At 66.8% G+C, this 111,567-nt stretch carries 106 protein-coding genes and 1 tRNA gene (2 of these 107 only partly in view); 30 read left to right on the top strand and 77 right to left on the bottom strand.

The genetic code is table 11. The features are described from left to right. The 5 genes from AC1DFC_RS08120 to AC1DFC_RS08100 all read right to left on the bottom strand — a co-directional run. Positions 1-361 carry the 5' portion of a VOC family protein gene (locus AC1DFC_RS08120; protein WP_007838749.1) on the bottom strand. Its footprint begins 17 nt before the window's first position, so only the first 361 of its 378 coding nucleotides appear in the window; the start codon lies at positions 359-361; its stop codon lies beyond the left edge, outside the window. 146 nt (positions 362-507) lie between these two features. After that, positions 508-1,053 carry a hypothetical protein gene (locus AC1DFC_RS08115; RefSeq protein ID WP_157632289.1) on the bottom strand — a complete coding sequence of 182 codons (546 nt, stop codon included), beginning with the start codon at positions 1,051-1,053 and terminating at the stop codon, positions 508-510. A gap of 187 nt (positions 1,054-1,240) precedes the next feature. Continuing rightward, positions 1,241-1,792 carry a hypothetical protein gene (locus tag AC1DFC_RS08110; protein ID WP_157632271.1) on the bottom strand — a complete coding sequence of 184 codons (552 nt, stop codon included), beginning with the start codon at positions 1,790-1,792 and terminating at the stop codon, positions 1,241-1,243. Position 1,793: 1 nt separating this feature from the next. Further along, positions 1,794-3,644: a LysM peptidoglycan-binding domain-containing protein gene (locus AC1DFC_RS08105; RefSeq protein WP_478178931.1), complete on the bottom strand. Its 1,851-nt coding sequence runs from the start codon at positions 3,642-3,644 to the stop codon at positions 1,794-1,796. 15 nt (positions 3,645-3,659) lie between these two features. Further along, positions 3,660-6,422, bottom strand: a complete 2,763-nt coding sequence (locus tag AC1DFC_RS08100; RefSeq protein WP_478178930.1) for a type VI secretion system Vgr family protein — start codon at positions 6,420-6,422, stop codon at positions 3,660-3,662. Positions 6,423-6,745: 323 nt separating this feature from the next. Here AC1DFC_RS08100 and AC1DFC_RS08095 point away from each other — a divergent pair, with 323 nt between their 5' ends. Next, positions 6,746-7,723: a Bug family tripartite tricarboxylate transporter substrate binding protein gene (locus AC1DFC_RS08095; RefSeq protein ID WP_007837099.1), complete on the top strand. Its 978-nt coding sequence runs from the start codon at positions 6,746-6,748 to the stop codon at positions 7,721-7,723. A 133-nt stretch (positions 7,724-7,856) separates the two neighbouring features. On the opposite strand, the gene AC1DFC_RS08090 is transcribed toward AC1DFC_RS08095, so the two are convergent. The 4 genes from AC1DFC_RS08090 to AC1DFC_RS08075 are packed head-to-tail and all read right to left on the bottom strand — an operon-like array spanning position 7,857 to position 10,203. Further along, positions 7,857-8,114, bottom strand: a complete 258-nt coding sequence (locus tag AC1DFC_RS08090) for a hypothetical protein (RefSeq protein ID WP_007830565.1) — start codon at positions 8,112-8,114, stop codon at positions 7,857-7,859. A gap of 26 nt (positions 8,115-8,140) precedes the next feature. After that, positions 8,141-8,905: an SDR family NAD(P)-dependent oxidoreductase gene (locus AC1DFC_RS08085; RefSeq protein WP_478178929.1), complete on the bottom strand. Its 765-nt coding sequence runs from the start codon at positions 8,903-8,905 to the stop codon at positions 8,141-8,143. A gap of 60 nt (positions 8,906-8,965) precedes the next feature. Then, positions 8,966-9,436: a hypothetical protein gene (locus AC1DFC_RS08080; RefSeq protein WP_007830563.1), complete on the bottom strand. Its 471-nt coding sequence runs from the start codon at positions 9,434-9,436 to the stop codon at positions 8,966-8,968. Then, positions 9,433-10,203, bottom strand: coding sequence for a Crp/Fnr family transcriptional regulator (locus tag AC1DFC_RS08075; RefSeq protein WP_007830562.1), 771 nt, complete (start codon positions 10,201-10,203; stop codon positions 9,433-9,435). The genes AC1DFC_RS08080 and AC1DFC_RS08075 overlap by 4 nt, the downstream gene beginning before the upstream one ends. A gap of 42 nt (positions 10,204-10,245) precedes the next feature. On the opposite strand from AC1DFC_RS08075, the gene AC1DFC_RS08070 reads away from it, so the two are divergent. The 7 genes from AC1DFC_RS08070 (at position 10,246) to AC1DFC_RS08040 (ending at position 18,804) form a co-directional block, all read left to right on the top strand. Continuing rightward, complete coding sequence (locus tag AC1DFC_RS08070; RefSeq protein WP_007830561.1) at positions 10,246-12,243, top strand: AMP-binding protein; 1,998 nt, start codon at positions 10,246-10,248, stop codon at positions 12,241-12,243. Continuing rightward, a complete protein-coding gene (locus AC1DFC_RS08065) occupies positions 12,240-13,073 on the top strand; it encodes an ABC transporter ATP-binding protein (protein ID WP_007830560.1) in 834 nt (277 codons plus the stop codon). Before AC1DFC_RS08070 ends, AC1DFC_RS08065 begins: the two co-directional genes overlap by 4 nt. Positions 13,074-13,241: 168 nt before the next feature. After that, positions 13,242-14,171, top strand: a complete 930-nt coding sequence (locus AC1DFC_RS08060; protein WP_478178928.1) for a branched-chain amino acid ABC transporter permease — start codon at positions 13,242-13,244, stop codon at positions 14,169-14,171. A gap of 3 nt (positions 14,172-14,174) precedes the next feature. Then, complete coding sequence (locus tag AC1DFC_RS08055) at positions 14,175-15,239, top strand: branched-chain amino acid ABC transporter permease (protein WP_007830558.1); 1,065 nt, start codon at positions 14,175-14,177, stop codon at positions 15,237-15,239. A gap of 54 nt (positions 15,240-15,293) precedes the next feature. After that, positions 15,294-16,625: an ABC transporter substrate-binding protein gene (locus AC1DFC_RS08050; RefSeq protein WP_007830557.1), complete on the top strand. Its 1,332-nt coding sequence runs from the start codon at positions 15,294-15,296 to the stop codon at positions 16,623-16,625. Positions 16,626-16,712: 87 nt separating this feature from the next. Next, the gene (locus AC1DFC_RS08045) at positions 16,713-17,525 is read left to right on the top strand and encodes an ABC transporter ATP-binding protein (RefSeq protein ID WP_007830556.1); all 813 of its coding nucleotides are present in this window, start codon (positions 16,713-16,715) and stop codon (positions 17,523-17,525) included. Positions 17,526-17,553: 28 nt separating this feature from the next. After that, positions 17,554-18,804 carry a phenylacetate--CoA ligase family protein gene (locus AC1DFC_RS08040; RefSeq protein WP_007830555.1) on the top strand — a complete coding sequence of 417 codons (1,251 nt, stop codon included), beginning with the start codon at positions 17,554-17,556 and terminating at the stop codon, positions 18,802-18,804. Here AC1DFC_RS08040 and AC1DFC_RS08035 read toward each other — a convergent pair. Together AC1DFC_RS08035 and AC1DFC_RS08030 are read right to left on the bottom strand one after the other, a co-directional pair. After that, a complete protein-coding gene (locus AC1DFC_RS08035) occupies positions 18,795-19,802 on the bottom strand; it encodes a hypothetical protein (protein ID WP_478178927.1) in 1,008 nt (335 codons plus the stop codon). The two genes, AC1DFC_RS08040 and AC1DFC_RS08035, sit on opposite strands and share 10 nt — an antisense overlap. 124 nt (positions 19,803-19,926) lie before the next feature. After that, positions 19,927-20,496: a type 1 glutamine amidotransferase domain-containing protein gene (locus tag AC1DFC_RS08030; RefSeq protein ID WP_007830552.1), complete on the bottom strand. Its 570-nt coding sequence runs from the start codon at positions 20,494-20,496 to the stop codon at positions 19,927-19,929. A 304-nt stretch (positions 20,497-20,800) separates the two neighbouring features. Here AC1DFC_RS08030 and AC1DFC_RS08025 point away from each other — a divergent pair, with 304 nt between their 5' ends. Then, positions 20,801-21,775, top strand: coding sequence for a tripartite tricarboxylate transporter substrate-binding protein (locus AC1DFC_RS08025; RefSeq protein WP_007830551.1), 975 nt, complete (start codon positions 20,801-20,803; stop codon positions 21,773-21,775). Positions 21,776-21,884: 109 nt separating this feature from the next. Here the strand turns inward: AC1DFC_RS08025 and AC1DFC_RS08020 are convergent, their stop codons facing one another. Then, entirely contained in the window at positions 21,885-23,999 is a 2,115-nt protein-coding gene (locus AC1DFC_RS08020; RefSeq protein WP_007830550.1) for a PQQ-dependent dehydrogenase, methanol/ethanol family, read from the bottom strand. Between the two features lie 143 nt (positions 24,000-24,142). Between AC1DFC_RS08020 and AC1DFC_RS08015 the strand changes: the two genes are divergently transcribed. Further along, positions 24,143-25,414 carry a helix-turn-helix domain-containing protein gene (locus AC1DFC_RS08015; RefSeq protein WP_007830549.1) on the top strand — a complete coding sequence of 424 codons (1,272 nt, stop codon included), beginning with the start codon at positions 24,143-24,145 and terminating at the stop codon, positions 25,412-25,414. Positions 25,415-25,418: 4 nt separating this feature from the next. Here AC1DFC_RS08015 and AC1DFC_RS08010 read toward each other — a convergent pair whose 3' ends face one another. The 5 genes from AC1DFC_RS08010 to AC1DFC_RS07990 all read right to left on the bottom strand — a co-directional run bounded on the left by AC1DFC_RS08010 (position 25,419) and on the right by AC1DFC_RS07990 (position 30,645). Then, positions 25,419-26,582, bottom strand: coding sequence for an ROK family transcriptional regulator (locus AC1DFC_RS08010; protein WP_007830543.1), 1,164 nt, complete (start codon positions 26,580-26,582; stop codon positions 25,419-25,421). 1 nt (position 26,583) lies between these two features. Continuing rightward, positions 26,584-27,381 carry an ATP-binding cassette domain-containing protein gene (locus AC1DFC_RS08005; protein ID WP_007830541.1) on the bottom strand — a complete coding sequence of 266 codons (798 nt, stop codon included), beginning with the start codon at positions 27,379-27,381 and terminating at the stop codon, positions 26,584-26,586. Position 27,382: 1 nt separating this feature from the next. Beyond that, on the bottom strand, positions 27,383-28,573 hold the full coding sequence (locus AC1DFC_RS08000; RefSeq protein ID WP_007830539.1) for a sugar ABC transporter permease: 1,191 nt from the start codon (positions 28,571-28,573) through the stop codon (positions 27,383-27,385). Between the two features lie 96 nt (positions 28,574-28,669). Then, positions 28,670-29,692: a D-xylose ABC transporter substrate-binding protein gene (gene xylF, locus AC1DFC_RS07995; protein ID WP_007830537.1), complete on the bottom strand. Its 1,023-nt coding sequence runs from the start codon at positions 29,690-29,692 to the stop codon at positions 28,670-28,672. A gap of 188 nt (positions 29,693-29,880) precedes the next feature. Next, on the bottom strand, positions 29,881-30,645 hold the full coding sequence (locus tag AC1DFC_RS07990; RefSeq protein WP_042673002.1) for an SDR family oxidoreductase: 765 nt from the start codon (positions 30,643-30,645) through the stop codon (positions 29,881-29,883). Positions 30,646-30,768: 123 nt separating this feature from the next. Between AC1DFC_RS07990 and AC1DFC_RS07985 the strand changes: the two genes are divergently transcribed. Beyond that, complete coding sequence (locus tag AC1DFC_RS07985) at positions 30,769-31,695, top strand: LysR family transcriptional regulator (RefSeq protein WP_007830533.1); 927 nt, start codon at positions 30,769-30,771, stop codon at positions 31,693-31,695. Positions 31,696-31,761: 66 nt separating this feature from the next. Continuing rightward, complete coding sequence (locus AC1DFC_RS07980) at positions 31,762-32,790, top strand: Bug family tripartite tricarboxylate transporter substrate binding protein (protein WP_413315511.1); 1,029 nt, start codon at positions 31,762-31,764, stop codon at positions 32,788-32,790. A 119-nt stretch (positions 32,791-32,909) separates the two neighbouring features. Here the strand turns inward: AC1DFC_RS07980 and AC1DFC_RS07975 are convergent, their stop codons facing one another. Together AC1DFC_RS07975 and AC1DFC_RS07970 are read right to left on the bottom strand one after the other, a co-directional pair. Beyond that, on the bottom strand, positions 32,910-33,233 hold the full coding sequence (locus tag AC1DFC_RS07975; protein ID WP_413331878.1) for a DUF1840 domain-containing protein: 324 nt from the start codon (positions 33,231-33,233) through the stop codon (positions 32,910-32,912). Between the two features lie 11 nt (positions 33,234-33,244). Continuing rightward, a complete protein-coding gene (locus tag AC1DFC_RS07970; protein ID WP_413315510.1) occupies positions 33,245-34,513 on the bottom strand; it encodes a class I SAM-dependent methyltransferase in 1,269 nt (422 codons plus the stop codon). A 131-nt stretch (positions 34,514-34,644) separates the two neighbouring features. On the opposite strand from AC1DFC_RS07970, the gene AC1DFC_RS07965 reads away from it, so the two are divergent. The 6 genes from AC1DFC_RS07965 to AC1DFC_RS07940 are packed head-to-tail and all read left to right on the top strand — an operon-like array spanning position 34,645 to position 41,576. Then, positions 34,645-37,020 carry a bifunctional salicylyl-CoA 5-hydroxylase/oxidoreductase gene (locus AC1DFC_RS07965; RefSeq protein ID WP_009124837.1) on the top strand — a complete coding sequence of 792 codons (2,376 nt, stop codon included), beginning with the start codon at positions 34,645-34,647 and terminating at the stop codon, positions 37,018-37,020. A 1-nt stretch (position 37,021) separates the two neighbouring features. Continuing rightward, positions 37,022-37,504: a MarR family winged helix-turn-helix transcriptional regulator gene (locus AC1DFC_RS07960; RefSeq protein ID WP_009124835.1), complete on the top strand. Its 483-nt coding sequence runs from the start codon at positions 37,022-37,024 to the stop codon at positions 37,502-37,504. Then, complete coding sequence (locus tag AC1DFC_RS07955; protein ID WP_009124832.1) at positions 37,501-38,355, top strand: enoyl-CoA hydratase family protein; 855 nt, start codon at positions 37,501-37,503, stop codon at positions 38,353-38,355. The genes AC1DFC_RS07960 and AC1DFC_RS07955 overlap by 4 nt, the downstream gene beginning before the upstream one ends. Before the next feature lie 4 nt (positions 38,356-38,359). Beyond that, a complete protein-coding gene (locus AC1DFC_RS07950; protein ID WP_009124831.1) occupies positions 38,360-39,553 on the top strand; it encodes an acyl-CoA dehydrogenase family protein in 1,194 nt (397 codons plus the stop codon). Between the two features lie 5 nt (positions 39,554-39,558). After that, positions 39,559-41,181 carry an AMP-binding protein gene (locus tag AC1DFC_RS07945; RefSeq protein WP_009124830.1) on the top strand — a complete coding sequence of 541 codons (1,623 nt, stop codon included), beginning with the start codon at positions 39,559-39,561 and terminating at the stop codon, positions 41,179-41,181. Further along, entirely contained in the window at positions 41,178-41,576 is a 399-nt protein-coding gene (locus AC1DFC_RS07940) for a RidA family protein (protein WP_056516702.1), read from the top strand. The genes AC1DFC_RS07945 and AC1DFC_RS07940 overlap by 4 nt, the downstream gene beginning before the upstream one ends. Before the next feature lie 109 nt (positions 41,577-41,685). Here the strand turns inward: AC1DFC_RS07940 and AC1DFC_RS07935 are convergent. The 18 genes from AC1DFC_RS07935 to rplN all read right to left on the bottom strand — a co-directional run bounded on the left by AC1DFC_RS07935 (position 41,686) and on the right by rplN (position 50,616). After that, positions 41,686-41,762 (bottom strand) — tRNA-Met (locus AC1DFC_RS07935). Positions 41,763-41,780: 18 nt separating this feature from the next. Further along, complete coding sequence (gene rplQ / locus AC1DFC_RS07930; protein WP_009124828.1) at positions 41,781-42,179, bottom strand: 50S ribosomal protein L17; 399 nt, start codon at positions 42,177-42,179, stop codon at positions 41,781-41,783. Positions 42,180-42,270: 91 nt separating this feature from the next. Next, a complete protein-coding gene (locus AC1DFC_RS07925) occupies positions 42,271-43,260 on the bottom strand; it encodes a DNA-directed RNA polymerase subunit alpha (RefSeq protein WP_009124827.1) in 990 nt (329 codons plus the stop codon). 142 nt (positions 43,261-43,402) lie between these two features. Beyond that, on the bottom strand, positions 43,403-44,026 hold the full coding sequence (gene rpsD / locus AC1DFC_RS07920) for a 30S ribosomal protein S4 (RefSeq protein ID WP_009124826.1): 624 nt from the start codon (positions 44,024-44,026) through the stop codon (positions 43,403-43,405). Between the two features lie 130 nt (positions 44,027-44,156). Further along, positions 44,157-44,561, bottom strand: coding sequence for a 30S ribosomal protein S11 (gene rpsK, locus AC1DFC_RS07915; RefSeq protein WP_009124825.1), 405 nt, complete (start codon positions 44,559-44,561; stop codon positions 44,157-44,159). Positions 44,562-44,573: 12 nt separating this feature from the next. Further along, complete coding sequence (gene rpsM, locus AC1DFC_RS07910) at positions 44,574-44,939, bottom strand: 30S ribosomal protein S13 (protein WP_013544105.1); 366 nt, start codon at positions 44,937-44,939, stop codon at positions 44,574-44,576. Positions 44,940-44,962: 23 nt separating this feature from the next. Beyond that, positions 44,963-45,076 (bottom strand): 50S ribosomal protein L36, encoded by a 114-nt coding sequence (gene rpmJ / locus AC1DFC_RS07905; protein ID WP_013544106.1) that lies wholly within the window; start codon positions 45,074-45,076, stop codon positions 44,963-44,965. A gap of 64 nt (positions 45,077-45,140) precedes the next feature. Next, on the bottom strand, positions 45,141-46,454 hold the full coding sequence (gene secY, locus AC1DFC_RS07900) for a preprotein translocase subunit SecY (protein ID WP_009124822.1): 1,314 nt from the start codon (positions 46,452-46,454) through the stop codon (positions 45,141-45,143). 27 nt (positions 46,455-46,481) lie between these two features. After that, on the bottom strand, positions 46,482-46,913 hold the full coding sequence (gene rplO, locus AC1DFC_RS07895; RefSeq protein ID WP_009124820.1) for a 50S ribosomal protein L15: 432 nt from the start codon (positions 46,911-46,913) through the stop codon (positions 46,482-46,484). An 11-nt stretch (positions 46,914-46,924) separates the two neighbouring features. Continuing rightward, entirely contained in the window at positions 46,925-47,110 is a 186-nt protein-coding gene (gene rpmD, locus AC1DFC_RS07890; RefSeq protein ID WP_009124818.1) for a 50S ribosomal protein L30, read from the bottom strand. Between the two features lie 35 nt (positions 47,111-47,145). Continuing rightward, positions 47,146-47,664: a 30S ribosomal protein S5 gene (gene rpsE, locus AC1DFC_RS07885; protein ID WP_009124813.1), complete on the bottom strand. Its 519-nt coding sequence runs from the start codon at positions 47,662-47,664 to the stop codon at positions 47,146-47,148. A gap of 18 nt (positions 47,665-47,682) precedes the next feature. Further along, on the bottom strand, positions 47,683-48,048 hold the full coding sequence (gene rplR, locus AC1DFC_RS07880; RefSeq protein WP_042672913.1) for a 50S ribosomal protein L18: 366 nt from the start codon (positions 48,046-48,048) through the stop codon (positions 47,683-47,685). Between the two features lie 14 nt (positions 48,049-48,062). Continuing rightward, entirely contained in the window at positions 48,063-48,596 is a 534-nt protein-coding gene (gene rplF / locus AC1DFC_RS07875) for a 50S ribosomal protein L6 (protein ID WP_009124809.1), read from the bottom strand. A gap of 24 nt (positions 48,597-48,620) precedes the next feature. Next, positions 48,621-49,016 carry a 30S ribosomal protein S8 gene (gene rpsH / locus AC1DFC_RS07870; protein WP_009124808.1) on the bottom strand — a complete coding sequence of 132 codons (396 nt, stop codon included), beginning with the start codon at positions 49,014-49,016 and terminating at the stop codon, positions 48,621-48,623. A gap of 20 nt (positions 49,017-49,036) precedes the next feature. After that, positions 49,037-49,342, bottom strand: coding sequence for a 30S ribosomal protein S14 (gene rpsN, locus AC1DFC_RS07865; protein WP_009124806.1), 306 nt, complete (start codon positions 49,340-49,342; stop codon positions 49,037-49,039). 8 nt (positions 49,343-49,350) lie between these two features. After that, on the bottom strand, positions 49,351-49,890 hold the full coding sequence (gene rplE, locus AC1DFC_RS07860) for a 50S ribosomal protein L5 (protein ID WP_009124804.1): 540 nt from the start codon (positions 49,888-49,890) through the stop codon (positions 49,351-49,353). An 11-nt stretch (positions 49,891-49,901) separates the two neighbouring features. After that, a complete protein-coding gene (gene rplX / locus AC1DFC_RS07855; protein WP_009124803.1) occupies positions 49,902-50,234 on the bottom strand; it encodes a 50S ribosomal protein L24 in 333 nt (110 codons plus the stop codon). A 13-nt stretch (positions 50,235-50,247) separates the two neighbouring features. Next, complete coding sequence (gene rplN / locus AC1DFC_RS07850) at positions 50,248-50,616, bottom strand: 50S ribosomal protein L14 (RefSeq protein ID WP_009124801.1); 369 nt, start codon at positions 50,614-50,616, stop codon at positions 50,248-50,250. 227 nt (positions 50,617-50,843) lie between these two features. Here rplN and AC1DFC_RS07845 point away from each other — a divergent pair, with 227 nt between their 5' ends. Further along, positions 50,844-51,995 (top strand): esterase-like activity of phytase family protein, encoded by a 1,152-nt coding sequence (locus tag AC1DFC_RS07845; RefSeq protein WP_009124799.1) that lies wholly within the window; start codon positions 50,844-50,846, stop codon positions 51,993-51,995. Next, the gene (gene proC, locus AC1DFC_RS07840; RefSeq protein ID WP_478178926.1) at positions 51,992-52,849 is read left to right on the top strand and encodes a pyrroline-5-carboxylate reductase; all 858 of its coding nucleotides are present in this window, start codon (positions 51,992-51,994) and stop codon (positions 52,847-52,849) included. The genes AC1DFC_RS07845 and proC overlap by 4 nt, the downstream gene beginning before the upstream one ends. Positions 52,850-52,851: 2 nt before the next feature. On the opposite strand, the gene AC1DFC_RS07835 is transcribed toward proC, so the two are convergent. The 19 genes from AC1DFC_RS07835 to AC1DFC_RS07745 form a co-directional block, all read right to left on the bottom strand. Then, complete coding sequence (locus AC1DFC_RS07835; protein ID WP_413331880.1) at positions 52,852-53,322, bottom strand: MaoC/PaaZ C-terminal domain-containing protein; 471 nt, start codon at positions 53,320-53,322, stop codon at positions 52,852-52,854. A gap of 10 nt (positions 53,323-53,332) precedes the next feature. After that, a complete protein-coding gene (gene ubiA / locus AC1DFC_RS07830; RefSeq protein ID WP_478178925.1) occupies positions 53,333-54,232 on the bottom strand; it encodes a 4-hydroxybenzoate octaprenyltransferase in 900 nt (299 codons plus the stop codon). Further along, positions 54,222-54,797, bottom strand: a complete 576-nt coding sequence (locus AC1DFC_RS07825) for a Dps family protein (protein WP_009124795.1) — start codon at positions 54,795-54,797, stop codon at positions 54,222-54,224. The genes ubiA and AC1DFC_RS07825 overlap by 11 nt, the downstream gene beginning before the upstream one ends. Positions 54,798-54,937: 140 nt before the next feature. Next, entirely contained in the window at positions 54,938-55,903 is a 966-nt protein-coding gene (locus tag AC1DFC_RS07820) for a LysR substrate-binding domain-containing protein (RefSeq protein WP_009124794.1), read from the bottom strand. Between the two features lie 196 nt (positions 55,904-56,099). After that, positions 56,100-57,404 carry a hypothetical protein gene (locus AC1DFC_RS07815; RefSeq protein ID WP_272943555.1) on the bottom strand — a complete coding sequence of 435 codons (1,305 nt, stop codon included), beginning with the start codon at positions 57,402-57,404 and terminating at the stop codon, positions 56,100-56,102. A gap of 140 nt (positions 57,405-57,544) precedes the next feature. After that, the gene (locus AC1DFC_RS07810) at positions 57,545-59,518 is read right to left on the bottom strand and encodes a LamG-like jellyroll fold domain-containing protein (RefSeq protein WP_413331883.1); all 1,974 of its coding nucleotides are present in this window, start codon (positions 59,516-59,518) and stop codon (positions 57,545-57,547) included. Positions 59,519-60,482: 964 nt separating this feature from the next. Further along, positions 60,483-61,274, bottom strand: coding sequence for a transporter substrate-binding domain-containing protein (locus tag AC1DFC_RS07805; RefSeq protein ID WP_478178924.1), 792 nt, complete (start codon positions 61,272-61,274; stop codon positions 60,483-60,485). Between the two features lie 442 nt (positions 61,275-61,716). Next, positions 61,717-61,938 (bottom strand): MbtH family protein, encoded by a 222-nt coding sequence (locus AC1DFC_RS07800; protein ID WP_413331885.1) that lies wholly within the window; start codon positions 61,936-61,938, stop codon positions 61,717-61,719. 21 nt (positions 61,939-61,959) lie between these two features. Beyond that, positions 61,960-63,279, bottom strand: a complete 1,320-nt coding sequence (locus AC1DFC_RS07795) for a glycosyltransferase (protein WP_413331886.1) — start codon at positions 63,277-63,279, stop codon at positions 61,960-61,962. Between the two features lie 10 nt (positions 63,280-63,289). Then, positions 63,290-70,786, bottom strand: a complete 7,497-nt coding sequence (locus AC1DFC_RS07790; protein ID WP_478178923.1) for a non-ribosomal peptide synthetase — start codon at positions 70,784-70,786, stop codon at positions 63,290-63,292. A gap of 279 nt (positions 70,787-71,065) precedes the next feature. Further along, positions 71,066-72,796 carry an acetyl/propionyl/methylcrotonyl-CoA carboxylase subunit alpha gene (locus AC1DFC_RS07785; RefSeq protein ID WP_478178922.1) on the bottom strand — a complete coding sequence of 577 codons (1,731 nt, stop codon included), beginning with the start codon at positions 72,794-72,796 and terminating at the stop codon, positions 71,066-71,068. Positions 72,797-72,806: 10 nt separating this feature from the next. Beyond that, positions 72,807-74,399 (bottom strand): 5-oxoprolinase subunit B/C family protein, encoded by a 1,593-nt coding sequence (locus AC1DFC_RS07780; protein ID WP_478178937.1) that lies wholly within the window; start codon positions 74,397-74,399, stop codon positions 72,807-72,809. A 2-nt stretch (positions 74,400-74,401) separates the two neighbouring features. Beyond that, complete coding sequence (locus AC1DFC_RS07775) at positions 74,402-75,169, bottom strand: LamB/YcsF family protein (RefSeq protein WP_009124777.1); 768 nt, start codon at positions 75,167-75,169, stop codon at positions 74,402-74,404. Positions 75,170-75,268: 99 nt separating this feature from the next. Next, complete coding sequence (locus tag AC1DFC_RS07770; protein ID WP_478178921.1) at positions 75,269-76,561, bottom strand: MFS transporter; 1,293 nt, start codon at positions 76,559-76,561, stop codon at positions 75,269-75,271. A gap of 40 nt (positions 76,562-76,601) precedes the next feature. Continuing rightward, positions 76,602-77,417, bottom strand: a complete 816-nt coding sequence (locus tag AC1DFC_RS07765) for a putative hydro-lyase (RefSeq protein WP_478178936.1) — start codon at positions 77,415-77,417, stop codon at positions 76,602-76,604. Between the two features lie 89 nt (positions 77,418-77,506). Continuing rightward, on the bottom strand, positions 77,507-78,412 hold the full coding sequence (locus tag AC1DFC_RS07760) for a LysR family transcriptional regulator (protein ID WP_009124771.1): 906 nt from the start codon (positions 78,410-78,412) through the stop codon (positions 77,507-77,509). A 19-nt stretch (positions 78,413-78,431) separates the two neighbouring features. Further along, complete coding sequence (recG, locus tag AC1DFC_RS07755) at positions 78,432-80,612, bottom strand: ATP-dependent DNA helicase RecG (protein WP_478178920.1); 2,181 nt, start codon at positions 80,610-80,612, stop codon at positions 78,432-78,434. Next, entirely contained in the window at positions 80,572-82,065 is a 1,494-nt protein-coding gene (locus AC1DFC_RS07750; RefSeq protein WP_478178919.1) for a TIGR01777 family oxidoreductase, read from the bottom strand. Before AC1DFC_RS07750 ends, recG begins: the two co-directional genes overlap by 41 nt. Continuing rightward, positions 82,062-82,736: a DUF4166 domain-containing protein gene (locus AC1DFC_RS07745; protein WP_009124764.1), complete on the bottom strand. Its 675-nt coding sequence runs from the start codon at positions 82,734-82,736 to the stop codon at positions 82,062-82,064. Before AC1DFC_RS07745 ends, AC1DFC_RS07750 begins: the two co-directional genes overlap by 4 nt. A 126-nt stretch (positions 82,737-82,862) precedes the next feature. Here AC1DFC_RS07745 and queA point away from each other — a divergent pair, with 126 nt between their 5' ends. Further along, a complete protein-coding gene (gene queA / locus AC1DFC_RS07740) occupies positions 82,863-83,906 on the top strand; it encodes a tRNA preQ1(34) S-adenosylmethionine ribosyltransferase-isomerase QueA (RefSeq protein WP_478178918.1) in 1,044 nt (347 codons plus the stop codon). 5 nt (positions 83,907-83,911) lie between these two features. Then, entirely contained in the window at positions 83,912-85,084 is a 1,173-nt protein-coding gene (tgt, locus tag AC1DFC_RS07735; RefSeq protein WP_009124762.1) for a tRNA guanosine(34) transglycosylase Tgt, read from the top strand. A 9-nt stretch (positions 85,085-85,093) separates the two neighbouring features. Here tgt and AC1DFC_RS07730 read toward each other — a convergent pair whose 3' ends face one another. Beyond that, positions 85,094-85,459, bottom strand: a complete 366-nt coding sequence (locus AC1DFC_RS07730; RefSeq protein ID WP_413314022.1) for a hypothetical protein — start codon at positions 85,457-85,459, stop codon at positions 85,094-85,096. Between the two features lie 138 nt (positions 85,460-85,597). On the opposite strand from AC1DFC_RS07730, the gene AC1DFC_RS07725 reads away from it, so the two are divergent. Further along, entirely contained in the window at positions 85,598-86,374 is a 777-nt protein-coding gene (locus AC1DFC_RS07725) for an SDR family NAD(P)-dependent oxidoreductase (protein WP_009124760.1), read from the top strand. A 132-nt stretch (positions 86,375-86,506) separates the two neighbouring features. Here AC1DFC_RS07725 and AC1DFC_RS07720 read toward each other — a convergent pair whose 3' ends face one another. From AC1DFC_RS07720 to AC1DFC_RS07690, 7 genes are all read right to left on the bottom strand, one after another. After that, the gene (locus tag AC1DFC_RS07720) at positions 86,507-86,884 is read right to left on the bottom strand and encodes a DUF3597 domain-containing protein (protein WP_009124759.1); all 378 of its coding nucleotides are present in this window, start codon (positions 86,882-86,884) and stop codon (positions 86,507-86,509) included. 92 nt (positions 86,885-86,976) lie between these two features. Then, entirely contained in the window at positions 86,977-88,092 is a 1,116-nt protein-coding gene (locus AC1DFC_RS07715; protein WP_009124758.1) for a K+ transporter, read from the bottom strand. Between the two features lie 18 nt (positions 88,093-88,110). Next, entirely contained in the window at positions 88,111-88,902 is a 792-nt protein-coding gene (locus AC1DFC_RS07710; protein WP_413331897.1) for a DUF2145 domain-containing protein, read from the bottom strand. Beyond that, complete coding sequence (locus AC1DFC_RS07705) at positions 88,899-89,357, bottom strand: hypothetical protein (protein ID WP_413314025.1); 459 nt, start codon at positions 89,355-89,357, stop codon at positions 88,899-88,901. Before AC1DFC_RS07705 ends, AC1DFC_RS07710 begins: the two co-directional genes overlap by 4 nt. Before the next feature lie 27 nt (positions 89,358-89,384). Then, on the bottom strand, positions 89,385-89,891 hold the full coding sequence (locus tag AC1DFC_RS07700; protein ID WP_478178917.1) for a YiaA/YiaB family inner membrane protein: 507 nt from the start codon (positions 89,889-89,891) through the stop codon (positions 89,385-89,387). A 150-nt stretch (positions 89,892-90,041) separates the two neighbouring features. Beyond that, complete coding sequence (locus tag AC1DFC_RS07695; RefSeq protein WP_413314026.1) at positions 90,042-91,997, bottom strand: MFS transporter; 1,956 nt, start codon at positions 91,995-91,997, stop codon at positions 90,042-90,044. Positions 91,998-92,011: 14 nt separating this feature from the next. After that, positions 92,012-92,875, bottom strand: coding sequence for a hypothetical protein (locus AC1DFC_RS07690; RefSeq protein ID WP_478178916.1), 864 nt, complete (start codon positions 92,873-92,875; stop codon positions 92,012-92,014). 146 nt (positions 92,876-93,021) lie between these two features. Between AC1DFC_RS07690 and AC1DFC_RS07685 the strand changes: the two genes are divergently transcribed. Continuing rightward, positions 93,022-93,756 (top strand): helix-turn-helix domain-containing protein, encoded by a 735-nt coding sequence (locus AC1DFC_RS07685; protein ID WP_009124743.1) that lies wholly within the window; start codon positions 93,022-93,024, stop codon positions 93,754-93,756. A 105-nt stretch (positions 93,757-93,861) separates the two neighbouring features. Here the strand turns inward: AC1DFC_RS07685 and pyrF are convergent, their stop codons facing one another. The 5 genes from pyrF to AC1DFC_RS07660 all read right to left on the bottom strand — a co-directional run bounded on the left by pyrF (position 93,862) and on the right by AC1DFC_RS07660 (position 97,640). Continuing rightward, the gene (gene pyrF / locus AC1DFC_RS07680) at positions 93,862-94,683 is read right to left on the bottom strand and encodes an orotidine-5'-phosphate decarboxylase (RefSeq protein WP_009124742.1); all 822 of its coding nucleotides are present in this window, start codon (positions 94,681-94,683) and stop codon (positions 93,862-93,864) included. Between the two features lie 115 nt (positions 94,684-94,798). Next, positions 94,799-95,584 carry a uracil-DNA glycosylase family protein gene (locus AC1DFC_RS07675; protein WP_009124741.1) on the bottom strand — a complete coding sequence of 262 codons (786 nt, stop codon included), beginning with the start codon at positions 95,582-95,584 and terminating at the stop codon, positions 94,799-94,801. Next, positions 95,581-96,123 (bottom strand): ribosomal protein S18-alanine N-acetyltransferase, encoded by a 543-nt coding sequence (gene rimI / locus AC1DFC_RS07670; RefSeq protein WP_009124740.1) that lies wholly within the window; start codon positions 96,121-96,123, stop codon positions 95,581-95,583. Before rimI ends, AC1DFC_RS07675 begins: the two co-directional genes overlap by 4 nt. 4 nt (positions 96,124-96,127) lie before the next feature. Further along, positions 96,128-96,838, bottom strand: a complete 711-nt coding sequence (gene tsaB / locus AC1DFC_RS07665; RefSeq protein ID WP_009124728.1) for a tRNA (adenosine(37)-N6)-threonylcarbamoyltransferase complex dimerization subunit type 1 TsaB — start codon at positions 96,836-96,838, stop codon at positions 96,128-96,130. Positions 96,839-96,872: 34 nt separating this feature from the next. Continuing rightward, complete coding sequence (locus tag AC1DFC_RS07660; protein WP_413314032.1) at positions 96,873-97,640, bottom strand: DeoR/GlpR family DNA-binding transcription regulator; 768 nt, start codon at positions 97,638-97,640, stop codon at positions 96,873-96,875. Between the two features lie 79 nt (positions 97,641-97,719). On the opposite strand from AC1DFC_RS07660, the gene AC1DFC_RS07655 reads away from it, so the two are divergent. From AC1DFC_RS07655 to AC1DFC_RS07645, 3 genes are all read left to right on the top strand, one after another. Further along, positions 97,720-98,307, top strand: coding sequence for an NUDIX hydrolase (locus AC1DFC_RS07655; protein ID WP_009124720.1), 588 nt, complete (start codon positions 97,720-97,722; stop codon positions 98,305-98,307). Positions 98,308-98,314: 7 nt separating this feature from the next. Beyond that, positions 98,315-99,736, top strand: coding sequence for a D-alanyl-D-alanine carboxypeptidase/D-alanyl-D-alanine endopeptidase (dacB, locus tag AC1DFC_RS07650; protein WP_478178915.1), 1,422 nt, complete (start codon positions 98,315-98,317; stop codon positions 99,734-99,736). A 170-nt stretch (positions 99,737-99,906) separates the two neighbouring features. After that, positions 99,907-101,469 carry an alpha/beta hydrolase family protein gene (locus AC1DFC_RS07645; RefSeq protein ID WP_042672909.1) on the top strand — a complete coding sequence of 521 codons (1,563 nt, stop codon included), beginning with the start codon at positions 99,907-99,909 and terminating at the stop codon, positions 101,467-101,469. Positions 101,470-101,691: 222 nt separating this feature from the next. Here AC1DFC_RS07645 and AC1DFC_RS07640 read toward each other — a convergent pair whose 3' ends face one another. From AC1DFC_RS07640 to purE, 3 genes are read right to left on the bottom strand one after another with little or no spacing between them, the layout of a single operon-like run. Next, positions 101,692-102,693, bottom strand: a complete 1,002-nt coding sequence (locus tag AC1DFC_RS07640) for an L-threonylcarbamoyladenylate synthase (protein WP_007829042.1) — start codon at positions 102,691-102,693, stop codon at positions 101,692-101,694. After that, a complete protein-coding gene (locus AC1DFC_RS07635; protein ID WP_007829044.1) occupies positions 102,690-103,892 on the bottom strand; it encodes a 5-(carboxyamino)imidazole ribonucleotide synthase in 1,203 nt (400 codons plus the stop codon). The genes AC1DFC_RS07640 and AC1DFC_RS07635 overlap by 4 nt, the downstream gene beginning before the upstream one ends. Beyond that, positions 103,889-104,440 carry a 5-(carboxyamino)imidazole ribonucleotide mutase gene (gene purE, locus AC1DFC_RS07630; RefSeq protein ID WP_007829046.1) on the bottom strand — a complete coding sequence of 184 codons (552 nt, stop codon included), beginning with the start codon at positions 104,438-104,440 and terminating at the stop codon, positions 103,889-103,891. Before purE ends, AC1DFC_RS07635 begins: the two co-directional genes overlap by 4 nt. 36 nt (positions 104,441-104,476) lie before the next feature. Here purE and AC1DFC_RS07625 point away from each other — a divergent pair, with 36 nt between their 5' ends. Continuing rightward, positions 104,477-105,397, top strand: coding sequence for a tetratricopeptide repeat protein (locus AC1DFC_RS07625; protein ID WP_007829048.1), 921 nt, complete (start codon positions 104,477-104,479; stop codon positions 105,395-105,397). 132 nt (positions 105,398-105,529) lie between these two features. Then, the gene (locus AC1DFC_RS07620) at positions 105,530-105,982 is read left to right on the top strand and encodes an META domain-containing protein (protein WP_007829050.1); all 453 of its coding nucleotides are present in this window, start codon (positions 105,530-105,532) and stop codon (positions 105,980-105,982) included. A 19-nt stretch (positions 105,983-106,001) separates the two neighbouring features. Here the strand turns inward: AC1DFC_RS07620 and AC1DFC_RS07615 are convergent, their stop codons facing one another. The 3 genes from AC1DFC_RS07615 to AC1DFC_RS07605 all read right to left on the bottom strand — a co-directional run bounded on the left by AC1DFC_RS07615 (position 106,002) and on the right by AC1DFC_RS07605 (position 108,781). Further along, complete coding sequence (locus AC1DFC_RS07615) at positions 106,002-106,907, bottom strand: phosphoribosylaminoimidazolesuccinocarboxamide synthase (RefSeq protein WP_007829052.1); 906 nt, start codon at positions 106,905-106,907, stop codon at positions 106,002-106,004. A gap of 206 nt (positions 106,908-107,113) precedes the next feature. Next, a complete protein-coding gene (fba, locus tag AC1DFC_RS07610; protein ID WP_007829054.1) occupies positions 107,114-108,178 on the bottom strand; it encodes a class II fructose-bisphosphate aldolase in 1,065 nt (354 codons plus the stop codon). 117 nt (positions 108,179-108,295) lie between these two features. Then, entirely contained in the window at positions 108,296-108,781 is a 486-nt protein-coding gene (locus tag AC1DFC_RS07605; RefSeq protein WP_042672759.1) for an Lrp/AsnC family transcriptional regulator, read from the bottom strand. Between the two features lie 136 nt (positions 108,782-108,917). Here AC1DFC_RS07605 and AC1DFC_RS07600 point away from each other — a divergent pair, with 136 nt between their 5' ends. Beyond that, complete coding sequence (locus tag AC1DFC_RS07600) at positions 108,918-109,934, top strand: 1-aminocyclopropane-1-carboxylate deaminase (protein WP_007829058.1); 1,017 nt, start codon at positions 108,918-108,920, stop codon at positions 109,932-109,934. Between the two features lie 79 nt (positions 109,935-110,013). Here the strand turns inward: AC1DFC_RS07600 and pyk are convergent, their stop codons facing one another. Both pyk and AC1DFC_RS07590 read right to left on the bottom strand, forming a co-directional pair. Beyond that, positions 110,014-111,462, bottom strand: a complete 1,449-nt coding sequence (pyk, locus tag AC1DFC_RS07595) for a pyruvate kinase (protein ID WP_007829060.1) — start codon at positions 111,460-111,462, stop codon at positions 110,014-110,016. 88 nt (positions 111,463-111,550) lie between these two features. Beyond that, positions 111,551-111,567 carry the 3' end of a phosphoglycerate kinase gene (locus AC1DFC_RS07590; protein ID WP_007829062.1) on the bottom strand. 1,177 nt of this gene lie beyond the right edge of the window, so the window shows 17 of its 1,194 coding nt (coding positions 1,178-1,194); its start codon lies beyond the right edge, outside the window; the stop codon is at positions 111,551-111,553.

Raw genomic sequence — 111,567 nt, 5'->3', positions numbered from 1 at the left:
TGAGGATGTTGCCGTCCGGGTCCTTGAACCAGGCGACCTTCATGTGGTCCATGACATGGATGTCGCCTTCGAGCTTCATGCCGGGCATGTCGTAGTGCTCGAAGCGCACGCCCTTGGCCTTGAGCGCCGCCACGAGCCGCTCGATATCGCCATCGACCGACCAGGTCACGGCCGTGGCCTGGTTGGTGCCGGCGAATGAGGAGCGGTAGACGTTGATCCGCGTAGTGCCGCTGCGATAGACGATCACCTCCTCGCCTTGCGCATCGACCTGTGTCAGGCCCAGCGTGTCTTCGTAGAAGCGGCGCGCCACGGCCAGGTCTTTCACCGCGAGGTTGGCCACGGCGTTGATGTTTCCGAGCATGGGAGTCTCCTGTGAAGCCCATTGCGCGGTGGACGCGCGGCGGGCGAGCCAAAAATACTCAACCATTCGGTGAAGTATTTGCCTCGCGGCAGCCGGTGTCAATACCGCGCTAGTTGCTCGCACGACCCGTGGAGCGATCGAAAGCTCTACGGCGCGCGGGTTGTGGGAGGCAAAAGCACGCAAAACGCTTCTTCGACATCTTGAGCCTTAACCAAGGAATTGTTCGAAGCCAACGAGTAGCTTTTGATCTTCTTCCTACCTCTTATGAAATTCATCATGCGAGCCCCACCTTTGCTGGAGTAAACCACGACGCCATCCAATCCTTCATCCGCCCCAATTTCGGGATCTTTGAACGATTTTAGCAAGTGATTCAAACGCTGAAGCGATGGCCTGTCTTTTTCAATAAAAACCTTTCGAATCAGATCATCAGTAATTCCATCAGGGCGCTTCCTCATATACAAGGTTGACCCCCACTGCTCCCAGCGCACGCCGCAACTTGAATCAACTCGACCTGAATGTATGAAATCATGAATTACCTCATCAACATTCAACCCCTTGCCCCCTCTCTCCAGGTTCACCCAAACCACAAGTCGATCATCCCTATATCCCGCAAATGAGTTCAAAGAAAAACCAAACAAAAAGGCCGCCCAAGATGCAAAAACTACACTTTTGAAGAACAAAAAATTCGTCACACTCAGCTCCCGTTACGAAATTCATCATATGCGACCCACCTTTATTGGAGTAAACCACCACCCCACCCCATCCCACCCCACCCCTTCCCTTCCCTTCCCTTCCCTTCCCTTCCCTTCCCTTCCCTTCCCTTCCCTTCCCTTCCCTTCCCTTCCCTTCCCTTCCCTTCCCTTCCCTTCCCTTCCAATCCTACGGCGCGCGAGTTATTGGAGGGAGGAGTGCACAGAACGCATCTTCTATGTCCTCCTTCGCAGGACGATTACCATGCGACGCAATGGTTACGGATTCAATTTTATTTTTCCCCGTCGTCAAGCTCATCATTTTTGCGTCGCCTTGAGTCGTATACGCAATAATGCCATCAAGGCCGTCGTGGTGATGAAAATCAATATCCCTATAATTCCTCAATGCGAAGTTCAATCGTTTTTTTTGAGCGCTGTTTTTTCTCAAAAAAACACCCTCAACCAAATCATTATCAATCAATGGAGGGCGCTTCTTCATATACAGTAAAGAATCCCCCATTTTCCACTGTCCATCGCAGTTAACTGCCTTACTCGTCGCGTAATCAGCAATCACCCCATCGATCCTCCTTTTATCGGGAGAATGATCAAGATTTACCCATACGACATAAGGGCCACCAGCATATCCTGCAAAAGCAAAGGAAGTAGATTTAAAAAGCAAGGCAAAAAATGTCGTCGCCTTCCATAGCAATCGCTGCAGTGATGACCGCCAAAAATAAGCCATGTCAAGTGAGTGTTGGGGTTTCTTTATTCGCATTAGATTTTCCAGCATCGATTCCCATTATTTTATTTATTTCGACCGCCTTCATCTCTTCCAGTCCAGGATCAGAAATATCCTTCTTAGCCTGCTCATAATATGCAATTGGCACGAAGTACTTCAAATGATTAGGGTCACCTTTATGCACGACCTTCTTCCCATCTTTATTTTTTGTTGTACGCGCAGCAACAGGCGCGATATTGAAGTACGAAAAATTTATTTGCTGATCTTGATTCCCGCCAAGCAATATCAACCCATTGGAGCCGTTTTTTGCATATACAAATCCCACATGATGCCCGTGATCAGATTTTGATGTAACCATTGCAATGGCGCCATATATTGGCTTGTCCAGCTCAACAAACAAGGGATTTCGGATCATGCGCGCTGTTTTTTCTGACTTCTCTTTGGGACCGTCTACTTCATAAAAACTGTGCGCACGTGCCTTCGCAGCTTTGTGATTGGGAAAACCGATATTGTCGATCGGATATTTTGCCTGCAACAGACACCAATTGACAAAGGCAGCGCACCACGCATTGCTGTTCCCGTTCAGAGATTTCAAGCCATCGTTGATTTCGACGTGATAATTTATTTTGTCTTGCAGAGTAGATTCGGTTTCACCAGCTCTAAGCTTCGCCTCCACAATCGCAATAGGCATCCACGGCGCTCGCCCAGGCCACGGATTGATCAGTGCCAAGACCTTTCCCGTTCCCTCCTTGGATCGTTCCGAATCCGAGGGTTGCGTGCTTGACGGAATAGGCGCTGCTGGCGGAGCAGCACGAGGTCGGGCTTTCGGAATTAGTGGCGTGCTTGCTGATGCAGTTTTTGGTGCGGTGGAAATTGAAGCCGACTGTGCTGCGCCAGGCTCCTTGCCCCTCCCACCAATCAGCAGCACCTCGCCAGGATAGATCCGGTCGCTGCTCAGCTCGTTGGCATCCTTGATTGCGGCAACACTTGTGCGATACAGCTTCGCGATCTTTCCCAGGCTGTCTCCGGGCTGCACCACGTAGCTCATCGGCTTCTTCTGGTCCAGCGTGGAACTGTTGATCTTCTCCGACCCAGCAACACCTTTCCATTTTCTGAACTTCGCCAGAAGATTGAAGTCCTGACCGGTGTCGCCTTGAATCGTCCCGACCTTCACGGGCTCCTTGGTCTTCGGGTCTGTGACCTTGACGTGCACAGCGGCCTTGTCCGACGGATGGATCACCAACGGGAAGCGGCCTGTGGCATCGGATTTGACCTTTTCCTCCCTGCTTCCTCTTTGCAGGATGATTTCCGTGTCGGGCAAGGGCTGGCTGCCATTGGTGGCGTTGATCGTGCTCACGACCACCCATGTTTCCTTGCGGGTTTCAGGCTTGGCGTGGTAGCCCTCGATTTCCGAGATGCTGTCCACTATCTTTTCGAGCTCGGCGTCGGTGCATTCGCTGAGCTTCCGGTCGGCCGGAATGCCGCTCGTGCGGAGCAGGTCGTTTGCGTATTTTTCCGTGTTGTTTTCCCCCTTGGGGGCATAGACAGGAATGGCTTCGGGGATGGTTCGATCGCCGTGCAAGCGTTTCAGGTTTGCCTTCAGCTCTGTCCGCCCGGAATCCTCATCGGGAAAGATCAGGAAGGTTCTGCCGGATTTGGTCGTGGCAAACCCGACATAGCCTTTGGCCTTCCTGGGGGCGGGCGCGCCACCTACCATTCGAGCCGTCAAGTCGCCGGGGTTGTTGATTCGCCATGGCAGTGTTCCACCGGAGCGCAGCAAATGGCGGCCATCCTCACAGATGAACTCTGCGACTTCGATGTTGGGGTGATAGGTAGCGGATATCAGCTTTGACATGTCATATCCAAGAACTCAGGCCAGTCCATTCAGATGGGCTTCCACCGCCGATTCAGAAAGAAAATGGTTGAGGCCAGAACCGACGCCTGATTGGGCGTACTTTGAGTTTTCGATGGTGTCCAAGCCGTCGTCCACGCCATCGCTCTCGACGGCCTCCTGGCTTTCTATTTCGGCGGTATTGGGATCGCTCTGCCGCGTGCGAATCGTGGGAACTGGGTTCCAGTCCCACGTCTCTTCACCCACGATCAGCGTCGCCTCGTCGGGCGTCTCGAAGGTGATTCTTGGAAGTCGTCCGTCGTCCGGAATGATCCCTTCGGCCGTGATGGCTTGCCGCTCGTCAAGAATTTTGTAAGGCAGCCCTGCCATTTCCACATGCTTGAAGACTTCGTCGCTGCCAAGAGGGGCGAAGCGAACGCTGTATTTGTCGTCGTGACCGACGCCTTGCATCCGCAGAAGTTTTTCCATACTCATAGGCCCCGCAAAGCTGTGGACCCCCGCATGCTCGCGCCAAAGCCCGCGGGTGCCATGCACGATCCCCGAGGCGTTCCACCTGGTAAAGCTGCTGCCCCCGTTGATCAGGATCTCTTCCTTGGCGGTGATGCTGATCTTTTCGGCCTCCAGCTTGATGTCGAGCTTCGCCAGGAGGTTGATGCTGTTTTGCAGGGCGACGATGTCGATGCCGGCGGTCGCCGCAGTCAGGCGGATGGACTTGTAGGCGAACAGGCGCACGGCTTCCTTCACGCTGGCCAGGAAGCTCTTGCCCGCGCTGATGCTGGTGTGGCCGCCGCTGCTCAATGCGTTGTGGGTGATGCTGGCGATGTGCGTGGCGCCTGCCGCCGTGCTCTGGATGCCCGCCGCACTGGCGATCACCAGATGGGGTTCGTCGAGCTCCGGAAACCGGCCATCCTGCCTGTCGCCACCCCTGCCCTTGATGGCGTCGTTCTGTTCCTTCAGCGCTTGGGTGACGGCGTCCTGATCGCCCGCCCCGTGCGCCTTGGCCTGTTGGGCGGTCTGGCTCTGGCGTTCATGCAGATCGCGCGCGGCCGTCAGGCGCGCGACCGTTTCGCCCAGATCGGTGATGTGGCCCTGCGCATGGGGCCGTGTCTCGGTGGTGAGCAGCAGGCCCCTGGCTGCGCGCACCGCGGCGTGGCCATCGGTGCGCAGTTCGGCGCCCTGGCCTCGGTCGTCTTTGCGGCCTGCCGTGTCGTCGATGCGGCCGATGTGGCCCAGGCTCAGGCTGCTGCTGAGGTGATCGCTCTTGAGCTGGGCCTGGATTTTTCCGGGATGGTCGTCCAGCGCCAGATGATTGCCGCGCGTCCCGCCAGAACTGCCTTCTGGGCTCAGTTCGCGGCTGCGAATGCCCGAGAGGTTCTTCTGATCGGGCAGGTGCCACGCGGGCATGTTCTCGGCATTGAACACACGCCCTGTGATGATGGGGTAGTCCGGATCGCCGCTCAGGAAATCGACGATGACTTCCTGGCCGATGCGCGGCAAGGCCGCGGTGCCGAAGGTCGCGCCGGCCCAAGACATGGCCACGCGCACCCAGCAACTGGAGTTCTCGTTACGCTGACCCAGACGATCCCAGTAGAACTGGATTTTGACGCGGCCGTACCGATCGGCCCATATTTCTTCGTTCTCCGGGCCGACCACGATGGCCGTCTGCGGGCCACGTGTGCGCGGCCTGGGCGTGGTGCGCGGCGGTCGCCATGCGTAAGTCACGGGCTGCGCCTTGAAGGCGAAACGCTGAACGGAGCCTTCGGAGGCGTCGGCACCTTCGCTGGCTTGAAGATTTTCCTGCAGCTCGTACTCGACGCCGGTCAGAAGGTATTTCTGATTCTGGTCTTCCCTCGGGTGGCTGGCGAGCTGGAAGGTGTGGCCCGGCGCCAGATCGCGCCTGTTGGAATGCCCGCTCGCAGCACTGCGCTCGCTCAACTGTTCTTCAGTACGGATGCGCGCGTAGGCTTCGCCGTCGTTGTGCTGCTTGTAGCCACCAGGCCATTCGTACAGTTCGAAGGAGTCATGGGCATGGCCTGGGGGCATTTGACGTTGGTTGGAAAGGTCCGCCCTGGGCTTGAGGGGGTCGTAGTCGTTGGTGAAATGAAACCCCGGGCGGATTTCTTCGCCGGACTGCCATTCATAGATGCGCTCGCTCGGACTTGAGCCACCTCCGGTCATGCCCGCTTTCTCCAGCGGGTGGAAGCGCACGGTATCGCCTCCGGGCAACGGATCGTGGGAGATGGCGATGTCGTCCGCGAACATCAGCACGTGCCGCTCTGCTTCGTGCCTGAAGTAGTAGTAGATGCCTTCCAATTCGCACAGGCGCGAGATGTACGAAAAATCGCTTTCGTGATACTGCACGCAGTAGTCCCACGACCGGTATTCGCGGCTGAGCCTCTTCTCGATGGGGTAGCCGTAGCTGTCGAGCACTTCGGTGAGGATGTCGGGGACGGTTTTGCCCTGGAAGACCCGGAAGTCGCTCCGACGTGTTGCCAGCCACAGCCATGGGCGCAGCTTCATCTCGTAGAAGGACTGGCGCGCGTCTTCTTCAATCAGGCCGAAGCAGGTGACGATGCCGCCGAGATAACGCAGGTCGCCGCGCTCGGTTTCCATCGCCACGGTGGCCGTCTTGCCGAGCAGGGCTTTCGGGTCGATGGCGTTGCTGTGGCCCAGCAAGTCGACGTCGAATTCGAAGAGCTGGTGCAGCGCTTCGCGCCCGGCCAGGCGATGGAACTGCAACGCGTCGCCCAAGGGCGAGCGGAGGGTGACGCGCCTTTTCACGGGCGCGGGCGAGCACGCGCACTCGCACGATCGAAGATGAACATGAGACTCCCTGATTGGCCGCCCTCAGGGTCTGGGGGGCCGTTTTGTTGGATTATGTAACCCGCTCTGGCCACCCCGAAAGCAACCCAAAGTAGCCATCGCGTGCGCACGTGCGCAATTCGTGAAGCAATGCACGTTGCGGAGCCGCCGCAGCCCGAGAAGAGGCCCTTCGCGAACCACGAAAACCCTGCGGCTCCGCTTCCGGCACACTGCACCCTGGTGCAGTGCCCGACGAGGCCTCAAGTCTGCAACCCGATTCGCCCCCATACAGAGACAACCCCATGATCCGCAAACTCATCCGCTCGCTGGCCCTCGCGCTGGCACTTCCCCTGGCCTTTGCCACGGCTGCACAGGCGCAGTCCTACCCCGCCAAGCCCATCCGCATGATCGTGCCCTTCCCGCCCGGAGGCGGCACCGACATCCTGGCGCGCCTCGTGGCCCAGAAGCTCACCGAGGCGAACCACTGGACCGTGGTGCCTGACAACCGCGCAGGTGCCGGCGGCACCATCGGCATTGCCGAGGCCGCGCGCGCCGCGCCCACGGGCTACGACATCGTGATGGGCCAGAAGGACAACATGGTCGTCGCGCCCTGGCTCTACAAGAACCTGAGCTACAACCCGGTGAAGGACCTGACCGCCGTAGCCCACGTGGCCTACACGCCGGTGGTGATCGTCACGCAGGCCAACTCGAAGTTCAAGACGCTGAACGACGTGGTCACGGCTGCGCGCGCCGCGCCCGACACGATCACCTACGGCTCGCCAGGCAACGGCACCACCATCCACCTGGCCGGCGAGATCTTCAACAGCGCCGCCAAGATCAAGATGCGCCACGTGCCCTACAAGGGCTCCAACGCGGCCATGATGGACGTGCTCGCGGGCAACGTCGACCTGATGGTGTCGTCCGTGCCCTCGGCGCTGGCGCAGATCAAGGCGGGCAAGCTGCGTCCGCTGGCCGTGACCTCTGCCAAGCGCAGCACCTCGCTGCCCGACACGCCCACCGTGTCCGAGCTGGGCTACAAGGACTTCGACGTGAGCACCTGGTACGGCGTCTTCGTGCCGGCCGGCACGCCCAAGGACGTCGTCGCCACGCTGAATGCGGCGATCAACAAACTGCTGGCCACGCCCGAAATGAAGGCGGCCATCATTGCCCAGGGCGCTGAGCCGCAAAGCATGACGCCGGAGCAGTTCGGCGCGCTGCTGAAGACCGACTACGAGAAGTGGAAGGGGATCGTGCAAGCCTCGGGCGCGACGATCGAGTAGCCCTTCTTGCCCCTTCCCCCTTTGGGGGAAGGTTGGGATGGGGGCTGACGGCGCCGAACATGCCATGAGCGATGGATGCGCCGCTTGCCCCCACCCCTGCCCTCCCCCGGAAGGGAAGGGAGAAATACCGGGCTCAGTCCGGCGTGAACTTCCTGTTGAAGATTTCCACGTCCGCCGCGTCCTCGAACGTCGCCACCTGCCCCATCTTCCCGTCGCTCATCCTGCAGGCCGAGAACAGGCTGTAGCGGCCCTTGAAGTAGAACTCATCCATCACGATCAGCGCGTACGGATACGGCACGAAGACCTGATGCTCGAAGACGATGCGATGCACGTTCCTCGGCGACGGGAAGAGCTTGTAGTCGTTGGTGTCGATCGACTTGGCGGTGGCCATGGTGTGCTCGCTCGCTTCTTCTGCGTTCAGGCCGGATCGCGCACGTCGGCCACGGGGTTGTTGCCGAAGTCTTCGCGCGCCAGGTAGTTGAGCACCTTGGCCGCTGCGGTGGCGGGGCTGTCGAGCCGGCCGTCCTCCTTCATGCTCACGAAGCGCGTGCGGTCCGGAAACTTCTCGGCCGATGCGCCGCGCAGCTGCACCTGCATGTCGGTGTCGATGATGCCAGGCGCCAGCGAGACGATGCGCGCACCGTTCGGCGCATTCGCTTCTTCCAGCGCCACGGCGCGCGAGAAATGGTCCATGCCGGCCTTGGACGCGCAGTAAGGCGCCTGGCTGCCCATGGCGTTGCGGCCCAGGCCCGACGAGATGTTCAGCACCTTGCGTGCACCACGCCATTCGCGCGTCGCGCCCAGGAACGCGGCCGTCAGCAGCATCGGCGCTTCGAGGCCGATGCGCAGGGCCAGCGACAGCTCGGCCTCGACGGCGCTGGACAGCGGCGCGGGGTTGCCGACGGTGCCGGCGTTGTTGATGAGCGTGACGCTGTCGAAGCGTTGCGCGTCAATGGTCTTGAGCCAAGCCGACACGCGGGCTGCCGCGGCGACCGGGTCGGACAGGTCCTGCTCCCATTGCACGAGTTCGGCGCCGGCGGCCTTGGCTACCTCAGCAAGCGCCGGATCCTGCTTGCGCGAGATGCCCAGCACCGTGTGGCCGGCCTGCAGCAGCTGTTCGGCCATGGCACGGCCCAGGCCACGCGAGGCGCCGGTGATAAGGGTGAGGTGGGAAGCGGTCATCGGGAAGCTCTTTCTTGAACGAAGGCGGGGAGGTTAAGCGGTATCGAGAGGCCCTGGTGCTCAACCGGTACGGAACTGCTTGCGCAGGAAGTTGCGGTGGCGGGCGATGTGCTGCAGCTGCGCAGGCGCGATGGTGCCGTCGAGGTCGACCTCGTCTGCGCCGTTGAGTACCGCATTGGCATTGGCCATGGCACGCGCGACGACTTCTTCCTCGCTCACGCCGAGCTGCGCCGCAAGGTCGAGCGCCACGCGTCGCATCGCGCGCTGCGAGAGCATCCACATCGCGCCGAAGCGGTCCCACGCGAGCGCGGCCTCTTCGGACTTCTCGCGGTCGGCAAGAATTTCGCTGAGCGGCTTGGCCAGTATTTCGTTGAGCGCATCGAGCTTCTCGTTCAACGCGTCGTTGCGTTCGATGGCCTCCTGCAGCGTCGGGCCGGCGTCCTCGGCCTTCGTCTTCGGCGCCTCTGACGGCGAGATGAAGGCGGCTTCCGCGTTCGCGGGCACCACCTGGAGCTGGTCTTTGAGGGTCATGTGTTTTCCGTTTCCGCCGAGGCGTTCTTCTTGTTCGACATCGCGGTCGCGCGCAGGCCCGGCAGGTCGAGCACGCGCAGCCCACCGTACTCCACGCGGATCAGGCCCTGTGCCGAGAGGCCGTTCAGCGCCTCGTTCACGCGCTGGCGCGAGAGGCCGACCAGGTAGGCCAGCTCCTGCTGCGTGATGCGCAGCACCTCGCCTACGCCCGGGTACAGCACCGGATTGAACAGCGACACCAGGTTGCGTGCCACGCGCGCGTCGGGGTTGTTGAGCCGGTCGATCTCCAGCGCCGCGATGAACTGGCCCAGCCGCTCGTTGAGCTGGTTCATCACGAAGCGGTTGAAGCCGATGGAGTGGTCGAGCAGCCAGTGGAAGCTTTCGATCGGCAGCCCCGCCACCAGGCTGCGCCGCAGCGCCTGGATGTTGTAGCGGTAGGGCTCGCGCTTCATCACCGTGCCTTCGCCGAACCAGCCGCCTGGCGGCACGCCGGTGTAGGTGACCGAGCCGCCGTCGGCGTTGTCGTTGCTCATCTTGAGCAACCCCTCGACCACGCCGAACCAGTAGGTGGGCGAGCGCCCGACGCGGCACACCAGGTCGCCGGGCTCGGCCTCGCCCACAACCAGCGCGGCTTCGGCGCGGCGGCGCTCGGCGGGCGTGAGCGTGGGCAGCCAGGGGATGCCTTCGAGTTCCGCGGCATTGGCGGGACGCACGCGATCCTTGATCGAACCGCCGAGCACGTTGTGGTTGAGATTGCCGTGAGGCATCGGGAAACTCCGGGGAGTAGTGTCCCTAGGATTGTCGTTGGAATGACAACCGGGCGTCAAAGTGAGACCTACGATCCGCCCACTGTGCAAACAACCGCCCCCACCTTCCCCCGTCTGCTGCTCGCGCATGCCGAGGCCCAACCCGAGGCGCCCGCCGTGCGCGAGAAGGACCTCGGCATCTGGCAAACCTGGACCTGGAACGCCGTGGCGCAGGAAGTGCGCGAAATGGCCTGCGGCCTCGCGAGCCTCGGCTTCAAGGCCTTCGACAACCTCGCCATCGTCGGCGCCAACCGGCCACACCTCTACATGGCGGTGATCGCCGCGCAAAGCCTGCGCGGCGTGCCGGTGCCGCTGTACCAGGACGCGGTGGCGAGTGAAATGGTCTTCATGCTGCAGGACGCGGCCGTGGAGTTCGTGGTCGTCGAAGACCAGGAGCAGGTCGACAAGCTGCTCGAGTGCCGCGAGTTGCAAAAAGACCAGCAGCACGGCATCCGCCACATCATCTACGACGACCCCAAGGGCCTGCGCCACTACGACCAGCCGGGGCTGATGAGCTACGAACAGCTGCGCGCGCTGGGTCGCGAATTCGACAAGGCCAACCTGGGCTACTACGACCGCGCCGTGGCCGGCGGCGAAGCCACCGACGTGGGCGTGATCCTCTACACCTCGGGCACCACCGGGCGCCCCAAGGGCGTGTGCCAGACGCATGCGAGTTTCATCGCAGCGGGTCGCGGCGGCGTGGAGACCGACAGGCTCGGCCCCGGCGACAACATCATGAGCTACCTGCCGATGGCGTGGGTGGGCGACCACCTGTTCTCGGTGGCGCAGTGGCTGGTGGGCGGCTTCACGCTCAACTGCCCCGAGTCGGCCGAGACGGTGATGAACGACATGCGCGAGATCGGCCCGAGCTACTACTTCGGCCCGCCGCGCACCTTCGAAGGCTTGCTCACTGCAGTGTCGATCCGCATGGAAGATGCGGCGGCGCCCAAGCGCTGGCTGTACGCGAAGTTCATGGCCCTGGCACAGCGCGTGGGCGCGGACATCCTCAACGGCGCGCCCGTGGGCACCGGCGACCGGTTCATGTACAGCCTGGGCAACCTGCTGATCTATGGGCCGCTGCGCAACGTGCTGGGCATGAGCCGCATCCGCGTGGCCTATACGGCCGGTGCCGCCATCGGGCCCGACCTGTTCCGCTTCTACCGCTCCATCGGCGTGAATCTCAAGCAGTTCTACGGCCAGACCGAGACCTGCGCCTACGTGTGCCTGCAGCAGGACGGCAAGGTCAAGCTGCAGACCGTGGGCACGGCCGCGCCGGGCATCGAGCTGAAGATCGCCGAGGACGGCGAGGTGCTGGTGCGCGGCGTGTCGGTGCTCAAGGAGTACTACAAGCGCCCCGACGCCACCGCCGAGGTGCTGGACGCGAACGGCTACTTCCACACCGGCGACGCGGGCGTGCTCGACAGCGAGGGCCACCTGCGCATCATCGACCGCGCCAAGGACGTGGGCCGGCTCGTGGGCGGCGCGATCTTCGCGCCCAACTACATCGAGAACAAGCTCAAGTTCTTCCCGCAGATCAAGGAAGCCGTGTGCTTCGGCAACGGCCGCGACGAAGTGTGCGCCGCCATCAACATCGACTACGAGGCCGTCGGCAACTGGGCCGAGCGCCGCGGACTGGCGTACGGCGGCTACGTCGACCTGGCCGGCAAGCCCGAGGTTCTGGCGCTGGTGGCCGATTGCATCGCCAAGGTGAATGCCGACCTTGCAAGCGAGGACGGCATGGGCGAGACGCAGATCGCGCGCTTCCTGGTACTGCACAAGGAGCTCGATCCCGACGATGACGAGCTCACCCGCACGCGCAAGGTGCGCCGCGGCTTCATCGCCGAGAAATACGCGGTGCTGGTCAGTGCGCTCTACGGCGGCAAGACCGAGCAGTTCATCGAGACGCAGGTCAAGTTCGAGGACGGGCGCACGGGCTCGGTGAGTGCCACGCTGAAGATCGTCGACGCGAAGCGCTTTCCACTGGTCAAGGCGGCCGCATGAACGCGCACAACCACACCGAGGCCTCCATGCTTGCAACAACGACCCGAGGCGGCCGCAAGGACGGCGAGGTCATCCTCGACGTGCAGAACATCTCCCTGAGCTTCGGCGGCGTGAAGGCGCTGACGGACATCAGCTTCAACGTGCGCGAGCACGAGGTGCGGGCCATCATCGGGCCGAACGGCGCGGGCAAGAGCTCGATGCTGAACTGCATCAACGGCGTGTACTGGCCGCAGCAGGGCTCTATCACCTTCCGGGGCCAGACCTTCAAGCACATGAACTCGCGCCAGGTGGCCGAGATGGGCGTGGCGCGCACCTTCCAGAACCTGGCCCTCTTCAAGGGCATGAGCGTGCTCGACAACATCATGACGGGCCGCAACCTCAAGATGAAGAGCGGCCTGCTCGCGCAGGCACTGCGCTGGGGACCGGCCGAGCGCGAAGAGCTCGCGCACCGCGAGTTCGTCGAGCACATCATCGACTTCCTGGAAATCCAGGCGCACCGCAAGACGCCGGTGGGCCGCCTGCCCTACGGCTTGCAGAAGCGCGTCGACCTCGGCCGCGCGCTTGCGATGGAGCCGCAGGTGCTGCTGCTGGACGAGCCCATGGCCGGCATGAACGTGGAGGAGAAGCAGGACATGAGCCGCTTCATCCTCGACGTGAACGACGAGTTCGGCGCGACCATCGTGCTGATCGAGCACGACATGGGCGTGGTGATGGACATCTCCGACCGCGTGGTGGTGCTGGACTACGGCAAGAAGATCGGCGACGGGACGCCGGATGAGGTGCGGAACAACGAGGACGTCATTCGGGCGTATCTCGGCGTGGAGCACTGAAGCCATGCGAAACCTCGCCCTGAAGTATTGCTCCTTCCCCCTCTGGGGGAAGGCTGGGATGGGGGCACAGCGGCCTTCGAAAAAAAGCAGCGCCTCATCGGACGCCGCCTGCCCCCACCCCAACCCTCCCCCAGCGGGGGAGGGAGAAAGACAAGAAAGACACTGACCATGGGCTTTTTCCTCGAAACCCTCTTCGGCGGCCTCATGGTCGGCATGCTCTATTCGCTGATCGCCATCGGCTTCGTGCTGATCTACAAGGCCTCGGGCGTCTTCAACTTCGCACAAGGCGCGATGGTGCTGTTCGCGGCGCTGGCCATGGCGCGCTTCTCGGAGTGGTTCCCGCAGTGGTTCGGCTTCGAGAACCAGATCCTCGCGAACATCCTGGCCTTCGTCGCGGCCATGGCGGTGATGGTCGTGGTGGCCTGGCTGATCGAGCGGCTCGCGCTCAGCAAGCTGGTGAACCAGGAAGGCATCACGCTGCTGATGGCCACGCTGGGCATCGCCTACTTCCTCGACGGCATGGGCCAGACGATCTTCGGCAACGACATCTACAAGATCGATGTGGGCATGCCCAAGGAGCCGCTGATGGTGCTCGAAGGCACCTTCCAGGGCGGGCTGCTGCTGAGCCAGGAAGACCTGATCGCCGCGCTGGTGGCGGCAGGGCTCGTGGTGGTGCTGGCGATCTTCTTCCAGAAGACGGCCACGGGCCGCGCCCTGCGCGCGGTGGCCGACGACCACCAGGCCGCGCAGTCGATCGGCATCCCGCTCAAGCGCATCTGGGTGATCGTGTGGTCGGTGGCCGGCTTCTCGGCACTGGTGGCCGGGATCATCTGGGGCTCCAAGCTGGGCGTGCAGTTCTCGCTCTCGCTGGTGGCGCTGAAGGCGCTGCCGGTGGTGATCCTCGGCGGGCTCACATCGATTCCGGGCGCCATCATCGGCGGCCTGCTGATCGGCGTGGGCGAGAAGTTGTCCGAAATCTATCTCGGCCCCATGCTTGGTGGCGGCATCGAGATCTGGTTTGCTTATGTGCTGGCACTGGTCTTCTTGCTGGTTCGCCCGCAAGGCCTGTTCGGCGAAAAAATCATCGATCGGGTCTGAGCAATGTTCTATAGAGAAAACGGCCAGTTCAAGTCGAGCTACCGCGCCGACCAGCAGATCTTCCCGATCGCGCAGGACCGCCTCGCGATCCTCGTGCTGCTGCTCGTGGCTTTCGTCGTGGTGCCGCTCGGCGTGTCCGACTACTGGATGCGCGCCATCCTCACGCCCTTCCTCATTCTTTCGCTCGCGGCCCTGGGCCTCAACATCCTCGTGGGCTACTGCGGGCAGATCTCGCTGGGCACCGGCGCCTTCATGGCGGTGGGCGCGTACGCGGCCTACAACTTCCAGGTGCGCATCGACGGCATGCCGCTCATTGCCTCGCTGCTGCTGGGCGGCCTGTGCGCGACGGTGATCGGTGTGCTGTTCGGCATTCCGAGCCTGCGCATCAAGGGCCTGTACCTTGCAGTCGCCACGCTGGCCGCGCAGTTCTTCACCGACTGGGCGTTCCTGCGCATCCAGTGGTTCACCAACAATTCGTCCTCGGGTTCGGTGAGCGTGGCAGGACTCAACGTGTTCGGCGTGCCCATCGAGTCGCCGGTGCAGAAGTACCTGTTCTGCCTGATCTTCGTGGCGGTGTTCGCGCTGCTTGCAAAGAACCTGGTGCGCAGCGCCATCGGCCGCGAGTGGATGGCGATGCGCGACATGGACGTGGCCGCCGCCGTGATCGGCATCCGACCGGTGTACGCCAAGCTCACGGCCTTCGCGGTGAGCAGCTTCATCGTCGGCGTGGCCGGCGCGCTGTGGGGCTTCGTGCACCTGGGTGCGTGGGAGCCGGCGGCGTTCAGCATCGACCGCTCGTTCCAGCTGCTGTTCATGGTGATCATCGGCGGGCTCGGCTCGATCATGGGCAGCTTCTTCGGCGCCGCATTCATCGTGCTGCTGCCGCTCTTTCTGAACCAGTTGCCGGGGTGGCTGGGCTTCTCGATCTCCACCGCGCTGGCCTCGCACCTGGAGACCATGATCTTCGGTGCGCTGATCGTGTTCTTCCTGATCGTGGAGCCGCACGGGCTGGCGCGCTTGTGGTCCACGGCCAAGGAGAAATTGCGGCTCTGGCCCTTCCCTCACTGAATTCCCGTTCGTACGTAAAAACCGGCACCGAGGTGCCCACATAAGGAGACAGGCATGAAACTGAAATCGCTCGCTCTGACCGCCGCCCTGGTGGCCAGCACCCTCGGCGCCCTGCTGGCGCCCTCGCTCGCGCAGGCACAGGCCAAGGAACAGTTCTTCCCGCTGCTGGTGTACCGCACCGGCCCCTATGCGCCCAACGGCACGCCCTGGGCCAACGGCAAGCAGGACTACATCAAGTACATCAATGCCACCGGCGGCATCAACGGCGTGAAGATCGCGTACGAAGAGTGCGAGACCGGCTACGCCACCGACAAGGGCGTGGAGTGCTACGAGCGCCTGAAGGGCCACCCCGGCGTGGCGTTGTTCGACCCGCAGGCCACCGGCATCACCTTCGCGCTGACCGACAAGGTGCCGACCGACAAGATTCCGCTGATCACGCTGGGCTACGGCCTCTCGGCCTCGCAGGACGGCGGCGTCTTCAAATGGAACTTCCCGCTGATGGGCTCCTACTGGACCGCGGCCGACATCCTGATCCAGCACATCGGGAAGAAGGAAGGCGGCATGGACAAGCTCAAGGGCAAGAAGATCACCCTCGTGTACCACGACTCGCCGTTCGGCAAGGAACCGATTCCGCTGCTGCAGGAGCGCGCGAAGCAGAACGGCTTCGAGCTCTCGCTGATCCCGGTGACCGCGCCCGGCGTGGAGCAGAAGTCGGCCTGGCTGCAGGTACGCCAGCAGCGGCCCGACTATGTGCTGCTGTGGGGTTGGGGCGTGATGAACTCCACCGCGCTCAAGGAGGCCGTGGCCACGGGCTACCCGCGCGAGAAGATGTACGGCGTGTGGTGGGCCGGCGCGGAACCCGACGTGAAGGACGTGGGCGCCAACGCCAAGGGCTACAACGCGCTCGCGCTCAACACCTCGGGCACGCAACCCAAGGTGATCCAGGACATCCTGAAGCAGGTGCATGACAAGGGCCAGGGCACGGGGCCGAAGGAAGAAGTGGGCTCGGTGCTCTACACGCGCGGCGTGATCATCCAGATGCTCGGCATTGAGGCCGTGCGGCGCGCGCAGGAGCGCTTCGGCAAGGGCAAGGTCATGACCGGCGAGCAGGTGCGCTGGGGCATGGAGAACCTCGCGCTCGACCAGAAGAAGCTCGACGCGCTGGGCTTCTCGGGCGTGATGCGCCCGGTGAGCACCTCGTGCCAGGACCACATGGGCTCGACCTGGGCGCGCGTGCACACCTGGGACGGTGCCAAGTGGGGCGGCATGTCCGACTGGTACGAGGCCGACAGCCAGATCATCAAGCCGATGGTGAAGGCCGCCGCCGACAAGTACGCAGGCGAGAAGAAGCTGACGCGCCGCGAAGCGGCGGACTGCAGCTCCTGACGCGCAGCTGATCCGTGGCGGCTCGCGAGAGCCGTCATTCGAAAGAGCAGCGTCGTCGTTGTTCTTTCGAATGCTTCGGACCACACCATGAGCGAACCCAACATCCTTCTCAACGTCAACGGCATCGAGGTCATCTACAACCACGTGATCCTCGTGCTCAAGGGCGTGTCGCTGACCGTGCCCGATGGCGGCATCGTGGCGCTGCTCGGCGGCAACGGCGCGGGCAAGACGACCACGCTGCGCGCGGTGAGCAACCTGCTCGCGGGCGAACGCGGCGCCGTCACCAAGGGCACCATCGAGCTGCGCGGCGAGCGCATCGAGGCGCTGTCGCCGGCCGAGCTTGTGAAGCGCGGGCTGATCCAGGTGATGGAAGGCCGCCACTGCTTCGCGCACCTGACGATCGAAGAGAACCTGATGACCGGCGCCTACACGCGCACCGATGGCAAGGCCGCGGTGCAGCAGACGCTGGAGAAGGTCTACGCGTACTTCCCGCGCCTGAAGACGCGGCGCACTTCGCAGGCGGCCTACACCTCGGGCGGCGAGCAGCAGATGTGCGCCATCGGCCGCGCGCTGATGGCCAATCCGAGCATGGTGCTGCTCGACGAACCCTCGATGGGCCTGGCGCCGCAGATCGTCGAAGAGGTGTTCGAGATCGTGAAGGACCTCAACGCCAAGGAGCGCGTGACCTTCCTGCTGGCCGAGCAGAACACCAACATGGCGCTGCGCTATGCCGACTACGGCTACATCCTGGAGAACGGCCGCATCGTGATGGACGGCGCGGCGCAGAGCCTGCGCGAGAACGAGGACGTGAAGGAGTTCTACCTCGGCGTTGGCGGTGCGGACCGCAAGAGCTTCCGAGATGTGAAGAGCTACAAGCGGCGCAAGAGGTGGTTGGCTTGAACCGACCAGAAAGATGAAGGGGACGGACATGACCGACCACTACGACAAGCTTGAAATCCGCGACCCCGCCGAACGCGAGCGTGACCTTCTGGCCGCATTGCCGAAGCAGATCGCGCAAGCGCAGACCGCCGCACCGGCGTTCGCGAAGATCCTCGACGGCGTCAAGCCCGCCGACATCACCACGCGCGAAGCCCTCGCCAAACTGCCTGTCACGCGCAAATCCGAACTGCTCGAGCTGCAGAAGGCACGCCGCGCGGACGACCCGTTCGGTGGCTTTGCCTCCATCGTGCGCGGGCCGCGCATGCTGCGCATCTTCGCGAGCCCCGGCACCATCTACGAACCCGAGGGCGAGGCCCGCGACTACTGGCGCACCGCGCGCGCGCTGCATGCGGCGGGCTTTCGCGCCGGCGAACTCATCCACAACAGCTTCAGCTACCACATGACGCCCGCGGGCTCCATCATGGAAAGCGGCGCGCGCGCCATCGGCTGCACCGTGTTCGCGGGCGGCACCGGCCAGACCGAACAGCAGCTCGAGGCCATCGCCGACCTGAAGCCCGAAGGCTATGCGGGCACGCCGAGCTTCTTGAAGATCCTGCTTGAGAAAGCTGCGGAGAAGGGCATGAAGCTGCCCTCGCTCACCAAGGCGCTGGTGTCGGGCGAAGCCTTTCCGCCGAGCCTGCACGACTGGATTGCCGCGCATGGCGTGAAGGGCACGCAGTGCTACGCCACGGCAGACCTCGGTCTCATCGCCTACGAAACCAGTGCGCGCGAAGGCCTGGTGATCGACGAAGGCGTGCTGGTCGAGATCGTGCGCCCCGGCACCGGCGATCCCGTGCCCGACGGCGAGGTCGGCGAGATCGTCGTCACCAGCTTCAACCCCGACTACCCGCTCGTGCGCTTCGGCACCGGCGACCTCTCGGCCGTGCTCGCGGGCACCTGCCCCACCGGCCGCACCAACAAGCGCATCAAGGGCTGGCTCGGCCGCGCCGACCAGACCACGAAGGTGCGCGGCATGTTCGTGCATCCCTCGCAGGTGGCCGAGATCGTGCGGCGCTTTCCCGAGGCGCGGCGCGCGCGGCTTGTGGTGTCGGGCGAGATGGGCGACGACAAGATGACGCTGACGCTCGAATGCGCGGGCGCCGTGCCCATAGGGTTTCAGGCCCGCGTGGGCGATGCGATCCGCGAAGTGACCAAGCTACGCGGCGAAGTGGTCGTCGTGGGCGCAGGCGAACTGCCCAACGACGGCAAGGTGATCGACGACGTGCGCAGCTACAAGTAGCGGCGGTACAGCCCGCGCGTGGTGGCGTGCATCAGCACCACCACGAGCACCGAATAGGCCAGCACGAGCGCCAGGGCGAAGCCGATGAGCCCGCCCGCGGAGTCATGGCCGCGCGCCCACATCGACAGCACCAGCCACGCCAGCGCGATGGCGATGCAGCTCGCCTGCACCAGCACGAAGGCCAGCACCGCCGCCGCCACGGCCCTGAAAGGCCGCACACGCACCAGCCCGGCGCTGGTGCCGAGCCAGCCGCCCCACAACGCGAGCGCGAAGGCCACCAGCGGCGGCACCATCCAGGCGAGCAGCAGCTCCAGCCCCTCCATGCCGCTCGCCACGGAAGTCCAGCGGCTCACGACCACGCCGCTCCACATCTGCAGCGACGCGAACAGCGAGGCACCCACCAACGCCACGGCGCGGCGTGGCGATGAGCCGATGGCTTCGTCGTCTTGCATGGCAGAGGGTGCGGCGCGGCCTGCCCTCAGCGCGAACCAGGCTGCAACCCACACACCGAGCACGAGCACGATCAACTGGACAACGGACTGCAGGAACATGAACGCGGCCATCGCAGTGCGCATGGAATCCGGGCCAAAGAAGTCCTGCAGGCGGCCGCCCGGCATGAAGAGCAGTTGCACTTCGTAGAGCAGCGGGCTCAGCGCGTAGAAGTTCAGCACCAGCACCACCGCGTATGCCGCGCCATAGCGGCTGCGGAGATGGGACAGCCGCGCCACGCTGTCCACGCCGCGCTTTTCGAGCGCGTTGCGCCCATGGCTCCAGGCCAGCGCCGCTGCCAGCAACCAGGCCATGCCGACGCTGAACACCATTGGAATCCACACGCCTGGAAGGGCATAGGTGCTGCGCAGCTGCTCGCTGTCAGGCGAGTCGGGCCAGAGCAGCATGACCATGTTGACCGCCAACATCGCGGCACCGATGGCCACGGTGACGAGCGCGAGATCGCGCGGCAGTCGCCGCGCACGTGCGTGAGAAGGGGTTGCCGTCATTGGAATACTTTCGCCTTTCAGGGCGCATGCCGCTGCATGCGAAGAGAGAGCGAGGGTATCGGATGACGGTGCGTGTGCGGTGCAGGTTCAGTGCACGAATGCGCCACGCGGCCAGCCGCGTCGGTCAATGAAGCTCGGGCTCGTGCGCCAGCTCGAAGAGCTTCGTCATCTCGCGGTTGAATGCCGGCAGGTCGTCGGGCTTGCGGCTCGTCACGAGCGCCTGATCGACCACGACATCCTTGTCGCTCCACTTCGCTCCGGCGTTCTTCAGGTCGGTGCGCAGCGAAGGCCACGAGGTCATCTTGCGTCCCTTGACACCGCCCGCCTCGATGAGCGTCCACGGCCCATGGCAGATCGCCGCGATGGGCTTGCCCGCTTCGACGAAGGCGCGCACGAACGCCACGGCCTTCTCGTCGATGCGCAGCGCGTCGGGGTTCATGACGCCACCGGGCAGCAGCAGCGCGTCGAAGTCACCGGCGTCGGCGCGCTTCAGCGGCACGTCGACCGCAAAACTGTCGGCAGGCTCATGGTGGTGCCAGCCGCGCACGGTGCCGGCGAGCGGCGAGACGATCTGCGTCTGCGCACCGGCACCGTCGAGCACCTTGCGCGGCTCGGTCATCTCGACCTGCTCGAAGCCGTCCGACACGAGGATGGCGACCTTCATTCCGTCGAGGGAAGAGGAGGTGATGGGCATGAGTGAATCTCCTTCGGGGTTGCTGCATAAAAAAAGCAATGAAGATTCACCCTAGGCCACGCCCACCTCGCCCGCATCGTCCTGCGCCGGATCCGCCTGTCGGACAGTTCGACAGGCGGCAAACTCCTCTTACGAGTCGCAGGATTTGTTTGCCCGATTCCGCAGGGCAGACATATTTCGCCCGAAGGAATCGCCGAGCCCGGGCGCCCTCGGCCCCCGGCCGTCTCTAAGGGCTATCCGGTATAGGTCAGGCTGTGGTCAGCCTTTAAGATCGCGGCCTTTTTATCCCCCTCCCGGAGACGTCATGAAGAAACTGTTCGCCCTCGCGGCGATTGCCGCCGCAGCCGCCGGTGTCCACGCCCAGGATTTCCCTGCGGGCAAGACCGTCACGCTGGTGGTGCCTTTCGCGGCCGGCGGCCCGACCGACCGTGTCGCACGCGACCTGGCGGAAGCCATGCAGAAGACGCTCGGCACCACCATCGTGGTGGACAACACCGCGGGCGCGGGCAGCTCCATCGGCACCGCCAAGGTGGCGCGCGCCGCGCCCGATGGCTACACGCTGCTGCTGAACCACATCGGCATGTCGACGATGCCGGCGCTCTACCGCAAGCTGCCCTTCAACGTCGAGAACGACTTCGAGTACCTCGGCATGGTCAATGAAGTGCCGATGACGCTGATCGGCAAGCCCGGCCTGCCCGCCAACAACTACAAGGAACTGACGGCCTGGATCGCCGCCAACAAGGGCAAGATCAACCTCGGCAACGCCGGCCTGGGCGCCGCCTCGCACCTGTGCGGCCTGCTGTTCCAGAGCGCGCTGAAAGTCGAGATGACGCCCGTGCCGTACAAGGGCACGGCCCCGGCCATCGCCGACCTGCTGGGCGGCCAGATCGACCTGCTGTGCGACCAGACGACCAACACCACCTCGCAGATCGAGGCCAAGAAGGTCAAGGCCTATGCGGTCACCACGAGCAAGCGCCTGACCACGCCGGCCCTGAAGGACCTGCCCACACTCGACGAGTCGGGCCTCAAGGGCTTCGAGGTGACGATCTGGCACGGTGTGTATGCGCCCAAGGGCACGCCCGCGCCGGTGCTGAAGAAGCTCAACGAGGCCATCAAGGCCGCGATGAAGGACCCGGGCTTCGTCAAGCGCGAAGAGGCGCTGGGCGCGGTGATCACGACCGACAAGCGCACCGAGCCGGCCGAGCACAAGAAGTTCGTCTCGGCCGAGATCGCCAAGTGGGGCCCGATCATCAAGGCGGCTGGCGTGTACGCCGACTAGCTGTTGCTCGCCCCCCAGGCGGCGCGGCAAAGCCGGTTCCGCGGTGTTCCTGGATTTGAATTCGCAGAAGCCGCCGTACTCTTGAGGACGGCGGCTTTTTTCGTTGCGGCTACTTCGGCCGGATGGCGTCAGCCGTCCCCTGGATGAAGGCCTTGATGCTCTCGATCTCGTCGCCCGAGAGCTTGCCCGTGAAGTCAGGCATGCCGCGCGCCATGGCCGGGCCCTTCAGGATGAACTTGTCGAGGTTCTCGATGTAGGCCGCATCCATGTAGCCGAGGTTCGGAATGTTGCCGCCGCGGTCCACACCGGGCACGCCGTGGCAGAAGACGCAGTTGCTCACGTACAGCATGGTGCCGGCCTGCACTTTCGCGGGGTCGTACTTCACGCCCTGCACCAGCTTGTCCATGCGGTACTGAACGAAGTCCGGCATCTTCGCCGTGCCGCCGACCGCGAAGGTGTAGACCGTGCCGGGCCCCTGACGCTCGGTGGCACGCTGCGCGAGGCCGTACACGCCGCCCCAGCCCACCGCGACCGACACGTACTGCTTGCCGTCGACCATGTAGGTCGAGGGCGCCGCCACCACGCCAGTGCCGGTGGGCGTTTCCCACAGCTTCTCGCCCGTCTTCGCGTCGTAGGCCAGCAGGCGACCGTCGGCCGTGCCCTGGAACACGAGATTGCCCGCGGTGGTGAGGGTGCCGCCGTTCCATGGCGAAGCGTAGTCGACGCCCCACGCTTCCTTCTGCGCGACCGGGTCCCAGGCCACGAGGCGGCCGAAGGGCTTGCTCTTGGGCGGCTCGGCATTGGCAAACTTGCCGAGGTTCCAGCCGAGGCCCGAGTGCGGTCGGCCCGGCACGTCCTCGTTGAACTTCCAGTCCTTGTCGTCCATCAGGTTGATCGGCACGTGCTGCGCGGGCAGGTAGGCGAAGCCGGTCTGCGGGTTGAACGACATCGGATGCCAGTTGTGCGCGCCGAACGGCCCCGGGATGGAGTCACCGGGCTTGGTGGTGTCGCGCGCCGCGGCGATCTCGATGGGACGGCCGTTCTTGTCATAGCCCGTGGCCCAGTTCACTTCGACGAAGTTCTTCGCCGAGATGAACTTGCCGTTGGTACGGTCGATGACGAAGAAGAAGCCGTTCTTCGGCGCATGCAGCAGCACCTTGCGCGGCTTGCCGCCGAGCTTCATGTCGGCCAGGATCATCGACTGCGTGGAGGTGTAGTCCCAGTTGTCGCCCGGCGTCTCCTGGTAGTGCCACACGTACTTGCCGGTGTCGGGATTGAGCGCCACCACCGAGCCCAGGTACAGGTTGTCGCCGCCCTTGGGACTGCGCGCCTTGTGCGACCAGGGCGAGCCGTTGCCGGTGCCCACGTACATCAGGTTGAGCTCGGGGTCGAAGGCGAAGCTGTCCCACGCGGTGCCGCCACCGCCGGCCTCCCAGTACTTGCCGCTCGGGTCCCAGGTCTTGGCGGCACGCGCCATCGATTCGTCCTCGAAGGGCTTGGCCGGGTCGCCCGGCACCACGAACCAGCGCCACTTCTGGTCGCCGGTCTTCGCGTCGTAGGCGGTGACGTAGCCGCGCACGCCGTACTCGGCGCCGCCGTTGCCGATGATGACCTTGCCCTTGAACACGCGCGGCGCGCCGGTGATGGTGTAGCTGCCCTTCTGGCCCTCGATGGTGTTCTTCTCCCAGACCTTCTGGCCGGTGGCCGCGTCGAGCGCGATGAGCCGCCCGTCGTAGGCCGCCACGTAGACCTTGCCCTCGTGGATCGCCACGCCGCGGTTCACCACGTCGCAGCAGCCCCTGAAGCCCTTGGACTTGTCGACCTGTGGATCGAAGGTCCACAGCTTCTGCCCGGTGCGCGTGTCGATGGCGTGCACCACGCTCCACGAGGCGGTGATGTACATGATGCCGTCCACCACCAGCGGCGTGGCTTCCACGCCGCGCGTGGATTCGAGGTTGTAAGACCAGACCAGCCCCAGCTGCTTCACGTTGCCGGCGTTCACCTGGTCGAGCCTGCTGAAGCGCGACTCCGAATAGTCGAGGCCGACGCTGGGCCAGTCGGGCGTCTTCTTCTGCGCCGCGTTGGCGCGGATGAAGCTGCCGTCGACGCGCTTGGTGGCAGCGGCTGCGCGGTCCTGTGCGTTCTGGGCCGAGGCCGTGGTCGATGCGCCCAGGCACAGCAAGGCGCCGGCCAGCATGAGCAGCCCGGAGTGTGTTTTTTTCATCGCAGGTCTCCTTTGTCCCTCAAGGATCGTGCGCGCGGGCTCCGGGTTCACCCCCGGGATTTCCCCAGTCCGGCGCTGTTCCATTGCGGAACACATTCAGCGCTGGTCCCGACCCCGACCCCACCCAGGGAGGCAGCGAACCCATGGCCCTCGACAGAATCGGCACGCCGGACGCGCCGCGCCAGCTCTTTGCCAACACGCCCGCACAGCGCGTGGCGCTCGCGCGGCAGCAGTTCTTCGAGGAAGGCGTGCGCCCCTCGGGCCTCGTGGGCGAGGCGGTGATCCAGTCGTGGATGCGCTGCAGCCGCACGCACACCGACCGCCAGCGCATCGTGACCTTCGACGCGGTCACGCCGAGCCGCCTGCACGCCACGCTCGCGCGCAGCCGCGAGCTGCTCGATGCGGCGCGCCAGGAGCTGGCGCAGATGGAGCATGCACTCGCGGGCACCGACTGCCGCGTGATCCTCACCGACCGCGAGGGCGTGGTGGTGCACGTCACGCAGCAGCCCGCCGCCGCGCACCAGCCGGTGCTGCGCAAGACATCGCGCGTGGGCGTGAACATCTCCGAGCGCGTCGTCGGCACCACGGCGCCGGGCATCGTGGCGAGCACCGGGCAGGCCTGCGCGGTCGATGGCGCCGAGCACTATTTCGACGTGCTGGGCCACATGCAGTGCGCGGCGGCGCCGATCCGCGACGTGGCGGGGCAGCTCGCCGGCGTGCTCGACCTCACGGTGGAGGCGCGCCGCTTCGGCTTCGACGCGGCGTCGATGGTGGCGCTCCATGCCACGACGATTGAGAACCGGCTGCTGCAGGCGCAGTCGCGCGACCACCTGATCCTGCGCTTCCAGGCCAGCCCCACGCTGCTGGGCACGCCGCTCGAAGCGCTGGCAGGCGTCGCACCCGACGGCACGATCGCCTGGCTCAACAACGCGGGCGCGCGGCTGCTCGGGCGGCTGCCCGAGGCGGCGGACGAGCGCGACGTCGAATACCTGCTGGGACACGACCTCGCGAGCCTGCTGCGGCTCGGGCGGCGGGAGGCGGCGCAGCCGCTGCGGCTTGCGAGCGGGCTGGGCGTGTGGGTGCAGGCACGGCTGAAGGGCGCGGACGGCGCGGACTTCAGGCATGCGGTGGCGATGCCCGGCGAGGCGGCACCGTTGGCCATCGAGCGGCAGGACGATGCGCGGATGCAGGCGCCCGAAGCCTGCGAGTGCACGAACCTTGTCGAATCCGCGTCTCCTGCGCAGGCGACGCTGCGCGAGCACAGCCGCAAGCTGATCGAGGAAACGCTCGCCGCGCATGGCGGCAATGTGTCGCAGGCGGCACGGCAGCTGCGCGTGTCGCGCGGCACGCTCTATCGGCGGCTGCACGGCTGGCGCGACAACAACGGCGCGGAAGAAGGCGCGTCGCCGGCCTGATCGATCAGGCCGCGGCGCGCGCCAGCGCACGCGCGCGGCGTGCCTTTGCGTCGGGCTGCAGCGGCCGCAGGTATTCGTGCAGCGCCAGCGCGGCCGCGCCCACTGCGGGCGCCAATGCGCCGTAACGCGCGGTGCGCAGGTCGGGCGGAGGCATGCCGGCACCGTCGGCGTGGCGCTTCACGCTCTCGAACGCTGCCTGCGCAAAGCCGCGATGGTCGGCGCAGGCCTTGCCGCCGAGCACGATCGCGCGCGGATTGAAGGTGACCCACAGGTTCTGCAGCAGCACGCCGAAGAAGGCCGCGGCGCGCTGCATGTCGGCGCCCTCGCGCTCCAGCACGCGCGAGCCGAAGAAGGCCTCGGCGCAGCCGCGGCGGCCGCACGAGCACAACGGCCCGTCGAGTTCGAGGATGGTGTGGCCGATCTCCCCGGCCATGCCCTGCGCGCCGGTGAAAAGCCGGTCGTTCAGCACCACGCCGGCGCCCACGCCCACGTCGCAGTTGACAAAAATCAGCGGGTCTTCGCCGTCCTGGCCTTCACTCGCCGCGAACTCGTACTCGCCAAGCGCGGCCGCATCGGCGTCGTTCTGCAGTTGCACGGTGACGCCGGGCAGGCCGACGGCGGCAAAGGCTTTCTCCAGCGCAGGCAGCAGGCTCACGTTGCGCCAGCCGAAGTTGGGCGCGAAGCGGACCACGCCGGTGCAGTCGTCCACCGCGCCCGGCACGCACACGCCGATGCTCGACAGGCGCAGGCCGAGCCGCTCGAGCACCACGTGCGCGGCGGCGGCCATGCGCGCGACCTGCGCGCACGCGCCGGCCGGCGAGCCGTCGGTCAGCGCACGGGTGTCGGCGTGCAGCACCTCGCCCTGCAGCGACACGCACACGAGGCGCACGGTCTCGACGGCGATCTCCACGCCCATCAGCGCGCGCACGCCGACGTTGATCTGCAGCGGCGTCGAAGGCCGGCCCATGCCGTCGGCCACCGTCGCGCCGGCCTCGCTGAGCCAGCCTTCGTCGAGCAGCTCGCGCACCAGCAGGCTGACGGTCGACTTGGTGAGCCCGCTCTCGCTCGCCAGCCGCGCGCGCGACAGGCCGGGCTGCGCGCGCAGCAGCCGCAGCAGCACGCTGCGGTTCATGCGCTTCAACAGTTGCTGGTCGCCGATGGTGGTCACATCAGGAGAGCGCTGCGGTCTCGGCGTGATGGGCCTGCTCTTTGCCCTCGGGCCGCTTGCCGGCAATGATCATCCCGAGCACTTCGTCCTCGGTCACATCGGTGGTGCGGTAGGTGCCGACCAGCTTGCCGTTCTTCATCACCGCGAGGCGATCGCTCAGCGAGAACACGTCGGGCATGTCGTGCGTGATCAGGAAGATGCCCACGCCGTCGGCCTTGAGCTGCTTCACGAGCCCGCCGACCATCGCGGTTTCTTCCGGGCCGAGCGCGGCGCATGGCTCGTCCATGATGAGGATGCGCGCATTGAAGTAGAGCGCGCGCGAGATCGCCACCACCTGCCGCTGCCCGCCCGAGAGCCGGCGCACCGGCACGCGGATATTGGTGAAGTTCCTGTTGAGGCGATGGAATACCTTGCGCGCCTGCACTTCCATGAAGTGATCGTCGAGCGTGCGCCATGGCGTCATCTTCTCGCGGCCGAGGAAGAGGTTCGACACCGAGTCGAGGTTGTCGGCCAGCGCGAGCGTCTGGTAGATGGTCTCGATGCCCTGGGCCTGCGCTTCGGCGGGCGTGCGGATGTGGACCTTCTCGCCCGCGATCAGCGTGTCGCCCGAGTCGATGGGGTAGGCGCCCGCGAGCATCTTCATCAGCGTGGACTTGCCGGCGCCGTTGTGACCCAGCAGCGCGACCACTTCGCCCGGGTAGAGGTTCACGCTCACGCCATCCACGGCCTTGACGCCGCCGAAGGCCTTGCGGATCTCGCGCAGCTCGACGAGCGGTTTTGTCTTGTCGATGTCGGCCATGTCAGTTCTCCCCGAACTTGCGGCGATAGAGCACGTCGAACACCACGGCCACGATCAGCACCTGGCCGATGATCACCATGCGCTTGCCGATCGGCACGTCGAGCAGCAGCATGCCGCTGTCCAGCGACTGCATGATCAGCGCGCCCAGCACCGAGCCGAAGATCGAGCCGCTGCCGCCCGCCAGCGCCGTGCCGCCGATCACGGCCGCCGCGATCACGTACAGCTCCATGCCCGTGCCCAGCGAATTGGTGCCCGCGTTGAGCCGCGCGATCGACACGATGGCCGCGACCGTGACCAGCACCGCCAGCAGCGCGAACAGCATCAGCGTGACGCGCTTGACCGGAATGCCCACCAGCGCCGCGGCATCGGGGTTGCCGCCCATCGCGAACACATAGCGCCCGAAGCGCGTGCGGTGCACGATGAACGACAGCACGATCGCCACCACCGCCCAGATCAGCACCGGGATCGGAATGCCCTGCGGCTCGCTCTTCGACGAGATCTGGTAGTTGTTCATGACCCACGCGAAGCCGAACACCACCGCCACCGGCACCGCGGTGATCAGCACGTCGAGCCACAGCGCCTCGGTCGGCATCTCGTAGCGCTGGCGCGCGCGGCGCTTCTGCAGCATGCGCCCGAACAGCACCAGCGCGACCAGCCCTGCGAGCACCCAGCTCGCCGTAACGCCGATGCCGCCGTCGTAGCCGCCGCCCAGCCGCTGGAAGAACTCGTCGTTCACCGGCTGCGTCTTGCCGTCGGCCACGAGGAAGGCCGCGCCGCGAAACGACATCAGCCCGCCGAGGGTGACCACGAACGAGGGCACGCCGAGCACCGCCGTGAGCCAGCCTTGATAGATCGACACGAGGAGGGCCACGGCAAGCCCCGCGAGGCAGGCCGTGGGCCACGACCAGCCCGAGGTGTATTGGAGGTACGCGATCAGCACGCCGACGAAGCCCATCACCGAGCCGACCGACAGGTCGATGTGGCGCGCGACGATGACGAGCACCATCACGGTCGAGACGATGCCGACCACGGCCGTCTGCTGCGCGACGTTGTAGAGGTTTTCGGGCGACAGGAACACGCCGCCCGACATGACGCTGAACACCACCGCCATCACGGCCAGCAGCACGCACATCAGGATCAGCCGCAGGTCGATGCCCGTGCGGCGCCACCAGCCCGGAGTTTCATTGCTCATTTTTGAAGGTGTCCCTTGGAACGGCAGGTGCGCGACCGCGTACCGGCCAGCCCCAGGGGCCGGCCGGACGCCGCGTGGCGCGGATTGGCAAACTCGTTACTTGCAGGCGGCGGGCGCGCTCGCACCCGTGGCACCCTTGCAGAGTTCGTCCTTATTGATCCAGCCGGCCTTGACGACCACGTCGAGGTTGTCGCGCGTGATCGGCACCGGCGTCAACAGGCGCGAGGACAGCGAGATCTTCTTGGCGCCGCCGGCCCACGGTGCGGCCTTGTCGACCGGCTTGCCGGCGGCCAGCGCCATGGCGGCGGAGGCGGCTTCGCGGCCGAGTTCGCGCGAATCCTTCCAGACGGTGGCGGTCTGCGTGCCCAGCGCAATGCGGTTGAGCGCCGCGAAGTCGGCGTCCTGGCCCGACACCGGGATGCCGCGCAGGCCCTTGGCGGTGAGCGCCGCCACCGCGCCGCCGGCCGTGCCGTCATTGGCCGCGACCACTGCGTCGACCTTGTTGCCGTTCTTGGTGAGCATCTGCTCCATGTTCTTCTGCGCGACCTCGGGCTTCCAGCCGTCGGTGTATTCGTCGCCGACGATCTTGATGTCGCCCTTCTTGATCGCGGCGTCCAGCACCTCCTGCTGGCCGGCGCGCAGGAAGTCGGCGTTCGGGTCGCTGGGCGAGCCCTTGATGATCACGTAGTTGCCCTTGGGCTTGACCTTGAAGACTTCGCGCGCCTCCATGCGGCCGACCTCGACATTGTCGAAGGTGATGTAGAACACGCCCGGCGCCTCGATCAGCCGGTCATAGGCCACCACGGGCACCTTCTGGCGCGTGGCCTTGGTGATGGCGGGCAGGATGGCGTCCTTGTCCATCGCCAGCACGATGAGCGCCTTGGCGCCCTTCGACATCAGGCCCTCGATGTCGCCCAACTGCTTCTCGGGCGAGCCGCCTGCATCGGCACTGATGTACTTGGCGCCGAGCTTCTCGAGCTGGGCCTTGATGGCGGCCTCGTCGGTCTTCCAGCGTTCTTCCTGGAAGTTGGACCAGCTCACGCCGACCACGGTTTGCGCCAGGGCGCCCACGGCCGTGAAACCGAAGGCCATGGCGGCCAGGGTGTGTTTCAGTTGCATCGATGTCTCTCCAGTGTTGGTGCGCCCCGCAGGAACCAGCGGTAAGAAATTAGTTAGTTTGAAGGGCGAACTAACTATCCCATCGGGGCGTGCCTCTGGGCATCCGGGAATTCCCGGAGCGCCATCCTGGCGAAGGCGCACGCGAAAAAGGCCGGGAGGTCCCGGCCTTCTCGTGAGCTCGCGCCGCTTCAGGCGGCGAAGCCACCGTCGATGTTCAGGCTGGCGCCGGTCACGAACGCGGCTTCCGGGCTGGCCAGGTAGCCGACCATGCCGGCGATTTCTTCGGGGCGGGCGTGGCGGGCGAGCGCCATCAGGCCGTGCATGGCAGCGGCGTTGGGGCCGTCGACCGGGTTCATGTCGGTGTTGACCGGGCCCGGCTGCACGTTGTTGACCGTGATGCCGCGCGGACCGAGGTCGCGCGACAGGCCCTGCACCAGGCCGACCAGCGCCGACTTGCTCATGGCATAGGCGCTGCCGCCGGGCCAGGGCATGCGCTCGGCGTTGGTGCTGCCGATGTTGATGATGCGGCCGCCTTCGCCCATGTGGCGCGAGGCTGCCTTGGCCGCGACGAACACGGCGCGCACGTTGACGTTCAGCGTCTTGTCGAAGTCCTCGAGCGAGAAGTCGTCGAGGGTGCCGCCGAGGAACACGCCGGCGTTGTTCACAAGGATGTCGATCTTGCCGAGCGCGCGGGCCGCTTCGTCGATGCCGGCGGTGAGCGCGGCGGCATCGGCGCTGTCGATCTTCAGCGCAAGGGCACGGCCGCCTTCGGACTGAATGCTGCGCACCAGTTCCTCGGCCGGGGCGCTGGAACTGGCGTAGCTGAAGGCTACGGCGGCACCGTCGCGCACCAGCCGGCGCACGATGGCGGCGCCAATGCCGCGCGAACCGCCGGTGACGAAGGCGACCTTGCCGGCCAGGACAGGAGAAGAAGAAGCAGTGTTGGAGGCCATGATTTTTCCGTGCAGGTGGAGGAGGAAGGCCTTCAGTGTCGGCAATTCATTCCTGTGGCGGTAGCCATCAATCGAGGCAATCAAATTCAACCCGGAGTTGAAGATGGGAATGACAATGCGGCCATGGAACCGCTCAGTCACCTCGAATCCTTCGTGCAGAGCGCCGAGGGCGGCAGCTTCTCGGCAGCGGCCCGGCGCCTGGGGCTGACGCCGGCGGCCGTGAGCAAGAACGTTGCACGGCTCGAAGCACGGCTGGGCGTGCGGCTGTTCCAGCGCAGCACGCGCCGCCTCACGCTGACCGAGGGCGGCGAGCGCTTCCTGGCGCAGGTCGGCGGCGCGCTCGCCACGCTGCAGGAGGCGGTGGCCGGCATCGACAAGGACGACGGCCAGCCCGCCGGCACGCTGAAGGTGAGCATGGGCCAGGCCTTCGGGCGCGAGCACGTGCTGCCGATGATGGGCGACTTCCTCGCGCGCTACCCGGCCATCCTGCCGGACTGGCATTTCGACAACCAGCAGGTGGACCTGGTGGGCGAGGGCTTCGACGCGGCCATCGGCGGCGGCATCGAACTCGCGGCCGGGTTGATAGCGCGGGAGCTGGCGCGCATTCACGTGGTGGCCGTGGCATCGCCGCGCTACATGGAGGGGCGCGAGCGGCCCCGGCATCCCTCGGACCTGGCGGCGCTCGACACGTTGCTGCGCCGGTCCTCGCCCACAGGCCGGCTGCGCGGCTGGACGCTGCGGCATGCGCGCGGCGAAGAGGCCACGGTGGAGCTGCCCCGGCCGCGCGCGATCTTCAACGACCCCGAGGCCATCGCGCATGCAGCGTTGATGGGTCTGGGCGTGGCGATGCTGCCGATGCCCTTCGTGGAGCGCGGCCTGCGCAGCGGCGAGCTGCTGCGGCTGCTGCCCGACTGGCACCAGGATGCGGGCGCGGTGTGGCTCTACTACCCGAGCAAGAAGCTGCTGCCGCCGAAGACGCGCGTGTTCATCGACTTCGTGCTCGAACGTTTTCGCGACGAGCGGTTTGCGCAGCGGATGCAGGTGGCCTGAGCGGCCTGCCGGCCCACGGGGTTTTCACCCGCGACGTGCGCGGCGCGCGCCTGTACAAACGCGCGCATGACTTCTTTCTTCTGCTCTTCCTTCCGGACCCATCGCCGCGCCGCGCTGGCCGCTTCCGTCGCCACCGCCCTCACGCTGATGGCCGCTCCTTCGTGGGCCCAAGGCACCTGGCCGACCAAGCCCGTGCGCATCGTCGTGCCCTTCGCGGCCGGCGGCACCACCGACATCCTGGCGCGCGCCGTCGCGCCCGAGCTGTCGAAGGCCTTCGGCCAGCAGTTCATCGTGGACAACCGCGCGGGCGCGGGCGGCAACGTGGGCGCCGAGCTTGTGGCCCGCGCGCCGAACGACGGCTACACGCTGCTGATGGGCACGGTGGGCACGCACGGCATCAACCGCGCGCTGTACCCCAAGCTGCCCTTCGACCCGATCAAGGACTTCGCGCCGATCACGCTGGTGGCCGCCGTGCCGAATGTGATGGAGATGAATGCCGACAAGGCGAAGACGCTGAACATCCGCAATGTGCAGGACTTCATCAAGTACGCCAAGGCCAACCCGGGCAAGCTCAACATGGCGTCGAGCGGCAGCGGCACGTCGATCCATCTCGCCGGCGAACTGTTCAAGAGCATGACCGGCACGTTCATGGCCCACATCCCGTACAAGGGCTCGGGCCCGGCGCTGCTGGACATGGTGGGCGGCAACGCCGACGTCATGTTCGACAACCTGCCCTCGTCGATGGCACAGATCAAGGCCGGCAAGCTCACCGCGCTGGCCGTGACGAGCGCGCAGCGTTCGCCCGCGCTGCCGGACATTCCGACGGTGGCTGAAGCGGGAGGCCCGTCGCTCAAGGGCTACGAGGCAAGCTCGTGGTTCGGGCTGCTGGCCCCGGCCGGAACCTCACCGGAGATCGTGAACCGCATCCAGCAGGAAGTGGCCAGGTCGCTGGGCACGCCGGCCATCAAGGAAAAGATGCTCGCGCAGGGCGCGATCCCGAGCGGCAATTCGCCCGCCGACTTTACGAAGCTCATTGCGAGCGAGCACGTGAAGTGGGCCAAGGTGGTCAAGGACTCCGGCGCGAAAGTTGACTGACCCCCAGGCTTCGCGCACTTCGTGTCGCTGGCGCCAACCCCCTTGCAGGGAGCAACGCCTGCGGCCCGGCAAAGCCGGTTCCGCGGCGTTTCGCGACTGGAGCCGTTCGATCTGGTCGATCAGGTCTTCCAAGTCACGTCTTTTTTCTCGGCCAGCGAATCCTTGAGCATGTGCAGCAGCGGGATCGCACGCTGGTGCAGCCCGACATGCTGCTTCTCGGCCTCGCTGGCGTGGCCTTCGACGGCGTAGTCGTCGTTGTTGTGTGCGTTGGCGGCCTCGCGCGCCAGCGCAGCTTCGAGGGCCGCAATGGCGCCCGGGATCTGCTCGACCGTGATGATGCCTTGCGGCGCAATCGCCTTGCCGACGATGTCGAACAACTGCCGGGCATGCACTTCGAGCATCACGAAGTCGGGAGAGGCTCGGGACTGGAATCGATAGAGCATGGTGTTCTCACTCACTTGTAGATGTAGTCACGGGCAAAAGGGTACACCGATTGCGCGCCGCGCAGAACGCCGTGTTCGACCTTGCCGTCTGGCTTGGTGGACAGCATCTGGTGCAGCGAGATCCAGCCCTGCTCGAAACTCATGGCCGAGCCTGCGAGGTAGAGACGATAGGCCCGCAGGATGCGCTCGGCGTTGTCGCTCTGGCGGCCGCCGCTGCGCCGCAGCACTTCGCGCGCGGCGTCGAGCTGCGCCTCCAGCGCGTCCGACCAGGCCCAGAGCGTGCGCGCATAGTGCGGGCGCAGGCTCTCGGTATCGACCATCTCCAGGCCGGCCGCGGCCGTCTCGCGCAACACGTGCGTCACGTGCAGCAGTTCGCCGCCCGGGAAGATGTACTTCTCGATGAAGTCGCCCATGCCGGCGCCGAGCTGGCGGTAGTTGAGTTCGCCCGAGGTGATGCCGTGGTTCATCACCAGCCCACCCGGCCTCAGCAGCGAATGGATCTTGCGGAAGTAGGTCGGCATGTTGGCCGCGCCCACGTGCTCGAACATGCCGACCGAGGAAATCTTGTCGAAAGGCTGGCCGACCGACAGCTCGCGGTAGTCGCGCAGTTCGACGCGCACGCGGCCTTGCAGGCCCTTTTCCTCGATCAGGCGCTGCACGTACGCGTGCTGGTTCTTCGACAGCGTGATGCCGGTAGCGTCCACGCCGTAATGCTCGGCCGCCCACAGCAGTAACGCGCCCCAGCCCGAGCCGATGTCGAGATAGCGCTCGCCCGGCTGCAGCATGAGCTTGCGGCAGATGTGGTCGAGCTTGGCTTCCTGCGCCTGCGCCAGCGTGAGATCGGGCGTACGGAAGTACGCACATGAATAGACCCGGCGCGCGTCGAGCCACAGCGCGTAGAAGTCGTCGGACACGTCATAGTGGAACTCGATCTGGGCCGCATCCTTGCGCAGCGAATGCGAGCCGTGCGACTTGGCCATGTGCTGAAGGCGGCTCCACCAGCCTGTGTCGGTTTCGGCCGGGTTGCCGGGCAGCATGCCGACCGTGGCGTCGATCAGGTCGCGCATGGCCCCCTCGATCTGCACCTTGCCCTCGACATACGCCTCACCGATGGCGCCCACCTGCCGCGCTGCCAGCTTGGCGAGCACGGCCCACTCCTTGAAGGCCAGCGTGACGCGGGCTCCCGCCTGGGCAACACGCCGGCCATCGGGCAGTTCCAGCGCGATGGGGACAGGCAGCGAAGCCAGCTGCGACTCGATCTTGGGTATCAAGTTTTGCATGGAGCCCATGGTATTGATTTTTCAAAGTTTTTGCATGACTGCCCTTGTCGGCCGAAGCCGCGACCCGCGCGCCGGACGGCCGTTACGAATCGCCATTGACAGCAGATTGTTTATGTCTAAACTATTGAACCATGAACAGCCTAAGCCCGGTCAAACCCGCTCCCGCCTCGGACCTCCAACGCATCCTGTGCATCGGCGGCGGGCCGGCGGGCCTGTACTTCGCCCTGTTGATGAAGGCGCGCAACCCCGCGCTGCAGATCACGGTGGTGGAACGCAACCGCCCCTTCGACACCTTCGGCTGGGGCGTGGTGCTGAGCGACCAGACGCTGGGCAACCTGCACGCGGCCGATGCGCCAACCGCGGCGCTGATCGGCAACGAGTTCCACCACTGGGACGACATCCAGGTCTTCTTCAAGGGCCGCCAGGTGCGCTCGGGCGGCCACGGCTTCTGCGGCATCGGCCGCAAGCGGCTGCTGAACATCCTGCAGGAGCGCTGCCTGGCACTGGGCGTCGAGCTGGTGTTCGAGACCGACGCCACCGACGACCAGGCGATCGCCGCGCAGTACAAGGCCGACCTCGTGATTGCCAGCGACGGCCTCAACAGCCGCATCCGCCAGCGCTATGCCGACGTGTTCAAGCCCGACATCGACCTGCGCAACTGCCGCTTCGTGTGGCTGGGCACGCACCAGACCTTCGACGCCTTCACCTTCGCCTTCGAGCAGACCGAGCACGGCTGGTTTCAGGCGCATGCCTACCAGTTCGACGACAAGACCTCGACCTTCATCGTCGAGACGCCCGAGGCCGTGTGGAAGGCCCACGGTCTCGACCAGATGGAGCAGCCCGAGGCCATCGCCTTCTGCGAGAAGCTGTTCGCCAAGTACCTGGGCGGCCACCCGCTCATCAGCAACGCCACGCACCTGCGCGGCTCGGCCAACTGGATCCGCTTTCCGCGCGTGGTGTGCGAGCGCTGGACGCACCGCATCGACGTCGAAGGCCGCTCGGTGCCCGTCGTGCTGATGGGCGACGCCGCGCACACGGCGCATTTCTCGATCGGCTCGGGCACCAAGCTCGCGCTGGAAGACGCGATCGACCTGGCCAACGAGTTCGCGCAGGGCGGCACGGTCGACCATGTGCTCGAAGGCTACGAGGCGCGCCGCAGCGTCGAGGTGCTGAAGATCCAGAACGCCGCGCGCAACTCCACCGAGTGGTTTGAGAACGTGCCGCGCTACACGGGCATGCAGATCGAGCAGTTCGCCTACTCGCTGCTCACCCGCTCGCAGCGCATCAGCCACGAGAACCTGCGCGTGCGCGACACGCAGTGGCTCGGCGGCTACGAGCAGTGGCTCGCAGGCGGCAAGGCGATGGCGCCGATGCTCATGCCCTACAAGGTGCGCGGGCTCACGCTGAAGAACCGCATCCTCGTGTCGCCGATGGCCACCTACAGCGCGGTCGACGGTGTGCCGCAAGACTTCCTGCTGGTGCACCTGGGCGCACGTGCGCTCGGCGGCGCCGCGATGGTGTTCGTCGAAATGACGAGCCCGACGCCCGAAGGCCGCATCACGCCGGCATGCACGGGCCTGTACAACGACGCGCAGCAGGCCGCCTTCAAGCGCATCGTCGATTTCGTGCACACGCAGTCGAGCGCGAAGATCGCCATGCAGCTCGGCCACAGCGGCCCCAAGGGCTCGACCCGCGTGGGCTGGGAAGGCACCGACGAACCGCTCGAAAGCGGCAACTGGCCGGTGCTCGGCGCAAGTGCCGTGCCTTACGGCGAGCAGAACCAGTTGCCCGCAGCGATCACCCGCTCCGAGATGGACACGCTGCGCGAGCAATTCGTAGCCTCCACCCGCCGCGCCGCCGAATGCGGCTTCGACTGGCTCGAGCTGCACTGCGCGCACGGCTACCTGCTGTCGGCCTTCATCAGCCCGCTCACCAACCTGCGCACCGACGAATACGGCGGCGACATCGAGGCGCGCTGCCGCTACCCGCTCGAAGTGTTCCGCGCCATGCGCGCGGTGTGGCCCGCCGACAAGCCGATGAGCGTGCGCATCTCCGCGCACGACTGGGCGCCCGGCGGCAACACCGATGCCGATGCGATCGTGGTCGCACGTCTTTTCAAGGAAGCCGGCGCCGATTTCATCGACGTGTCGTCGGGCCAGACCACGCGCGCCGCGAAGCCGGTGTACGGGCGCATGTACCAGACGCCGTTCTCGGACCGCATCCGCAACGAGGTCGGCATCTCGACCATCGCCGTGGGCGCCATCACCGACGCCGACCAGGCCAACAGCATCATTGCCGCCGGCCGCGCCGATCTCTGCGCCGTGGCCCGCCCGCACCTCGCCGACCCCGCATGGACGCTGCACGAGGCCGCAAAGCTGCAGAGCCGCGACGTCGATTGGCCCAAGCAATACCTGAGCGGCCGCGACCAGATGTACCGCGAGATCGCGAAGCAGCAGCAGATGGCCGCGGCTGCAGTGACGGCACAGAACAACGAGGAGACGCACTGACATGGACCTCGAAGCCCGCGCCCACAGCGAACACCCCGAGGCCCTGCGCCTCTGGCTGCGGCTCCTGACCTGCACCCAGCTCATCGAGAAGCAGGTGCGCAACGAACTGCGCTCCCAGTTCGCCACCACGCTGCCGCGCTTCGACCTGATGTCGCAGCTCGAGCGCTCGCCCGACGGGCTGAAGATGAACGAGCTCTCGCGCCGCATGATGGTGACGGGCGGCAACGTGACCGGCATCACCGACCAGCTCGTGGCCGAAGGACTGGTCGAACGAATCAACGTCGAAGGCGACCGGCGCGCGTGGCGCGTGCGGCTCACCGCGCGCGGGCGCAAGCTCTTCAACGAGATGGCGCAGCAGCATGAAGACTGGATCGTCGAGGCCTTTGCGGGCCTCAGCGGCAAGGAGATCGCGCAGCTCCACAAGCTGCTCGGCAAGGTCAAGCAACACTCACACAACCAACTATTGATGGCGGAGACCGAATGAAGCACTACATCGGCGCAGGCAACCCCATGCGCGCGCAATTCGAGGCGAAGGCGGCCTACAAGGCCGAGCACTTCGCGTGGAGTTTTGAAGCCGGTGTCGGCACCATCACGCTGAACCGGCCCGAGCGCAAGAACCCGCTGACCTTCGACTCGTACGCCGAACTGCGTGACCTGTTCCGCGCACTGGCCTACGCCACCGACGTGAAGGTCATCGTCGTGACCGGTGCGGGCGGCAACTTCTGCTCGGGCGGCGACGTGCACGAGATCATCGGCCCGCTGACCGGCATGCGCATGCCCGAGCTGCTGGAGTTCACGCGCATGACGGGCGACCTGGTCAAGGCGATCCGCGCCTGCCCCCAACCGATCGTCGGCGCCATCGACGGCGTGTGCGCCGGTGCCGGCGCGATGATCGCGCTGGCCTGCGACCTGCGCTACGGCTCGCCCGCCACGCGCACCGCATTCCTGTTCACGCGCGTGGGCCTGGCCGGCGCGGACATGGGCGCGTGTGCACTGCTGCCGCGCGTGATCGGCCAGGGCCGTGCGTCGGAACTGCTGTTCACCGGCCGCGCCATGACCGCGCAGGAAGGCCATGCCTGGGGCTTCTTCAACGCCCTGCACGAAAGCGATGCGTTGCTCGAAGCCGCCATCAAGGTGGCGCGCGACCTGGCGGAAGGTCCGACCTTCGCGCATGGCATGACCAAGACCATGCTGTCGCAGGAATGGTCCATGACCATCGACCAGGCCATCGAGGCCGAGGCGCAGGCGCAAGCGATCTGCATGCAGACCGAAGATTTCAAGCGGGCGTACGAGGCCTTTGCGGCCAAGCGCAAACCCGTGTTCGGTGGAGATTGACGCGATGATGACCAAAGCACCTGCACCGCCATCGACCGCGCACCTCGCGCTGCCATTCTTCGACGATGCACATCGCGCATTGGCCGATGGCCTGCTGCCCTGGGCCGCCGCGCAGGAGGTGGACGAGCGCGACGACCGCGCGGCGTGCCGGGACTGGGTGAAGCGGCTCGGCGACGGCGGCTGGCTGCGCTATGCCGTGCCCGGCAGCGCTGGCGGTGCGCTCGAGCGCCTCGACTCGCGCGCACTCGTGCTGCTGCGCGAGACGCTGGCCTTCCATTCGCCGCTCGCCGACTTCGCCTTCGCCATGCAGGGTCTCGGCAGCGGTGCGATCACGCTCGCTGGCACGCCAGAACAGCATGCAAGCTACCTGACTGCCGTGGCGAAGGGCAGCAAGATCGCGGCCTTCGCGCTCAGCGAACCCGAGGCAGGCTCCGACGTGGGTGCAATGGCCATGCGCGCCGAAACGACCGCCGACGGCTGGCGCCTGAACGGCGAGAAAACCTGGATCAGCAACGGCGGCATCGCCGATTTCTACTGCGTGTTCGCGAAGACCGATCCCACGGGCGGCACGCGCGGCATCACGGCCTTCATCGTCGACGCGACGACGCCCGGCCTCGACACCTCCGCGCACATCGACGTGATGGCACCGCATCCGCTCGCCACGCTGCGTTTCGAGAACTGCATCGTGCCGCGCACGGCGCAGCTCGGCGAACTCAATGGCGGCTTCAAGCTCGCGATGCGCACGCTCGACATCTTCCGCGCCTCGGTGGCGGCGGCAGCGCTCGGCATGGGTCGCCGCGCACTGGCCGAAGCCATCTCGCATTCGAAGAACCGCCGCATGTTCGGCCAGACGCTCGCCGACTTCCAGCTCACGCAGGCCAAGCTTGGCGAGATGGCCGCGCTGATCGACAGCGCGGCGCTGCTCACCTACCGCGCCGCATGGATGCGCGATGACGCCGAGCAGCGCGGCGCGCCTGCGGTCGGCGATGTGTCAGCCGCTGCCGCGATGGCCAAGATGTGCGCCACCGAGAACGCCAGCCGCGTGATCGACATGGCACTGCAGATGCATGGCGGCCTCGGCGTGAAGGTTGGCACGAAGATTGAGAGCCTCTACCGCGACATCCGCTCGCTGCGCATCTACGAAGGCGCGACGGAGGTTCAACAACTGATCATTGGCAAATCCGTTCTGCGGGGATAAACACCGTGTCTGCCCAAGTCGACCGCTTCGTTCACGACCGCCTGCCGCCCGCCGAGCAGCTGCCCGTCTTTCGCTACGACCTGCCCGAGCTGCAGTTGCCCGACCAGCTGAACCTGGTCGAGGAACTGCTCGACAAGGCCGCGTCGAAGGGCTTCGGCGACAACCCGATGCTGCGTTCACCGCAGGGCACGCTGACGTACGCGCAGGCCGCCATCGAAGTCAACCGCATTGCGCAGGTGCTGACCGAGGATCTCGGACTCGTGCCGGGAAATCGCGTGCTGCTGCGCGGCGGCAACTCGGTGGCCATGGCTCTGTCGTGGCTCGCGGTGGTGAAGGCCGGACTGATCGCGGTGGCGACGATGCCGCTGCTGCGCGCAAAGGAGCTGGGCGACATCATCGAGAAGGCGCAGCCCGTTGCTGCGCTGTGCGATGGCCGCCTGCTCGACGAACTCGCGATCGCACAGCGCGAGCACCCCGTGCTGGCCACCGTGATCGCATTCAACAGGCCCGAAGCGCCGGACTCGCTCTCCGCGCGCGCGGCGAAGAAGAGCGGCGTGTTCACGGCCTGCCCCACGGCTTCCGACGACGTCGCGCTGCTGGCCTTCACCTCGGGCACCACGGGCAAGCCCAAGGCGCCCGTCACCACGCACCGCGACGTGCTCGCAATGTGCGAGACCTGGCCGCGCCACGTGTTGCGCGCGCGCAGCGACGACATCGTGATCGGCTCGCCGCCGCTGGCTTTCACCTTCGGGCTCGGCGGGCTGCTCGTGTTCCCGATGTGGGCCGGCGCTTCGGTGTACTTTGCCGACGCGCCGTTCACACCAGAAGGGCTGGTGAAGCTCATCAACGAGGTGGGCGCGACGATCTGCTACACGGCGCCGACCTTCTATCGCCAGATGGCGCCCTTCGTGAAGCAGCACGGCATGCCCAGCCTGCGCATCAGCGTGAGTGCGGGCGAGGCGCTGCCCGACGCCACACGCCAGCTGTGGAAGGAAGCCACCGGCATCGAGATGCTCGACGGCATCGGCGGCACCGAGGTGTTCCACATCTACATCTCCGCCGCGGGCGGCGACGTACGCCGCGGCGCGGTGGGCAAGGTGGTTCCCGGCTTCACCGCCAAGGTGGTGGACGACGAAGGCAACGAAGTGCCGCGCGGCACGGTTGGCAAGCTTGCGCTGCAAGGCCCGGTGGGCTGCCGCTATCTCGACGATCCGCGCCAGGCCGACTACGTGAAGAACGGCTGGAACTACCCGGGCGATTCCTTCGTGCAGGACGACGACGGCTATTTCTTCTACCAGGCGCGCGCGGACGACATGATCATCACAGCCGGCTACAACGTCGGCGGGCCGGAGGTCGAAGACGCGCTGCTGAAGCACCCGGCGGTCGCCGAGTGCGGCGTGATCGGCAAGCCCGACGCCGACCGCGGCATGATCGTGAAGGCATTCTGCGTGCTCAAGCCAGGGCACGAAGGCGATGCGGCCCTCGTGAAGGCGCTGCAGGACCATGTGAAAGCGACGATCGCACCGTTCAAATACCCGCGGGAGATCGAGTTCGTCGCGGTGTTGCCGCGCACCGAAACCGGCAAGCTCCAGCGATTCAAACTGAGACAACTCAACACCACACCATGATCAACAAACTCCTGCAGCCTGAAGGCTGGCTGCCTCCCAAGGGCTATGCAAACGGTGTCGCTGCACGCGGCACGATGCTGTTCGTCGGCGGCCAGATCGGCTGGAACGCACAACAGCAGTTCGAGTCGGACGACTTCATCGAGCAATGCGGCCAGGCACTGCGCAACATTGCCGAGGTGTTGCGCGCAGGCGGCGCGGGCCCCGAGCACATGGTGCGCATGACCTGGTACGTGACGGACCGCGACGAATACAGCCGCCGGCTCTCCGAGCTCGGCCCCGTCTATCGCGATGCCATGGGCCGCAACTTCCCGGCCATGACCTGCGTGCAGGTGGCGGCGCTGGTCGAGCACCGCGCGAAGGTGGAAATCGAAGTCACGGCAGTCGTTCCCGACTGATTGGGCGGCAATGGCCGGCGGAAATAAAAATGCCCTCTTCGAGAGGGCATTTTTTAATTCACCGACAAAAGAAAAAAAGGCCCTTTGAAATTCAAAGGGCCTTTTAAATTGGTTGCGCGAGCAAGATTTGAACTTGCGACCTTTGGGTTATGAGCCCAACGAGCTACCAGGCTGCTCCATCGCGCGGCAAGATAAAATTATAACTTATTCTGCAGCGCTTTGCTCGGCTGCTTCTTCTTTAATTTCAGCACGGTCGACCAGTTCGACGAGCGCCATCGGGGCATTGTCGCCCACGCGGAAACCCATCTTCAGGATGCGGGTGTAGCCGCCCGGACGCGCTGCGAAACGCGGGCCGAGTTCGCCGAAGAGCTTGACGACGCTGTCGCGGCTGCGCAGGCGGTCGAAGGCCAGGCGCTTGTTGGCGAGCGTGGGCTTCTTGGCGAGCGTGATCATCGGTTCGATGACGCGGCGCAGTTCCTTGGCCTTGGGGACCGTGGTCTTGATGACTTCGTGCTCGATGAGCGAATTCATCATGTTCTGCAGCATCGCGAGGCGGTGCGAGCTGGTGCGGTTGAGTTTGCGGAGTCCGTGTCCGTGACGCATGGTGCTTTCCTTTACTTTATAAAAACAGGCAGCCGTGTCAGGTACTGCCCGGTGCACTGGCCCTTTCAGGGGCCAAATTCAAAAATTCAAATCAACGCTTGTCGAGACCGGCCGGCGGCCAGCTTTCGAGCTTCATGCCCAAGGTCAGGCCGCGCGAGGCGAGCACTTCCTTGATTTCGTTGAGCGACTTGCGACCCAGGTTCGGGGTCTTGAGCAGCTCGTTTTCGGTGCGCTGGATCAGATCACCGATGTAGTAGATGTTTTCGGCCTTCAGGCAGTTGGCCGAACGCACCGTCAGTTCGAGTTCGTCGACAGGGCGCAGCAGGATCGGATCGAATTGCTGTGCGCTGCGCGGTGCGGGTGCATCGAATGCAGCGAGTTCGCCGCCTTCGAGTTGCGCAAACACGGCGAGCTGTTCGACCAGGATTTTAGCCGAAGCGCGCACGGCATCTTCGGCGGTGATCGCACCGTTGGTCTCGATTTCGACCAGCAGCTTGTCCAGGTCGGTACGCTGTTCGACACGGGCGCTTTCGACCGTGTAGCTCACGCGCTTGACCGGCGAGAACGAGGCGTCCAGGACGATGCGGCCGATCGACTTGGTCGGCTCGTCGGCGTAGCGGCGCATCGTGCCGGGCACGTAGCCGCGGCCCTTTTCAACCTTGATCTGCATGTCGAGCTTGCCGCCTTGCGACAGGTGCGCGATCACGTGGTCGGGGTTGATGATCTCGACGTCGTGCGGGGTCTGGATGTCCGATGCCAGGACCGGACCTTCGCCGTCCTTGCGCAGGCTCAGCGTGACTTCGTCGCGGTTGTGGAGCTTGAACACCACGCCCTTGAGATTCAGCAGGATGTTGACGACATCTTCCTGCACGCCGTCGATCGACGAGTACTCATGCAGAACGCCGGCGATCGTGACTTCGGTGGCCGAGTAGCCCACCATGGACGACAGCAGAACGCGACGCAGCGCGTTGCCGAGCGTGTGGCCATAGCCGCGCTCGAAAGGCTCGAGCGTCACCTTGGCCTTGTTGGCCGCAAGTTGCTCGACCTGGATGGTCTTGGGTTTCAGCAGGGTGGTTTGCATGCAGACTTCCTCTCAATACCCCCGGCTCGTTACACCGGTAAGGCTGGTGAAGCACCTGATCCGCGACGAAGCGCGGAGCAGGAACGTGAACAACAATAACAATCTCCCGCACGCGCCGAAGGGCGGGTGCGGGTAGAAAAAATCAACGCGAATACAGTTCGACGATCAGCGATTCGTTGATGTCGGCTGCGAATTCGTCGCGATCGGGCACCTTCTTGAACGTGCCTTCGGCCTTGTCGGCATTCACATCGACCCAAGCCGGGATACCGACTTGCTGGGCGAGTTGCAGCGCTTCGACAATGCGGTTCTGCTTCTTGGACTTGTCGCGCACGGCGATCACGTCACCGGTCTTGACCAGGTACGACGGGATGTTGACCGACTGGCCGTTCACCGTGATCGCCTTGTGCGACACGAGCTGGCGTGCTTCAGCGCGGGTCGAGCCGAAGCCCATGCGGTAGACGACGTTGTCCAGGCGCGATTCGAGGATGAACAGCAGGTTGGCGCCGGTGTTGCCACGGCGACGATCGGCTTCTTCGAAGTAGCGGCGGAATTGCTTTTCGAGCACGCCGTACATGCGCTTGACCTTCTGCTTTTCACGCAGTTGCAGGCCGTAGTCGGAAGTGCGCTGACCCGAGGTGCGACCGTGCTGGCCGGGCTTGGAGTCGAACTTGGCCTTGTCCTGGATCGAACGGCGGGCGCTCTTCAGGAACAGGTCGGTGCCTTCACGGCGGGAAAGTTTGGCCTTGGGGCCGAGGTAACGTGCCACGATTCTTCCTTTGTGTATCTGCCGCAGTAGCCTGCGGGAGCCACTTGCGAAACGCGAGTGGCGGTGGGCTTAGATAAAAAACAAATGCGCAGCCGCTATTCAAAGCCGGCTGCGCCTTGCGGACTGACGATCAGATGCGGCGACGCTTCTGGGGACGGCAGCCGTTGTGCGGAACGGGCGTCACGTCGGCAATGGAATTGATCCGGATGCCGAGCGCAGCCAGTGCGCGCACCGACGATTCGCGACCGGGGCCCGGGCCCTTGATCTCGACGTCGAGGTTCTTGATACCTTGTTCGACAGCAGCACGGCCGGCCACTTCGGAAGCGACCTGCGCAGCGAACGGGGTCGACTTGCGCGAGCCCTTGAAGCCCTGGCCACCCGACGAAGCCCACGACAGGGCGTTGCCCTGGCGATCGGTGATCGTGATGATGGTGTTGTTGAACGAGGCATGCACGTGGGCGATGCCGTCCGCAACGTTCTTGCGAACCTTCTTGCGAACGCGCTGTGCGGCGTTGTTTGCAGGTGCTTTAGCCATGCTTGTCTATCCTTATTTCTTCAGGGACTGCGCTGCCTTGCGCGGACCCTTGCGGGTGCGGGCATTGGTGCGCGTGCGCTGGCCGCGCATCGGCAGGCCGCGACGGTGACGGAAGCCGCGATAGCAGCCGATGTCCATCAAACGCTTGATGTTCATCGTCGTCTCGCGACGCAGATCGCCTTCGATGGTGAACAGAGCGATCTGGTCGCGGATCTTCTCGAGATCGGCGTCGGTCAGATCCTTGATCTTCTTCGAATATTCGATGCCGCTCGCTTCGCAGATCTGACGGGCGCGGGTGCGACCGATGCCGAAGATGGCGGTCAGGCCGATTTCAGCGTGCTTGTGCGGCGGGATGTTGATGCCAGCAATACGTGCCATGTGCGTCCTCTAATACTCTTCAATCAACCCTGGCGCTGCTTGTGGCGCGGGTCGGTGCAAATCACACGCACCACACCTTTACGGCGGATGACCTTGCAATTACGGCAGATGGTTTTGACCGAAGCCGAAACTCTCATTTCATTCTCCTAAAACTGTTTAACGTGGCGGTCTACCGCCCGGACTCAATACTGCAACACAGCCCTACGATGTCTTGAAGTTCGCCTTCTTCAGCAGCGATTCGTACTGCTGGGACATCATGTAGTTTTGCACCTGGGCCATGAAGTCCATCGTGACGACCACGATGATCAGCAGGGAGGTACCACCGAAGTAGAACGGCACGTTGTACTTCAGGATCAGGAACTCGGGCAGCAGGCAGACGAAGGTGATGTACACCGCGCCGGCCAACGTCAGGCGAACCAGAATCTTGTCGATATAGCGAGCGGTCTGGTCACCCGGGCGAATGCCAGGAATGAATGCACCACTCTTCTTCAGGTTGTCGGCCGTTTCCTTGCTGTTGAACACGAGTGCCGTGTAGAAGAAGCAGAAGAAAACGATCGCGGCAGCATACAACAGCACGTAGATCGGCTCGCCAGGACGCAGTGCACCGGCAACGTCCTTGATCCAGCGGAAACCGCCTTCACCGGTGCTGAACCAGCCAACCACCGTTGCGGGCAGCAGGATGATCGACGAAGCGAAGATCGGCGGAATCACACCGGCCATGTTCAGCTTCAAGGGCAGGTGCGACGATTGGCCGCCGTAGACCTTGTTGCCGACCTGGCGCCGCGCATAGTTCACGAGGATCTTGCGCTGGCCGCGTTCCACGAACACCACGAAGTAGGTGACCAGTACCACGACAGCGATGATGAAGAGCGCAATGATCGGATTCATCGCACCGGTCGTCACCAGCGAAGCCAGGCCGCCGATGGCGTTGGGCAAACCGGCCGCGATACCTGCAAAGATCAGGATCGAGATACCGTTGCCCAGGCCGCGCTCGGTGATCTGTTCGCCGAGCCACATCAGGAACATCGAACCTGCCGTCAGGCTCACCATGGCGGTCAGGCGGAAGCCGAAACCGGGGGCGATGACCAGACCGGCCGACGACTCGAGGGCCACTGCGATGCTGAACGACTGGAACAGTGCCAGACCCAGCGCGCCGTAGCGCGTGTACTGCGTGATCTTGCGGCGGCCGGCCTCGCCTTCCTTCTTCAATTGCTCGAAGGTCGGAAGCACGTAGGTCATCAGCTGCATGATGATCGACGCCGAGATGTACGGCATGATCCCCAACGCGAACACGGTGAAGCGCGACAGCGCACCGCCCGAGAACATGTTGAACAGGCTCAGAATGCCGCCCTGCTGGCCCTGGAACAACGCCGCCAGCTGGTCCGGGTTGATACCCGGCACAGGAATGTGCGCGCCAATCCGGTAGACCACGAGCGCGAGCAGCAAAAAGACGAGCCGACGACGGAGGTCGCCGAACTTGCCTGTTTTTGCGATCGTTGCCGCGTTAGTTGCCACGAAGAACTTCTTTCAGTCCGATGGTGATCAGGCGATGCTGCCGCCGGCCGCTTCGATAGCAGCCTTGGCGCCAGCCGTTGCGCCCACGCCCGTCAGCTTGACGGCCTTGGTGAGTTCACCGGTCTTGACGACCTTGACGACCTTGGCGAGCTGGCCCACGAGGCCGGCTTGCTTCAGCGCCAGGACATCCACTTCAGCCAGACCGAGCTGCTCGAGGGCAGTCAGCGTGACTTCGGCGTTGAACTTCAGCAGGTGCGACTTGAAGCCACGCTTCGGCAGGCGACGCTGCAGCGGCATTTGACCGCCTTCGAAGCCGACCTTGTGGAAACCGCCTGCGCGCGACTTCTGACCCTTGTGACCGCGGCCTGCGGTCTTGCCGATGCCGGAGCCGATACCGCGGCCGACGCGACGCTTCGCGTGCTTGGCGCCGGCTGCCGGCTTGATGCCATTGAGTTCCATATCAGTCTCTCTTACAGAACCTTGACCAGATAACTGATCTTGTTGATCATGCCGCGCACCGCCGGGGTGTCCTGCAGCTCGCTCACGCTGTTGAGCTTGCGCAGGCCGAGGCCACGCACGGTCGCGCGATGCGATTCCTTGGTGCCAATCGGGCTCTTGACCAGTTGCACCTTGAGGGTTTGTTGTTGCGTCGTCATTTGAATGCTTCCTTCAGCCTTGCGAGAGCTTGCGCTCAGGCGAAGATTTCTTCGACGGTCAGGCCGCGCTTGGCAGCCACATCGGACGCGGTCGTCGAGTTCTTCAACCCGTCGAGCGTGGCGCGAACCATGTTGTAGGGGTTCGACGAACCATGGCTCTTGGCCACGATGTCGGTGATGCCCATGACTTCGAACACGGCGCGCATCGGGCCGCCGGCGATGATGCCAGTACCCTTCGGGGCGGGGATCATGACGACCGAAGCGGCGCCATGGTGACCCGTCACGCGGTGATGCAGCGTGCCGTTCTTGATCGGAGCCTTGAACAGGTTGCGACGGGCTTCTTCCATTGCCTTCTGCACTGCAGCAGGCACTTCCTTCGACTTGCCCTTGCCCATGCCGACGCGGCCGTCGCCGTCGCCCACGACGGTGAGTGCTGCGAAACCGAGGATACGACCACCCTTCACCACCTTGGTGACGCGGTTGATCGCGATCATCTTCTCGCGCAAACCGTCTTCAGGGCCTTCGTTCTGCGTTCTTGCTTGAATCTTTGCCATTTTGAATCTCGTGTCCGGTTAGAACTGCAGACCGGCTTCGCGAGCCGCCTCGGCCAGCGCCTTGACGCGGCCGTGGTACGCAAAACCTGCGCGGTCGAAGGCGACCTTCTCGACGCCGGCAGCCTTCGCCTTTTCAGCGATGCGCTTGCCGACGGCGGTCGCAGCAGCGGCATTGCCGCCCTTGCCCGAACCGCCGAGCGAGGTACGCACTTCGGCTTCGGCCGTCGATGCGGTTGCAATCACCTTGGTGCCGTCGTCGGAGATGACGGTGGCGTAGATGTGCAGGTTGGTGCGGTTCACCGTCAGACGGGCCACGCCCTGCGTCGCGATGCGGATGCGGGTCTGGCGCGAGCGGCGAAGACGCTGTGCTTTTTTGGTCAACATCATTTTGCTGCCCCTTACTTCTTCTTGGTCTCTTTGATCACGATCTTCTCGTCCGAATAACGGATGCCCTTGCCCTTGTAAGGCTCAGGCGGACGAACAGCGCGGATCTCAGCGGCGATTTGACCAACGCGCTGACGGTCAGCACCCTTGATCACGATTTCGGTCGGGGTCGCGGTGGCCACCGTGATGCCTTGAGGCATGTCGATGTTGACCGGGTGCGAGTAACCGACTTGCAGGTTCAACTTGTTGTTGGAGGCTGCAGCCTTGTAGCCGACGCCGACCAGGTTGAGCTTCTTCTCGAAGCCCTTGGTCACGCCAACCACCATGTTGTTCACCAGCTGGCGGATCGTGCCGCTCATCGCATTCGCTTCACGCGATTCGTTGGCGGGTTCGAAATTCAGCTTGCCGTCATTGCTGACGATCTTGACCAGTGCATTGCGCGCGAGGTTGAGCGTGCCGCCCGTGCCCTTGACGCTGATCTGGTCTTCCTTGATCGACACATCCACGCCAGCGGGGATGGTGATCGGCATTTTTCCTACTCGGGACATTTCAGTGACTCCTCGATGTCTCGGTTAGGCGACGTAGCACAGAACTTCGCCGCCGACACCGGTGGCGCGCGCCTTGCGGTCGGTCATCACGCCCTGGGGGGTCGTGACGATCGCAACGCCGAGGCCGTTCTGGACTTGCGGAATGGACGAGCTTGCCTTGTAGACGCGCAGGCCGGGGCGGCTCACGCGCTCGATGCGCTCGATGACCGGACGGCCAGCGTAGTACTTCAGAACAATTTCAAGTTCGCTCTTGCCGGCTTCGGTCTTGACCTGGAAGCCGTCGATGTAGCCTTCGTCCTTCAGGACTTGTGCGATCGCGACCTTCACCTTGGAAGACGGGACCGACACGGTGGGCTTCGCCACCATCTGCGCGTTACGGATACGCGTCAGCAGGTCGGCAATGGGATCACTCATGCTCATGTTGTTTGCTCCTGCCTGGCTTACCAGCTGGCCTTGGTGACACCGGGGATGTCGCCAGCGAAGGCCAGTTCACGGATCTTGGCGCGAGCCAGACCGAATTGACGGAAGGTGCCACGGGGGCGACCAGTGATTTCGCAACGGTTGCGCTGACGCGTGGGGTTCGCGTTGCGCGGGAGCTTCTGCAGGCCCAGGCGGGCAGCAGCGCGCTCTTCGTCGGTCTTCTTCACGTCGTTGGAGATCGCCTTCAGTTCCGCGTGCTTCGCAGCGAACTTGGCAACCAACTTGTCGCGCTTGAGTTCGCGCTGGATCAGGGATTGTTTTGCCATGATTCGCCTCAGTTCTTGAACGGGAAACGGAAACCAGCAAGAAGAGCCTTGGCTTCTTCGTCGGTCTTGGCCGTCGTCGTGATGCTGATATTGAGACCGCGCAGGGCGTCGACCTTGTCGTACTCGATCTCAGGGAAAATGATCTGTTCCTTGACGCCGATGTTGTAATTGCCACGACCGTCGAAGGCACGACCCGAAATACCGCGGAAGTCACGAACGCGCGGCAGCGCGATGGTCACGAAACGGTCCAGGAATTCATACATCTGAACGCCGCGCAGCGTGACCATGCAGCCGATCGGTTGCATTTCGCGAATCTTGAAGCCGGCAATGGCCTTCTTCGACTTGGTCACCACGGGCTTCTGGCCAGCGATCTTGGTCAGGTCGGCGACAGCGTTGTCGAGAACCTTCTTGTCGGCGACTGCTTCACCCACGCCCATGTTGAGCGTGATCTTGGTGAGGCGCGGAACCTGCATCGGCGACTTGTAGCCGAACTTTTCCGTCAGGTCTTTCGCGATCTTTTCGCGATAGTGTTGTTGGAGACGTGCCATGTGAGTACCTCTTAGGCGAACTTGATTTCGTCGCCGCTCGACTTGAAGACGCGAACAGCCACGCGCTTGCCGTCGGCACCCTGGGTGATCTTGATGCCCACGCGATCGGCCTTGCCGGTCGCGGCATTGAAGATCGCCACGTTGGATTGGTGAATGGGCATGGACTTCTCGACGATGCCACCGGTCGTACCCTTGAGCGGGTTCGGCTTGGTGTGCTTCTTGACGAGGTTCAGGCCTTCGATGACGACGTGCGAGTCATCCTTGCGCAGCGAGATGACGCCCCGCTTGCCCTTGTCACGACCGGCCAACACGATGACCTGGTCGCCTTTGCGAATCTTGTTCATGGCGTTGTTGTCCTTACAGAACTTCGGGTGCCAGCGACACGATCTTCATGAACTTCTCGGTGCGCAGTTCGCGCGTGACCGGTCCGAAGATGCGGGTGCCGATGGGCTCCAGCTTGGCGTTGAGCAGCACGGCGGCATTGCCGTCGAACTTGACGAGCGAACCGTCGGCGCGACGGATGCCCTTGGCGGTACGGACCACCACTGCACTATAGATCTCGCCCTTCTTGACGCGACCACGTGGAGCGGCTTCCTTGATGCTGACCTTGATGACGTCGCCCACGCTGGCATAACGCCGCTTGGAGCCACCGAGCACCTTGATACACAGGACGGATTTCGCGCCCGTGTTGTCGGCCACTTCGAGCCGGGATTCAGTTTGGATCATTTCTTGATATTCCCAACTTGTACCGATGTGCATCCAGGAGGGAGGCACCGCGGTCAGTCTTGGGCCCGTCGTCCATGCCTCGAACCACTCGAGGCACTTCCGCTTTGGGCTGAAAGCTTCGCCTTTTGAAAGCGAAGCCAGCGATTGTGGCACGCACTACTGCCGATGTCAACAACCCCATTACATCACCGCGCGCTGGTACTAGACTCCAGGCGGTGCGCGACGCCTTGAATTCCTACCTTCCCCAGCCGAAGCGTCGGCGCGTGCTGGCGGGCGCGGCCGGCCTGCTGGCGCTGGGCCTGGCCGGCTGCCAGAGTGCCGCGCCGAACCCGGACCCCGGCCGGCTGCGGCGCATCGCGGAGGCCCGCTGGGCGCACCGCTTCGATATAGAGGGCACCGTGGCCGGAGGTCTCTCGGGCATCGACTACGACCCAATCCGAGGTGAGTACCTGCTTATCAGCGATGATCGATCGGACCTCGCGCCTGTGCGCTACTACATCGCCCGATGGCCCCAGCCGCAGGCCGCGCGCCCCGAGCCCCTCGGCGTGGTGCAGCTGCAACGCCCCGGCGGCGGCCCCTGGCCCAACAGGCGCCGGGCGGTCGAGGGACTTCCGGTTCCCGACCCCGAGGCATTGCGGCTGCGGCCTGCAACCAACACCTTGCTGTGGACCAGCGAGGGCGACATCGCCCGCGGCTTCGGCCCGGCGCTGTACGAGTCGGCTCGCGACGGCCGCTTTCTGCGTGAATTCTCCCTTCCGGCCATGTTCAGGCCCGACCCCGCCCAGCGCCGCGGCCCGCGCGACAACCTGACGCTCGAAGGACTGGCCCTCACGCCCGATGGCCGCTTCGCCTGGCTCGGCATGGAAAACGCCCTGATCCAGGACGGCCCCGAGCCCACCACCGGCGCCCCAGGCGGGCCTTGCCGCTTCACCCGGATCGATCTGGAAACCGGCCAGGCCGACCGCCAGATCGCCTACGTTCCCGACGCCATCCCCCTGCGCCCGCTGATTCCCGGCAGCTACGCCGACAACGGCGTGAGCGAGATCCTGATGCTCGATGCGGACCGCATGCTGGTGCTGGAGCGCGCCTACGCCACCGGCGCCGGCAATTCGCTGCGCCTGTATGAAATCGACACCCGTGCCGCCAGCGATGTGCTCGCCATCGACGCACTGGCGCCGGGCAACCACCGGCCGGCGGCCAAGACCCTGGTGGCCGACTTCGCCGCGCTCGGCCTGTCACGCCTCGACAACACCGAGGGCATGTGCTGGGGACCACCCCTGCCCGATGGCAAGCGCATGCTGGTCGTCGTGAGCGACGACAATTTCAATCCGCTTCAAATCACCCAGTTCGCCGCCTTCGAATACGCCGACCGACCATGACCATCGCCGTGACCTTCCTGCCCCGCACCGGCCCCGCGCCGCTGCCCCCCGTCGCCTTCATCGGAGGCGGCAACATGGCCAGCGCCATCATTGGCGGCCTGATCCAGCAAGGCACCCCGGCGGATGCGTTCGAGGTGGTCGAGCCCTTCGAGGAGGCCCGCACCAAGCTGGCCCAGTCCTTCGGCATCGCCGCGAAGGCCGACGCGGGCGAGGCGCTGTCGCGCTGCGGGGTGGTGGTGTGGGCAGTCAAGCCCCAGGCCTTTGCCGAAGCAGCCCGTCCGGTGCGCGGCTTCACTGAAGACGCGCTGCACCTGAGCGTGGCCGCGGGCATCCCGTCCGACAGCATCGCCCGCTGGCTCGGAACGGAGCGCGTGGTGCGCGCCATGCCCAACACGCCGGCACTCGTGGGCAAAGGCATGACGGGCCTGTACGCCCGACCCGGCGTCGAAGGGGCCGACCGCTCGCTGGTCGGGCAGCTGCTGGCGCCGACCGGCGAGCTGATCTGGGTCGACGCCGAATCGGCACTCGACGCCGTGACCGCCATGTCAGGCTCGGGCCCGGCGTACGTCTTCTATTTCATCGAGGCGATGACCGAAGCCGGCGTCGAGATGGGCCTGACGCCCGAGCAGGCCCAGCGGCTGGCGATCGGCACCTTCACCGGCGCCTCGGCGCTGGCGCACAGCGCAACCGAACCGCCGTCGGTGCTGCGCGAGCGCGTGACCTCCAAGGGTGGCACCACGTACGCGGCCATCACCGCGCTGCAGCAGGCCGACGTGAAGGCGCAGTTCAAGACCGCGATCCGCGCCGCGCAGAAGCGCGCCGCCGAACTGGGCGAGGAATTCGGCCGCGGCTGATTTCAGGCCGGCGGCAGCGCGCCGGGCCCGAGGAAGAACAGCCACTCGGCGGCCAGCGTGACGGTGCCGTCTTCCAGCTCGAGCAGCACCTCCTCCTTCACCATGAAGCTGTCGCCGGGCTTGGGCGTCACGTCCACGATGCGCACGCGCGCCCGGAAGCGCGCGCCCACCGGCATCGGCCGCACGAAGCGCAGGCGGTCGAAGCCGTAGTTCAGCGCGTAATTCGAATCGAAGGGCAGCAGCGTGCGCATGGCCTCGCCGGTCAGCCGGACCAGGTGCGAGACCTGGAAGAAGCCTTGCACGATAGTGCCGCCGTAGTCCGCCTCGCGTGCCGCGCGCTCGGGATCGAGATGGATCCACTCGCCTTCGCCGTCGCCTGACAGCTCCGAATAGCGCTGGACCATCTCCTGCGTGATGAAGTGCCATCCGGAGAAGCCCTCCTGGCCGATCTTTCGCTTCAACTGTTCCAGCATGCGCGCACTCTCAGCGGACGGCGTAGCCGGCCACGATGCCGGCGAACACCGTGAAGCCCAGCCAATGGTTCAGGCGGAAGGCCTTGAAGCAGCCCTCGCGCGTGCGCTCGCGGATCAGCCGCCAGTGCCACAGCGCCTGCACCGCGGCCGCGGCGATGCCGGCGTAGAACAGCGTGCCCAGCGAGTTGCTCGCGCCGGCCCAGGTCCAGACTGCGAGGAAGATCGCGTAGCTCGCCATCACCGCCGCCACATCGAAGCGGCCGAAGGTGATGGCTGAGGTCTTCATGCCGATCTTGAGGTCGTCGTCGCGGTCGACCATCGCGTACTCGGTGTCGTAGGCCAGCACCCAGAACAGGTTGCCCGCCAGCAGCCACGCGGCGAAGACCGGCACGGCGGACTGCACCGCCGCGAAGGCCATCGGAATACCGAAGCTGAAGGCAATGCCCAGCACCGCCTGCGGAACCGAGACGAAGCGCTTGGCGAACGGGTAGATCAGCGTGATGGCCAATGCCGCGAACGACCACAGCACCGTCGTGCGGTTGGTCGTGAGCACCAGCCCGAAGGCCGCCAGCGCCAGCACCACGCCCAGCCCCAGCGCCTCCTTGACCGACATCGCGCCGCTGGTGACGGGCCGCTGCGCCGTGCGCTTCACATGGCGGTCGAAGTCGCGGTCGGCCACGTCGTTGACGCAGCAGCCCGCGCTGCGCATGAGGAAGGTGCCGAGCGTGAATACCACCAGCAGGTGCCAGCCGGGCCAGCCGCCCGCCGCGAACCAGAGCGCGCCCAGCGTGGGCCACAGCAGCAGCAGCCAACCCGCCGGACGGTTCCAGCGGATCAGGTCGAGGTACAACGCAAAACGCCCGCGAGGGGGCGCGGGCGCGGTGGTGGGGGGAGCGGACTCAGTCTTCAAGGAGCGAACGCAGCATCCAGGCCGTCTGATCGTGCACCGTGCAGCGCGCGGTCAGCATGTCGGCCGTCGGGTCGTCGCCTGCTTCTTCGGCGACCGGAATGAATTCGCGCGCGATGCGCGACACGGTTTCGTGGCCCTTCACCAGGATGCGCACCATCTCCATCGCCTTGGGCGGGGTCTGCGGCACGTCGGGCACGGTGGCGATCTTGCTGAACTCGGCGTACGAGCCCGGCGCATAGTGGCCCAGCGCGCGGATGCGCTCGGCCAGCACGTCGGTCGCGCCCCACAACTCGGTGTACTGGCCCATGAACATCGCATGCAGCGAGTTGAAGTGCGGGCCGGTCACGTTCCAGTGGAAATTGTGCGTGGTGAGGTAGAGCGTGTAGGTGTCGGCCAGCACGCGGCTCAGGCCTTCGGCGATGGCGGCGCGGTCCTGGCGCTCGATGCCGATGTTGATGATCGGCGCATTGCGGCTGCCCGACTCCTGCGCGACCACCGTGCCGCCCTTCTTGGGCACCTTGCCGGCGGAGGAGGCGGACGACGATTTCTTCGAGGCTTTGGCCATGGCGGGAAGTCTTTCTTCAAATTGGGAGGAGTGGACACCCCGATTCTGAAAGCCGGCATGCGGCTTCGCAACAGCGCCACTCTATCTCAGCGATCAACGATTCAGAACGGCCGGCGCGCAGGCCGACCCCGCAAATGCTGCTACGAAAGGCGCTTCACGCCCGGCAGCTCGCAGGCATAGATCGCGTTGCGCAGCGCCGCGATCGCCTCGTAGCGCGTGAAGGTGCGCCGCCATGCGAGCACCACGCGGCGCGTGGGCGGGTCGCGGTCCTGCGCGTCGCGCACCGGCAGGTAGCGCACCATCTGCTCGAGTTCCTTGCGGCCCTTGAGCTTGGGCTTGAGTGCATCGGCAGGCACCGACAGGCGCGGCACCAGCGTCACGCCCATGCCCGAGGCCACCATGTGCTTGATGGTCTCCAGCGACGAGCCTTCGAAGCTCTTGCGGATGCCCTCGGCATTGCTGGAGAAGCGCGCGAACTCCGGGCACACCTCCAGCACGTGGTCGCGAAAACAGTGGCCGGTGCCCAGCAGCAGCATGGTCTCGCTCTGCAGTTCTTCCGAGGTGATCGATTCGCGGTCGGCCAACTTGTGCTTGTTGGGCAGAGCCGCCATGAAGGGCTCGTCGTACAGCGGCGCCATCGCGAGGCCGGTGTCGGGAAAGGGCTCGGCCATGATGGCGCAGTCGATCTCGCCGGCGCGCAGCATCTCGAGCAGCTTGACGGTGAAGTTCTCCTGCAGCACCAGCGGCATCTGCGGCGTGCGCGCGATCACCTGCCGCACGAGGTCGGGCAGCAGGTACGGCCCGATGGTGTAGATCACGCCCAGGTTCAGCGGACCGGCCAGCGGGTCCTTGCCGCGCTTGGCGATCTCCTTGATGCTGGCCGCCTGGTCGAGCACGCTCTGGGCCTGCTGCACGATCTGCTCGCCGAGCGGCGTGACGGTCACTTCGCCGGCGCTGCGCTCGAAGAGCTTGACTTCGAGCTCGTCCTCGAGCTTCTTGATGGCGACCGACAGGGTCGGCTGGGAAACGTAGCAGGCCTCGGCCGCCTTGCCGAAGTGCCGTTCGCGGGCCACCGCGACGATGTATTTGAGTTCGGTGAGAGTCATAGCTTGCGTCAATTATGCGCAAGGGTTTGTGACCCGACCGTATAGGGTTTTAGGAGCGCTCATCACGAGTCCCCTTCAAGCGGATATGGTCGACGAGATCAAGGGATTGGCCTTGCTGCTTGCCTCCCCCCCGCTTCTGTCATTCCTGTCGATGGAGCACCACCGCGCGGTAGAGGCCCCTTTCGACAGGAAACCGCTACTTCAAGGCAGCACCGCTTCCCGCGAGGTACTGCGCTGAAAGACGCGCGAACTGACCGCCATCCGTGCTGATCGAGGTCTGGTGGCTGCCTCCTGCGCTGAAGACGATCCCGAAGGTGTGCATGTCGCCGTATTCCTGGGTGTTGCGCAGCATGTAGTCGACGTGGTTGTCGCGGTAGTGCTGGTCGGTGCCGCCGGGCGTGTCGGAAGGCACGCCCATCGGTGTCTGCCACCACAGGATCGGCAGGCCGTTGCCCAGCGCCGCGCGGTAGTCCGAATACTGCTTCTGCGAATCGTGGAAGTTCGGGCTGGTCTTGTTGCTCGCGTCCCAATAGAACGGAGCGCTTCCGTTCTGGCATTCCGCGGGCGGCGATGCGGCTTCCCTGCAGCCCGCGTCACGGTCGCTGGTCTGGGCGACGATGAAGTCCGCCTGGTTCGCCCCGGCCGTGCGCATCTGGGCGGCAATCTCCGCAGGCGTACCGCTCCAGAAGGCGGGCGGGAATCCGAGCAGCGCCTTGGGCGCGACCTTCCGGCCCATCTGCACGAAGCACTGGCCGAGACCCGCGACGGTGTTCGGCAGCGTGCTGCATTCCGGCTGGCCGCTCACGGCGGCGGCCATCTTCGTCAGATCGCGACCAGGCGCCTGCGACGCGGCGAAGCCCCAGAAGTCCGGCTCTACATTGACCAGGGCAGGCTTGCCCCATTCCGCGATGCGCTGGTACATCAGCCGGACCTGCCCCCAGTACTTGTCCATGAAGGTCGCATCGCTGATGCCGCTCAGATTGCCCTCGCCGTTCGCCGTCATCTGGTAGAGCGTGAACATGGGAACCGCACCATAAGCCTCGGCGGCTTGCGCGGAGAAGGTGACGTAGGCCCCATCGGGACTGTTCCACGTGGGCCACGACCCCGCGCCGACGCCCACCAGATAGCGCTCCACGATGTCGGGGTGAATGTCCTGGCTCTTCATGTCGTCGATGGAAGTGGCGCCCAGGCCAACCAGCACGCGAGAGGGCTTGCCAAGCTTCGCGACCAGGGCGGCCGACGCCGCAACGGGTGCAGCGTCGCCGCCCGGGTTGCCCGTAGTGCCACCACCGGCCTGGGTACCACCGCCAGTCGTGCTGCCACTGCCGCCTTGGCTGCCGCTCTGGCCGGCATTGGATGGACCGCCGCTGCCGGACTGACCTGTCGGGCTGCCGACCAGCGCAACGCCGGCTCCGCTACCGCCCCCGCCTCCGCCGCCACAGCCGAAAAGCAGCAGCGAAGTCATCAATGCGCAAGCGCATCGTTGAGAAAGAATGTTCATGAGAGAAGTCTGGTAAATCGAAGGAAACACCGGCGCGACCGAGGAGGTGCGCGCCGGTTCTGGTTCAGGGTTGCCGGGTTCCCCGCGGCTTGTGATGGCCGCCGAGCTGGATTGAAGGTTGTGCAGCTGCCCTACGGCTGTCAGCGAGCCAGGTCCGCGATGAAGGCCGCGTCCTGCGCCCCGCTGTAGATGCGAAGGTCCTGCATCCGGCCTTTGAAGAACGGATCGCCGCCGTACTGCGAGCGGCCCAGCCAGGTTTGCGTGGTATGGCCGAACTGGAAGGGCGGCATCCGGATCTCGCTCTCGCTGGCGACCGGCGAGCCGTCGACATAGAGAGTGCCCACGGTGCCGGAGAGCGTGACCGCCACATGCACCCAACGGCCGATGGGCAGCGCGCTCGCGGACGACACGGACTCTTCGTTCCAGAACTGCACGCGCGTGGACATGAAGCGGAGCTGGTCTTTGCCATCGCGCGGGATGACCGCCATGTAGGCCACGTCGTTGGAGCCGAAGTCGAAGATGCGCGTATTGACTGCAGAGGCATCCCAGTAGACCCACAGCGCGATCGTGAAATCGCCCAGGGCCGACACGGCCCCATCGGGCAGCGCGACATGACCGCTGCGGCCGTCGAGCTGCACCGCGCCTCCGCCCGTGCGTCCTTCGCCCCAGCTTGTGCCGCCCTTCAACTGGGCATGCAGGCCGTGGCCGCTGGCATCGTTGGCATCCCCGTTGAGCGGCAGGTGCAGCCACAGCTCGCCGGGGACAGCCACGCGCAGGGTCTGCGCGCCGGCGAGCTCGCCCTCGCCGGTCACGGCATCGATCCGGTAGTACCAGGTGCCTTGGGCGGGGCCGTCGGTGTAGGTGCGGGGATCAGTGACTTGCGAGAGGGTCGTGAACGGGCCGTCGGGCGAAGCGGCGCGCTGAACAAGGTAGTGCGTGGCGTCGGCACTGCCCCACCACGACAGCAGCACCTTGCCGCCGCTGAGGAACGCGCTCAGGCCGCTGGGTTTGGCGGCAGGGACCGGATCGCGCGCATAGAGCAGCGTGCCCAGGCCGGTGCTGTCGCCGCCATCGGCGCGCTCCGGCCGCACCTTGTCGACGATTGCCTTGGTCCACGGTGCCGCGAGGCCCTTGCGGTTCACGTAGTGGTTGTAGATGAGTTCCCAGCAGGGCCGCGGGCTTCCCGTCCCCGCCACCGCGGTGCCTGTGCCGAAGACGCCGGTGTACGGGGTGAACGGCATCGTGTATGGGTTGCCGTTGGCGTCGCTCAGGTTCGTCTGGGCGACGTACTCGGCGCCGGACAGCAGCCGGTTGTTCCAGTACCCGTAGAGGTCTTCGCCCTGGTTCCAGGCCATCTCGCACAGCGCGCCGGCCAGGGCGATGCCCAAGGTCGAGTGGCCCTGGTCGCGGTGGCTTTCCTGCCATTGGCCCAGATGGCCCGGGTGCACGAAATAGACGTTCTGGGCGCTCGCGCCGTTGCCCCGACCCGTCTTGTAGTACTTGACCGCTTCATCGGTCAGATCGAGCCGGTCGCAGAACACGCCTATCGCGTAGATGGAGCAGATGTTGCACAGGTCCCAGTTGGCCCAATAGTGTGTGACCTTTCGTGTCTCGGTGCCGTTGTGATTGACCAGGAAGTCGTGGCACAACGGATAGAACACCTTCAGCAGCATGGTCTGGAAACGGGTGACGTCCTCTGGCGCCCAGCCGGCATAGGTGCGCATCAGCTCGGCGGCATCGGCCCATTGGTAGCCATAGAGGCCCGAGGCGAGGAAGACGTTCGAGTTGCCACCCAGCTTGGTCAGGGTCGACGACCAGGCGTTGAGAAACTCCACCGCCTTCCTGGCGTAGTCTTCATCGCCCGTGATCTTCCAGCGCAGCGCGAGGTGAAGGGCACGCTGCATGTCGACGATCATCTGGCCGAAGTTCTGCCCGTCGACGCCGCGGATCACGGTCTCCAGGGGGAACGGCTTCGCATCGAGGTTGGCGCGGCGGCCGTTGAGCAGCATGTTCCAGCCAGCGACCCAGGGCTGCTCGCTGGCGGCCAGCTTGTCCCGGATGCGTTTCAGGTCGGCCTCCGTGTGCAGCAGGCCGGGGTGGGTGAGCTTCCTCACTTGCGTCGGAGGAGCCGTCGGGTCAGGCGCGACGGGATCGGCGGCAGTGACAGGATCGGTGGCAGCGACAGCGCCAGTGGCATCGGGAGTTGCACCCGATATCTGTTGTTGCGACTGCTGCTGCGCGGGAATCCCCCCTACCGTCGAAAACCCTCCGCCTCCCCCGCCGCAACCTGCGGTGCCCAGGGCCAAGGCGCCCGCGGCGCCGAGAAAGAAAACACGGCGATCCAGCAGGAAGTCATTCCCGTCGTCGTTCAGTGGATGTGTCATCTATCGCAAATATGTAAAAAACAGATTCCGCAAAGTGCATGCCACGCGCCTGCATGGCTCCACGAAGCGATCTCGGTAGCACGGATGGATACATTGCGCGCGCTGCCACGGCTGCTACACGCGCATGAGTGACGTGCGTTGTCACATCGAATGTCCAGGCAAGTCAGAAATGTCAGCGAGGTGCCCGAACTGCAGGCTCAACATGAATCCTGGCGGGCATCGGCATGCACGAACTGGACGACGGATTGGATGAGCCTTGTCGCGCTGACTGGCTCGAACGTCTAGACAGGCATGACCGCCATCAGTGTGACGCACCGAAGGGACGGTAACGAGCATTCGAATGGCTCTAAAAATGAGCGGCTGAATCTCATTTTTTGAACATATCGAGAAAACCGAAGGGAAAGTTTGACTCCACAGTGGATGCACATCTGGAGCAATTGCAATCGTGGGTCGGACGCGACGAGCGGTTCGAGCACGACCTGCGAGGGTGCCGCACCTGCGATCGCGGAAGCGATCGAAGGTCGCTCGCACAAAGGATGCAATCGGATCTGGCGCGCTGGCGTCGGGTCGTGAGCCAGGCCGGCATTGCGCCGAAGGAGCAGCGTCAGTTCGCCCTGGACTGACGCGTCGCCGATACGGGCACGCACCCGACCCCGACGACGAGCATCTTCAACCGTGTCATGGCGATTCGGATCTACTGCGGCAGCTCGCCCGCCGGGCGCTCCAGCCATTTCATCGACAACTTGTCCAGTTCGCCGTTCTTCTTCGCCTCGTCGATGATGCCGTTCACCCTCAGCCGCAATGAATCCTCGCCCTTGGCCACCCCGATGTAGTTCGGGCTCTCTTTCAACAGCAGCTTGTAGGTGATGCCGAGCGAGGGATTGCTGCTCATGACGGTGTTCGCGACGGATGCCCCCGTGGCGATCAATTGGGCCTGTCCGGACACGAAGGCCGCGACGGTTCTGGTGTTGTCGTCGAAGCGCCTGATATCGGCACCTGCTGGTGCAACCTTGTTGAGTTCCTGGTCTTCGACCGAGCCGCGTGTGACTGCGATCGACCTCCCCGACAGGTCGGCGAAGTTCTTGATGCTCAAGGTCTTCGCACCGAAGATGGCTTGATAGAAAGGCGAATACGCGGCGGCAAAGTCGATCTGCTTCTCGCGATCCGGATTCTTGCCCAAGGTGGCGATGACCAATGCAGCTTTTCTTTTCTGCAGATATGGAATGCGATTGGCACTGGTCACGGGTATCAGGTCGACCTCCACGCCGAGCTTGGCCCCGATGTAGTTGGCCATGTCGATGTCCAGGCCATGCATCTTGAAGTCCCGGTCCATGGATCCATAAGGCGGGAAATCAGGAGGCACCCCGATTGCGATCTTCTTGTTCTTCAGGATGGTTTCCAACGCGCTTTGCGCATGGACTGCGCCGGTTGCCATGAGACCGCTGAGCGCGAGTCCCAGAACGATTTGCAATCTGCTGAATTTCATGATTCCTGAACAAAGAAGAGTAGTTGTGGGTTTGATCTCGAGCGCACGCCTGGTCGCCAAAAGGCCGTGCCATCTCCGAGCCGCATGAATCATGCCAGTGGTATACAAGGCTCATGCACCCATGTCGAAAACAAATGTGGTGCGCAAGATGCAAGCCGCCCCGATTCGGGGACCGTCGCCCCATATTGGGGCCATCCCGAAGGGCCGTTTCGCGACGCTGGCACGCGATAGCGTCCTGGTGCTTATTTCCCGGAAGCGGGTCGAGCATTCCAGCTTGTAGCCGGCGCAAGGCTCGAGGCCATCCGCCCCTCATCTCGCGCCGCTGGCTCGGCGTGTTCCTTGTTCTGCGCAAAGCCCTCGGCCGCTTCACCACCTGCAGCCGGCACGCGGAACCGCGACGCATACGCCCACGCAGCGCCACGCCGATGCAGGGCGAACGCCCTCATGCCTTGATGGCGTCGCGATCCCCGGCCACGAGGGACCGCGGCCGCATGTCGGTCCAGTTCGCCTCGATGAAAGCGCTGCAGGCCGCCCTGTCGGTCGCGGCCAGCGCAATCTCCCAGCCGGTGGGCACTGCAATGAAGCTCGGCCACAGCGAGTGCTGTCCTTCTTCATTGACCAGCACGAGGAAGGTGGCGTTCTTGTCGTCAAACGGATTGCTCATCGTCGATTTCCTTGCAGAGATTCAAGCCGTTTCCACGGGCTCGGGGGCAGCCTTGTGCAGCGCCGCGAGGGCCGCGGTGATTTCGCCCAGCGCGTGATGGCGCGCGAAGTCTTCGCGCAGCGTGCCCGCACGCTGGCGGTAGGTCGGTTCGCTCAACAGCCTTCGCACCGCGTCGCCGATCTGGCGCGCGGCCGGTTGCCCGTTGCCGAGGTTGATGCCTGCGCCCGACCAGGCCACGCGCGCCGCGATCTCGGGCTTTTCCTCGGTGGCTCCGGCCACCGCCAGCGGCACGCCGAGGCTCAGCGCATGGTTGACCGAGCCGTAGCCGCCGTTGGTCACCATCGCATGCACCTTGGGCAGCAGGCGGTCGTAAGGCAGGAAAGGCAGCACGCGAGCATTGGCCGGAATGGCCATGCCCAGCGCGGCCGGCAGCGGGCCGCCGGTGGTGGCGATGACCTGGATGTCCTTCGCGCCGGCCAGCGCCTGCAGCGTGGGGCCGATCAACTGCGCCGGATTCTGGTTGGCCAGCGTGCCCTGCGTGACCAGCACGACCGAGCGGCCATCGTCCAGCTCATGCCACCAGTCGGGCGGCGTGAAGTCGCGGCTGGCGGGCGCGAGCAGCGGGCCGACGAAACGCACCGAGGCGGGCAGGTCGCTGCGCGGGTATTCGAAGGATGCGGCCGTCAGCTGCAGGTAGAGATCCGGCAGCCTGACCATGGCGTCGATGAAGAAATCCGGCAGCGCAGGCAGGCCCGCGCATGTCAGCAGCGCATCGAAGTAGCGCTGCACCTCGCCGAACATCGCCTGCTTGAGGTTGGCGTTCATCGCCCGGTTGCGCACGCGCCCTTGCGGCGTGGACGACGGCGGCAGCGCGGTGCCGAAGAAGGCGGTGTCGCAGCTCGACAGCGGCAGCGCCGAGATGCCGATGGCCACGACCGCCGGGCGCTGCTCGCGCGGCCCGAGCAGCAGCGGGAAGGTGCCGCAGAACATCGTGTCGACCACGATGGCATCGGCTTCGAAGTGCTCCAAGATCGCGCGCAGGCCGGCGCGCTGCGCGGCCATGGCGTCGGCAAAGAAGTGCTTGAGGCCGAAGCACATTTGCGCATGAGCCGACGGCAGGCGCTGGCGCTGCGGGAAACGCTGGTCGAGCTCGCGATGATCGAAATCGATCGCGGCTTCGAAGGCCGTGAACGTCGCGCCAGTGGCCTCGGCCTGCGCCCTGAACCGGCTCGCGGTGTGCACCCGCACCTCGTGCCCGAGGCCCACCAGGTGCTGGGCGATGGCCAGCATCGGCAGCACGTGTCCCGGCAAGGCTGTTGCGGCGATGAGATAGCGTGCCATGTCGCTCCTCCTAGGACGTGCTGGTTTCCAGGGCCCGGCGCGCCTTGGTGTCGATGCCGAGGTCGACGAAGTAGCGCTGCAGCAGCTCGCGGTCGACCGGCCGGATCGCTGCGCCGATGGCTTCGAGCTGCGCATGCGTGGCCGCGCCGCTGACCTGCGGTGGCGTAGCCGAGGTGTCGTAGCGGTCAAGGATGGCCAGCACCGCCGCAAGGTCGCGGTCCTGCCCGACGGCGAGCCGTTCATGCGCGCGTTCAAGCCAGGGCTCGAGCCCCACCGGTTCGAGCCGCATGCCGAGCCGCTCGAACACCGGCGGTATGTCGCGCACCCGCAGCGCCTCCTGGCTCATCAGGTGGAACACCTGGCCCCATGACGCCTGCCGGCCCGCAAGGCCGAGGATGGCGCGCGCCACGTCGTCCACCGGCGTCAGGTTGAGCGGCAGGTCCATGTCGGGAATCGCTTCCAGGTCGGCATAGAGATGCGCCACGCGCCAGATCAGGTCCTCGGCGTTGCAGATCGCGTGTGTGTGGTCGCCGGTGACCGCGCCCAGCCGGTAGATCGCCACCGGCATGCCGCGCGCCTGCGCCTCGCGGGCCAGCGCGTCGCCGACCCACTTGCTCTGGCTGTAGCCGTCGACCAGCCCGCTCCAGGAGGCCAGTGCCGACTGCTCGGTGACGGCGCCCTCCTTGCCGTTGTTCTGGTCGATCACCGCCAGCGTCGAGACGTAGTGCATGCTCTTGGGCCGGCCCTGCGCGGTCCACTCGAGCAGCGTCACCACGCTGTCGACGTTCGCGGGCTTCAGGCTCGCATAGGGATGCAGGAAGTCGACCTGCGCGGCGCAGTGGTAAATGGCGTCGCAGCCGTCGCGCACCAACTGCACGGCGTTGTCGTCGAGGCCGAGCCGCGGTTGGCCGAGGTCGCCGGTCACGACCATGATGCGCGCATCGTCCCAGATCGCGCCGAGCTGGCGCTGGGCCAGCGTGAGCTGCAGGCGGCGCCTGCCCGCCTCCTCGTCGGCGGCGCGCACGTGGCAGACCACGCAGGCCGATGTGTCGCGCAGCAGCGCGGCCAGCAGGTGGCTGCCGACGAAGCCGCTGGCGCCGGTCAGGAACACCCGCTTCGCATCCAGCGGCGGCGCAGCATCCTGCCTGCGGATGTGCGCGGGCAGGTCGAGCTCGCGCGACAGGTCGAGCGCCTCGGCCGCGCCGGCGGTGTTGTCGAGCCATGCGGCAAGCTCGGCGATCGACGGGCGGTTGTAGACCTCGGCATGCGGAAAGTCCACGCGCAGCTGCTGGCGGATGCGCATGCCGAGCTGGATGGCCATCAGCGAATGCCCGCCGAGCTCGAAGAAGTTGTCGTGGATGCCCACGCGCTCCAGGTGCAGCGTCTCGGCCCAGAGCGCGGCCAGCTGCCGTTCGGTGGGCGTGCGGGGTTCGGCATAGTGCGCCGCGGCCCGCTGCTCGGGCGCCGGCAGCGCCTTGCGGTCGAGCTTGCCGCTCTGGGTCAGCGGCAGCAGCGGCAGGTGGACGAAGGCCGAGGGCACCATGTAGTCGGGCAGCGCCCGCGCCATGTGGGCGCGCAGCTCGGCCGGCTGCGGGTCGGCGGCGGCGACCACGTAGGCCACGAGGCGCTTCTCGCCCGGCACGTCCTCGCGGGCGATCACGGCCGCCTGCGTCACCTGCGGGTGCCGCAGCAGCACCGACTCGATCTCGCCCGGCTCGATGCGAAAGCCGCGGATCTTCACCTGCTGGTCGGCGCGGCCCAGGAAATCGAGGCTGCCGTCATTGCGCCAGCGCACCAGGTCGCCGCTGCGGTACATGCGGCTGCCGGGTTCGCCGAAGGGGTCGGCGATGAAGCGCTCGGCGCTGAGCAGCGGACGGTTCAGGTAGCCGCGCGCCAGCCCGCTGCCGGCGATGTAGAGCTCGCCCGCGACACCGGGCGGCACTGGCTGCAGGCTGTCGTCGAGCACGTACAGGCGCGTGTTCCAGACCGGCCGGCCGATGGACGGCGGCTCTTCGGCATTCATCGGCGCGCTCATGCTCGCGCAGATGGTGATCTCCGTCGGGCCATACGCATTGATCATGCGGCGGCCTTGTGACCAGCGCGCAGCCAGCGCGGCGGGGCAGGCATCGCCGCCCACCACCAAGGTTTGCAGGTGCGGGAATTCGCCGTACGGCAGGGTGGCGAGCGCGGCGGGCGGAATCAGCGCGTGGCTCACGGCCTGCCTGTGGAGCAGGTCGGCCAGCTCCGGTCCCAGCAGCTGCTGCGCCCCCGGCAGCACCAGCGCGGCGCCGGCGTGGAAGGCCATCAGCAGGTCCATCACCGAAGCGTCGAAGCCGCTGGAAGAGAACTGCAGCACGCGCGAGTCCGGGTCGATGGCGAAGCGCTGCGCCATCGCGGCGCCGAGGCTGCTCAGGCCCGCGTGCGGCACCACCACGCCCTTGGGCATGCCGGTGGAGCCGGAGGTGTAGATGACGTACGCGGCATCCTGCGGCTCGGCCGCGCGCGCATGCGCCGGCGCGGCGTCCGGCTGGATCGCCAGCGCGGCGACCGTCTCGTCGCTGTCGAGCGCCAGGCAATGCGCGATGCCGGCGAGTTCCGGCAGCAGCGCAGCGTGGGTCAGCACGCAGGCGGGTGCCGCCTCCTCGAACACGAAGGCGCTGCGCCCGGTCATGTGGTTCGGGTCGATGGGCAGGTAGGCTGCGCCGGCCTTGACGATGGCCAGGTGCGCCACCACGAGGTCGAGCGAGCGCGGCAGCACCGCCGCGACGATGGCGCCGGCGCCGGCGCCGATGCCCCGGCTCCGCAGCAGGTGTGCGAGCCGGTTGGCGCGCGCATCGAGTTCGGCATAGCTGAGCGTTGCATCGTCGAGCACCACCGCCGCCGCATGCGGGCGCTCGGCGGCATGCGACGCCACCATGGCAGCCAGCGATAGCGGCGCGATGTCTCGCGTGCTGCCGCTCCAGTCGGACAGCAGGCGCCGGCTTTCCTCGGCGCTCAGGATGTCCAGGCTGCCCAGCGCGGTGTCAGGCGCCTCGCAGGCCTGTTCCAGCAGGCGCACCAGGCGCTCGGCGATGGCCTCGACGGTGCTGCGCTCGAACAGGTCGGTGCTGTACTGGATGCCGCCGGCAATGCCGCCCGGCAGGCCGTCGGCGCCGCGCTGCTCGTCGAGGATGAAGGACAGGTCGAACTTCGCCGTGTCGACGGCCACCGGCTGCGGCGTGATCGACAGGCCGGGCAGGCTGAAGGACAGGCGGCTGTTGCTGCTCTGGAATCCCAGCATCACCTGGAACAGCGGCAGGTTGGCGCCCGAGCGCTCCGGGCGCAGCAGCTCCACGATGCGGTCGTACGGGAACTCCTGGTTCGCGTACGCGGCGAGGTTGGTGGCGCGCACCCGCGCGATCAGCTCGCGCAGCCCCGGCTGCCCCGAGGCATCGGTGCGCAGCACCAGCGCATTGACGAAGCAGCCGATCAGGTCGTCCAGCGCATGGTCGCTGCGCCCGGCGACCGGCGTGCCGATGACGATGTCGTCTCCCGCGCCCAGCCGGTTCAGCAGGCCCGCCAACGCCGCCTGCAGCACCATGAAGACGCTGGCCTGGCCGTCGCGCGCCAGCTGCAGCATGCGCTCGTGGACGTGCGGCGGAATGTGCATCGGCACCACGTCGCCGTGGTAGCTGGGAACGGCCGGATGCGGGCGGTCGACCGGCAGGCTCAGCCGCTCGGGCAGGCCGCGCAAGGTCTCGCGCCAGAACTCGCGCTGGCGCCCGGCCATGCTCTCGGGATCGTCCTCGCTGCCGAGCAGGTCCTGCTGCCACAGCGCGTAGTCGGCGTACTGCAGCGGCAGCGGCGCCCAGCTAGGCGCCTTGCCTTCGCTGCGCGCGGCGTAGGCAATGCTCAGGTCGCGCGCCAGCGGCAGCAGCGACGCGCCATCGCCGACGATGTGGTGCGTCAGCAGCAGCAGCACGTGCTCGTCGGCCGCCAGCCTGAACAGATGGGGACGCAGGGGCGCCATGCTGCCGAGATCGAAGCCCAGGCGGGCCGCTGCATGCAGCTGGGCAGCGATCTCTTCTTCGCTGCTGTCCGCTTCGGCCAGCACCGCGCGGGCCTGCGCGCCGTCGAGGATGTGCTGGTACGGCAGCCCGTCCTCGTTCGGATAGATGGTGCGCAGGCTTTCGTGGCGCTGCACCAGGTCGTCGAGCGCCGCCTGCAACGCCGCGCGGTCGAGCACGCCCGACAGGCGCAGGGCCAGCGGCATGTTGTAGGCCGGGTTCGCGTTCTCGAGCTGGTTCATCAGCCACAGGCGGCGCTGCGCGAAGGACAGCGGAATGCGCGCCGGGCGCGGCATCGGCACGAGGCTGGGCCGCGCGCCAGAGGCCTGGTCGAGCAGCTCCGCGAGGCCGGCGATGGTGGAGACCTGGAACAGCGTGTCCAGCGGCAGGTCGATCATGAACTGCTGCCGGATCATCGAGATCAGCTGCACGATCATCAGCGAGTGCCCGCCGAGCTCGAAGAAGTTGTCGTCGATGCCGACGCGCGGCAGGTGCAGGGTCTCGGCCCAGAGCCCCGCCAGGATCTTCTCGGTGGGCGTGCGCGGCGCGGCGTAGGGCGTGGCCGCCTGCAGTTCCGGCGCCGGCAGCGCCTTGCGGTCGAGCTTGCCGCTCGGGCCGAGCGGCAGGGCCGGCAGGCTGACGAAGGCCGAGGGCACCATGTACTCGGGCAGGGCCTGCGCGAGGTGGTCGCGCAGCTCGGCCGCCTGCGGATCGGCCGCATCCGCAGCCACGACATAGGCCACGAGGCGCTTCTCGCCCGCCACGTCCTCGCGCGCGATCACCGCGGCCTGTGCGACCAGCGGATGCCGCAGCAGCACCGACTCGATCTCGCCCGGCTCGATGCGCAGGCCGCGGATCTTCACCTGCTGGTCGGCACGACCCAGGAAATCGAGGCTGCCGTCGCTGCGCCAACGCGCGAGGTCGCCGCTGCGGTACATGCGGCTGCCGGGTTCGCCATAGGGGTTGGCGACGAAGCGCTCGGCGCTCAGCAGCGGGCGATTCAGGTAGCCGCGCGCGAGGCCGATGCCCGCGATGTACAGCTCGCCGGTGGTGCCGGGCGGCACCGGCTGCAGGCCGCTGTCGAGCACGTGCATCTGCGTGTTCCAGATCGGCCGGCCGATGGGCACGCTCTTCAACGACGGTTCCTCTTCGGGCGTGCGCGGGCATTCCCATGACGTGACATCGACCGCAGCTTCGGTCGGTCCGTAGAGGTTGTGCAGTTCGCACGAGAGGCGCTGCTGGAACTGCGACTGCAGCGCGGGCGACAAAGCCTCGCCGCTGCAGATCACGCGCCGCAGCGTGGTGCAGGCCGACGCGGCCGGCTCGAGCAGGAAGACCTCCAGCATCGACGGCACGAAGTGGAGGGTGGTGATGGCCTCGTCCGCGATCAGCGCCGCGAGATAGGCCGCGTCCTTGTGGCCGCCCGGCTTCGCCAGCACCAGCGTGGCGCCGTCGATCAGCGGCCAGAAGAATTCCCACACCGACACGTCGAAGCTCGACGGCGTCTTCTGCAACACGCGGTCGTCGGCCTGCAGCCCGTAGCGGTCCTGCATCCAGCGCAGGCGATTGACGATGGCGCGGTGCGACACGACCGCGCCCTTGGGCCTTCCGGTGGAGCCGGAGGTGTAGATCACATAGGCGGGGTGCGAGGGATCGACGGCGATGCCGGGATCGGTGTCGGCACAAGTCCCCAGTTCCGCAAACGTTTGCGCTACATCGAGCAGCAATTTCGGGGCATCGGCCGGCAGCGACTCCGCGAGTGCCGCCGTCGTCACCAGGCACACCGGCCGTGCGTCGCCGAGCATGAAGGCGATGCGGTCCTGCGGAAAGTCCGGGTCCACCGGCAGGTAGGCCGCGCCGGTCTTCAGCGTGGCCAACAAGGCCACCATCAGCTCCATCGAACGCGGAATGGCCAGCGCCACGGTGCGCTCCGGTCCCGCGCCGCGCGCGCGCAGCAGGTGGGCGAGGCGGTTGGCGCGCCGGTTCAGCTCGTCGTTGCGCATCGCCTCGCCGTCGAAGCGCAGCGCGATGCCTTGCGGATGAGCGGCGAGCTGCGCCTCGATCAGCGCGGCGAGATTCGTGTCGGGCACCGGGCGGGCCGTGTCGTTCCACGTCACCAGCAGCTGCTCGCGCTCGCCGGCTTGCAGCAGGTCGACCTGGCCGATGGCCTGGCCAGGCTGTTGGATCACCGCCGCCATGAAGGCCAGCAGCCGGCGCTGGTGATCGGCCAGCGCCTGCGCGGTGTGCACCGCCGGGTTGGCGTCGAAGTCGATCTGCAGGTCCTGCCCGTTGCCGCGCTCGTAGAGGAAGATGCCCAGGTCCTCGGCCGTGCCGTTGGACAGGTTGCGCGGCTTGGCAGCATGCCCGGCGAAGCGGAAGTCATAGTCGAAGGGCTCGACGTTGACCACCGTGGTGAACAGCTGCCGGTTGTTCACCAGCATGTTCAGGTCGCTGCGCAGGTGCTCGTAGCGGTACGACTGGTGCCGCAGGATCTGCCGCATCTGCCGCCCGACCTCGTGGATCAGTTCCGGCACCGGCAGGTCCGCTCGCATCGCGAGCCGCAGAGGCAACGCATTCGCCACCATCGCCGGCACGCGCCGCATGCGGTCGTTGTGGCGCGCCGTGACCGGAATGCCGATCACCATGTCCTCGGTGCCGGTGGCGCGGTACAGGTAGGCCGCAGTGGTGGCGATCAGGATCTGCGGCAGCGTGGTGCCCAGTTGCTGCGCGATGCCCTGCAAGGCCCGCACGCTCGCGGCCGGCAGGTACGCGGTCTGGCGCAGCAGGCCGCCGACGTTGACCGAGCGGTGCGAGGCGAGGCTCAGCGGATCGGGCGCATCGCCGAAGCGTTCCGTCCAGTACTGGCGGTCGCGCGGAAAGCGGCCGGACTCGCGATAGGCCTTTTCTTCCTCGGCCAGCTGCGAGATGGGCGCGAGGCGCGAAGCCTCGGGCACGTCGGTGCCGGCGATGCGTGCGCTGTAGATGTCCGCGAAACGGCGCGCGATCAGCCCGCCGCCGAAACCGTCCAGCACAATGTGATGGCTGCGGTGGTACCAGATGTGGCGCTCGGGTGCGATGCGGATCAGCGCGGACAGCCACAGCGGCCCTTCCGCCAGGTCGATGTTGCGGCTGAAGTCGGCGTGCATCCAGGCCTGTGCCGCGGCGGCCGGATCTTCATCGCCGCTGAAGTCCAGGTAGGGAATCTCGCGCGTGAAAACCGGCGCGACGACCTGGCGCGCTCCCTGTGCGGTATCGACGAAGTGCAGGCGCGTGGCCTCGGCTTCCTGCGTCACCTGCTGCATGGCCGCCACGAAGACGGCGGGGTCGATCCAGCCTTCTATGTCGATGGCTTCGGCGAGATTGAAGTTGGTGTCGGGCGAGGCGAACTTCGCGCCGAGCCACATGGCCATCTGGCCGGAAGTGAGGGGAGATGCATCGCCCAGGGGATCGACCGTGCTCATGAACTTCTCCACGTCTTGAATGAATCGGCAGCGTTAACTCCGAATCAATGTACAAGCCGTTTCAACAATTTCTGAGACGGTTTTCCGGGTAAAAACATGTCGCACGAGGCATTGAGCGCGAAAGATTTCATCGGGAAGTAATCACCCGATTCGCGCTTTCTGGAATCCGAGCCCTTTCGTCGTATGGCAAGAAAAAAGCGCTACGAAAGCATGTTGCGATGCAACAACTGCGTCAGCGGCGAGTAGGGTTTTCATCACTGCCCAAGCCGGCTCGCGATGTCAGCCGATGGTTGCAATGGCGGCGCCAGCGGCCACGTATCCACCCGCGGCGACCGAGAAAGCGATGCGCCCCGCCCGGTGCGCGAGCACCTGCATTTCCATCTTCATCGCCTCCATCACGGCGATGACGCTGCCCGCCGCGACCTCGTCGCCATCAGCCACCTTCCAGCCTTGCACCGTGCCCGATACCGGCGCGGCCACGGCGGCGGCGTCTGCCACTGCCGGTTCTGCCGTTGCGATGCCCGCACCACCAGCAGCCGCAGACGACAAACCACTCAACAGCACGGCCGGCAAGCCCAGCGACATCCGCCGCCCATCCACTTCGATCGCCGTGCGCAACAGCGCCGTGCCGGGCATCGGGTCAGGTCGCATCGCAGCGGCCTCGCCATTCGCGAAGTCGGTCTCGATCCAGCGCGTGTGCACCTTGAATGCATCGCCCGACACGAAGTCGGGGTGCGCCATCACGGCGCGGTGGAATGGCAGCACCGTGGGCAGGCCCTCGATGCGGAACTCCTTGAGCGCACGGCGCGCCCGCGCGATGGCCTGCTCGCGCGTGGCACCGGTGACGATGAGCTTGGCCATCAGCGAATCGAAGGTGCCCGGCACCTGCGAGCCGGCATCGACGCCCGCGTCGACGCGCACGCCGGGGCCCGAAGGCGCATCGAACACCTTGACCGGCCCGGGCGAAGGCATGAAGCCGCGCCCCACGTCCTCGGCGTTGATGCGGAACTCGAAGGCATGGCCGCGCGGCACCGGCGTCTGCCTGATCGACAAGGGCAGCCCCTCGGCAATGCGCAGCTGCTCGATCACGAGGTCGATGCCCGTGGTTTCCTCCGTCACCGGATGCTCCACCTGCAGCCGCGTGTTCACTTCGAGAAAAGAGATCGCACCGCTCGCGCTCAGCATGAACTCGACCGTGCCGGCGCCCGTGTAGCCGGCTTCCGCGCAGATGTCGCGCGCCGACTGGTGAATGCGTTCGCGCTGCTCGTCACTCAGGAAGGGCGCGGGCGCCTCTTCGACCAGCTTCTGGTTGCGCCGCTGCAGCGAGCAGTCGCGCGTGCCGAGCACCACAACGTTGCCGTGCGTGTCGGCCAGCACCTGCGCCTCGACGTGGCGCGGGCGGTCGAGGAACTGCTCGACATAGCACTCGCCGCGGCCGAACGCCGTCACCGCCTCGCGCACCGCCGATTCGTAGAGGTCTTCCACCTCGTCGAGCCGCCACGCCACCTTGATGCCGCGGCCGCCGCCGCCGAACGCGGCCTTGATCGCGACCGGCAGGCCGTGCTTCTCGGCGAAGGCGAGCACCTCGCCAGCGTTCTTCACCGGATCGGCCGTGCCCGCGACCAGCGGCGCGCCGACCTTCATCGCGAGCTTGCGGGCCTGCACCTTGTCGCCCAGCATCGCGATGGCCGCGGGCGAGGGGCCGACCCACGTGAGGCCGGCGTCGATGACGGCCTGCGCGAACGCCGCACTCTCCGAGAGAAAGCCGTAGCCCGGGTGCACCGCATCGGCGCCGCTGCGCGCGGCCACCGCGAGCAGCTTGGCGATGTTCAGGTAGGTGTCGGCGGGCTTGTTGCCATCGAGCCCGTAGGCCTCGTCGGCCATGCGCACGTGCAGCGCATTCAGGTCGGCGTCGGCATACACCGCGACCGATTGCACGCCGTGGTCGGCGCAAGCGCGTGCGATGCGCACGGCAATTTCGCCGCGGTTGGCGATCAGGAGTTTTTTCATCGGGAAGCTCTCACGGTGCAAGGGTTTCAACAAAGCCGGCGTCGGCCATCGGCTTGAAGCGGACGCGCGCATTCACGGGGATCTGCCCCGCGCGGTCCAGGTGATGGGTGGCGACGGAGGCGATCACGGGATAGCCGCCGGTCAGCGGATGGTCGGCCAGGAACAGCGCGGGCTGGCCGCTGGGCGGCACCTGGATCGAGCCGCGCGCCGTGCCCTCGCTGGGCAGCTCTGCGTGATTGGCGCGTGCCAGCGGCACCTCGCCCGCGAGCCGGATGCCGACGCGGTTCGATTGCGGCGTGACCGCCCACCGCTGGCTGCACAGAAGCTCGACCGCATCGGGCGTGAACCAGTCGGTGCGCGGGCCGAACACGATGTCGAGCACGACTTCTTCCTGCACGGTGGGCAGGTCCGCCGGCGGCGTTTCGGGCGCACCGACCACGGCGCCGGTGGCGACCGCGCGCACGGGCAGCACGTCGCCCGCGGCGATGGCTGGCGGGCCGACGCGGGCCAGCGTGTCGGTCGAGAGACTGCCGAGCACGGGCGAGATGTCGAAGCCGCCGCGCACGGCGATGTAGCTGCGGATGCCGGCCTGCGGCTCGCCCAGCGCCAGCACGTCGCCATCGGCCAGCGCGATGGGCTGGTAGCGCGGCAGCGGCCACTTCGCGCCATCGGCGCGGGTCAGCGTGACGGGGCCGTCCGCGCCGGTGATGGCGACCACCGCGTCGCCACGGCATGCAAGCTGGAAGCCGCCATAGGCGATCTCCACGCAGGCCATGTCCGATGCGTTGCCGACCAGCCGGTTGGCCGCCTGCAGCGAGCGCTGATCCATCGCACCGGAGGCCGACACGCCCTGACCGGCCTGGCCGTGCCGGCCGCCATCCTGCAGCAGCGCCTGCAGCCCCGCAGCGCGAATCTCGAAGGCGCAGCCGCCATCCACAGCAGCGGGTTGCGAAGGCGCGGACGCCGTGGCCACAGGCACAGCCAGCGGCAATCCGGTGACATCCACGAAGCGCACCGCGTCGCCCGGCTGCAGCAGCGCCGGCGTCTCGCGCGCCAGGTCCCACATCGGCGCATCGGTGATGCCGATGATCTGCCAGCCGCCGGGGCTGGCCTGCGGGTAGACGCCGCTGAAGCTGCCCGCAAGGCCGACCGCGCCCGCCGGAATACGCGTGCGCGGCACCGTGCGGCGCGGCACGTTCAGGCTCGGGTGCCCGCCTGAAAGATAAGCAAAGCCCGGCGCGAAGCCGGTGAAGGCGACGGTGTAGTCGCTGCCGGTGTGGCGGCGAACCACCTCCTCGGGCGCGATGCCCAGCAGACCGGCCACCTCGGCCAGGTCTTCACCGTCGTAGCGCACGGGAATCTCGATGCGCTTGTCGATGCGCGTCTCGCGCGCGTCGAGGCTGCGCCCGCCGACCCGCCGCACGAGTTCATCGGCCGCAATCGCAGCCGGGCGGAAAGTGATCAGCAGCGTGCGCGCGGCAGGAACCAATTCTTCGATGCCCGCGATGGGTTCGGCGCGCAACGAGGCCAGCAGCGCGAGGGTCTGCGGCAGGTCGTCGAGCTCGACCAGCACCGCATTCAGGTTGACCGGCAGGAAGCGCATCGTCATGCGGCTGAATCCACGAAGGAGCGGATCGTCACGCCTGCCTGTTCGAGCCGCGCGCGCACCTGGCGCGCCATCTCGACCGCGCCCGGGCTGTCGCCGTGCACGCAGACCGACTCGGCCTCGATGCGCACCGTGCTGCCGTCGATGGCCGTGACCACGCCGTCGGTGGCCAGCCGCAGCATGCGCGCGGCCACTTCGTCGGCGTCGTGCAGCACCGCGCCGGGTTCGCGGCGCGACACCAGCGTGCCCTGCGACGTGTAGGCGCGGTCGGCAAAGGCTTCGGCCACGGCACGCAGGCCTTCGCCGCGCGCCCAGCCCAGCAGCGGCGAGCCCGCCAGCGCCACCAGGCACAGGCCGGGATCGACCTCGCGGATGGCAGCGATCACGTCGCGCGCCTGGCGCTCGTCGTGGGCGATGGTGTTGTAGAGCGCGCCATGCGGCTTCACATAGCGCACCGTGGTGCCGGCAGCGGCGGCAAGGCCTTTGAGCGCGCCGATCTGGTAGATGACGTCGGCGCGCAGGTCGGCGCTGTCGACGTCCATATTGCGGCGCCCGAAGCCCACGAGGTCGCGGTAGGCCACGTGGGCGCCGACGGCAACGCCGCGCTCCTTCGCCTGGCGCAGCGTGCGCAAAATGCCGGCCGGGTCGCCCGCATGGAAGCCGCAGGCCACATTGGCGCTGCTCACGAGGGAAAGCATGGCGGCGTCGTCGCCCATGCGCCATACGCCCAGGCTCTCGCCGAGGTCGCTGTTCAAGTCGATGTTCATGTTCGTCCCGGCGCGCGGTGATGCGCGCTCTCGGTTCAATGCAGGCGGCCTGCCTGCCGGGGGCAGGCGGTCACGCGAACGAAGAGGGAATGCGCCGGATCAGTTTTGGCGCAGATCGCGCCCGCGCGTCTCGGGCAGGCACAGGGCCACCAGGACCACCATGGCATAGGCGATGGCCGCGCACACGCCGATGGCGGTACCCAGCGGCAGGTGCATGCGGTCGCTCAGCACGCCGACCAACGCGGGGAAGGTGGCGCCGATGCCGCGTCCGAAGTTGTAGCAAAAGCCCTGCCCCGAACCGCGCAGCTCGTTGGGAAACAGCTCGGCCAGGAAGGCCCCCGCGCCGCTGAAGATGCCCGACATGAAGAAGCCCAGCGGAAAACCCAGCAGCAGCATCAGGCCGTCCGTGATGGGCAGCAGCGTGTAGGCATAGACCAGCGAACCGGCGCCGACGGCGAACAGGATGAAGGCGCGGCGCCGGCCAAGGCGGTCCGACAGGTAGGCACCGCACAGGTAGCCGATGAAGGCGCCCACGATGAACATGAACTGGTAGCCGCCCGAGCCCAGCACGGTGAGATGGCGCTCGTTCTTCAGGAAGGTCGGCAGCCAGACGCCGATGGCGTAGTAGCCGCCCTGCATGCCGGTGAACAGCAGGCTCGCGAGCACCGTGGTGCCGAGCATGCCGGGCTTGAAGATCGCGAGGAAATTGCCGCTGCGTTCGCCGCGCGCCACGGCAGCTCGGCTTTGCACGTAGATTTCCGGGTCGCGGATCGAGCGGCGGATGAAGACGATCAGCAGCGCCGGCAGCAGGCCCAGCAGGAACATCGCGCGCCACGAGATCTCCGGAGGCAGGAACGAGAACAGCGCCATCGACACCAGCACCGCCGCTCCCCAGCCGATGGCCCAGCTGCTCTGCACCAGCCCCACGGCCTTGCCGCGGTAGGCCGGCCGGATCATCTCGGCGATGAGCACCGAGCCCACCGCCCATTCGCCGCCGAAGCCCAGGCCCTGCAGCGTGCGGGCGATCAGCAGTTCCTCGGGCGTGCGCGACAGGCCGCAGGCGAAGGTGAAGATCGCGAACACCAGGATCGTCAGCTGCAGGATGCGCACGCGGCCATACATGTCGGCCAGGATGCCCGCCACCCAGCCGCCGATGGCCGAGGCGACCAGCGTGGCGGTGCCGATCAGGCCGACCTCGGTCTTGCTCATGCCCCACAGCGACAGCAGGATCGGCGTGACCAGCGGCAGCGTGTAGTAGTCGAACGCGTCGACCGCGTAGCCGCTGAAAGACGCGGCGAGCGTGCGCTTCTCGTTGGGATTGAGCGTGCGCAGCCAGTTCTCGCCGGCAGGCGCATCGCCGGCCGCGGGGGCTGCATCGAGGGTGCTCTTCATGGTCGTGGTCTCCTGGGTCTCGGGTGAAAAAAAGGGCAGCCTAGAAGGCCGCCAGGCGGTGGTGCAGCAGGTCGGTAACGAGCATCGCGCCCGGTGCATGGGTGATCGCGAACGGCAGCCGCGCGGCCGCCAGCACGGCCTGGGGCGTCACGCCGCAGGCCCAGAACACGGGGAGCTCGTCGGGTATCACCTCCACGGCATCGCCGTAGTCCGGCACGCCGATGGCGCGGATGCCGATCAGCGCCGGATCGCCGATGTGCACCGGCGCGCCGTGCACGGCCGGAAAGCGCGAGGTGATCTGCACCGCGCGGATAGCGTCGGCCGCGCGCAGCGGTCGCATCGACACCACCATCGGCCCGTGGAACGGATCCGCCGGCACGGTCTCGATCGAGGTGCGGTACATCGCCACGTTGCGGCCCTGCGCGACGTGGCGCAGCGCGATGCCCTCGGCCATCAGCGCATGCTCGAAGGTGAAGGAGCAGCCGATCACGAAGCTCACCAGGTCGTCGCGCCAGAGCGCCCGAACGTCGGTAGGCTCGTCGACCAGTTCGCCTTCGCGCCAGACGCGGTAGCGCGGCAGGTCGGTGCGGATGTCGATGTCCTCGCCGAGCACCGGCAGCGCCGGGTCACCGGCCTCGGACACGCCCAACAGCGGACAGGGCTTGGGGTTGGCCTGGCAGAAGCGCAGGAAGTCGCCGGCATGCGACTTCGGCAGGATCACCAGGTTGCCCTGCGCGTGGGCGCTGGCGAGGCCGCTGGTGTGCGTGTTCAGCGCGCCGCTGCGGGCGGCAAGGCGCACGGCCAGCGCGCTGCTCGAGGGACCGGGTTGTTGTTCGAAGGAATGGCGGCTCGACATGGCGTTACCGATGCGCAATGCATCGCTGTGTTGTGATGCGCCGGATTGTGGGAATGCGCGCTCACGAACGCCAACGCAAAGTTTCTCGCTCAGCTCATCGATTTTTTCGATGACCCCTGGCGGTGCGAGGCATGCACCACGGCGGAGCCGAGCGCGGCCTCCGGCAGCGGCGACGACGGGTCGTCGCGGTAGCTCGCGTAAATGGGCAGCGGCTCCAGCGTGTCTTCGCACGGCAGCACGCGCAGCGGCAGGCGCCGCGCCAGCGGCTCGACCACCGCGCGCGGCAGCGTGGCGACGCCGAAGCCCGCCTCGACCAGCTGGGCCATGGCCGAGATCGAAGAGATCGCGTGCACGCGCGGCGGCGGGCTGCCGGCCTCGCGGAACAGCTCGAGCAGCGCCACGTGCGGCTGAGAGCCGCGCTGGAAGGTCAGCAGGTCGAGCGACAGCAGGTCGGCCAGGCGGTAGCGCCGTTTCAGGTGCAGCTCGCGGTGGCCGACGAAGCACATGGGCATCGGCGGCACGGCGCGCGTGCGCACGCCGTCGCCGGCGGCGGGCAGCGCGGCGAACACCAGGTCCTGCTTGCCGCGCTGCAGCTGGTCGACCAGCACCGGCGTGGTTTCGACCGTGAGTTCGAGCTCAAAGTCCGGGTGGGTGGCCTGCATGTGCTTGAGCCAGCCGGTGAGCCAGCTGTGCACCACCGACTCGATGGCGCCGACGCGCAGCACCGTCTCGCGCGCCGCGCCCGAGCCCATCTCGGCCTTGATGTGCATCTGCATCTCGAGCAGCTTCTGCGCGAAGGCATGGAAGCGCTGCCCCGCCACGGTCAGGCGGAACTGCTTGTCGCGCCGGTCGAGCAGCAGCACGCCGAGTTCGCGCTCAAGCGCGGCGATGCGGCTGGACAGGGCCGACTGGGTCAGGTGCAGCTTCTCGGAGGCGCGCGTGATGCTCTTGAGCGCCACCGCCCAGTGGAAGGCTTCCACGAATCGAAGGTTCATTTGCGTTGCGGTCCCGGAATCAGGCTTTCAGGTACTCGGCCTTGGTGCCGAGCCAGCGGTCGATGTGGCGCTGGGCCAGGTCAGGGTGCTTCCGCAGCATGACCGGCGCGAGTTCACGGGCCCAGTCGAGCAGCAGCGTATCGGTCGTCAGGTCGGCAAAACGCAGCAGCGGTGCGCCCGACTGCCGCGCGCCCAGGAACTCGCCGGGACCGCGAATCTCCAGGTCGCGCCGCGCGATCTCGAAGCCGTCGCCGGTCTCGGCCATTGCCTTGAGCCGCGCGCGCGCCGCTTCGCCAACACGGCCGCTGTCGCCCGGCGCATAGAGCAGCACGCAGGCCGAGGCCGCCGCACCGCGTCCCACGCGGCCGCGCAGCTGGTGCAGCTGCGAGAGGCCGAAACGCTCGGCATGCTCGATCACCATCAGCGAGGCGTTGGGCACGTCGACGCCCACTTCGATCACGGTCGTGCTCACCAGCACCTGGATCTCGTTGGCGGTGAATGCGGCCATCACCGCCTGCTTCTCGGCCGTGGGCATGCGCGAATGCAGCAGGCCGACCTGGATGGGCTCGCCGAGCGTGTCGGCCAGCTCGTCGCGCGTTTCGGTCGCGTTGCGCAGGTCGACCGCCTCGCTCTCCTCGATCAGCGGGCACACCCAGTACACCTGCCGGCCCTGCGCGATCTGCGCGTGGATGCGGTCGATGACCTCGTCGCGCCGATGGTCGGCCACCAGCTTGGTGACGATGGGCGTGCGGCCCGGCGGCAGCTCGTCGAGCGTGGAGACGTCGAGGTCGGCGTAGTAGCTCATCGCGAGCGTGCGCGGGATCGGCGTGGCGCTCATCATCAGCAGATGCGGCTCCAGGTGCCCGACGGCCTTGCCGCGCAACGCAAGACGCTGAGCCACGCCGAAGCGGTGCTGCTCGTCGATGATGGCCAGTGCGAGATTCTTGAAGCGAACCTTCTCGGAAATGACCGCGTGCGTGCCGATGACCAACGCGGCCTGGCCGCTCTCCACCGCCGCCGACATCTCGTCGCGCTCCTTCTTCTTCTGGCTGCCCGTGAGCCACGCCACGCGCAGGCCGCGCGCAGCGAGCAGCGGATCGAGCCAGCCGACCAGCTTGCCGAAGTGTTGGGCCGCGAGGATCTCGGTGGGCGCCATCAGCGCGCACTGGAAACCCGCGTCGATGCAGCGCGCCGCCGCCAGCGCCGCCACCACGGTCTTGCCCGAACCCACGTCGCCCTGCAGCAGGCGGTGCATCGGGATCTGGCGGTGCAGGTCGGCCGTGATCTCCTCGCCCACGCGCTGCTGCGCACCGGTCAGGCCGAAGGGCAGCACCGCGAGCAGCTGCGCATGCAGCGAAGTGGCGACCGCCTCGGTCGGCGCAGGCAGCACCGGCGCACGCTGGGCTGCGCGCTCCAGCCGGGCCTGCAGTTGCGACAGTTGCTGCGCCAGCAGTTCCTCAGCCTTGATGCGCTGCCATGCCGGGTGGCTGTGGTCTTCGAGTGCGGCAATAGACACGTCGGGCGTCGGGTAGTGCAGGAAGCTCAGTGCGCTGCGCAGATCCCACGCGCCGCGCAGACCGATCTGCACCGGAATGGTCTCGTCGAGCACCGCGCGCGCCAGGCCCGAACGCACCTCGCGCCGCAGCACCGGCTGCGCGAGCCCGGCCACGGTGGAGTAGACCGGCGTGAGCGCATTCGGCAATGCGGTGCCGGCCGCCTTCACGCTCGGATGCATCATCTGCCGCCCCACGAAGCCGCCGCGCACCTCGCCGCGCACCCGCACCCGCGCGCCGACCGCCAGCTGCTTCTGCTGCGAGGGATAGAAGTTGAAGAAGCGCAGCTGGCAGGTGTCGCTGCCGTCGTCGATGGTCGCCAGCAGCTGGCGGCGCGGACGGTACACCACCTCGCATTCGGTGATCACGCCTTCGACCTGCGCCATGTCGCCGTCGCGCGTGTCGGCCAGGCGCACGATGCGCGTCTCGTCCTCGTAGCGCATCGGCAGGTAGAGCGCGAAGTCGATGTCGCGCACGAGGCCCAGCTTGCGCAAGGCGCGCTGCACCTGGCTCAGGCCGCTGCCGGGCAGGCCTGCGGGCACCGGCGCGGCGGCACTCGCGGAAGCTGCAGGGGACGGGGCTTTCTTGGGAGGCACGGACGGGCTTCTAGCGCGGGCGGCAAAGGTCCGCCAAGGCGCTGTGGGCATCGGGGAACATGAACTGGAAGCCGGTGCGCAGCAACTGCGCGGGCACCACGCGCTGGCCTTCGAGCAGCAGGTCGGCCTGCTCGCCGAGCAGCAGCCTGACGGGCGCCGCGGGAGTCGGCATCCAGCAGGGGCGGTGCAGCACGCTGGCGGCGACGCGGGTGAATTCTTCCTGGCTCAGCGCACCGGGCGCGGTGAAGTTGAAAGCCTGCGCGGTCGGCGGCACCGCGGCGTTTTCGGTCAGGGTCCACACATGCGCCATCGCCCGGATCAGGTCGTGCACATGCACCCACGACAGCCATTGCCGCCCGCTGCCCAGCCGCCCGCCCATGCCGAGCCGGACCGGCATCAGCAACTGCGGCAGCGAGCCCTGGTGGCCGAGCACGAAGCCGAAACGCATGCAGGCCACGTGCACACCGTGCGTGACAGCGGCGCGTGCCGCCTGCTCCCAGCGCTGGCACAGCTGCGACATGAAGATCTCTTGCGGCGGCGCATCTTCGGCGAGTTCGGCGGCGTGGCCCTGCGGCTGGACGCCGTAGTAGCCGATGGCGGAGCCCGAGAGCAGCAGCCACGGCTTGCGTGGCCGCGTGGCGATCCATGCCACCAGCTGCTGCGTCAGCCCTTCGCGGCTCCTGAGCAGCTGCTGGCGTCGCCGTTCGCTCCAGCGCATGCCCAGGATTCGCGCGCCCGCGAGGTTGACGACCACGTCGACATCGTCGGCCGCCGGGACCTGGTGGAGCGATTGCACGCAGCGCACCGCGCCGCCGAAGTCCCAGGCGGCCGAGCGCGCATCGCGCGTCCAGACCGTCACCGCATGGCCGTCGGCCAACAGGTGGCGCACGAGGATCTTGCCGATGAAGCCGGTACCGCCCGTGACCAGCACATGCTGCGGCTTGGTGCCGAAGCGCACCGGCGCCAGGGCATCGCGCGCCTGCGCCTGCTTGTGCTGCCCGAACAGCGCGCGCGCCGCGAAGCCATCGCGCAGGCCCGAGAGACCCACGCCCACGCCGCACAACGCCAGGAACGCGCTGAGCCAGCCGTGCGGCTGCCACACCATCGCGGTCGGCTGCGCGGCCCAGCCGACCGCGCTCATCGCCAGCAGCGCGATGAACGCGCCGGCGTTGATGGCCAGCACCGTGTGCGTGACCCGTTCGGTGGGCGGCAGCAGGCGGCTGCCGTCCTCGACCACGAAGTCCCACAGCGTGAGCACGATCTCGACGCTGAACACCGCGAGCAGCACCCACGCCCACGCGCCGTGCCAGGCCCACGCCGACAGTCCGAGGAACAGCGCGCAGTAGATGGACGAGCGCGTCGCGTGGATCGCCAGCTCGCGCGCCGCCGTGCCGCGCCGCGGCAGCGCCTCTGTGCCCTCGTGGTGGTAGAGCGTGTCGAAGGCGCCCAGCACGCCCTGGGCCGCCATGAGCTGCAGGGCCAGCAGGTGCGTGTCGAGCGTCATGCGGCCACCGCCTGCGGCTCGGCCACTTCCTCGAACACGCCGACCTGCGTGAAGGTGGTGCCCATCAGCCAGTGGCGGATCTCGATGCGGATGTTGAAGCGCTCGGGCGTCTCGTTGTGGTGCCAGAGAAAAGTCTTGCCCGGCGTGAAGAGGCCCGGCAGCGGAATGCGCCAGCCGAACACGTCCCAGAAATAGCCGTCGCTCTGGAAATGCAGGCTGCCGTTCTCCACGCTCAGCACCAGCTTCATGCCCAGGCCCATGCCGACGTACTCCAGCACCTCGCCGCGCTCGCTCTCGCGCATGAAGCTGGTGAACTGGATCGGCTTGCGCCCGTGCAGGCGGTAGATGCGCTGCTTGTAGATGGCGGGGTCGCCGGGCTTGGCGTAGACCTGGATCTCCACGGGGAAGTGGCTGTCGCTGTAGGGGATCAGCGCGCCCTGGATCATCGGCTGCGTGAGGTGCCCCAGCAGCTTGCCGAAGCGCGAGCAGCGCAACTCGCTGAGCGCGCCCAGGTAATGCAGCGCCTTGCCGGGCGAGGGGTTCTTGTCGAAGCGCCGGCGGATGTCGGGGTGCAGTCCCATCCAGGCGCCGCCCAGGATCTTCTTGAAGAGCTCGCCTTCGGAAGGAGGAGCAGGGGCTGGCGGGACGCGCGCGACGTAGGAATCGACCATGCGTCGATTCTGCCTCGGCAACCCCCTGCCGAGCCCGTGATTCCAGCCCATGGGACAATCGCCCGCTTCCTGCATCCTTCTCTTCCCATGCCTCCTTGGCACGGGCCCGTCCGGCCCTCAAGCACCATGCGCGCCTTCACGCTTTCCGATTTCGATTTCGCCTTGCCGCCCGAGCTGGTGGCGCAACACCCGGCCACCGAACGCACCGCCTCCCGCCTGCTCGACGGCACGGGGCCCGCGCCAGTCGACCGCATCTTCAAACACCTGCCTTCGCTGCTGCGCGCGGGCGACCTGCTCGTCTTCAACGACACGCGCGTGGTCAAGGCGCGCCTGTTCGGCGAGAAGCCGACCGGCGGCAAGCTCGAGCTGCTGGTCGAGCGCGTGCTGCAGGGCCACGAGGTGGTCGCCCACATGAAGGTCAGCAAGAAGCCGCCCGTGGGCACCACGCTCGAGATGGTCGGCGGCTTTCGCGCCACGCTGCTGGGCCGCTGGCCGGACGAAGACGGCGCGCTGTTCCGCTTCGGCTTCGAGAGCGACGCGGGCGAAGACCCGTACGCGCTGATGGCCCGCTGCGGCCACGTGCCGCTGCCGCCCTACATCACGCACACCGATTCGGCCGACGACGAGAGCCGCTACCAGACCGTGTTCGCACGCGTGCCCGGCGCGGTGGCCGCGCCCACCGCCGCACTGCATTTCGACGAGGCATTGCTGGCCGAGCTCGATGCGCACGGCGTGCAGCGCGCCAGCGTCACGCTGCACGTGGGCGCCGGCACCTTCCAGCCGGTGAAGACCGAGAACATCGCCGAACACACGATGCACGCCGAGCGTTATGAGGTGCCCGAGGCCACGCAGCGCGCGATTGCCGAATGCAAGGCACGCGGCGGCCGTGTCGTTGCGGTCGGCACGACCACGGTGCGCACGCTCGAATCGTGGGCCAGGAGCGGCGAAGCCACGGGCGACACGCGCATCTTCATCACGCCGGGCTTCGTGTTCGAACACGTCGACTTGCTGGTGACGAACTTCCACTTGCCGAAGAGCACGCTGATGATGCTGGTCTCGGCCTTCGCGAGCTACGAGCACGTGATGGCGCTGTATGCCCATGCCATCGCCAACGGCTACCGCTTCTTCAGCTATGGCGACGCCATGCTGCTCGCGCGACAAACGGACTGAACGACATGCTGAACTTCGAACTCCTCAAGACCGACCCCGACAGCCACGCGCGCCGCGCCACGCTCACGCTCAACCACGGCAAGGTGCAGACGCCGATCTTCATGCCCGTGGGCACCTACGGCACCGTCAAGGGCGTGATGCCGCGCAGCCTCGAGGAGATGGGCGCGCAGATCATCCTGGGCAACACCTTCCACCTGTGGATGCGCCCCGGCCTGGACGTGATGGCGAACTTCGGCGGGCTGCACCAGTTCGAGAAGTGGGACAAGCCCATCCTCACCGACTCGGGCGGCTTCCAGGTGTGGTCGCTGGGCGCGATGCGCAAGATCAGCGAGGAAGGCGTGAAGTTCGCCTCGCCCGTCAACGGCGACAAGCTGTTCCTCACGCCCGAGGTCTCGATGCAGATCCAGACCATCCTGAACAGCGACATCGTGATGCAGTTCGACGAGTGCACGCCCTATGACACCAAGGGCCATATCACGACGGAGGCCGAGGCGCGCATCTCGATGGAGCTGAGCCTGCGCTGGGCCAGGCGCTGCCAGAGCGAATTCGCACGGCTGGAGAACCCGAACGCGCTGTTCGGCATCGTGCAGGGCGGCATGTTCGAGAACCTGCGCGAGGAGTCGCTCGCCGCGCTGGTCGACATGGACTTCCCGGGCTACGCCATCGGCGGCGTGAGCGTGGGCGAGCCCAAGGAAGAGATGCTGCACATCATGGGCCACACGCCGCACCGGCTGCCCGCGAACAAGCCGCGCTACCTGATGGGCGTGGGCACGCCCGAGGACCTGGTGCAGGGCGTGGCCGATGGCGTGGACATGTTCGACTGCGTGATGCCCACGCGCAATGCGCGCAACGGCACGCTGTTCACGCGCTTCGGCGACCTGAAGATGCGCAACGCACGCCACAAGAGCGATCCGCAGCCCATCGACCCCAGCTGCACCTGCCATGCGTGCGCCGGCACCTCGGGCGTTTCGTGGAACGACGGCGGACGCGAGGGCTTCAGCCGCGCCTACCTGCATCACCTCGACCGCTGCGGCGAAATGCTCGGGCCGATGCTCACGACCATCCACAACCTGCACTACTACCTGAACCTGATGCGCGAGATCCGCGCGTCGCTCGACGCGGGCTCGTTCACCGAGTTCCGCGCGCGCTTCAAGTCGGAGCGGGCACGAGGCGTCTGAGGCCTCTTCTTACTTCGGGGCCTGGATGGGCAGCGGGGTGGCGTAGGGCTCGATACGCAGCGCCTCGTTCTTGAAGACCACGATCTGCCTGAGCGGCGCCTGCACCAGCGCGCCGCCCGAGTCCTTGTGCGAGGCGTACTGCCACAGCGTGAGCTGGCCCTTGGCGGCCAGCTGCGCGGCCAGCCGCTCCACGGCGGGGCCGGAGCCCGCGCCGAGCAGCGCCGCGTCGGCGCCCACGATCACCTCGTCGCGCGGCGAGACCACCTTGAAGAGCTGCACGGGCGCCGGCGCCTGTGCGCGCACGGAACGCACCGCCAGGGCGGCGGGAAGAAGCGCGAGCGCCAGGACGGCGCGGCGGGGAAAGGTGTTCGTCATGGGGCAGGAGCGTAGCCACGCCCGTCGGCGCTGCCCATTCGCCGGAAGCCATACGCCGACCGGCAACCCCGGGCTCGCCCGGGGGCCCGCTCATCCGCTACGCTTGCCTTCCGTTTCCACTGCTGTTGCCGCATTCCCATGACCAACGCATCTTCTCCCTACACCGCCCGCTATCCGTCGCTGGCCGGGCGCACCGTGTTCATTTCCGGCGGCGCCAGCGGCATCGGCGAATCGCTGGTGCGGGCCTTTCACGCACAGGGCGCGAAGGTCGGCTTCTGCGACCTCGACACCGCCGCCGGCAACGCGCTCGCGGCGCAGCTGCAAGGCGAGCACCCTGCGCTGTTCCAGGCCTGCGACGTGACCGACACGGCCGCGCTCGGCGCCACCATCGACGCGGTGCGCCAACGCTTCGGCCCGATCGCCGTGCTGCTGAACAACGCAGCCAACGACCGCCGCCACGAGATGGCCGACGTGACCAGCGAGGACTTCGACCGCCTCGTGGCCGTCAACTTCAAGCACCAGTTCTTTGCCGCGCAGGCAGTGGCGGACGACATGCGTGCGCTGGGCGGCGGATCGATCATCAACTTCGGCTCGATCAGCTGGATGATCAAGGGCCGGGGCTATCCGGTGTACCAGGCCTGCAAGGCGGCGGCGCGCGGCCTCACGCGTTCGCTGGCGCGCGACCTGGGCAAGCAGAACATCCGCGTGAATTCGATCGTGCCGGGCTGGGTGATGACCGAACGGCAGATCAAGTTGTGGGTGAAGCCCGAATCGGGCGCGGAGATCGATGCGGCCCAGTGCCTGCCGGGCCGCGTGATGGCGGAAGACATCGCGGCAATGGCGCTGTTCCTCGCGGCCGACGATTCGCGCATGTGCACCGCACAGGACTACGTGGTGGATGCGGGCTGGACCTGAAACAGGCTCGCCCCCAGGCTACGCGCACTTCGTGTCGCTTCGCCAACCCCCTACCGGGGGCAACACCTGCGGCCCGGCGAAGCCGGTTCCGCGGTGTTTCTGGAAAAAGAAAATTCCCGGGTACCGATCTTCTTAGTCGCGCAGTTCGGCTGGCAGCGTGCCGCCATTGGCGGCGATGCGGCTCATCACCTGCTTGTGCAGGCCGATGTTCCATTCGGCCGAACCCGGCTCGCCATCGCTGTAGAGAATTTCGCTGGCCAGTTCCTTGCGCGCGGCGAGGCTGCTGTCCAGGCCCAGCAACTTGAGCAGGTCGACGATCGAGGTGCGCCAGTTCAGGCCGGCGGCACCAGGCATCGCGTCCAGGACGGCGGGCACGTCGCCCAGCGGGATCGCAGGCGGCGGTGCGGCAGCGGCCGGCGCGCCCGGTGCAGCCGCCGGCGGTGCGGCGACGACTTCAGCGGCGTTGGCCGACGGAAAAATCTTGGAAAAAATCTTGCCGAAAATGCTCATGGGTGTACTCCGTCAATGTGAATGGGAAAACCCGCGGCACGGCGTTGCGTGCCGCAGCCCTGGGGTTGTAGCACGCCCGTGCGGCGGTTCCGCTACGTGGCCGGCAGAACCGGGGCACCCGGCGTGACCGATTGCGCAGTGCCGGTCACAGGTGTGTGCGGCGACTGCGTCTGCGCGCCCGCCGAGGTTCCGCAGGCATGGCAGAACTTGGAGAACGCGCTCTTGCGCGTCTCGCACTGGCCGCAGTGGTCGAACAGGCCGATGCCGCAGTGCGGGCAGAAGTCGATCTCGTTGTTCTTCAGGTCGACCGGCCGTTCGCAGCCGGGGCATACGCTCTTGCCCAGGCGCGCCAGGGCGACGTCGTAGCTCAGCTCCTCGCGGCGCACCTGGTCGGGCTGCTGCTCGGCGAGTTTCTGGCGCGCCAGGTAGCGGTTGAGCGCGATGATCGCGTAGCGACCCACCAGCACGGTGAGCAGGATGCCCACCACGTAGCGCACATAGCCGCCGTAGCTCGGCAGGTAGGGCACCAGCTCGACGAAGAAGGCGAACAGCGCGAAGAAGATGAAGCCCCACACGAACGGCCACCAGGTGCTCTTGCGCTTCTTCACGAAGAGCCAGCCGGCCACGACGAGCAGCGGCAGCGTGAGCGCCAGCCGGTAGGCGAATACGCGCAGTTCGATGCGGCGGTACTCGGCGTCGAGCTTGAGCTGCGCGTCGCGCTCCAGCACCGACAGCGCTTCGGAGGCGCGCTGCTCGGCCTGGCGCGCGTCGAGCGCGATCTTCTGCTGGGCGTTGACCTTGCGCTGCAGCTCCTCCTCCTTCTGCTTGAAGGCGTCGAGCGCCTTGGTGCGCGCGATGAGCTCGGTGTCCTGATCGGGCTGCGCGGTGGCGCGCCGCGTGGAGATCCAGTTGCCGAAGGTCTCGCGCGCATTGGCGCTGGCCTGCTGCGCGGCGTTGAGCTGCAGGCGGATCTGGTCGAGGTCGCGCGCGGCCTGCAGCTCGGCGGCTTCCGAGGCCTTGACGGTGGCGCGCAGCGGCTCGGCCGCCGGCTTGTCGATGAAGTCGTCGATGCCGCGCACGCGCTCGACCTGGGGCAGGTCGCTCACGACGGTGCTGCCGAGCCCGATGAGGAAGCTCGCGAACACCAGCGCCACCAGCCAGAGGCCGCGGCGGAACCATTTTTCGGAAAGGCGCAAGGATTTGCTCATGTTGTTTTCTCCACGTTCTTATTGAAGCTTCAAGGTCACCGGCGCCGCGCCGAGCCCGGCACGCGGCAACCATGCGAACACAGAATCGACCGTCACGGTCTCGATGCGATCCGAGAAGCGCTTGTCGTTCGGATGGTCGTCGAAGGCCACGTTGGCCGAGCCTACGCGCCCGCCCAGCCGGGTGAGCGGGCCGAGCTTCAGCACGGTCGGCTCGTAGCCTTTGAACTGCAACCAGGCCTGCGCCTGCGCGCGGCTGCCGATGGTGGCGGGCTCCATGGCGGCGGCCAGCGTCTCGACGGCCCACTGGTTCGACTGCTGGTACTTCTGGCCCCAGGCGTAACTCACGATGCTGTAGGGCGCGGTGTGCAGCCGCACGATGCGCGCGGGCGGTTCGTTCAGCGCGGCCAGCAGCTGCGCCTGCACCTGCGGCGTGGGCACGGCCCAGGCGGCCTCGTAGCGCCACGGGTCGTCGAGAAAGAACTCGCCGAGCCCCTGGCGGTAGACGGCGGCCACTGCGGTCCCGCACTGGTTGAGCTTGTGCACCACGCGCCACGGGCCGGCATCCGTCTTGTAGGCGATGCCCAGGTGCGAGTAGCGCAGGCCGTACTTGCTCAGGTCCTGCCCCGCGCGCGCCAGGATCACGACGCGCGCGCCGCTGGCGTCGAGCGCCTGCGAGGTGCGCTCGGCCAGTTGCATGCCCTTGACGATCACTTCAGGCGCAGGCTTGACCTGCCCGCACGAGCGGCCGGCCTGCGCCTGCATCGGCAGCAAGACCGCAAGCCCGAGCAGCAGCGGCAGTGCCCGGTTCACGACAACCTCTCGTTGTGGAGCAGCGCGCGGCCGATGGCGTTGGGCACGAAGGCCAGCACCTCGCCGGCGGCCGACAGCACCACGCCGGTGCCGATCACGCTGACGAGGACGCTGGTGCCCACGGCTTTCGACACGCCGTCAGCCGCGCGGCCCGCGACCTTGATGCTGGCGCGCGCGCCGTCCGAAGCGCGTTCGAGCAGGTACACCGTGCCGTCGGCAGAGGCTTCGACCGCGATCACGGTGAGCGTCGAGCCGCCCACAGACAGCGCGGCAGGCACGGCGACCGCCGCGGTGGCCGAGGCCCCCACCGCAGAGGCGGCGACCACCACCGATGCCACAGGCATCAGCGAGAGGGCGACCGAGGCGTCGCTCTGCGCCTGGGCACGCAGGGGAGCCGAGATGCCCGCGAAGGCGGTGCAGGCGGCGACGAGAACGGCGGCAATCGACTTTTTCATGATGGGCTTTCGTTGATCGGACGCGGGTTATTCGGCAGCAGAAGCAGCAGCTTCGGCACGGGCCATGCGGCGGCCCTGCAGGCGGGCTTCGGCCATGTCGGCTTCATGGCGGTCGCGCAGCGTCTTGGCCAGCGTGAAGGCCGAGCTGATCAGGAACAGCCAGCTCACGCCCAGGAAGGCCTTGTAGGCCTCGTTGATCTCCATGCGCACGAGGCCCCAGCCGGTCAGGCCCATCGCGGTGAAGAAGCTGCCCCAGACGACCAGCTTCCACATCGGCACGTCACGGCCCGCATCGGCGCCGCGCTCGGCGGCCTGCTGGCTGTCGCGCACGAACTTGGCCAGCATGAAGGCGGTGCTCAGGCAGAACACGTAGCCCATCACCATGAACGCCCGGTCCAGCGCCTCCCCCGGCAGCCAGCTCAGGCCGGTGGCGCACAGGAAGACGGCGATCGCGAACGAAGCCCAGGCCTGGAACTGCCAGGCCCGCGTGTCGCGCTGGATGAAGACGGTCGTGGTCGATGAGAGGGGTTGCATGTGTGCCTCGCGGCGTAGTGAAGGTGGGCGAATGATGGTTCGCTCCCGCACCGCGGGGCTTGAATGCTTGCACCAGTTGCGGTTTTCAGCGCCGCCGGTATCTGCAGTCGATACTTTCCGGCGCCTTGCGCGCCGGAAAGGAGCCGCGCCTCAAGCGGCCAGCAGGGCGCTCACACGCTGGCGCAGCGACTCGGGCTGCACTTCCACCGGCGGCACTGGACCGCCGACGTTAAGCCCCACGCGGCTGAAGAAGCCGCGGCGAAACGGCTTGGCCATGGCCACGCGCTCGCCGCCGCGCAGTTCGATGCGGCTGAAGTACGAGCCCCAGAGATTGGTCAGCGCCATCGGGATCACCGGCGGCTCGATGCCCTGGGCGCGCGCGCCTTCAAGGATCTTCATCACGCCGCCCTTGAACGGCTGCAGCTCGCCGTCGCGCGTGATCGCGCCCTCGGGGAAGATCGCGAGCAGATCGCCCTCGCGCAGCACGCCGATCGCCTTGGCAAAAGCCGCTTCGTAGGCCGCGGGGTCTTCCTTCTGCGGCGCGATCGGAATGGCCTTGGCCAGCTTGAACAGCCAGCCCAGCACCGGCACCTTGAAGATGCGGTGGTCCATGATGAAGCGGATCGGCCGCGGGCTTGCCGCCATCAGCAGCACCGCGTCTATGAAGCTCACGTGGTTGCACACCAGCACGGCCGCGCCCTCGGTGGGAATGTGCGACTCGCCCTTGATGTCGAAGCGGTAGACGAAGCGCGACAGCACCCAGGCCACGAAGCGCAGCAGGTACTCGGGCACCAGCATGAAGATGTAGAACGCCACCACCGCGTTGGCGATGCCGGTGAACAAAAAGATCTGCGGAATGGTGAAGCCCGCGCCCAGCAGCGCGCCCGCGATGACCGAGCTGCCGATCATGAACAGGGCATTGAGGATGTTGTTCGCCGCGATGATGCGCGCGCGGTGCGTGGGCTGGCTGCGCAGCTGGATCAGCGCGTACATCGGCACGCTGTAGAGGCCCGCGAACAGCGACAGCAGCGCCAGGTCGGCCATCACGCGCCAGTGGGCGCCCTGGCGCACGAAGGCGCCGATGCCCATCTCGGGCACGGCCGGCAGGCCGCGCGACGCAAAGTAAAGGTCGACGGCGAACACGCTCATGCCGATGGCGCCCAGCGGCACCAGGCCGATTTCCACCTGCCGGCGGCTCAGCGTCTCGCACAGCAGCGAGCCGACGCCGATGCCCACCGAGAACACCACCAGCAGCAGCGAGGCCACCTGCTCGTCGCCGTGCAGCACTTCCTTCGCGAAGCTCGGGAACTGGCTCAGGAACACCGCCCCGAAGAACCACATCCACGAGATGCCCAGCAGCGAGCGGAACACCACCACGTTCTGGTTCGCGAGCTTGAGGTTGCGCCAGGTTTCGCTGATCGGGTTCCAATTGATGACCAGCCCCGGGTCGGTGGCCGGCGCCTTGGGTATGGCCTGCGCCACGCCCCGGCCGACCAGCGCCAGCAGCACGCAACCCACGGCCACGCTCATGTGGCCGATCTGCGGCACCGCCACCAGCAGCCCGCCCGCCACCTGCCCGAGCAGGATGGCGACGAAGGTGCCCATCTCGACCATGCCATTGCCGCCCGTGAGTTCGCGCGCGTCGAGCACCTGCGGCAGGTAGGCGAACTTGACCGGCCCGAACAGCGTGGAGTGCAGGCCCATGAGGAACACGCAGCCCAGCAACACCACCGCGTCGGCCCGCACGAAGCCCCAGGCCGCGAGCACCATGATCGCAATCTCGAGGTTCTTGACGAAGCGGATCATCTTCGTCTTGTCGAACTTGTCGGTGAGCTGGCCGGCCGTGGCAGAGAACAGCAGGAACGGCAGGATGAACAGCGCGCCGATCACCAGCCCCGCCATGGCCGGCGGCATCCAGCCCAGCTGCAGCTGGTAGGTCACCATGACGGTGAAGGCGAACTTGAACAGGTTGTCGTTCGCCGCACCCGCGAACTGGGTCCAGAAGAAAGGCGCGAAGCGCCGCTGCTTGAGGAGGGCGAACTGGTTGGCGTGGGCGTTCGCTTCGTGGGCCACGGGTGTGGCTGCGGCAGCGGCGGGATTTGTCATTCGAAGAGTGCTCCTCAGGCGGCCACGGCGGCGGCGCCCGGATTGTGCCGTAGTGCGGCTTCCCAGCGCATTTCGAGCTTGTGGAGCGCGAGCACCACGGGCAGCCCGGCGAGCGAGGCCGTCAGATGCTTCAGCGTATGGCCCGAAACCGTGTGCCGCGTGAATTCATAAATCTGGTGGTCGGCCAGTTCGAAAGCCTTGGCCAGCACGTAGAAGAAGATGACCCAGCCCAGCTTCAGCCCGACCGACTTGCGCATCGGCGTGGCCAGCGCCAGCGTCACCACCAGCGCCATGCCGCCGAACTGCACCAGCGCCCAGGGCATGACGTTGCCGGTTTCCTGGAACACCTCGGCCGAGAGCAGGCCGGCCGTCAGCACGAACCAGGCGGCGGGCCAGCCGGCGCGCTGGCTCACCCGCTCGCAGACCGCCACGCCGATCAGCCCGGCGAAGGCCACCGCCATGCCGGCGCGGTCCGCGGCGAGCCGGGGGGCGTCGGGCACGAGGTGGAAGAAGGCCGAGCCCGCGGCGGTGGCGATCAGGCCGGCGAAGAAGAGCCAGGCGCAGTCGAGCGTGTTGTCCGGCGGATCGCTGGCGGGCGGGGCCAGCGGGAACTGCGACAGCGCCTCCTGGTGCGAGCGGTCGATGCGGTTGAGCCGGTACAGGCCCCACAGGCCGATCACGACGAAGGGGATGTTGCTCAGCACGTCCATGGCGTTGGGCAGTCCGTGCCAGGCGCGGTTGTCGGCGAACACCGAAGCGATGGCAACCTCGGCGGCGGGCAGCGCGGGGCCGAAGAAGGCGACCAGAGTGAGCAGCGCGAAAGTGAAAAGCAATCCGCGTTCGCGGCGGCTGAGTCGGCTGGCAAGAGACAGGAGCATGGCGGTCCTCGGTGGGTGGGTCGGTACGGGCCGCAAATTTAGGCGCGGGCCGCTCCACAGGCATCGAGAATCGATACGAGGCACTAATTCACTCCTACCGGTATCTCCAATTGATACTTGCAGGCGCCCGTGTACGCTTCCGGGCCATGAGCACCACCGTCGATCTCGTCCAAGCCCTCAAGAACGAACTCAAGAGCGCCCGCATGACCTACGCCGACCTGGCGCGGTCGCTCGACATGGCCGAATCCAGCGTCAAGCGGATGCTGGCCAAGAGCGACATGCCGTTGTCGCGCGTGGACGCCATCTGCCGCGCGCTGAAGATCGACTTCGCCGAACTGGCGCGCCGCGTGGCCGACGCCCAGCCGCTGCTGAAGGAGCTGACGCACGAGCAGGAAAAGGCCGTGGTCAGGGACAAGAAGCTGCTGCTGGTGGCCATCAGCGTGCTGAGCCAGTGGACGCTGGAGCAGATCGTGGCCGCCTACCGCGTGAGCGAGGCCGAATGCATCGGCTTCCTGGCCCAGCTGGACCGCATCGGCATCATCGAGCTGCGCCCGCTCAACCGGTATCGCCTGAAGCTCGCCAAGACCTTCCGCTGGCGGCCGCATGGCCCAGTGATGGAGTTCTTCCGCGAGAACGTGGTGCTCGACTACTACAAGGGCGGCTTCGACGGCCCGGCCGAGGGCCTGCTGCTGGTGCACGGCCAGATCAGCCGCTCGCTGGCGCCGGCCTTCCTGGAACGCCTGCAGCGCGTGGCGCAGGACTTCGCCCAGCAGCACCAGACCGACCAGAAGCTGGCCGCCAAGGACCGCGAGGGCTACACGCTGCTGCTGGGGATGCGGAACTGGGAGTTCGAAGCCTTTACCCGCCTCCGCCGAGCCTGAGGCTCAATCCAGGAACACCGAGGAACCGGCTTTGCCGGGCCTCAGGTGTTGCCCCCGGTAGGGGGTTGGCGAAGCGACACGAAGTGCGCGGCCTGGGGGCGAGCCTTACTTGGCGGCTTCGAGCGTGTCGCGCATCGTGCGCGCGGCGCTCTTCGCCGCATCGGCGAAGTCATCGCCCGACGACGCGTAGATGATCGCCCGCGACGAGTTCACGATGATCGGCGCATCGGCGCGCCAGCCGGCGCGCACGGTGGCGACCGCATCGCCGCCCTGGGCGCCGACGCCCGGAATCAGCAGCGGCACGGTTGGCGCGAGTTCGCGCACACGCTCGATTTCCGCCGGGTAGGTCGCGCCTACCACCAGTCCGAGTTGGCCGTTGAGGTTCCACGGGCCTTGCGCCAGGCGAGCAACGTGTTCGTACAGGAAGGGCTGCCCCTCGACATCCGCCAGCCGCTGGCCCTGCAGGTCGGAACCGCCGGGGTTGCTGGTGCGGCACAGCAGGAACGCGCCCTTGCCCTCGTGCTTGAGATACGGCGCCACCGAGTCGAAGCCCATGAAGGGCGACAGCGTCACCGCATCGGCGCCGTAGCGCTCGAAGGCCTCCAGGGCGTACTGCTCGGCGGTGGAGCCGATGTCGCCGCGCTTGGCGTCGAGGATCACGGGCACGTGGGGCGCATTGCGGCGCATGTGCTCCATCAGCTGCTCGAGCTGGGCTTCGGCGCGGTGCGCCGCGAAGTAGGCGATCTGCGGCTTGAAGGCGATGACCAGGTCGGCCGTCGCGTCGACGATGCGGGCGCAGAAGTCATAGATGCGGCTGGCGTCGCCCTTGAGATGCCCCGGGAACTTGGCCGGCTCCGGATCGAGCCCCACGCAGAGCAAGGAACCGTTTTTTTGCTGTGCGGCGGCCAGCTTGTCGAGGAAAGTCATGGGGTCCGATTTTAAGGATGCCAGGAAACACGCCCCCGGTTCGAGCGTGAAACACCGCGGAACCGGTTTTCCCGGGGCCGCTGGTGTTGCCCCTGCAAGGGGCTGGCGAAGCGGGTCAACCCTGTTCAGCGGCCAGGCAGAGGTCGGCCCAGGCGCGTGCCTTGTCGGCGGGATTGCGCAGCAGGTAGGCGGGGTGGTAGGTCGCCACCACCGATGCGCCGCCGGCGGAAGCCAGCGGCACGGCACGGCCGCGCAGCTTGCCCAGCGGGTCGCCGCTGCGCATCAGGCTTTGCGCGGCCAGCGGGCCCATTGCCAGCACGATGCGCGGTGCGAGCGCCGCGGCATGCTCGTCGAAGGCCTCGTCCATGGCGCGCGGGCTGCCGGGCTGGCCGGCGGCCACGCCGCGGTGGGTGCGCATGAGGTGCACGGGGGTCTTGCCGTCGTGCAGCTTCAGCGCACGCAGCATGTTGTCGAGCAGGCGGCCGGCGTCGCCCGCAAAGGGTTCGCCGTGGCGGCCGTCGGCCTCGGGCGGCATGTCGGCCACGACCAGCCAGCCGCCCTGCGTCGATTCGGCGCCGGCGTCGGCATAGAGACGGCAGGGCGCCTCTACCAGCACGGCGGCGCCTCCGGACAGTGGCGCAGCGGCCGGGCGAACGACCGGTGCGGGGGGCGGCACGGGTGCCGCGACGGACCGGGCCGCGGGCGGCGGCGGTGCGGCCACCGGCATTTCAGCCTGCACGCGCTCGCGGACGACCGCCGCCACCTCTTCGGTGGCTGCTGCGGAAGCCGTTCCAGGCGCCGCCTCGGCGGCCTCGGGCACCGGCCACCAGACCTTCACGCCCATCTCGTCGAGCATCGCGCGCTGGCGGGCGTCGAGCTTCAATGTCTGCACCGCGCTCATCGCAAGGCTCCCCAGGCGCTGCCTGTTTCATTCAAGCGCAGGCTCATGACGACCGCGTCCTCGCGCTTGCCGTCGTGCGCCGGGTAGTAGCCCTTGCGTACGCCGACGCTGCGAAAACCGTTGCGCAGGTAGATGTCGAGAGCGCGCTGGTTGCTGCGGCGCACTTCGAGCCAGAGCCACTGCGCGCCCTCGGCCCGCGACCAGCCGCCCAATGCCTCGAGCATGAGCGGCGCCCAGCCCTGGCGCTGGAAGGCCGGCGCCACGGTGATGTTCAGCAGGTGCACTTCATCGACGCCCTTCATGGCGACGAAGTAGCCGATCAGCGTCTCGCCCAGTTGGGTGAGCGGCGAGCTCACGCCGGGTGCCATGCCGGGCGCCAGCAGGCACTGGCAGTGGTAGCCCACGGCCATGGAGTCGGTGAAGTTGGCGCGCGTCCACGGATGGCTGTAGGCCGTCTGCTCGACCGCGCAGACGGCATCGATCCGCTCGACGGTGAGCGGTTCGAGGCGGGCTTCGACGGGCTGGAGGACGGCACTCATGCGATCAATGGGCTGCGGCTGCGGCCGCCTTGATGGCGGCGCGCTCTTCGGTGGTTTGCGCCACTTTATCGCGAACATAGAGCGGCCAGGCCTGTGCCGCCGGCACGGTGCGCCCGGCCGCGAGCAGCGCGGGGGCGAGCCGCAGCATCGCGGTGGCGCTCGGCAGCGCGTCGTGGCGGGCGGCGGCCGGGGCCAGGCGCGGGCCGTAGGCGGCGAAGGCGTTGCCGGCGAGCGCCCAGCCGGCGGGCACTTCAAGTGCCTCGGGCGACAGCAGCAGGGGCTCGTCGTTTCCGCCAAGCGGGCCGTCGGCCTCGAAGTCGTAGCGCGCGGCGTAAAGCTGGTCCATGCGCGCATCGAGCACGGCGACCACCTGCTTCGCGCCGAAGGCGTGGCGCGCTTCTTCGGCCACGGCGAGCAGCGTGTCGACCGGCAGCAGCGGCACGTTGGCGCCGAAGGCCAGCCCCTGCGCCACGGAGCAGGCGGTGCGCAGGCCGGTGAAAGAGCCGGGGCCCCGGCCGAAGACGATGGCATCGAGTTCGCCCAGCGCGAGCCCGGCTTCGCCCAGCAGTTGCTGGATCAGCGGCAGCAGGGTGGTCGATGCTTGCGCGCCGCCCACGCCGTTGTGGGCGTGCAGCGTGTCGCCGTGCAGCACGGCCACCGACAGGTGCTCGGTGCTGGTGTCGAAGGCGAGCAGCTTGGGCAAGGCGAGGGGCATCCGCCGATTATCGAGGGGCGGCCAATTCCCGGGCTCACGCGCCGTTATCGCTGCGCAGAATCGCCAGCCCCGCCTTGCGCAGCGGCGCCAGCGCCCGGGCCGGCACGTCCGGCGACACCAGCAGGCTGGTGGCCGAGGCCACCGGGTTGACCACCCACGCCGAAGCCGCCCCGATCTTTTCGGACGAGGCCAGCACCACCGTCTCGGCCGCCGACGCCATCAGCGCGCGCTTGATCTCGGCCTCTTCCAGGTCGCCCGTGGTCAGCCCCGCCTCGGCGTGCACGCCGGTGACACCCATGAAGTACGTGTCGGCATGGATGCGCGCAATGGCCGCCATTGCCGCCGAGCCGACCGCCACCACCGAATGCTTGAAGAGGCGCCCGCCGATCAGCACCACCTCGATGCCGGCATGCGCCACCAGCTCGACGGCCACCGACGGGCTGTGCGTGACCACGGTGGCCTGCAGGCTCGCCGGCAGGTGGCGCGCGAGCTGCACGGCGGTGGTGCCGCCGTCGATGAACACCACCTGCCCCGGCTTCACGAGGCGCGCGGCCGCGCGGCCGATGGCCACCTTTTCGTCGGGCGCGAGCTGCTGGCGCCGCGCGAAGTCGGCTTCGGCCGCCGCGACCGGCAACGCACCGCCGTGCACGCGCTGCAGCAAACCTTCGGCCGCCAGCTCGCGCAGGTCGCGGCGGATGGTGTCTTCCGACAGGCCGAGTTCGTCGCTGAGCGCCTTCGCGACGACGTTGCCGTCGCGCTTCAGGACCCAAAGGATGTGTTGCTTGCGCTGGCTGGTGAGCATTGCCCGATGGTACCGGCGTGGCCGATGGACTGCACGTTTTTCATTGTTTTTGCACGAATATGCACGTATGCTCGCAGCCATGACCATCCAAGACCGCGTCCGGGTGCACGAAGTCACCCTCCTTTCCGACAACTGGTACACGCTGCGCACCACCGCCTTCGACTGGCGCCGCAACGACGGCCAGTGGCAGCGGATGCACCGCGAGACCTACGACCGCGGCAACGGCGCCACGCTGCTGCCCTACAACCTCGCGCAGCGCAGCGTGCTGCTGACGCGGCAGTTCCGCTACCCGGCCTTCGTCAACGGCCACGACGGCCTGCTGATCGAAGCCGCGGCCGGCCTGCTGGACAACGCCGCGCCCGAGGAGCGCATCCGCGCGGAGGTCGAGGAAGAGCTCGGCTACCGCCTCGGCGCGGTGCAGAAGATCTTCGAGAGCTTCATGAGCCCGGGCTCGGTCACCGAGAAGCTGCACTTCTTCGTCGCGCCGTACGAGTCCTCGATGCGCATCGGCGCAGGCGGCGGGCTGGCGGAAGAGGGCGAGGACATCGAGGTGCTGGAGCTCGGCATCGACGAGGCGCTGGCCATGGTGGCCGACGGCCGCATCGCCGACGCCAAGACGGTCATGCTGCTGTACCACGCGAAGCTGCACCTGTTCCCGCCGGGATAATCGGCGGATGCCTTTTGCCTTCCGCCGCGCCGCCCTCGCACTGACCCTCGCAACGCTGGCCTCGGCCGGCGCATCCGCCCAGCAGGCCCTCCCGACCCAGGTCGACGCCGCCCTCGCCCGCGCCAAGGTGCCGCGCGAATCCGTGACCATGCTGGTGGCCGAAGCCGACGGCACACGCCCGCCGCGGCTGGCCTGGCGCACGCAGGCGCCGGTGAATCCGGCGTCGATCATGAAGCTGGTGACCACCTACGCCGCGCTGGACCTGCTCGGCGCGGCCTACAGCTGGACCACGCCGGTCTATGTCGACGGCACGGTGAACAACGGCGTGCTCAACGGCAACCTGTACATCAAGGGCCAGGGCGACCCCAAGCTGGTGCTGGAGCGCGTGTGGCTGCTGCTGCGCCACGTGCAGGGGCTGGGCATCACCACGGTGAGCGGCGACATCGTGATCGACCGCAGCGCGTTCGAGACCACGGTCGAGGGCGACCCGTCGGCCTTCGACGGCGAGCCGCTGCGGCCCTACAACGCCTCGCCCGATGCGCTGCTCGTGAACTTCAAGTCGGTCAACATGAGCTTCGCGCCCGACCGCGCGGGCCAGATCGCGCGCGTGAGCTACGAGCCCCCGCTCGCGAGCGTGGCGATGCCGCCGACCGTGGCGCTCGTGCCCGGCGAATGCGGCGACTGGCGCGCCGCGCTGCGGCCCGACTTCAGCGACGTGAACCGCATCCGCTTCAACGGCGGCTTTCCGGCCGCCTGCGGCGAGAAGAACTGGGCCGTGGCCTACGGCGACCCGCGCACCTACGCCATGCGGGCCATCGGCGGCATGTGGGCCGAGATGGGCGGGCGCGTAGGCGGGCAGATGCGCGAAGGGCGCGCGCCGGCGGGGCTGAAGCCGGCCTTCGAGTTCGAGTCGCCGCCGCTGGCCGAAGTGATCCGCGACATCAACAAGTACAGCAACAACGTGATGGCGCAGCAGCTGTTCCTCACGATCGGGCTCACGCAGAAGAACCGCGGCACCTTCGAGGCTTCGCGCGCGGCGCTGGGCCAGTGGTGGCGCGAGCGCATCGGCACGGGCGAGGCGCAGCCCGTGTTCGAGAACGGCTCGGGCCTGTCGCGCGACGAGCGCATCAGCGCGGCTGCGCTCGGCAAGATGCTGCAGGTGGCATGGCGTTCGCCGGTGATGCCGGAGCTGATGTCCTCGCTGCCCGCCATGGGCGTGGACGGCACGCTGAAGAAGCGCACGCTGCGCTCGGGCGGCTCGGCCCACCTGAAGACGGGCACGCTGCGCGATGCCTCCGGCGTGGCCGGCTACGTGGACGGTGCGAGCGGCCGGCGCTACGTGCTGGTGGCCATCGCCAACGGCGAGAACGCGGGGGCGGCGCGCGCCGCGTTCGACGCACTGGTCGACTGGGCCTCGCAGGACAACTGACGGCAGGTGGCGGGCCTGCGCGACCCTGCCAGGTACTGAAATCTTCTGATGGCAAATGCCGCTTGCGCGCGGCCATGGCACTGCACAGAATCGGACGGCCGTTCTATTCAGTACAAATCCAACGCAGGAGACATGCCTTGACCAAGCCACGCCCCCACTCGTTCGTCCTGATGCGCAAGACAGCCGCCTGGACGGCGCTCGCAAGCGCAACCTTGCTGCTGCTGTCCGCCTGCGGCGGCGGGGATGGTGGCGGAGTAGGCATCGGCGTTGGCTTTCCGCCGCCCGTAGCCGACACCGGCCGGGGCTCGGTGGTCACCAACCCGCCCGAGCAGACGGCCAAGCTGACCGCCGACCAGTTCAAGGCCAACCTCCAGGCCAGCGACCAGGGCAGGTCGGTGCTGCAGGTGGCCGGCGCGCCCAAGTGCGGCATCGACGTGCGCTACCTCGAATACCGCACCATCGGCGCGAAGAACGAGGCGACCAACGCCACCGCCGCGATCATGGTGCCCACGGGCACCGACGTGGGCTGCGGCGGCCAGCGGCCCGTGGTGCTCTATGCCCACGGCACCACCGCCGCCAAGGCCTACAACCTCGCCAAGTGGACCGACAGCACGCAGCCGGCCGCAGGCGAGGGCCTGATGATTGCCGCCATGTTCGCGGCGCAGGGCTACATCGTGGTGGCGCCCAACTACGCGGGCTACGACAAGTCGACGCTGCCCTACCACCCGTACCTCGACGGCGACCAGCAGGGCAAGGACATGGTCGACGCGCTCACGGCCGCGCGCAAGACCTTCTCGGGCATCGACGCGAACGACGCCGGCTCGCTGTTCATCACCGGCTACTCGCAGGGCGGCTATGTCGCGATGGCGGCGCACCGGGAGATGCAGGCGACGGGCAAGACGGTGACGGCCTCGGCACCGCTGTCGGCGCCCTCGGCCATCAGCCTGTTGTCCGACTACACCTACCTGGGCTGGCCGGCGCTGGGCTCCACGCTGTTCGTGCCGCTGCTGTCGACCAGCTGGCAGCAGCAGTTCGGCAACGTCTACAACGCCACCAGCGACATCTACGAAGCGCAGTACGCCACCGGCATCGACACCCTGCTGCCGAGCCTGACGCCCGGCACGCTGTTCTCCAGCGGCAAGCTGCCGCAGCTGGCGCTGTTCCCGGCGAATGCCACGCCGGGGCCGGTGAGCCCCTCGCTGTCGATCTTCTACGGCGCCAACAACCTGATCAAGCAGAGCTTCCTGACGCAAGCGGCCGGCGACATCCTGGCCGCGCCCTGCCCCGGCAACGCACTGCCGGCCACGGCGGCGTCGCTGAGCACGACCTCGCCGCTGGACTGCAAGCCGGCGACGGGTTTCCGCAAGGCGGCCGTCGCCAACGACCTGCGCAACTGGGTGCCGACCCGGCCGATGCTGATGTGCGGCGGCGCCAACGACCCGACGGTGAATTTCCTCAGCACCCGCGCCACCTCGGGCTACTTCCGCGCCAAGGGCGTGCCGGCCGCCGCGCTGGCAGTGGTGGACCTGGAGGATTCGGCCGCGATCGACGCCTACTCGACCGCGCGCGCCGGCTTCGCGCAGGCCAAGGACCTGCTGGCGCAGAACACGCCGGGCAGCGCGTCCGACAAGGCGCAGGCGGTCATGCTCGCGTACCACGGCACGCTGGCGCCGCCGTTCTGCCTGGCATCGGCGCGGGGCTTCTTCCAGGGCGTGCTGGCCGCCGGCGGCTGAGCAAAGGAAGAGCCGGCCCCTTCCAGGAATACCGCGGAACCGGCTTTGCCGGGCCGCAGGTATTGCTCCCTGCAGGGGGTTGGCGCAGCGACACGAAGTGCGCGAAGCCTGGGGGTGAGTTCGAAGCCTTCGCGGAACCGGCTTTGCCGGGCCGCAGGTATTGCCCCCTGCAAAGGGGGTTGGCGGCCACACGAAGTGGGCGAGCCTGGGGGTTAGCCTGGATCAGGCCGCAGATGCGCGCTGCAAGCGATCTCGCACGCCTTCCCACTCGTGCGTGTCGGGCGGCGACTCGACCCAGATCAGCTTGACACCCTGCGCATCGAACTCGCGCAGCACCGCGAACAGCAGCTGGGCGCTCGCCGCCGCGTCGTCGGGCATGCGCCGCAGCAGCACGCGCTGCGAGCGGCTGCGCATCGGGGCTCGCGACCAGACGGCGATGTGCGCGGCGTTGGCGCCCAGCACGTCGAGGCCGGCCTGGATGGCCTTGGCGTCCATCAGGCGCACCTTGGCATTCGGGGCGTAGTGAGCCTCCAGCGTGCCCGAGGCCCGCGGGTCGGGTGTTTCGAGCACTTCGCGGTCGGCGAGCTTCTCGCCGCAAGCCGCCTCGATCTGCGCGCGCGTGATCACGCCCGGCCGCAGCAGCACGGGGGCGCCGCGGCTGCAGTCGACGATGGTCGACTCGATGCCGACCTCGCACGCGCCACCGTCGACAACCAGCAGCGCATCGCCGAACTCGTCGAACACATGCTGCGCCGTGGTCGGGCTGACGCGGCCGAAGCGGTTGGCGCTCGGCCCCGCGAGGCCGGGCACGCCCTGCTCGGCGCAGGCTTCGAGCAGCGCCTGCGCCACGGGATGCGAAGGGCAGCGCAGGCCGATGGTGTCCTGTCCGCCCGCCGCCGCCGCGCCCACGCCGGGCTGGCGCGTGACGATCAACGTGAGCGGGCCGGGCCAGAAGACCTGCACGAGCTTCTGCGCGAAAAGCGGCAGCGGCTGGGCGAAGCGCGACAGCGACTCGGTGCCCTTGATGCCGGCCGCCACGTGGACGATCAACGGGTGGTCGGCGGGCCGCCCCTTGGCCTTGAAGATGCCGGCGACGGCCATGTCGCTGCTCGCGTCTGCGCCCAGCCCGTAGACGGTCTCGGTCGGGAACGCGACCAGCCCGCCCGCGCGCAGCACGCGCGTGGCCTCGGCGATGGCTTCGGGGGAGCGGCCGTCGAGGATCATGCGAGGTCGGCGGTGGTCACCGCCGGCAGGCCCAGCAGCTGCGCGGCCTGCGAGGCCGTGGTGCGCACGGCTTCGAGCGTGGCGCCGGTGAGCGTGAGGTGGCCCATCTTGCGGCCGCGCCGCGGGTCGATCTTTCCGTAGAGGTGCAGATGCACGCCCGGCAGCGCAAGCACTTCGCTCCAGCGCGGCGATACGGGCTTGGCGGCCTTGTCATCGCCCGCGGGGAACCACAGGTCGCCCAGCAGGTTCAGCATGATCGCGGGACTGTGCTGGCGCGGCGCGGCCAGCGGCAGGCCGGCGAGCGTGCGCACCTGCAGCTCGAACTGCGACACGTCACAGGCTTCCATCGTGTAGTGGCCGCTGTTGTGCGGGCGCGGTGCCATCTCGTTGACGACCAGCGAGCCGTCGGCCAGCGCGAAGAACTCGACGCACAGCACGCCGACGTAGTCCAAACCGTTGGCGATGCTCTTGGCCGAATTGACCGCGCCCTGCGCCACCGTCTTCGGCATGTTCTGCGGATGCACCTCGGTGACGGCGAGGATGCCGTCGCGGTGCAGGTTGCGCTGCGGCGGGAAGTGCACGATCTGGCCGTCGCGGCTGCGCGCGAGGATGACCGAGCATTCGAATTCGAGTGGCAGCATCTTCTCGAGCACGCAGGGCACGCAGCCCGTGGCCTGCCAGGCATCGACCAGTTCGGCGCGCGTCTTCACACGCTGCTGGCCCTTGCCGTCGTAGCCCAGCCGCGCGGTCTTCAGGATGCCGGGCAGCAGGCCGTCGTCGACGGCAGCGAGCTGCGCCGCGGTCTCGATGGCCGCGTAAGGCGCGCAGGGCACGCCGCAGCGGGTGAAATGGGCCTTCTCGGCGATGCGGTCCTGCGCGATGGCGATGGCCGAGGCGCCGGGCGACACCGGCCGCGCGACCGCGAGGTGCTCCAGCGAGGGCGCCGGCACGTTCTCGAACTCGGTCGTCACCGCGTCGGCCAGGCCCGCGAGCCGGGCGAGGCCGTCGATGTCGTCGTAGTCGGTGTGGATGTGATGGTGGCTCACGCGGCCGGCGGGGCTGTCGGTGTCGGGGTCGAGCACCGCCGTGAAGTAGCCCATGCGCTGGGCCGCGTGGGCGAACATGCGCCCCAGCTGGCCGCCGCCGAGCACGCCGAGCGTGGCGCCCGGAAGAATGGGCAGGTCACCGTTCTGGCTCACAGGGCACCTCCGCCTTGCGGCGAGAAAGGAGAAACGGGGGGCGTCTCCGCGGCGGGGGCCGGCGGCAGCGTCATGGCCTCGGCGGCGGCGGTCTGCGCCGTGCGGAAGGCATCGAGCTTCGCGCGCAGCGCCGGATCGTTCACCGCCAGCATCGACACCGCGAACAGCGCCGCGTTGGCCGCGCCGGCATTGCCGATGGCGAAGGTGGCCACCGGCACGCCCTTGGGCATCTGCACGATGCTGTAGAGCGAATCGACGCCCTGCAGGTGGCGGCTGGCCACCGGCACGCCGAGTACCGGCACCGTGGTTTTCGAGGCCAGCATGCCTGGCAGGTGCGCCGCGCCGCCCGCGCCCGCGATGATCGCCGTGAGCCCGCGCCCGGCGGCGCTTTCGGCGTATGCGAACAGCGCATCGGGCATCCGGTGGGCCGAGACCACCTTGGCTTCGTGCCCGATTCCGAATTGCTGGAGAATCTCGACCGCGTTGCGCATCGTCTCCCAATCGGAGTTCGAGCCCATCACTACACCGACCTGAATGGTTTCGTTCATGGTTTCAATTTTACGTTTCACCCTCAGTTGGTTCCGATGATCGACATCACTCTCGAAAATTTCCAGGCCGAACTGATCGAAGGCTCCGTCGCCACGCCGGTGCTGCTGGACATCTGGGCCGAATGGTGCGGCCCCTGCAAACAGCTCGGCCCGGTGCTCGAAAAGCTCGAGGTCGAGTACGCCGGCCGCTTCACGCTGGCCAAGCTCGACGCCGACAAGGTGCCGCAGATTTCTTCGCAGCTGTCGGAGATGTTCGGCGTGCGCAGCATCCCGTTCTGCGTGATGTTCAAGGACGGCCAGCCGGTGGACGGCTTCGTCGGCGCCATCCCGGCCGAGAAGATCCGCGAGTTCCTCGACAAGCACGTGCCGGGCGCCGACGAAGCCGAGGCCGCCTCGGAGGAAGCCGCCGCGCAGGAAGCTCTGGCCGAAGGCGACACCGGGGGCGCCCTCGAAAGACTGCAGCACGCCGTGGCCACCGACCCGGCCAACGACGACGCCCGCTTCGACTACATCAAGCTGCTGCTGCAGGAAGGCCGCCACGACGACGCCAAGGTGGCCTTTGCGCCGGTGATCGCCAAGACCACGCTGGTGCGCCGCTTCGATGCACTGCAGCGCTGGATGGACGCTATCGATTTCGCAGCACCACCTGCAGGCACGGCGCCCGCGATGGCTGATTTCGAGGCGAAGATCGCCGCCAACAAGCGCGACTTCGACGCTCGCTTCGGCCGCGCCCGCCTGCTGATGGCCGCGCAGCGCTGGACCGACGCCATGGACGAGCTGCTCGACATCCTGATGCGCGACAAGACCTGGAGCGAAGACCTCGCCCGCAAGACCTACATCGCGATCCTCGATGTGATCGAGCCGCCGAAGGTGAAGGTGGCCGACGGGCAGATTCCGCCGGACGATCCGGTGGTGGCAACCTACCGGCGCCGCCTGAGCAGCGTGGTGCTGAGCTGATGCGAAAGCGGCCTGCGGGCCGCTTTTTTTCATGGCCTCGCCATGAACGCGGCGGCATTGGCGAGCGGGGCCTCGTCGCATACGATCACGCCCGATTCAACTTGTTGCAAATTCGAAAAGGAAAGACCGGCCATGCGTTCCTTCGTCCGCCTCGCCCGCCGCACCGCGCCCCCCGTTCTCGCCGCGACGGCACTGCTGGCCGTCCTGACCGGCTGCGGGAGCGGCATCAGCCTCGACGAGCCGATCGAAGGGCCCGCCTGGCAACTGGTTCAGCTGGGCGACGAGCCCGTCGCGCCCGGCAGCGGCGCGCAGGTGCAGTTCGACCGCAGCAGCGGACGCCTCAGCGGCTCGGGCGGCTGCAATCGCCTTTCGGGCACGTTCACGCGCAGCGGCATCTCCCTGAAGATCGGCCAGCTGGCCTCGACCCGCATGGCCTGCGCCGACCCGGCACGCGGCGCCAACGAGGCGCAGTTCATTTCCGCCCTGCAGAGCACCGCGAGCTACAGCCTTGCGGGCCCCGAACGCCTTGCGCTGCTCAACGCCAGCGGGCGCGCCGTGGCAACGCTGAGCACCAGCGGGCGCTGAAAGAAGAAAAAGCCCGGAATCAGCCCGTCAGGCGCTCCAGCGCCTCGCGGTACTTGGCCGCCGTCTTCTCGATGACCTCGGCCGGCAGGCGCGGCGCCGGGGGCGTCTTGTCCCAGGGCTTGCCGTTGATCTTGGTGGCTTCGAGCCAGTCGCGCACGAACTGCTTGTCGTAGCTCGGCGGGTTGGTGCCGGCGGCCAGCGCGGCCTCGTAGCCCTCGACCGGCCAGTAGCGCGAGCTGTCGGGCGTGAGCACCTCATCCATCAGCACCAGCGTGCCGGCTTCGTCCAGGCCGAACTCGAACTTGGTGTCGGCAATGATCATCCCCTTGGCCAGCGCGATCTGAGCGGCGGTTTCGTAGATCTCGATGCTGGTCTCGCGGATCTGCTGGGCCAGCTTGGGGCCGACGATCTCGACCACGCGCTCGTAGCTGATGTTCTCGTCGTGCTCGCCGGCCGCGGCCTTGGCTGCGGGCGTGAAGATCGGGCGCGGCAGCTTGCTGGCGTTGGTCAGGCCTTCGGGCAGCGGCACGCCGCAGACCGAGCGGCTCTCCTGGTATTCCTTCCAGCCGCTGCCGGCGAGGTAGCCGCGCACCACGGCCTCGACCGGGATCGGCTTCAGCCGCTTGACCAGCATCGAGCGGCCCGTGACCTGCGGCACCTCGTCGGGCGTGACCGCGCTCTCGGGCGCATCACCGGTCAGGTGGTTGGGACACAGCTGGCCGAGCCGGTCGAACCACCACAGCGCCATCTGCGTAAGGATCTCGCCCTTGCCGGGAATGGGCTCGCCCATGATCACGTCGAAGGCGCTGAGCCGGTCGCTCGCGACCATCAGGATGCGGTCTTCGCCGACGGCGTAGTTGTCGCGCACCTTGCCGCGCGCAAGCAGGGGCAGGCTCTGGATGGAGGAGGTGTGGACGGTGGTCATGAGGCAGTTGCGGTGAAAACGGGATAGCGGAATTCGGATTGTGCGCGCAGAAAAAAGCCACCATCGACGGTGGCCCGCAGATCGCGAAAAAAGCCCCCGATCATTCGGGAGGGCCGCCGCGCACGACCGCCCGAAGCGGCCGGCCCGCCCCCGGTAGGGGGTAGGCGAAGCGACACGAAGTGCGCGCAGCCTGGGGGCGAGCTTGGTTAAATGACTTCTTGCGCCAGTTCGCCCTTGGCGTACTTGGCAGCGACGACTTGCAGGCTGTCGCCCTTGATCTTGGCGCCCTGGCCTTCGCAGCCGAACTCGATGTAGCGCTGCTTGCAGATCTGCTTGGCGGCTTCGCGCGCGGGCTTGAGCCACTCGCGGGCGTCGAACTTCTCGGGGTTCTCGGCCAGGAACTTGCGCACCGCGCCGGTCATGGCCAGGCGGATGTCGGTGTCGATGTTGATCTTGCGCACGCCGTACTTGATGGCTTCCTGGATTTCCTCGACCGGCACGCCGTAGGTTTCCTTCATGTTGCCGCCGTGCTTGCGGATGATTTCCAGCAGGTCCTGCGGCACCGACGACGAGCCGTGCATCACCAGGTGGGTGTTGGGCAGGCGGGCGTGGATTTCCTTCACGCGTGAAATCGACAGGATGTCGCCCGTGGGCTTGCGCGTGAACTTGTAAGCGCCGTGGCTGGTGCCGATGGCGATGGCCAGCGCGTCGAGCTGCGTGGCCTTGACGAACTGGGCGGCTTCTTCCGGGTCGGTCAGCAGGGCCGAGTGGTCGAGCACGCCTTCGGCGCCAATGCCGTCTTCTTCACCGGCCAGGCCGGTTTCGAGCGAGCCCAGGCAGCCCAGTTCGCCCTCGACGGTCACGCCGACCTTGTGTGCCAGCTGGACCACCTTGCGGGTCACGTCGACGTTGTAGTCGAACGAGGCCGGCGTCTTGCCATCCTCGTGCAGCGAGCCGTCCATCATGACGGAGGAGAAGCCGAGGTCGATGGCGCCCTGGCAGATGGCCGGGCTCTGGCCGTGGTCCTGGTGCATCACCAGCGGGATGTTCGGGTACTGCTCGATGGCGGCCTGGATCAGGTGCTTGATGAAGGCTTCGCCGGCGTACTTGCGCGCGCCTGCACTGGCTTGAAGGATGACGGGCGCGCCCGTTTCCTTGGCGGCCTCCATCACGGCCTGGACCTGTTCGAGGTTGTTGACGTTGAAGGCCGGAATGCCGTAGCCATTGGCTGCGGCATGGTCGAGCAGTTCGCGCATCGAGACGAGTGCCATGGGGAAATACCTCGCTGGAATTAGGGGAAGAAGAAGGCGGGAAGACGAGAGAAAACTGCCGCAATTCTACCGAGCCCCCTTGTGGGACGGCACTGACGCCGCTTTGGCGCCCGCACCTCAGATCGGCAGCTGCGTGGTCGACAGCACCTGCTTGAGCACCACGAAGGTCCTGATCTGCCGCACGCCCGGCAAGTACAGCAGCTGCTCGGCATGCAGGCGGTTGAAGCTGTCGCTGTCGCGCGTGCGCACGAGCATGAAGTAGTCGAACTCGCCCGTGACCACGTGGCATTCGAGGCAGCCCGGCACCTTCTGCGCGGCCTTCTCGAAGTCGGCGAAGGAATCGGGCGTGGAGCGGTCGAGCACCACGCCGATCATCACGAGCATGCCGAGGTCGAGCGCATCGGGGTCGAGCAGCGCGACGATGCCCTTGATGAGCCCCGCCGCCTTGAGCCGCTCGACGCGGCGCAGGCAGGCGGCGGCGCTGAGGTTGACCTTGGCGGCCAGTGCCACGTTCGACAGCGAGGCGTCGCGCTGCAGGGCGCGAAGGATGGCGCGGTCGGTGCGATCCAGCTCCGGCGGAATACGCAATTTTGTTGTGCTCATTACTTTTTCTACGGAATAAAAACATTCGATCTGGTCATCGTGCATTTTTTTGTCGATTGAATCCAGAAAATTTCGCAAGCACGTTGCGAGCCGTTCTTCCTACGATCGAAGGCCTCAACGCACTGGAGCCTCCGTCATGAACCTCAAGAAGTTTCCCCGCCACGCCCTGACCTTCGGCCCCTCGCCGATCCACCCGCTGAAGCGGCTGAGCGCGCACCTCGGCGGCAAGGTCGACCTGTATGCCAAGCGCGAGGACTGCAACAGCGGCCTGGCCTTCGGCGGCAACAAGACGCGCAAGCTCGAGTACCTGATTCCCGAGGCGCTCGAGGGCGGCTACGACACGCTGGTGTCCATCGGCGGCATCCAGTCGAACCAGACGCGGCAGGTCGCCGCCGTGGCCGCGCACCTCGGGATGAAATGCGTGCTGGTGCAGGAAAATTGGGTCAACTACTCGGATGCGGTCTACGACCGGGTCGGCAACATCGAGATGTCACGCATCCTCGGTGCCGACGTGCGGCTCGATGCGGCGGGCTTCGACATCGGCATCCGCAAGAGCTGGGAAGACGCGATGGAAAGCGTGCGCAAGGCCGGCGGCAAGCCGTTCCCGATTCCCGCGGGCTGCTCGGAACACCCGCGCGGCGGGCTCGGCTTCGTGGCCTTCGCCGAGGAAGTACGCCAGCAGGAAGCCGAGCTGGGCTTCAAGTTCGACTACGTCGTGGTCTGCTCGGTCACCGGCAGCACGCAGGCCGGCATGGTGGTGGGCTTCGCGGCCGACGGCCGCGCCGACCGCGTGATCGGCATCGACGCCTCGGCCAAGCCGCAGCAGACCTACGACCAGATCCTTCGCATTGCGAAGAACACGGCCGAGCTGGTCGAGCTGGGCCGCGACATCACCGAAAAGGACGTAGTGCTCGACCGCCGCTTCGGCGGCCCCGAGTACGGGCTGCCGAATGACGGCACGCTGGAGGCCATCCGCCTGTGCGCGCGCTTCGAAGGCATGCTGACCGACCCCGTGTACGAGGGCAAGTCGATGCACGGGATGATCGAGAAGGTGCGGCTGGGCGAATTCCCGGCAGGCTCGAAGGTGCTGTACGCGCACCTGGGCGGCGTGCCGGCCCTGAACGCCTACAGCTTCCTCTTCAGAAACGGTTGAGCGCCAGGAACACCGCGGAACCGGCTTTGCCGGGCCGCAGGTGTTGCCCCCGGCGAGGGCGCGAAGCCTGGGGGAGTGCCTAGCTCGCCCTGCAGATCTTGAGCATGTTGGTGCCGCCTGGGGCACCCATGGGTTCGCCGCAGGTGATCGCGTAGACGTCGCCGCTCTGCACGATGCCGCGCTTCTTCAGATGGGCCTCGGCCTGTTCGAGCGCGGTGTCGCGGTCGGTCTGCGAGTCCATCAGCAGCGGGCGCACGTTGCGGTACAGCGCCAGCTTGCGCTGCGTGGCCAGCCGCGAGGTCAGCGCGTACATGGGAATGTGCGCGCGGTGGCGGCTCATCCACAGCAGCGTGGCGCCCGATTCGGTCAGCGCCACGATGGCCTTGGCACCCAGGTGGTGGGCCGTGAACAGCGCACCCATGGCGATCGACTGGTCGATGCGGCTGTAGGTCTTGCCGCTGAAGTCGGCGTCGAGCGTCTTGTCCTCGGCCCCTTCGGCGGCTTCGCAGATGCGGCTCATCTCCTGCACGGTTTCGAGCGGATAGCGCCCCGAGGCGGTCTCGGCCGAGAGCATCACGGCGTCGGTGCCGTCGAGCACGGCGTTGGCCACGTCGCTGACCTCTGCGCGCGTGGGCACGGGGTTGGTGATCATCGACTCCATCATCTGGGTCGCGGTGATCACCACCTTGTCCATGTCGCGCGCCATGCGGATCATCTTCTTCTGCAGCGCCGGCACGGCGGCATTGCCGACTTCCACCGCGAGGTCGCCGCGCGCGACCATGATGCCGTCGCTGGCGCGCAGGATTTCCTCCAGCTTCGGAATGGCCTCGGCGCGCTCGATCTTGGCGATCATGCCGGGCTTGTGGCCGAACTCGGCCGCCGCCACGTTGCACAGCTGGCGCGCCATCTCCATGTCGGTGGCGTTCTTCGGGAAGCTCACGGCCACGTAGTCGGCCTGGAAGCTCATCGCTGTCTTGATGTCCTCCATGTCCTTGGCCGTGAGCGCGGGGGCGGTGAGGCCGCCGCCCTGCTTGTTGATGCCCTTGTTGTTCGACAGCTCGCCGCCCAGCTTGACGGTGGTGTGCACGGCCTCGCCCTTGACGGCGTCCACCGTGAGCACGATCAGGCCGTCGTTCAGCAGCAGCCTGTCGCCTGGCTTCACGTCGCGCGGCAGGTCCTTGTAGTCGAGGCCCACGGCATCGGCGTCGCCGGGCTCGGTGCGCGAGGCGTCGAGCACGAACTTGGCGCCCGGCTCCAGCCAGACCTTGCCCTGCGCGAACTTGCCGACGCGGATCTTGGGACCTTGCAGGTCGGCCATGATGGCCACTTCGCGGCCCGTCTTGCGGGCGGCTTCGCGCACCATGGCGGCGCGGTCGATGTGGTCCTGCGCCGTGCCGTGGCTGAAGTTCAGCCGCACCACGCTGACCTTGGCCAGGATCATCTTTTCCAGCAGTTCCGGCGTGTTGGACGCCGGACCGAGCGTGGCAACGATCTTGGTGGCGTGGCGGGGGATGCGGTCCGTGCTCATGAAGGTAGTCTCCGTTTTGTATTCGCTACTGTATACACTTTGTGTGTCTGACGGAAGTCACCCTCGTGAGATTCCCCGCCCGCCGGGATCAACCCGCCGCGCGCT

It is taken from the genome of Variovorax sp. 10L421 (assembly GCF_056395365.1).
Note: the sequence above shows the minus strand (reverse complement) of the source record. Positions and strands in the feature narration are given on the sequence as shown.

Excerpts from the sequence above, each read along its gene's own strand:
- AC1DFC_RS08110 (WP_157632271.1), bottom strand. The coding sequence starts at position 1,792 with ATGGCTTATTTTTGGCGGTCATCACTGCAGCGATTGCTATGGAAGGCG.
- AC1DFC_RS08105 (WP_478178931.1), bottom strand. The coding sequence starts at position 3,644 with ATGTCAAAGCTGATATCCGCTACCTATCACCCCAACATCGAAGTCGCA.
- AC1DFC_RS08095 (WP_007837099.1), top strand. The coding sequence starts at position 6,746 with ATGATCCGCAAACTCATCCGCTCGCTGGCCCTCGCGCTGGCACTTCCC.
- AC1DFC_RS08090 (WP_007830565.1), bottom strand. The coding sequence starts at position 8,114 with ATGGCCACCGCCAAGTCGATCGACACCAACGACTACAAGCTCTTCCCG.
- AC1DFC_RS08085 (WP_478178929.1), bottom strand. The coding sequence starts at position 8,905 with ATGACCGCTTCCCACCTCACCCTTATCACCGGCGCCTCGCGTGGCCTG.
- AC1DFC_RS08080 (WP_007830563.1), bottom strand. The coding sequence starts at position 9,436 with ATGACCCTCAAAGACCAGCTCCAGGTGGTGCCCGCGAACGCGGAAGCC.
- AC1DFC_RS08075 (WP_007830562.1), bottom strand. The coding sequence starts at position 10,203 with ATGCCTCACGGCAATCTCAACCACAACGTGCTCGGCGGTTCGATCAAG.
- AC1DFC_RS08070 (WP_007830561.1), top strand. The coding sequence starts at position 10,246 with ATGACAACCGGGCGTCAAAGTGAGACCTACGATCCGCCCACTGTGCAA.
- AC1DFC_RS08065 (WP_007830560.1), top strand. The coding sequence starts at position 12,240 with ATGAACGCGCACAACCACACCGAGGCCTCCATGCTTGCAACAACGACC.
- AC1DFC_RS08060 (WP_478178928.1), top strand. The coding sequence starts at position 13,242 with ATGGGCTTTTTCCTCGAAACCCTCTTCGGCGGCCTCATGGTCGGCATG.
- AC1DFC_RS08055 (WP_007830558.1), top strand. The coding sequence starts at position 14,175 with ATGTTCTATAGAGAAAACGGCCAGTTCAAGTCGAGCTACCGCGCCGAC.
- AC1DFC_RS08050 (WP_007830557.1), top strand. The coding sequence starts at position 15,294 with ATGAAACTGAAATCGCTCGCTCTGACCGCCGCCCTGGTGGCCAGCACC.
- AC1DFC_RS08045 (WP_007830556.1), top strand. The coding sequence starts at position 16,713 with ATGAGCGAACCCAACATCCTTCTCAACGTCAACGGCATCGAGGTCATC.
- AC1DFC_RS08040 (WP_007830555.1), top strand. The coding sequence starts at position 17,554 with ATGACCGACCACTACGACAAGCTTGAAATCCGCGACCCCGCCGAACGC.
- AC1DFC_RS08035 (WP_478178927.1), bottom strand. The coding sequence starts at position 19,802 with ATGACGGCAACCCCTTCTCACGCACGTGCGCGGCGACTGCCGCGCGAT.
- AC1DFC_RS08030 (WP_007830552.1), bottom strand. The coding sequence starts at position 20,496 with ATGCCCATCACCTCCTCTTCCCTCGACGGAATGAAGGTCGCCATCCTC.
- AC1DFC_RS08025 (WP_007830551.1), top strand. The coding sequence starts at position 20,801 with ATGAAGAAACTGTTCGCCCTCGCGGCGATTGCCGCCGCAGCCGCCGGT.
- AC1DFC_RS08020 (WP_007830550.1), bottom strand. The coding sequence starts at position 23,999 with ATGAAAAAAACACACTCCGGGCTGCTCATGCTGGCCGGCGCCTTGCTG.
- AC1DFC_RS08015 (WP_007830549.1), top strand. The coding sequence starts at position 24,143 with ATGGCCCTCGACAGAATCGGCACGCCGGACGCGCCGCGCCAGCTCTTT.
- AC1DFC_RS08005 (WP_007830541.1), bottom strand. The coding sequence starts at position 27,381 with ATGGCCGACATCGACAAGACAAAACCGCTCGTCGAGCTGCGCGAGATC.
- AC1DFC_RS08000 (WP_007830539.1), bottom strand. The coding sequence starts at position 28,573 with ATGAGCAATGAAACTCCGGGCTGGTGGCGCCGCACGGGCATCGACCTG.
- xylF (WP_007830537.1), bottom strand. The coding sequence starts at position 29,692 with ATGCAACTGAAACACACCCTGGCCGCCATGGCCTTCGGTTTCACGGCC.
- AC1DFC_RS07990 (WP_042673002.1), bottom strand. The coding sequence starts at position 30,645 with ATGGCCTCCAACACTGCTTCTTCTTCTCCTGTCCTGGCCGGCAAGGTC.
- AC1DFC_RS07985 (WP_007830533.1), top strand. The coding sequence starts at position 30,769 with ATGGAACCGCTCAGTCACCTCGAATCCTTCGTGCAGAGCGCCGAGGGC.
- AC1DFC_RS07980 (WP_413315511.1), top strand. The coding sequence starts at position 31,762 with ATGACTTCTTTCTTCTGCTCTTCCTTCCGGACCCATCGCCGCGCCGCG.
- AC1DFC_RS07975 (WP_413331878.1), bottom strand. The coding sequence starts at position 33,233 with ATGCTCTATCGATTCCAGTCCCGAGCCTCTCCCGACTTCGTGATGCTC.
- AC1DFC_RS07970 (WP_413315510.1), bottom strand. The coding sequence starts at position 34,513 with ATGCAAAACTTGATACCCAAGATCGAGTCGCAGCTGGCTTCGCTGCCT.
- AC1DFC_RS07965 (WP_009124837.1), top strand. The coding sequence starts at position 34,645 with ATGAACAGCCTAAGCCCGGTCAAACCCGCTCCCGCCTCGGACCTCCAA.
- AC1DFC_RS07960 (WP_009124835.1), top strand. The coding sequence starts at position 37,022 with ATGGACCTCGAAGCCCGCGCCCACAGCGAACACCCCGAGGCCCTGCGC.
- AC1DFC_RS07955 (WP_009124832.1), top strand. The coding sequence starts at position 37,501 with ATGAAGCACTACATCGGCGCAGGCAACCCCATGCGCGCGCAATTCGAG.
- AC1DFC_RS07950 (WP_009124831.1), top strand. The coding sequence starts at position 38,360 with ATGATGACCAAAGCACCTGCACCGCCATCGACCGCGCACCTCGCGCTG.
- AC1DFC_RS07940 (WP_056516702.1), top strand. The coding sequence starts at position 41,178 with ATGATCAACAAACTCCTGCAGCCTGAAGGCTGGCTGCCTCCCAAGGGC.
- rplQ (WP_009124828.1), bottom strand. The coding sequence starts at position 42,179 with ATGCGTCACGGACACGGACTCCGCAAACTCAACCGCACCAGCTCGCAC.
- AC1DFC_RS07925 (WP_009124827.1), bottom strand. The coding sequence starts at position 43,260 with ATGCAAACCACCCTGCTGAAACCCAAGACCATCCAGGTCGAGCAACTT.
- rpsK (WP_009124825.1), bottom strand. The coding sequence starts at position 44,561 with ATGGCTAAAGCACCTGCAAACAACGCCGCACAGCGCGTTCGCAAGAAG.
- rpsM (WP_013544105.1), bottom strand. The coding sequence starts at position 44,939 with ATGGCACGTATTGCTGGCATCAACATCCCGCCGCACAAGCACGCTGAA.
- rpmJ (WP_013544106.1), bottom strand. The coding sequence starts at position 45,076 with ATGAGAGTTTCGGCTTCGGTCAAAACCATCTGCCGTAATTGCAAGGTC.
- rplO (WP_009124820.1), bottom strand. The coding sequence starts at position 46,913 with ATGGAACTCAATGGCATCAAGCCGGCAGCCGGCGCCAAGCACGCGAAG.
- rpmD (WP_009124818.1), bottom strand. The coding sequence starts at position 47,110 with ATGACGACGCAACAACAAACCCTCAAGGTGCAACTGGTCAAGAGCCCG.
- rpsE (WP_009124813.1), bottom strand. The coding sequence starts at position 47,664 with ATGGCAAAGATTCAAGCAAGAACGCAGAACGAAGGCCCTGAAGACGGT.
- rplR (WP_042672913.1), bottom strand. The coding sequence starts at position 48,048 with ATGTTGACCAAAAAAGCACAGCGTCTTCGCCGCTCGCGCCAGACCCGC.
- rplF (WP_009124809.1), bottom strand. The coding sequence starts at position 48,596 with ATGTCCCGAGTAGGAAAAATGCCGATCACCATCCCCGCTGGCGTGGAT.
- rpsH (WP_009124808.1), bottom strand. The coding sequence starts at position 49,016 with ATGAGCATGAGTGATCCCATTGCCGACCTGCTGACGCGTATCCGTAAC.
- rpsN (WP_009124806.1), bottom strand. The coding sequence starts at position 49,342 with ATGGCAAAACAATCCCTGATCCAGCGCGAACTCAAGCGCGACAAGTTG.
- rplE (WP_009124804.1), bottom strand. The coding sequence starts at position 49,890 with ATGGCACGTCTCCAACAACACTATCGCGAAAAGATCGCGAAAGACCTG.
- rplX (WP_009124803.1), bottom strand. The coding sequence starts at position 50,234 with ATGAACAAGATTCGCAAAGGCGACCAGGTCATCGTGTTGGCCGGTCGT.
- rplN (WP_009124801.1), bottom strand. The coding sequence starts at position 50,616 with ATGATCCAAACTGAATCCCGGCTCGAAGTGGCCGACAACACGGGCGCG.
- proC (WP_478178926.1), top strand. The coding sequence starts at position 51,992 with ATGACCATCGCCGTGACCTTCCTGCCCCGCACCGGCCCCGCGCCGCTG.
- AC1DFC_RS07835 (WP_413331880.1), bottom strand. The coding sequence starts at position 53,322 with ATGCTGGAACAGTTGAAGCGAAAGATCGGCCAGGAGGGCTTCTCCGGA.
- AC1DFC_RS07825 (WP_009124795.1), bottom strand. The coding sequence starts at position 54,797 with ATGGCCAAAGCCTCGAAGAAATCGTCGTCCGCCTCCTCCGCCGGCAAG.
- AC1DFC_RS07820 (WP_009124794.1), bottom strand. The coding sequence starts at position 55,903 with ATGACTCTCACCGAACTCAAATACATCGTCGCGGTGGCCCGCGAACGG.
- AC1DFC_RS07815 (WP_272943555.1), bottom strand. The coding sequence starts at position 57,404 with ATGAACATTCTTTCTCAACGATGCGCTTGCGCATTGATGACTTCGCTG.
- AC1DFC_RS07805 (WP_478178924.1), bottom strand. The coding sequence starts at position 61,274 with ATGAAATTCAGCAGATTGCAAATCGTTCTGGGACTCGCGCTCAGCGGT.
- AC1DFC_RS07800 (WP_413331885.1), bottom strand. The coding sequence starts at position 61,938 with ATGAGCAATCCGTTTGACGACAAGAACGCCACCTTCCTCGTGCTGGTC.
- AC1DFC_RS07795 (WP_413331886.1), bottom strand. The coding sequence starts at position 63,279 with ATGGCACGCTATCTCATCGCCGCAACAGCCTTGCCGGGACACGTGCTG.
- AC1DFC_RS07790 (WP_478178923.1), bottom strand. The coding sequence starts at position 70,786 with ATGAGCACGGTCGATCCCCTGGGCGATGCATCTCCCCTCACTTCCGGC.
- AC1DFC_RS07785 (WP_478178922.1), bottom strand. The coding sequence starts at position 72,796 with ATGAAAAAACTCCTGATCGCCAACCGCGGCGAAATTGCCGTGCGCATC.
- AC1DFC_RS07780 (WP_478178937.1), bottom strand. The coding sequence starts at position 74,399 with ATGCGCTTCCTGCCGGTCAACCTGAATGCGGTGCTGGTCGAGCTCGAC.
- AC1DFC_RS07775 (WP_009124777.1), bottom strand. The coding sequence starts at position 75,169 with ATGAACATCGACTTGAACAGCGACCTCGGCGAGAGCCTGGGCGTATGG.
- AC1DFC_RS07770 (WP_478178921.1), bottom strand. The coding sequence starts at position 76,561 with ATGAAGAGCACCCTCGATGCAGCCCCCGCGGCCGGCGATGCGCCTGCC.
- AC1DFC_RS07765 (WP_478178936.1), bottom strand. The coding sequence starts at position 77,417 with ATGTCGAGCCGCCATTCCTTCGAACAACAACCCGGTCCCTCGAGCAGC.
- AC1DFC_RS07760 (WP_009124771.1), bottom strand. The coding sequence starts at position 78,412 with ATGAACCTTCGATTCGTGGAAGCCTTCCACTGGGCGGTGGCGCTCAAG.
- recG (WP_478178920.1), bottom strand. The coding sequence starts at position 80,612 with ATGCCCACAGCGCCTTGGCGGACCTTTGCCGCCCGCGCTAGAAGCCCG.
- AC1DFC_RS07750 (WP_478178919.1), bottom strand. The coding sequence starts at position 82,065 with ATGACGCTCGACACGCACCTGCTGGCCCTGCAGCTCATGGCGGCCCAG.
- AC1DFC_RS07745 (WP_009124764.1), bottom strand. The coding sequence starts at position 82,736 with ATGGTCGATTCCTACGTCGCGCGCGTCCCGCCAGCCCCTGCTCCTCCT.
- queA (WP_478178918.1), top strand. The coding sequence starts at position 82,863 with ATGCGCGCCTTCACGCTTTCCGATTTCGATTTCGCCTTGCCGCCCGAG.
- tgt (WP_009124762.1), top strand. The coding sequence starts at position 83,912 with ATGCTGAACTTCGAACTCCTCAAGACCGACCCCGACAGCCACGCGCGC.
- AC1DFC_RS07730 (WP_413314022.1), bottom strand. The coding sequence starts at position 85,459 with ATGACGAACACCTTTCCCCGCCGCGCCGTCCTGGCGCTCGCGCTTCTT.
- AC1DFC_RS07725 (WP_009124760.1), top strand. The coding sequence starts at position 85,598 with ATGACCAACGCATCTTCTCCCTACACCGCCCGCTATCCGTCGCTGGCC.
- AC1DFC_RS07720 (WP_009124759.1), bottom strand. The coding sequence starts at position 86,884 with ATGAGCATTTTCGGCAAGATTTTTTCCAAGATTTTTCCGTCGGCCAAC.
- AC1DFC_RS07715 (WP_009124758.1), bottom strand. The coding sequence starts at position 88,092 with ATGAGCAAATCCTTGCGCCTTTCCGAAAAATGGTTCCGCCGCGGCCTC.
- AC1DFC_RS07705 (WP_413314025.1), bottom strand. The coding sequence starts at position 89,357 with ATGAAAAAGTCGATTGCCGCCGTTCTCGTCGCCGCCTGCACCGCCTTC.
- AC1DFC_RS07700 (WP_478178917.1), bottom strand. The coding sequence starts at position 89,891 with ATGCAACCCCTCTCATCGACCACGACCGTCTTCATCCAGCGCGACACG.
- AC1DFC_RS07695 (WP_413314026.1), bottom strand. The coding sequence starts at position 91,997 with ATGACAAATCCCGCCGCTGCCGCAGCCACACCCGTGGCCCACGAAGCG.
- AC1DFC_RS07690 (WP_478178916.1), bottom strand. The coding sequence starts at position 92,875 with ATGCTCCTGTCTCTTGCCAGCCGACTCAGCCGCCGCGAACGCGGATTG.
- AC1DFC_RS07685 (WP_009124743.1), top strand. The coding sequence starts at position 93,022 with ATGAGCACCACCGTCGATCTCGTCCAAGCCCTCAAGAACGAACTCAAG.
- pyrF (WP_009124742.1), bottom strand. The coding sequence starts at position 94,683 with ATGACTTTCCTCGACAAGCTGGCCGCCGCACAGCAAAAAAACGGTTCC.
- AC1DFC_RS07675 (WP_009124741.1), bottom strand. The coding sequence starts at position 95,584 with ATGAGCGCGGTGCAGACATTGAAGCTCGACGCCCGCCAGCGCGCGATG.
- rimI (WP_009124740.1), bottom strand. The coding sequence starts at position 96,123 with ATGAGTGCCGTCCTCCAGCCCGTCGAAGCCCGCCTCGAACCGCTCACC.
- tsaB (WP_009124728.1), bottom strand. The coding sequence starts at position 96,838 with ATGCCCCTCGCCTTGCCCAAGCTGCTCGCCTTCGACACCAGCACCGAG.
- AC1DFC_RS07660 (WP_413314032.1), bottom strand. The coding sequence starts at position 97,640 with ATGCTCACCAGCCAGCGCAAGCAACACATCCTTTGGGTCCTGAAGCGC.
- AC1DFC_RS07655 (WP_009124720.1), top strand. The coding sequence starts at position 97,720 with ATGACCATCCAAGACCGCGTCCGGGTGCACGAAGTCACCCTCCTTTCC.
- dacB (WP_478178915.1), top strand. The coding sequence starts at position 98,315 with ATGCCTTTTGCCTTCCGCCGCGCCGCCCTCGCACTGACCCTCGCAACG.
- AC1DFC_RS07645 (WP_042672909.1), top strand. The coding sequence starts at position 99,907 with ATGCGCAAGACAGCCGCCTGGACGGCGCTCGCAAGCGCAACCTTGCTG.
- AC1DFC_RS07640 (WP_007829042.1), bottom strand. The coding sequence starts at position 102,693 with ATGATCCTCGACGGCCGCTCCCCCGAAGCCATCGCCGAGGCCACGCGC.
- purE (WP_007829046.1), bottom strand. The coding sequence starts at position 104,440 with ATGAACGAAACCATTCAGGTCGGTGTAGTGATGGGCTCGAACTCCGAT.
- AC1DFC_RS07625 (WP_007829048.1), top strand. The coding sequence starts at position 104,477 with ATGATCGACATCACTCTCGAAAATTTCCAGGCCGAACTGATCGAAGGC.
- AC1DFC_RS07620 (WP_007829050.1), top strand. The coding sequence starts at position 105,530 with ATGCGTTCCTTCGTCCGCCTCGCCCGCCGCACCGCGCCCCCCGTTCTC.
- AC1DFC_RS07615 (WP_007829052.1), bottom strand. The coding sequence starts at position 106,907 with ATGACCACCGTCCACACCTCCTCCATCCAGAGCCTGCCCCTGCTTGCG.
- fba (WP_007829054.1), bottom strand. The coding sequence starts at position 108,178 with ATGGCACTCGTCTCGATGCGCGAACTGCTCGACCATGCCGCAGCCAAT.
- AC1DFC_RS07605 (WP_042672759.1), bottom strand. The coding sequence starts at position 108,781 with ATGAGCACAACAAAATTGCGTATTCCGCCGGAGCTGGATCGCACCGAC.
- AC1DFC_RS07600 (WP_007829058.1), top strand. The coding sequence starts at position 108,918 with ATGAACCTCAAGAAGTTTCCCCGCCACGCCCTGACCTTCGGCCCCTCG.
- pyk (WP_007829060.1), bottom strand. The coding sequence starts at position 111,462 with ATGAGCACGGACCGCATCCCCCGCCACGCCACCAAGATCGTTGCCACG.